This window comes from Micromonospora sediminicola, assembly GCF_900089585.1.
GTDB lineage: Bacteria > Actinomycetota > Actinomycetes > Mycobacteriales > Micromonosporaceae > Micromonospora > Micromonospora sediminicola.
The window spans coordinates 2,150,947-2,265,283 of record NZ_FLRH01000003.1; the positions used below are offsets into that span (position 1 = coordinate 2,150,947).

The 114,337-nt window shown below is 74.5% G+C and carries 103 protein-coding genes (2 of these 103 running past the window's edge); 50 read left to right on the top strand and 53 right to left on the bottom strand.

Annotated features, from left to right (window positions below; all coding sequences use genetic code 11):
• Positions 1–228, bottom strand: the 5' end (the start) of a protein-coding gene (locus GA0070622_RS10760) for a DUF6311 domain-containing protein (protein WP_176710442.1). It extends 1,590 nt beyond the left edge of the window; 228 of the gene's 1,818 nt are visible here — the first part of the coding sequence; the start codon lies at positions 226–228; its stop codon lies off the left edge, out of view.
• Positions 229–374: 146 nt separating this feature from the next.
• Here GA0070622_RS10760 and GA0070622_RS10765 point away from each other — a divergent pair, with 146 nt between their 5' ends.
• Positions 375–1,601 carry an extracellular catalytic domain type 1 short-chain-length polyhydroxyalkanoate depolymerase gene (locus tag GA0070622_RS10765; protein WP_091573173.1) on the top strand — a complete coding sequence of 409 codons (1,227 nt, stop codon included), beginning with the start codon at positions 375–377 and terminating at the stop codon, positions 1,599–1,601.
• A gap of 28 nt (positions 1,602–1,629) precedes the next feature.
• On the opposite strand, the gene GA0070622_RS10770 is transcribed toward GA0070622_RS10765, so the two are convergent.
• The 7 genes from GA0070622_RS10770 to GA0070622_RS10800 all read right to left on the bottom strand — a co-directional run bounded on the left by GA0070622_RS10770 (position 1,630) and on the right by GA0070622_RS10800 (position 8,122).
• Complete coding sequence (locus tag GA0070622_RS10770; RefSeq protein WP_091573174.1) at positions 1,630–2,529, bottom strand: TIGR01777 family oxidoreductase; 900 nt, start codon at positions 2,527–2,529, stop codon at positions 1,630–1,632.
• An 84-nt stretch (positions 2,530–2,613) separates the two neighbouring features.
• Positions 2,614–3,150, bottom strand: coding sequence for a DinB family protein (locus GA0070622_RS10775; protein ID WP_245666176.1), 537 nt, complete (start codon positions 3,148–3,150; stop codon positions 2,614–2,616).
• On the bottom strand, positions 3,147–4,157 hold the full coding sequence (locus GA0070622_RS10780) for an aldo/keto reductase (protein ID WP_091573175.1): 1,011 nt from the start codon (positions 4,155–4,157) through the stop codon (positions 3,147–3,149). Before GA0070622_RS10780 ends, GA0070622_RS10775 begins: the two co-directional genes overlap by 4 nt.
• A 4-nt stretch (positions 4,158–4,161) precedes the next feature.
• Positions 4,162–5,115 (bottom strand): LLM class flavin-dependent oxidoreductase, encoded by a 954-nt coding sequence (locus tag GA0070622_RS10785; RefSeq protein WP_141561936.1) that lies wholly within the window; start codon positions 5,113–5,115, stop codon positions 4,162–4,164.
• A gap of 85 nt (positions 5,116–5,200) precedes the next feature.
• Positions 5,201–6,079, bottom strand: coding sequence for an oxidoreductase (locus GA0070622_RS10790; protein WP_091573176.1), 879 nt, complete (start codon positions 6,077–6,079; stop codon positions 5,201–5,203).
• An 81-nt stretch (positions 6,080–6,160) separates the two neighbouring features.
• Positions 6,161–7,495 (bottom strand): low temperature requirement protein A, encoded by a 1,335-nt coding sequence (locus GA0070622_RS10795; RefSeq protein WP_091573177.1) that lies wholly within the window; start codon positions 7,493–7,495, stop codon positions 6,161–6,163.
• Positions 7,496–7,555: 60 nt separating this feature from the next.
• A complete protein-coding gene (locus GA0070622_RS10800) occupies positions 7,556–8,122 on the bottom strand; it encodes a TetR/AcrR family transcriptional regulator (RefSeq protein WP_091573178.1) in 567 nt (188 codons plus the stop codon).
• A gap of 148 nt (positions 8,123–8,270) precedes the next feature.
• Between GA0070622_RS10800 and GA0070622_RS10805 the strand changes: the two genes are divergently transcribed.
• Positions 8,271–9,215, top strand: coding sequence for an SDR family NAD(P)-dependent oxidoreductase (locus GA0070622_RS10805; RefSeq protein WP_091573179.1), 945 nt, complete (start codon positions 8,271–8,273; stop codon positions 9,213–9,215).
• 58 nt (positions 9,216–9,273) lie between these two features.
• Here the strand turns inward: GA0070622_RS10805 and sucB are convergent, their stop codons facing one another.
• Complete coding sequence (sucB, locus tag GA0070622_RS10810) at positions 9,274–11,133, bottom strand: 2-oxoglutarate dehydrogenase, E2 component, dihydrolipoamide succinyltransferase (RefSeq protein WP_091573180.1); 1,860 nt, start codon at positions 11,131–11,133, stop codon at positions 9,274–9,276.
• Positions 11,134–11,199: 66 nt separating this feature from the next.
• Positions 11,200–12,591 (bottom strand): dihydrolipoyl dehydrogenase, encoded by a 1,392-nt coding sequence (gene lpdA / locus GA0070622_RS10815; RefSeq protein ID WP_091573181.1) that lies wholly within the window; start codon positions 12,589–12,591, stop codon positions 11,200–11,202.
• Positions 12,592–12,768: 177 nt separating this feature from the next.
• On the opposite strand from lpdA, the gene GA0070622_RS10820 reads away from it, so the two are divergent.
• Positions 12,769–13,098, top strand: coding sequence for a hypothetical protein (locus GA0070622_RS10820; protein ID WP_091577145.1), 330 nt, complete (start codon positions 12,769–12,771; stop codon positions 13,096–13,098).
• An 82-nt stretch (positions 13,099–13,180) separates the two neighbouring features.
• Here the strand turns inward: GA0070622_RS10820 and GA0070622_RS10825 are convergent, their stop codons facing one another.
• Entirely contained in the window at positions 13,181–14,749 is a 1,569-nt protein-coding gene (locus GA0070622_RS10825) for a leucyl aminopeptidase (RefSeq protein WP_091573182.1), read from the bottom strand.
• A 165-nt stretch (positions 14,750–14,914) separates the two neighbouring features.
• On the opposite strand from GA0070622_RS10825, the gene gcvT reads away from it, so the two are divergent.
• Positions 14,915–16,039, top strand: coding sequence for a glycine cleavage system aminomethyltransferase GcvT (gcvT, locus tag GA0070622_RS10830; RefSeq protein WP_091577148.1), 1,125 nt, complete (start codon positions 14,915–14,917; stop codon positions 16,037–16,039).
• A gap of 10 nt (positions 16,040–16,049) precedes the next feature.
• On the opposite strand, the gene GA0070622_RS10835 is transcribed toward gcvT, so the two are convergent.
• The 4 genes from GA0070622_RS10835 to GA0070622_RS33440 form a co-directional block, all read right to left on the bottom strand.
• On the bottom strand, positions 16,050–17,342 hold the full coding sequence (locus tag GA0070622_RS10835) for a DUF2314 domain-containing protein (protein WP_091573183.1): 1,293 nt from the start codon (positions 17,340–17,342) through the stop codon (positions 16,050–16,052).
• A 62-nt stretch (positions 17,343–17,404) separates the two neighbouring features.
• A complete protein-coding gene (locus GA0070622_RS10840) occupies positions 17,405–18,178 on the bottom strand; it encodes an adenosylcobinamide-GDP ribazoletransferase (RefSeq protein ID WP_091573184.1) in 774 nt (257 codons plus the stop codon).
• Positions 18,168–20,180 carry a bifunctional adenosylcobinamide kinase/adenosylcobinamide-phosphate guanylyltransferase gene (locus tag GA0070622_RS10845; protein WP_091573185.1) on the bottom strand — a complete coding sequence of 671 codons (2,013 nt, stop codon included), beginning with the start codon at positions 20,178–20,180 and terminating at the stop codon, positions 18,168–18,170. Before GA0070622_RS10845 ends, GA0070622_RS10840 begins: the two co-directional genes overlap by 11 nt.
• Positions 20,181–20,316: 136 nt before the next feature.
• Positions 20,317–22,089, bottom strand: a complete 1,773-nt coding sequence (locus GA0070622_RS33440; protein WP_091577150.1) for a serine/threonine-protein kinase — start codon at positions 22,087–22,089, stop codon at positions 20,317–20,319.
• Between the two features lie 124 nt (positions 22,090–22,213).
• On the opposite strand from GA0070622_RS33440, the gene GA0070622_RS10855 reads away from it, so the two are divergent.
• Both GA0070622_RS10855 and GA0070622_RS10860 read left to right on the top strand, forming a co-directional pair.
• On the top strand, positions 22,214–22,414 hold the full coding sequence (locus GA0070622_RS10855) for a hypothetical protein (protein WP_091573186.1): 201 nt from the start codon (positions 22,214–22,216) through the stop codon (positions 22,412–22,414).
• Positions 22,411–23,208 carry a site-2 protease family protein gene (locus tag GA0070622_RS10860; protein ID WP_091573187.1) on the top strand — a complete coding sequence of 266 codons (798 nt, stop codon included), beginning with the start codon at positions 22,411–22,413 and terminating at the stop codon, positions 23,206–23,208. Before GA0070622_RS10855 ends, GA0070622_RS10860 begins: the two co-directional genes overlap by 4 nt.
• A gap of 45 nt (positions 23,209–23,253) precedes the next feature.
• On the opposite strand, the gene GA0070622_RS10865 is transcribed toward GA0070622_RS10860, so the two are convergent.
• On the bottom strand, positions 23,254–24,252 hold the full coding sequence (locus GA0070622_RS10865; protein ID WP_091573188.1) for an aldo/keto reductase family protein: 999 nt from the start codon (positions 24,250–24,252) through the stop codon (positions 23,254–23,256).
• A gap of 30 nt (positions 24,253–24,282) precedes the next feature.
• Here GA0070622_RS10865 and GA0070622_RS32500 point away from each other — a divergent pair, with 30 nt between their 5' ends.
• Entirely contained in the window at positions 24,283–24,435 is a 153-nt protein-coding gene (locus GA0070622_RS32500) for a hypothetical protein (protein WP_176558913.1), read from the top strand.
• A 7-nt stretch (positions 24,436–24,442) separates the two neighbouring features.
• Here the strand turns inward: GA0070622_RS32500 and GA0070622_RS10870 are convergent, their stop codons facing one another.
• A complete protein-coding gene (locus GA0070622_RS10870) occupies positions 24,443–26,830 on the bottom strand; it encodes a WG repeat-containing protein (RefSeq protein WP_245666584.1) in 2,388 nt (795 codons plus the stop codon).
• Between the two features lie 4,094 nt (positions 26,831–30,924).
• On the opposite strand from GA0070622_RS10870, the gene GA0070622_RS10875 reads away from it, so the two are divergent.
• From GA0070622_RS10875 to GA0070622_RS10885, 3 genes are all read left to right on the top strand, one after another.
• A complete protein-coding gene (locus GA0070622_RS10875) occupies positions 30,925–31,776 on the top strand; it encodes an ABC transporter permease (protein ID WP_091573189.1) in 852 nt (283 codons plus the stop codon).
• A gap of 73 nt (positions 31,777–31,849) precedes the next feature.
• Entirely contained in the window at positions 31,850–32,668 is an 819-nt protein-coding gene (locus GA0070622_RS10880; protein WP_245666178.1) for an ABC transporter permease, read from the top strand.
• Complete coding sequence (locus GA0070622_RS10885; protein ID WP_091573190.1) at positions 32,665–33,651, top strand: ABC transporter ATP-binding protein; 987 nt, start codon at positions 32,665–32,667, stop codon at positions 33,649–33,651. The genes GA0070622_RS10880 and GA0070622_RS10885 overlap by 4 nt, the downstream gene beginning before the upstream one ends.
• A 33-nt stretch (positions 33,652–33,684) precedes the next feature.
• Here the strand turns inward: GA0070622_RS10885 and GA0070622_RS10890 are convergent, their stop codons facing one another.
• The 3 genes from GA0070622_RS10890 to nadA form a co-directional block, all read right to left on the bottom strand.
• Positions 33,685–34,290, bottom strand: coding sequence for a DUF3043 domain-containing protein (locus tag GA0070622_RS10890; RefSeq protein ID WP_091573191.1), 606 nt, complete (start codon positions 34,288–34,290; stop codon positions 33,685–33,687).
• Between the two features lie 70 nt (positions 34,291–34,360).
• On the bottom strand, positions 34,361–35,716 hold the full coding sequence (murA, locus tag GA0070622_RS10895) for a UDP-N-acetylglucosamine 1-carboxyvinyltransferase (protein WP_091573192.1): 1,356 nt from the start codon (positions 35,714–35,716) through the stop codon (positions 34,361–34,363).
• Positions 35,717–35,929: 213 nt separating this feature from the next.
• On the bottom strand, positions 35,930–37,105 hold the full coding sequence (gene nadA, locus GA0070622_RS10900; protein WP_091577160.1) for a quinolinate synthase NadA: 1,176 nt from the start codon (positions 37,103–37,105) through the stop codon (positions 35,930–35,932).
• A 43-nt stretch (positions 37,106–37,148) separates the two neighbouring features.
• On the opposite strand from nadA, the gene GA0070622_RS10905 reads away from it, so the two are divergent.
• The 4 genes from GA0070622_RS10905 to GA0070622_RS10920 all read left to right on the top strand — a co-directional run bounded on the left by GA0070622_RS10905 (position 37,149) and on the right by GA0070622_RS10920 (position 40,540).
• Positions 37,149–38,309 carry a glycerate kinase family protein gene (locus tag GA0070622_RS10905; RefSeq protein ID WP_176710443.1) on the top strand — a complete coding sequence of 387 codons (1,161 nt, stop codon included), beginning with the start codon at positions 37,149–37,151 and terminating at the stop codon, positions 38,307–38,309.
• Between the two features lie 137 nt (positions 38,310–38,446).
• The gene (gene erpA / locus GA0070622_RS10910) at positions 38,447–38,818 is read left to right on the top strand and encodes an iron-sulfur cluster insertion protein ErpA (protein WP_091573194.1); all 372 of its coding nucleotides are present in this window, start codon (positions 38,447–38,449) and stop codon (positions 38,816–38,818) included.
• A gap of 196 nt (positions 38,819–39,014) precedes the next feature.
• Positions 39,015–39,989, top strand: coding sequence for a carbohydrate kinase family protein (locus GA0070622_RS10915; protein ID WP_091573195.1), 975 nt, complete (start codon positions 39,015–39,017; stop codon positions 39,987–39,989).
• The gene (locus GA0070622_RS10920) at positions 39,986–40,540 is read left to right on the top strand and encodes a P-loop nucleotide/nucleoside kinase family protein (RefSeq protein ID WP_091573196.1); all 555 of its coding nucleotides are present in this window, start codon (positions 39,986–39,988) and stop codon (positions 40,538–40,540) included. Before GA0070622_RS10915 ends, GA0070622_RS10920 begins: the two co-directional genes overlap by 4 nt.
• Before the next feature lie 67 nt (positions 40,541–40,607).
• Here the strand turns inward: GA0070622_RS10920 and GA0070622_RS10925 are convergent, their stop codons facing one another.
• Complete coding sequence (locus GA0070622_RS10925) at positions 40,608–40,832, bottom strand: sulfurtransferase TusA family protein (protein ID WP_091573197.1); 225 nt, start codon at positions 40,830–40,832, stop codon at positions 40,608–40,610.
• Complete coding sequence (locus tag GA0070622_RS10930; RefSeq protein WP_091573198.1) at positions 40,829–41,980, bottom strand: cysteine desulfurase family protein; 1,152 nt, start codon at positions 41,978–41,980, stop codon at positions 40,829–40,831. Before GA0070622_RS10930 ends, GA0070622_RS10925 begins: the two co-directional genes overlap by 4 nt.
• Positions 41,981–42,152: 172 nt before the next feature.
• Here GA0070622_RS10930 and ctaC point away from each other — a divergent pair, with 172 nt between their 5' ends.
• On the top strand, positions 42,153–43,124 hold the full coding sequence (gene ctaC / locus GA0070622_RS10935) for an aa3-type cytochrome oxidase subunit II (RefSeq protein ID WP_091573199.1): 972 nt from the start codon (positions 42,153–42,155) through the stop codon (positions 43,122–43,124).
• A gap of 10 nt (positions 43,125–43,134) precedes the next feature.
• A complete protein-coding gene (locus tag GA0070622_RS10940; protein ID WP_091573200.1) occupies positions 43,135–43,563 on the top strand; it encodes a cytochrome c oxidase subunit 4 in 429 nt (142 codons plus the stop codon).
• Between the two features lie 950 nt (positions 43,564–44,513).
• On the opposite strand, the gene GA0070622_RS10945 is transcribed toward GA0070622_RS10940, so the two are convergent.
• From GA0070622_RS10945 to GA0070622_RS10960, 4 genes are all read right to left on the bottom strand, one after another.
• Positions 44,514–44,711, bottom strand: a complete 198-nt coding sequence (locus tag GA0070622_RS10945; RefSeq protein WP_091573201.1) for a hypothetical protein — start codon at positions 44,709–44,711, stop codon at positions 44,514–44,516.
• Between the two features lie 105 nt (positions 44,712–44,816).
• Entirely contained in the window at positions 44,817–45,863 is a 1,047-nt protein-coding gene (gene trpD / locus GA0070622_RS10950) for an anthranilate phosphoribosyltransferase (protein WP_091573202.1), read from the bottom strand.
• Positions 45,864–45,943: 80 nt separating this feature from the next.
• A complete protein-coding gene (locus tag GA0070622_RS10955) occupies positions 45,944–46,342 on the bottom strand; it encodes a hypothetical protein (protein ID WP_091573203.1) in 399 nt (132 codons plus the stop codon).
• 81 nt (positions 46,343–46,423) lie between these two features.
• Positions 46,424–47,377 (bottom strand): cytochrome c oxidase assembly protein, encoded by a 954-nt coding sequence (locus tag GA0070622_RS10960; protein ID WP_091573204.1) that lies wholly within the window; start codon positions 47,375–47,377, stop codon positions 46,424–46,426.
• 108 nt (positions 47,378–47,485) lie between these two features.
• On the opposite strand from GA0070622_RS10960, the gene ctaE reads away from it, so the two are divergent.
• From ctaE to GA0070622_RS10985, 5 genes are all read left to right on the top strand, one after another.
• Complete coding sequence (gene ctaE, locus GA0070622_RS10965) at positions 47,486–48,085, top strand: aa3-type cytochrome oxidase subunit III (protein ID WP_091573205.1); 600 nt, start codon at positions 47,486–47,488, stop codon at positions 48,083–48,085.
• A gap of 72 nt (positions 48,086–48,157) precedes the next feature.
• On the top strand, positions 48,158–48,991 hold the full coding sequence (gene qcrC / locus GA0070622_RS10970; RefSeq protein WP_091573206.1) for a cytochrome bc1 complex diheme cytochrome c subunit: 834 nt from the start codon (positions 48,158–48,160) through the stop codon (positions 48,989–48,991).
• Between the two features lie 67 nt (positions 48,992–49,058).
• Positions 49,059–50,147, top strand: coding sequence for a cytochrome bc1 complex Rieske iron-sulfur subunit (qcrA, locus tag GA0070622_RS10975; protein ID WP_091573207.1), 1,089 nt, complete (start codon positions 49,059–49,061; stop codon positions 50,145–50,147).
• Positions 50,144–51,775, top strand: coding sequence for a cytochrome bc1 complex cytochrome b subunit (gene qcrB / locus GA0070622_RS10980; RefSeq protein WP_091573208.1), 1,632 nt, complete (start codon positions 50,144–50,146; stop codon positions 51,773–51,775). Before qcrA ends, qcrB begins: the two co-directional genes overlap by 4 nt.
• A 210-nt stretch (positions 51,776–51,985) precedes the next feature.
• On the top strand, positions 51,986–52,663 hold the full coding sequence (locus GA0070622_RS10985; RefSeq protein WP_091573209.1) for a DUF4142 domain-containing protein: 678 nt from the start codon (positions 51,986–51,988) through the stop codon (positions 52,661–52,663).
• Between the two features lie 63 nt (positions 52,664–52,726).
• Here GA0070622_RS10985 and GA0070622_RS10990 read toward each other — a convergent pair whose 3' ends face one another.
• From GA0070622_RS10990 to GA0070622_RS11010, 5 genes are all read right to left on the bottom strand, one after another.
• Complete coding sequence (locus GA0070622_RS10990; protein ID WP_013287689.1) at positions 52,727–53,014, bottom strand: Lrp/AsnC family transcriptional regulator; 288 nt, start codon at positions 53,012–53,014, stop codon at positions 52,727–52,729.
• Positions 53,015–53,066: 52 nt separating this feature from the next.
• Complete coding sequence (locus GA0070622_RS10995) at positions 53,067–53,942, bottom strand: nucleotidyltransferase family protein (RefSeq protein WP_091573210.1); 876 nt, start codon at positions 53,940–53,942, stop codon at positions 53,067–53,069.
• Entirely contained in the window at positions 53,939–54,478 is a 540-nt protein-coding gene (locus tag GA0070622_RS11000; RefSeq protein ID WP_091573211.1) for an NUDIX hydrolase, read from the bottom strand. The genes GA0070622_RS10995 and GA0070622_RS11000 overlap by 4 nt, the downstream gene beginning before the upstream one ends.
• Positions 54,479–54,527: 49 nt before the next feature.
• Positions 54,528–56,315, bottom strand: coding sequence for a RelA/SpoT family protein (locus tag GA0070622_RS11005; RefSeq protein ID WP_091577163.1), 1,788 nt, complete (start codon positions 56,313–56,315; stop codon positions 54,528–54,530).
• A gap of 127 nt (positions 56,316–56,442) precedes the next feature.
• Positions 56,443–58,200, bottom strand: coding sequence for a DEDD exonuclease domain-containing protein (locus GA0070622_RS11010; protein ID WP_091573212.1), 1,758 nt, complete (start codon positions 58,198–58,200; stop codon positions 56,443–56,445).
• A gap of 127 nt (positions 58,201–58,327) precedes the next feature.
• On the opposite strand from GA0070622_RS11010, the gene GA0070622_RS11015 reads away from it, so the two are divergent.
• The 4 genes from GA0070622_RS11015 (at position 58,328) to GA0070622_RS11030 (ending at position 63,172) form a co-directional block, all read left to right on the top strand.
• A complete protein-coding gene (locus GA0070622_RS11015; RefSeq protein ID WP_091573213.1) occupies positions 58,328–59,728 on the top strand; it encodes an NYN domain-containing protein in 1,401 nt (466 codons plus the stop codon).
• Positions 59,729–59,907: 179 nt separating this feature from the next.
• The gene (locus GA0070622_RS11020) at positions 59,908–60,123 is read left to right on the top strand and encodes a hypothetical protein (RefSeq protein WP_091573214.1); all 216 of its coding nucleotides are present in this window, start codon (positions 59,908–59,910) and stop codon (positions 60,121–60,123) included.
• Positions 60,124–60,791: 668 nt separating this feature from the next.
• The gene (locus GA0070622_RS11025; protein ID WP_091573215.1) at positions 60,792–62,051 is read left to right on the top strand and encodes a M48 family metallopeptidase; all 1,260 of its coding nucleotides are present in this window, start codon (positions 60,792–60,794) and stop codon (positions 62,049–62,051) included.
• A complete protein-coding gene (locus tag GA0070622_RS11030; RefSeq protein ID WP_091573216.1) occupies positions 62,048–63,172 on the top strand; it encodes a glycosyltransferase family 4 protein in 1,125 nt (374 codons plus the stop codon). The genes GA0070622_RS11025 and GA0070622_RS11030 overlap by 4 nt, the downstream gene beginning before the upstream one ends.
• 401 nt (positions 63,173–63,573) lie before the next feature.
• Here the strand turns inward: GA0070622_RS11030 and GA0070622_RS11035 are convergent, their stop codons facing one another.
• On the bottom strand, positions 63,574–65,688 hold the full coding sequence (locus tag GA0070622_RS11035; RefSeq protein WP_245666180.1) for an MMPL family transporter: 2,115 nt from the start codon (positions 65,686–65,688) through the stop codon (positions 63,574–63,576).
• Positions 65,689–65,851: 163 nt separating this feature from the next.
• Here GA0070622_RS11035 and GA0070622_RS11040 point away from each other — a divergent pair, with 163 nt between their 5' ends.
• Both GA0070622_RS11040 and GA0070622_RS11045 read left to right on the top strand, forming a co-directional pair.
• A complete protein-coding gene (locus GA0070622_RS11040) occupies positions 65,852–67,144 on the top strand; it encodes a sensor histidine kinase (RefSeq protein ID WP_245666181.1) in 1,293 nt (430 codons plus the stop codon).
• Positions 67,096–67,764 (top strand): response regulator, encoded by a 669-nt coding sequence (locus GA0070622_RS11045; protein WP_091573219.1) that lies wholly within the window; start codon positions 67,096–67,098, stop codon positions 67,762–67,764. Before GA0070622_RS11040 ends, GA0070622_RS11045 begins: the two co-directional genes overlap by 49 nt.
• Positions 67,765–67,853: 89 nt before the next feature.
• Here GA0070622_RS11045 and GA0070622_RS11050 read toward each other — a convergent pair whose 3' ends face one another.
• The 5 genes from GA0070622_RS11050 to GA0070622_RS11070 form a co-directional block, all read right to left on the bottom strand.
• Positions 67,854–69,527, bottom strand: a complete 1,674-nt coding sequence (locus GA0070622_RS11050; protein WP_245666590.1) for a putative bifunctional diguanylate cyclase/phosphodiesterase — start codon at positions 69,525–69,527, stop codon at positions 67,854–67,856.
• 88 nt (positions 69,528–69,615) lie between these two features.
• A complete protein-coding gene (locus GA0070622_RS11055; protein WP_091573220.1) occupies positions 69,616–70,428 on the bottom strand; it encodes an SAM-dependent methyltransferase in 813 nt (270 codons plus the stop codon).
• 198 nt (positions 70,429–70,626) lie between these two features.
• Positions 70,627–71,295, bottom strand: coding sequence for a response regulator transcription factor (locus GA0070622_RS11060; RefSeq protein ID WP_007072219.1), 669 nt, complete (start codon positions 71,293–71,295; stop codon positions 70,627–70,629).
• Between the two features lie 7 nt (positions 71,296–71,302).
• Positions 71,303–72,997: a sensor histidine kinase gene (locus GA0070622_RS11065; RefSeq protein WP_091573221.1), complete on the bottom strand. Its 1,695-nt coding sequence runs from the start codon at positions 72,995–72,997 to the stop codon at positions 71,303–71,305.
• A gap of 14 nt (positions 72,998–73,011) precedes the next feature.
• Positions 73,012–74,820 carry an AMP-dependent synthetase/ligase gene (locus GA0070622_RS11070; protein ID WP_091577168.1) on the bottom strand — a complete coding sequence of 603 codons (1,809 nt, stop codon included), beginning with the start codon at positions 74,818–74,820 and terminating at the stop codon, positions 73,012–73,014.
• A gap of 167 nt (positions 74,821–74,987) precedes the next feature.
• Here GA0070622_RS11070 and GA0070622_RS11075 point away from each other — a divergent pair, with 167 nt between their 5' ends.
• From GA0070622_RS11075 to GA0070622_RS11100, 6 genes are all read left to right on the top strand, one after another.
• Positions 74,988–75,443, top strand: coding sequence for an SRPBCC family protein (locus GA0070622_RS11075; protein ID WP_091573222.1), 456 nt, complete (start codon positions 74,988–74,990; stop codon positions 75,441–75,443).
• Between the two features lie 41 nt (positions 75,444–75,484).
• Complete coding sequence (locus GA0070622_RS11080; protein WP_091573223.1) at positions 75,485–76,153, top strand: hypothetical protein; 669 nt, start codon at positions 75,485–75,487, stop codon at positions 76,151–76,153.
• 74 nt (positions 76,154–76,227) lie between these two features.
• Positions 76,228–77,175 (top strand): ROK family glucokinase, encoded by a 948-nt coding sequence (locus GA0070622_RS11085; RefSeq protein ID WP_091573224.1) that lies wholly within the window; start codon positions 76,228–76,230, stop codon positions 77,173–77,175.
• A 1-nt stretch (position 77,176) separates the two neighbouring features.
• Positions 77,177–77,875, top strand: coding sequence for an endonuclease/exonuclease/phosphatase family protein (locus GA0070622_RS11090; protein ID WP_091573225.1), 699 nt, complete (start codon positions 77,177–77,179; stop codon positions 77,873–77,875).
• A gap of 130 nt (positions 77,876–78,005) precedes the next feature.
• Complete coding sequence (locus GA0070622_RS11095) at positions 78,006–79,412, top strand: flavin-containing monooxygenase (protein ID WP_091573226.1); 1,407 nt, start codon at positions 78,006–78,008, stop codon at positions 79,410–79,412.
• Positions 79,409–80,230 (top strand): alpha/beta hydrolase, encoded by an 822-nt coding sequence (locus tag GA0070622_RS11100; protein WP_091573227.1) that lies wholly within the window; start codon positions 79,409–79,411, stop codon positions 80,228–80,230. Before GA0070622_RS11095 ends, GA0070622_RS11100 begins: the two co-directional genes overlap by 4 nt.
• A gap of 4 nt (positions 80,231–80,234) precedes the next feature.
• On the opposite strand, the gene GA0070622_RS11105 is transcribed toward GA0070622_RS11100, so the two are convergent.
• Both GA0070622_RS11105 and GA0070622_RS11110 read right to left on the bottom strand, forming a co-directional pair.
• Positions 80,235–81,653 (bottom strand): alpha,alpha-trehalose-phosphate synthase (UDP-forming), encoded by a 1,419-nt coding sequence (locus GA0070622_RS11105; protein WP_091573228.1) that lies wholly within the window; start codon positions 81,651–81,653, stop codon positions 80,235–80,237.
• A 171-nt stretch (positions 81,654–81,824) separates the two neighbouring features.
• Positions 81,825–82,661 (bottom strand): DUF308 domain-containing protein, encoded by an 837-nt coding sequence (locus tag GA0070622_RS11110; protein ID WP_091573229.1) that lies wholly within the window; start codon positions 82,659–82,661, stop codon positions 81,825–81,827.
• 141 nt (positions 82,662–82,802) lie between these two features.
• Between GA0070622_RS11110 and GA0070622_RS11115 the strand changes: the two genes are divergently transcribed.
• Positions 82,803–83,495 carry a lysophospholipid acyltransferase family protein gene (locus GA0070622_RS11115; RefSeq protein ID WP_091573230.1) on the top strand — a complete coding sequence of 231 codons (693 nt, stop codon included), beginning with the start codon at positions 82,803–82,805 and terminating at the stop codon, positions 83,493–83,495.
• Between the two features lie 16 nt (positions 83,496–83,511).
• Here the strand turns inward: GA0070622_RS11115 and GA0070622_RS11120 are convergent, their stop codons facing one another.
• A complete protein-coding gene (locus GA0070622_RS11120) occupies positions 83,512–87,060 on the bottom strand; it encodes an ATP-binding protein (protein ID WP_141561935.1) in 3,549 nt (1,182 codons plus the stop codon).
• Between the two features lie 178 nt (positions 87,061–87,238).
• Here GA0070622_RS11120 and GA0070622_RS11125 point away from each other — a divergent pair, with 178 nt between their 5' ends.
• Positions 87,239–87,469 (top strand): hypothetical protein, encoded by a 231-nt coding sequence (locus GA0070622_RS11125; protein WP_245666182.1) that lies wholly within the window; start codon positions 87,239–87,241, stop codon positions 87,467–87,469.
• A gap of 55 nt (positions 87,470–87,524) precedes the next feature.
• On the opposite strand, the gene GA0070622_RS11130 is transcribed toward GA0070622_RS11125, so the two are convergent.
• The gene (locus GA0070622_RS11130; protein WP_013287664.1) at positions 87,525–88,217 is read right to left on the bottom strand and encodes a Crp/Fnr family transcriptional regulator; all 693 of its coding nucleotides are present in this window, start codon (positions 88,215–88,217) and stop codon (positions 87,525–87,527) included.
• Between the two features lie 247 nt (positions 88,218–88,464).
• On the opposite strand from GA0070622_RS11130, the gene GA0070622_RS11135 reads away from it, so the two are divergent.
• From GA0070622_RS11135 to GA0070622_RS11165, 7 genes are all read left to right on the top strand, one after another.
• Positions 88,465–88,968 carry a polyadenylate-specific 3'-exoribonuclease AS gene (locus GA0070622_RS11135; protein WP_091573232.1) on the top strand — a complete coding sequence of 168 codons (504 nt, stop codon included), beginning with the start codon at positions 88,465–88,467 and terminating at the stop codon, positions 88,966–88,968.
• A 56-nt stretch (positions 88,969–89,024) separates the two neighbouring features.
• A complete protein-coding gene (locus tag GA0070622_RS11140; protein WP_091573233.1) occupies positions 89,025–89,528 on the top strand; it encodes a pyridoxamine 5'-phosphate oxidase family protein in 504 nt (167 codons plus the stop codon).
• Between the two features lie 178 nt (positions 89,529–89,706).
• Positions 89,707–90,735, top strand: a complete 1,029-nt coding sequence (locus tag GA0070622_RS11145; protein ID WP_091577173.1) for a 6-phosphofructokinase — start codon at positions 89,707–89,709, stop codon at positions 90,733–90,735.
• Positions 90,736–90,820: 85 nt separating this feature from the next.
• On the top strand, positions 90,821–91,633 hold the full coding sequence (gene proC, locus GA0070622_RS11150) for a pyrroline-5-carboxylate reductase (protein ID WP_091573234.1): 813 nt from the start codon (positions 90,821–90,823) through the stop codon (positions 91,631–91,633).
• Between the two features lie 151 nt (positions 91,634–91,784).
• Complete coding sequence (locus GA0070622_RS11155) at positions 91,785–92,267, top strand: hypothetical protein (protein WP_091573235.1); 483 nt, start codon at positions 91,785–91,787, stop codon at positions 92,265–92,267.
• A 465-nt stretch (positions 92,268–92,732) separates the two neighbouring features.
• Positions 92,733–93,083, top strand: a complete 351-nt coding sequence (locus GA0070622_RS11160) for a DUF2203 domain-containing protein (RefSeq protein WP_091573236.1) — start codon at positions 92,733–92,735, stop codon at positions 93,081–93,083.
• Positions 93,084–93,089: 6 nt separating this feature from the next.
• A complete protein-coding gene (locus tag GA0070622_RS11165; RefSeq protein WP_245666183.1) occupies positions 93,090–93,581 on the top strand; it encodes a GNAT family N-acetyltransferase in 492 nt (163 codons plus the stop codon).
• A gap of 43 nt (positions 93,582–93,624) precedes the next feature.
• Here GA0070622_RS11165 and GA0070622_RS11170 read toward each other — a convergent pair whose 3' ends face one another.
• The gene (locus GA0070622_RS11170) at positions 93,625–94,308 is read right to left on the bottom strand and encodes an NADPH-dependent F420 reductase (protein ID WP_091573237.1); all 684 of its coding nucleotides are present in this window, start codon (positions 94,306–94,308) and stop codon (positions 93,625–93,627) included.
• 190 nt (positions 94,309–94,498) lie between these two features.
• Here GA0070622_RS11170 and GA0070622_RS11175 point away from each other — a divergent pair, with 190 nt between their 5' ends.
• Complete coding sequence (locus GA0070622_RS11175) at positions 94,499–95,305, top strand: SGNH/GDSL hydrolase family protein (protein WP_091573238.1); 807 nt, start codon at positions 94,499–94,501, stop codon at positions 95,303–95,305.
• 62 nt (positions 95,306–95,367) lie between these two features.
• Here the strand turns inward: GA0070622_RS11175 and GA0070622_RS11180 are convergent, their stop codons facing one another.
• Positions 95,368–95,856, bottom strand: coding sequence for a glutathione peroxidase (locus tag GA0070622_RS11180; RefSeq protein ID WP_091573239.1), 489 nt, complete (start codon positions 95,854–95,856; stop codon positions 95,368–95,370).
• Positions 95,857–95,999: 143 nt separating this feature from the next.
• Between GA0070622_RS11180 and GA0070622_RS11185 the strand changes: the two genes are divergently transcribed.
• Positions 96,000–97,622: a glycosyl hydrolase family 18 protein gene (locus GA0070622_RS11185; protein ID WP_091573240.1), complete on the top strand. Its 1,623-nt coding sequence runs from the start codon at positions 96,000–96,002 to the stop codon at positions 97,620–97,622.
• A gap of 96 nt (positions 97,623–97,718) precedes the next feature.
• On the opposite strand, the gene GA0070622_RS11190 is transcribed toward GA0070622_RS11185, so the two are convergent.
• Entirely contained in the window at positions 97,719–98,693 is a 975-nt protein-coding gene (locus GA0070622_RS11190; protein WP_091573241.1) for an AraC family transcriptional regulator, read from the bottom strand.
• Between the two features lie 209 nt (positions 98,694–98,902).
• Between GA0070622_RS11190 and GA0070622_RS11195 the strand changes: the two genes are divergently transcribed.
• The 3 genes from GA0070622_RS11195 (at position 98,903) to GA0070622_RS11205 (ending at position 101,966) form a co-directional block, all read left to right on the top strand.
• Positions 98,903–99,388: a hypothetical protein gene (locus GA0070622_RS11195; RefSeq protein ID WP_091573242.1), complete on the top strand. Its 486-nt coding sequence runs from the start codon at positions 98,903–98,905 to the stop codon at positions 99,386–99,388.
• A gap of 91 nt (positions 99,389–99,479) precedes the next feature.
• Positions 99,480–100,886: a class II 3-deoxy-7-phosphoheptulonate synthase gene (locus tag GA0070622_RS11200; protein WP_091573243.1), complete on the top strand. Its 1,407-nt coding sequence runs from the start codon at positions 99,480–99,482 to the stop codon at positions 100,884–100,886.
• Between the two features lie 60 nt (positions 100,887–100,946).
• A complete protein-coding gene (locus GA0070622_RS11205; protein ID WP_091573244.1) occupies positions 100,947–101,966 on the top strand; it encodes a threonine aldolase family protein in 1,020 nt (339 codons plus the stop codon).
• A gap of 50 nt (positions 101,967–102,016) precedes the next feature.
• Here the strand turns inward: GA0070622_RS11205 and GA0070622_RS11210 are convergent, their stop codons facing one another.
• Together GA0070622_RS11210 and pknB are read right to left on the bottom strand one after the other, a co-directional pair.
• Complete coding sequence (locus tag GA0070622_RS11210; RefSeq protein ID WP_176710446.1) at positions 102,017–102,886, bottom strand: deoxyribonuclease IV; 870 nt, start codon at positions 102,884–102,886, stop codon at positions 102,017–102,019.
• 80 nt (positions 102,887–102,966) lie between these two features.
• Positions 102,967–104,949, bottom strand: coding sequence for a Stk1 family PASTA domain-containing Ser/Thr kinase (gene pknB, locus GA0070622_RS11215; protein ID WP_091573245.1), 1,983 nt, complete (start codon positions 104,947–104,949; stop codon positions 102,967–102,969).
• 144 nt (positions 104,950–105,093) lie between these two features.
• Between pknB and GA0070622_RS11220 the strand changes: the two genes are divergently transcribed.
• A complete protein-coding gene (locus tag GA0070622_RS11220) occupies positions 105,094–105,474 on the top strand; it encodes an Rv2175c family DNA-binding protein (RefSeq protein ID WP_091573246.1) in 381 nt (126 codons plus the stop codon).
• A gap of 97 nt (positions 105,475–105,571) precedes the next feature.
• Here the strand turns inward: GA0070622_RS11220 and GA0070622_RS11225 are convergent, their stop codons facing one another.
• Together GA0070622_RS11225 and GA0070622_RS11230 are read right to left on the bottom strand one after the other, a co-directional pair.
• Complete coding sequence (locus GA0070622_RS11225; RefSeq protein WP_091573247.1) at positions 105,572–106,654, bottom strand: polyprenyl synthetase family protein; 1,083 nt, start codon at positions 106,652–106,654, stop codon at positions 105,572–105,574.
• Between the two features lie 9 nt (positions 106,655–106,663).
• Positions 106,664–108,124: an NsdA family TPR-like regulatory protein gene (locus GA0070622_RS11230; protein WP_245666184.1), complete on the bottom strand. Its 1,461-nt coding sequence runs from the start codon at positions 108,122–108,124 to the stop codon at positions 106,664–106,666.
• A gap of 224 nt (positions 108,125–108,348) precedes the next feature.
• Between GA0070622_RS11230 and metF the strand changes: the two genes are divergently transcribed.
• Positions 108,349–109,266 carry a methylenetetrahydrofolate reductase [NAD(P)H] gene (gene metF, locus GA0070622_RS11235; RefSeq protein ID WP_091573248.1) on the top strand — a complete coding sequence of 306 codons (918 nt, stop codon included), beginning with the start codon at positions 108,349–108,351 and terminating at the stop codon, positions 109,264–109,266.
• Between the two features lie 44 nt (positions 109,267–109,310).
• Positions 109,311–110,000: a CDP-alcohol phosphatidyltransferase family protein gene (locus tag GA0070622_RS11240; protein WP_091573249.1), complete on the top strand. Its 690-nt coding sequence runs from the start codon at positions 109,311–109,313 to the stop codon at positions 109,998–110,000.
• 99 nt (positions 110,001–110,099) lie between these two features.
• Here the strand turns inward: GA0070622_RS11240 and GA0070622_RS11245 are convergent, their stop codons facing one another.
• The 5 genes in view from GA0070622_RS11245 to GA0070622_RS11265 are tightly spaced (at most 56 nt apart) and all read right to left on the bottom strand, a layout consistent with a single transcriptional unit that may run on beyond the window.
• The gene (locus GA0070622_RS11245) at positions 110,100–111,587 is read right to left on the bottom strand and encodes a phytoene desaturase family protein (RefSeq protein WP_091573250.1); all 1,488 of its coding nucleotides are present in this window, start codon (positions 111,585–111,587) and stop codon (positions 110,100–110,102) included.
• A gap of 12 nt (positions 111,588–111,599) precedes the next feature.
• Positions 111,600–112,727: a glycosyltransferase family 2 protein gene (locus GA0070622_RS11250; RefSeq protein ID WP_091577181.1), complete on the bottom strand. Its 1,128-nt coding sequence runs from the start codon at positions 112,725–112,727 to the stop codon at positions 111,600–111,602.
• Positions 112,724–113,575 (bottom strand): carotenoid biosynthesis protein, encoded by an 852-nt coding sequence (locus GA0070622_RS11255; RefSeq protein WP_091573251.1) that lies wholly within the window; start codon positions 113,573–113,575, stop codon positions 112,724–112,726. The genes GA0070622_RS11250 and GA0070622_RS11255 overlap by 4 nt, the downstream gene beginning before the upstream one ends.
• 56 nt (positions 113,576–113,631) lie before the next feature.
• The gene (locus GA0070622_RS11260) at positions 113,632–114,186 is read right to left on the bottom strand and encodes a GNAT family N-acetyltransferase (protein WP_091573252.1); all 555 of its coding nucleotides are present in this window, start codon (positions 114,184–114,186) and stop codon (positions 113,632–113,634) included.
• Positions 114,183–114,337, bottom strand: the 3' portion of a protein-coding gene (locus GA0070622_RS11265) for a monooxygenase (protein WP_091573253.1). The gene runs 577 nt beyond the window's last position; 155 of the gene's 732 nt are visible here — the last part of the coding sequence; its start codon lies off the right edge, out of view — the gene reads right to left on this strand; it ends in the stop codon at positions 114,183–114,185. The genes GA0070622_RS11260 and GA0070622_RS11265 overlap by 4 nt, the downstream gene beginning before the upstream one ends.

Genomic DNA, 114,337 nt, shown 5'->3' on the forward strand with positions numbered 1-114,337 from the left:
GTTCTCGCCGTGGGTCAACGCGTGCCCGCCGAACGCCAGCAGCCACTCGAACAGCGCCTGGTCGCTGGAGTTGACGGTGATCGTGCGGCTGTTCGGGTCCCGCCACATGCCGCTGGTGACCCAGAGCGCCAGGGCCACCGCGGCCAGCGTCACCAGCAGGTCGGCGCGCCGGTCGCGAGCGGCGGTGGCCGGCGACGGGCCGGTGACCGGGGACGGGGAGAACGGCACGCAGCGGACGTTACCAATCGGACCTGGGCACACCGCCCGGACGGTGAATGTGTGACCGGCAACCATTCCTGTCGATGAAACACGGACGTAACGTCGCGGCAACTCGGAGAGTGACTCAGTTCACATTCCATGATCGGGAGGTCCCCGTGTCCCGCTCCTCATCCCTCATCACCCGCCTCGCCGGGGCGGCGGCCGGGGTCGTGCTGGCCGCGGCCGCCGTCCTGGTCTCCGCCCTGCCCGCGCAGGCCGCCTCGCTGACCCAGGTCAGCGGGTTCGGCTCCAACCCCGGCAACCTGGCCATGTACGCCTACCGGCCGGACGGCCTGCCGGCCAACGCGCCGGCCGTGGTGCTGCTGCACGGCTGCACCCAGAACGCCTCGACGTACTTCACCAACTCCGGCTGGCAGAAGTACGCCGACCAGTGGAAGTTCGCGCTGATCGTGCCGCAGCAGCCGTCCGGCAACAACGCCAACTCCTGCTTCAACTGGTTCGAGACCGGCGACACCGCCCGAGGCCAGGGTGAGGCGCTGTCGATCAAGCAGATGGTCGACTACGCGAAGACGAACTACGGCACCGACGCCGGCCGGGTCTTCGTCAGCGGCCTGTCCGCCGGCGGCGCGATGAGTTCCGTCATGCTCGCCACCTACCCCGACGTGTTCGCCGCCGGCTCGGTGATCGCCGGCATCCCGTACCGCTGTGCCACCAGCACGACCAGCGCCTTCAGCTGCATGAACCCGGGCGTGGACAAGACCCCGGCGCAGTGGGGCGACCTGGTCCGCAACGCGTACTCCGGCTACTCTGGCAAGCGGCCCCGGGTGGCGGTCTGGCACGGCACCAGCGACTACACGGTCAACGTGGCGAACGCGACCGAGTCGCGGGACCAGTGGACCAACGTGCTGGGCGTGTCGCAGACCCCGACCAGCACCTCGTCGCTGCCGGGCGGCACCAGCCTGGAGGTCTACGGCAACGACCAGGTGCGCGTCTACCGCGTCTCCGGCATGGGCCACGGCACCCCGGTCGACCCGGGCTCGGCCGCCGACCAGTGCGGCACCGCCGGGGCGTACTTCCTGGACACCATCTGCTCGACCTACCGGGACGCGCTCTTCTTCGGCCTGGGCGGCGGCACCACGCCGAGCCCGACCCCGACGGCGACCGCCTCGCCCACCCCGACCTCGTCGCCCTCGCCGACGCCCACCACGTCGCCGGTCTGCGTCACCGCCAGCAACTACGCGCACGTCGTGGCCGGCCGGGCCTACCAGTCCGGCGGGTACGCCTACGCGCTCGGCAGCGGCCAGCGGATGGGCCTCTACAACACCTTCTACACCACCGTGCTGAAGCAGACCGGCCCCAGCTACTGGGTCATCGGCTGCTGACCGCCCGCACCGCGCCGCCCTCGCCGGGTCACTCGGTGAGGGCGGCGTGCAGCGCGCCCGCCAGCTCCGGGTGGGTCCAGGTGAAACCGGCCCTGCCGAGCACCCCCGGCAGCACCCGGGTGCTGGTGAGCGCCTCGTGCGCGAAGCCGCCCAGCGCCACCTTCAGCGCCAGCGCCGGGATCGGCATGATCGCCGGTCGGTGCAGCTGACGGGCCAGCTCCCGGGTGAATTCGGCGTTGGTGACCGGCGCCGGGCCGACCACGTTGACCGGGCCGGCCACGTCGTCGCGGGCCAGCAGGAACACCGCGGCGTCCAGCCAGTCACGCATCGAGATCCATGGCAGCCACTGCCGGCCGTTGCCCAGCTTGCCGCCGACACCCAGCCGGAACGGCAGCAGCTGCGGCTTGAGCAGACCGCCGTCGCGGTGCAGCGGCAGCCCGGTACGCAGCCGCACCACCCGTACCCCGGCGTCCTCGGCCGGTCGGGTCGCGGCCTCCCAGACCCGGCAGACGTCGGCCAGGAACCCCTCGCCGGCCGGCGCGTCCTCCTCGACGGTCCGGTCGCCGGTGTTGCCGTACCAGCCGACGGCGGAGGAGTTCAGCAGCGCCGCCGGCCGGTCCGTCGCGGGCAGCCCGGCGATCGTGATGGCCAGCGTGGTGGTGCTGTCCACCCGGCTGGTCCGGATCAGCTTCTTGTAGTCGTCGTTCCAGCGCTTGTCGCCCACCCCGGCGCCGGCCAGGTTGACCACCGCGTCGGCGTCGGCGACCAGCTGCGGGTCGAGCTGCGCGGCGGACGGATTCCACTGCCGCTCGTCGGGGGTGCGCGGCGCGCGGCGGACCAGGCGGGTGACCTGGTGGCCGTCCGCGGCGAGCCGGTCGACCAGTCGGGTGCCGAGGAAGCCGGAGACGCCGGCCATGAGGATCCGCATGCTCATATCTTCGAGTACGGAGCGCGATCCGGATGCGTTGAGCGAAATCACTCACTCGTCACGCCCCCGTGTTGCGGAGTCGTCTCACTCGCCCGTGCGGCCGTCGACGGCCTCGCGCAGGATGTCGGCCTGACCGAGGTGCCGGGCGTACTCGTCGATCATGTGCAGGAGCACCCAGCGCAGCGATCGTTCGGCCCCGGTCCCCGGCGTGCGCCCGACCGCGTCGAGGGGGAGGGCGGCGGCGATCCGGCGGGAGGTCGCCACCTGTTCCCGCCAGATCGCGAAGCTGCCCGGGCCGGTGGCGTCGGCGACGTCGTGGAACGGCGCGTCGAAGTCGTCGGTCAGGTCGAACAGGTCGCCGGGCCAGGGCGCGTCCGCGACCACGCCCTGGAAGTACCAGCGTTCGACGGTCGCGAGGTGCCGGACCAGGCCGAGCAGGGACAGGCGGGTGGACGGCACCGGACGTGACCGCAACTGCTCGTCGGACAGGTCGGCGCACTTGCGGACCAGGGCGTCGCGCTGGAAGTCGAGGAACGTGTCGAGCAGCGTGCGCTCGTCCGCGCTCGGCGGCAGCGCGAAGCGGCGGTCGGACCCGGCGTCTCCGGGCGTCACGGCGCTCACGCCGCCGCCGTAGCCGTGCGCAGGTCGGCCAGGAGGCGCTCCACCTCGGCGTACGCCGTCTCCGGCAGCGGCCCGCACGCCAGCGCGCCGATGTTCTCCTCGGCCTGGCCCACCGTCCGGCAGCCGGGGATGGGCAGCGTGCGCGCGCTGCGGGCGAGCAGCCAGCCCAGCGCGCCCTGGGCCAGCGTGCGGCCGTCGGCGGTGAGCGCCTCGCGGACCCGGGCCACCCGCTCGGCCCACTCGGCGCGTGGCACCCCCTCGCTGAACCAGTCCAGCCACTCGGGAGCCGACCCGCGCACGTCGTCGCCGCCCCGGGCGGCCGGGGCGCCCTGGTACTTCGCGGTGAGCAGGCCCATCGCCAGCGGGCCCCGGTTGAGGCTGGCCAGGTCGAACTCCTCGCAGACCGCGAGCATCGCGGCGTTGTCCCGCAGCACCGACTGGTCGTGCTGGATCGCCGCGCAGCGCGGCCCGGCCGCCGCGAACGCCCGCGCCGACGCCGGGTCGTCGGTGCTCCAGCCGTACGCCCGGATCTTCCCCTCGTCGACCAGCGCCTCCAGGGTGTCGACCAGGTCCAGCGCGCGTGGCACCGGCAGGCCGTTGAGGTGGAGCTGGTAGAGGTCCACGTGGTCGGTGCCGAGGCGGCGCAGCGACCCCTCCAGGCTGCGTCGCGCGTTCGCGGGGCCGGCGTCCTCGCCGGTGGCCTGCCGGGTCGCCTCGTCGGTGAGGTAGCCGAACTTGGTGGCGATCACCGCCTGGTCCCGGCGACCGGCGAGCGCCCGGCCGAGCACCCGTTCGCTGTGCCCGGCCCCGTAGTTGCAGGAGGTGTCGAAGAGGGTCGCGCCGAGGTCCAGGGCCCGGTGGACGGTGCGGACCGACTCGTCGTCGTCCACCTCGCCCCAGCCCAGCGGCTGGGCGCCGGCCCAGAGCGGGCCGCCGATCGCCCAGCAGCCCATGCCGATGGCGCTGACCTCGATGCCGCTGCGCCCGAGTCGTCGTGTCGTCGTCATGGCCTCAGTGTCCTATCTCGAGCGCGCTCGAAGTCGACCCGTTTCCGGCCAGCCGGTGCAGGAGCGGCGCGAGCGCGGCGACGGCGTCGGCGCGTACCACGAAACGGGTGACGCCCCAGCGGCGCTCGTGCGCGGCGACGGCCGTGGCGATCTCGTCGGCGGTGCCGGCCAGCACGAACGGGGTGGCCAGCACCTCCGCCGGGGTGAGGCCGGTCTCGGCGGCCGTCTGCGCGGCGACCGACTCGGCGTCGTCGGTCACGGCGAACCGCTGGACCAGCGCCTCCAGGACCGGCGGCGCGTCCCGGCCGGCGGCGCCGGCCGCCACGTGGGCGAGCTGCGCCTCGATCTGGTCGGCCCGCCAACGGGCCTCGTGCTGGTGGCCGTCGGCGAGGGTGCGGCCGAAGCCGGTCAGGCCGACCACGTCGGCGTGCGCGCCGGCCCAGCGCAGCAACGTCGAGTTGGCCGTGCCCACGGTGAGCGGGATCCGGTCCTGGACCGGCCGGGGCGCGTCCAGGCGGGCGGCGTGCGCGGTCAGGTCCGGCGTGTCGACGGTGACCTCGTCGCCGGCCAGCAACGCCCGCACCGCCTCGGCCACCGCGACGCAGCGGCGGACCCGACCGGCGACGTCGGGGCGTTCGCGCCCGACCGCCCGCCACTCGGCCGGGGTGTGGCCGGCGCCGAGGCCGAGCCCGGCCCGCCCGCCGGAGACCACGTCCAGGGTGGCCACGTCGGCGGCGAGCAGGACCGGCTCCCGGACACCGGCGTTGGAGACGTACGAGCGCAGGCGCAGCGTGCCGGTCACCGTCGCCGCGGCGGCGAGCGCCACGAACGGGGACGGGCCGGAGCCGGGATGGTCGGCCGCGGAGAGCGCGTCGAACCCGGCGGCCTCGACGGTGCGGGCCAGCTCCACCCAGCTCGCCGCGTCGGTGGGCCGGGCCTGTACGGAGAAGGTCGCCATCGGCCCAGTCTCCGGTCGTGCCGCTCTCCCCGCCCACCCCTTCTGCCGAGGGCCGAAGGGGTGGGTGCCGCCCCGCCTCGACGCCTCAGACCGCGTCGAGGCGGGCCAGGTCGTCGGGGGAGAGGCGCAGGGCGCCGGCGGCGATGTTCTGCTCCAGGTGAGCCGGGTTGCCGGTGCCGGGGATCGCGAGCACGTTCGGGCCGCGACCCAACGTCCAGGCCAGCCGGATCTGGGCCGGGCCGACCCCGTGCTCGCGGGCCACGGCGACGACCTCCGGGTGCTCCTCGCCGGTGGCGCCGGCCTCCCGCCCGCTGGTGACGATGGAGAAGAACGGCACGAACGCGGTGCCGTGCGCGGCGCAGTCCCGGATCAGCTCGTCGTGGCTGCGGCGGTAGCCGAGGCCGTACGAGTTCTGCACGCAGACCACCGGCGCGACGGTCCGCGCCTCGGCGACCTGGTGCGGACGCACCGCCGAGACGCCGAGGTGCCGGATCAGCCCGGCGTCGACCAGTTCGGCGAGCGCGCCGTAGTGCTCGGCCAGCGGCTCCGGGCCGTGCACCCTCAGGTTGACCACGTCGAGGTGGTCCCGGCCGAGCTGGCGGAGGTTCTCCTCGACCTGGCCACGCAACTGGTCCGGCCGGGCCGCCGGCAGCCACCCGCCGGACGGGTCCCGGCCCGGTCCGACCTTGGTCACGATGACCAGGTCGTCCGGGTACGGCCACAGCGCCCGGTTGATCAGCTCGTTGGCGGAGCGCAGCGGGGAGAAGTAGAACGCGGCCGTGTCGATGTGGTTGACGCCCAGCTCGACCGCGCGGCGCAGCACGGCGACGGCCCGGTCCCGGTCGCTCGGGCTGCCGTCGGCGTTCGCGGTCAGCCGCATCGCGCCGAGGCCCATCCGGTTGACGGTCAGGTCGCCGAGCTGCCAGGTGCCGGCCGCGCCGGCGTGGACGGTGTCGGTGGTCATGCGGTCCCCGTTCTCTCCTGGCCCGGTGGTGGGCCGAGTGGTTCCACGGAGGCCACCGCCGATCGGTTCACCGCTTCGCGCTCACTCGCCCTCGTCGCGGTCGTCGGGCTGCTCGTGCCAGCGGGCCCGCCACGCCGCCTCGTGCGCCTCGTGGCTGGCCCGTTCCTCGAAGACCAGCTTCCGCAGCGCCCGCCGGCCCTCGTCGAAGACGACCACCTCGGCGGCCACCATACCGACCGTGATCGCGGTCAGCAGGCCCAGCGCGGCCAGGCCCGGCACCCGCTCGGCCAGTGGGATCGACGCGCCGAGCAGGAGGACGGCCGTGACCCGGGTCCAGCTCAGCGTGCGCAGCGTCCGCGCCTGGAACAGCATGTTGCCGCAGAGGAAGCAGGCCACGCCGCCGAACAGCAGCGGCACGCCCGGGCCGTGCGCCGGTTCGCTCGGCGGCACGTTCGGGTCGGCGATCCCGTGCACGATCATCTCCGCGCCGAGCGCGAACAGGATGATGCCCGCGATCATCGGCAGGAACAGGTACGCGTACGCGTCCCGGGCCATCGCCACCCGGGGGCCGTCCTCGGCGGCGTGCAGGGCGATCCGGGCGGCCGGCCCGACCATGTCGTAGTGCGCCCACCACAGCGCGGCGGTGAAGAAGATGCCGAGCACCGCCGCCGCGACGGCCGGCCAGGTGGGCGGCTGCCCGAGCAGGTTGCTGCCCACGCCGACCGAGATGACCGACTCGCCCAGCGCGATGATCAGGATGAGGTCGTACCGCTCGGTCCAGTGCTCGGCCGAGGCGACGCCCCAGCCCCAGGTGCCGGCGATGAGGCCGGTGCTGTACTGCAGCACCACGACGGTCGCCCACAGCCCGTCCCGCACCGCCGCCGCCGAGGTGAGACCGTCGATCTTCGGCGGCACCAGGGCGGCGACCAGCAGCAGCGCCGTGCTGCCGATCACCTCTGGGGCGAACCGGACCAGTTGCCGACGCTCGTTCGGGCTGTCCCGCACGACGTGCAGGTAGAGCAGCAGGTGCACCATCCGCAGCACGGTGTAGCTCAGCGCCGCGACGATCGGTCCGGCCGCGTTGCCGCGCGGGTCGCGGAACGCGTTCGGCAGCGACAGCGCGAACGTGAACAGCGCGGCCATGCCGACGGTCATGAGCACCGGGACGAAGCCCTCGCCGAGCCGTACCCGGGTGGCCACCACGCTGTGCACCACCCACGACCACCAGAGCACGGCGAGGACCAGCAGCGCGTGCAGCAGCGCGCCGCCGGTCACCTGGAGCGCGGTGGCCCGGGTGATGATGAAGAACGAGAAGACGAAGACCAGGTCGAAGAAGATCTCGAACCGGTCCACCCGGGCCCCCGGGGCCACCGGCACGGCCGGCCCGAGGCGCCACCGCCACCCGTACCCGCTCACCGGCCGAGTCTGTCAGCGCCCCGGCGGCGGCGTGCCGGAACGACGCGGACCGGGTCCCGGTCAGCCCTGCCGGTGACGCAGCCCGTCCATCAGCAGGTCGAGCAGGCGGCCGGCCTGGTCGCGTTGGTCGGGCTCACCGGCCACCAGGGAGACGCCGCTCAGGCTCGCGAGCACGTCGGCGGCGGCCACGTCGGCGCGTACGGTGCCCTCGGCCGCGCCGGCCGCCAGCAGGTCGCCCAGCGCGGCGAGCAGCCGGTCCCGGCTGTGCGCGTACGGGTTGGCGCCGGAGGCGATGGCGAGCCGCAGCGCGTCGGCCATGCCCCGCTTGGTGGCGAGGTAGTCCACGAACCGGTCCATCCACGCGCGCAGCGCCGCCTCGGCGGGCCGGTCCGCCAGCAGCTCCGGCCCGGCGTCGCAGAGCTTGGCCAGCTCACTGCGGTAGGCCGCCTCGATCAACGCCTCCCGGGTCGGGAAGTGGCGGTAGAGGGTGCCGATGCCGACCCCGGCCTCCTTGGCCACCCGATCCAGCGTTACCTCGGCGCCTGCCCGGGAAAACGCCTGGACTGCGGCGTCCAGCAGTCGCTGCCGGTTGCGCAGCGCGTCGGCGCGCAGCGGTCGGTCGGGCACGGCTCCTCCTCGGCTCGACCGGGGCGGACACCCGGCCGGACTGGCAACCGGAGGATCCTCCGGTTAGTCTCGGTGTTAACGGAGGGTCCTCCGCTTCTCATCGTAGCGGGCGGACGTCGATCCGCCCCGCCCTCGACAAGGATGGATCATGACCACCAGCACTCCCGTCACCACCCCGTTCTCCCGCGAGACCACCGCCCTGGAGGTGGTCCGCGACCTCGACCTGACCGGCCGGCGCGCCGTCGTCACCGGCGGCGCCTCCGGAATCGGCGTCGAGACCGCCCGCGCGCTCGCCTCCGCCGGGGCGGACGTCACCCTCGCGGTCCGCAACCCGGACGCCGGGCAGCGCGCCGCCGCCGACATCACCGGCACCACCGGCAACGACCGGATCCTGGTCGCCCCGCTCGATCTCGCCGACCTCGACTCGGTGGCGGCCTTCGTCCGCACCTGGGACGGCCCGCTGCACATGCTGGTCAACAACGCCGGCATCATGGCCTCGCCCGAGATGCGCACCGAGCAGGGCTGGGAGATGCAGTTCGCGACCAACCACCTCGGGCACTTCGCCCTGGCCACCGGGCTGCACCCCGCGCTCGCCGCGGCCGGGGGCGCGCGGGTCGTCTCGGTCAGCTCGGCGGCCCACCTGCGCTCGCCCGTGGTGTTCGACGACATCCACTTCCGGCAGCGGCCGTACGACCCGTGGGCGGCGTACGGGCAGTCCAAGACCGCGAACGTGCTCTTCGCGGTCGAGGCCAGCCGGCGCTGGGTCGACGACGGGATCGTCGTCGACGCGCTGATGCCGGGCGCGATCCGCACCAACCTCCAGCGCTACATCAGCGACGAGGAACTGGACCGGATGCGCGCGCAGAGCGGCGGGGGAGCGGCGTACTGGAAGACGCCCGAGCAGGGGGCGGCCACCTCGGTGCTGGTCGCGGCCTCGCCGCTGGTCGCCGGCGCCGGCGGCCGGTACTTCGAGGACTGCCAGGAGGCCGGCGTGAACCAGCCGGGCACCCGCACCGGCTACGCCCCGTACGCCCGGGACCCGGAGTCCGCCGAGCGGCTCTGGACGGTCTCCGAGGAGCACCTGCGCGGCTGACCCGCGAAACGCCGGAGGGGCGCGCGGCAGTCGCCGCGCGCCCCTCCGCTGTCGAACGTCAGAGACCCAGCTCGGCCTCGAAGTTGCCGGCCTCCAGCCGCTCCTTGACCGAGGTCAGGAAGCGGGCGGCGTCGGCGCCGTCGATCAGGCGGTGGTCGTACGACATGGCCAGGTAGACCATCGACCGCACCGCGATGACCTCGCCCAGCTCCGGGTCGTTGACCACGACCGGACGCTTCACCACGGCACCCGTGCCGAGCATCGCCGACTGCGGCGACGGCACGATCGGGGTGTCGAAGAGGGCGCCCCGGCTGCCGGTGTTGGTCAGCGTGAACGTCGCGCCGGCCATCTCGTCCGGAGTGATCTTGTTGGCCCGGGTGCGCTCGGCCAGGTCGGCGATCCGCTTGGCGATGCCGCCCATGTTGAGGTCACCGGCGTTGTGGATGACCGGCACGAGCAGGCCGCGCTCGGTGTCCACCGCGATGCCCAGGTGCTCGGCGGCCGGGTAGGTGATCGTGCCGCCCTCCAGGTCCATGCTGGCCTGGATGATCGGGTGGGTCTGCAGCGCCTCGATCGCGGCCAGGGCGAAGAACGGCAGGAAGGACAGCTTCACGCCGTGCTTGGCCTGGAACGAGTCCTTGGCCCGGGCCCGCAGCTTGGCGACCTTGGTGACGTCGACCTCGACGACCGTGGTCAGCTGCGCCGTCTCGTGCAGCGACTGCTGCATCCGCTTGGCGATGGTGGCCCGGATCCGCGGCAGCTTCTCCGTGGTGCCCCGCTTGGCGCTCGGCTCCGGCTTGGCGGCCGGCTGGGCCGGCGCCTTCGCGGCGGCGGGCTCGGCGGCGGCCGGCGCGGCCGTGGCGGCCTTCGCCTTCTCGGCCGCCTCCAGCACGTCCTGCTTGCGGATCCGGCCACCCACGCCGGTGCCGTTGACCGAGCCCAGGTCGACGCCGTGCTCGGCGGCGAGCTTGCGGACCAGCGGCGTCACGTAGCCGGCGGCCTCCTCGCCGCCGCCCTGGGCCGGGGCGGTCGGGCGCTGCGGGGTGGCGGTCGGCGCGGCCGGCTGGGCGGCCTGCTCGGCCTTGGCCGGCTGCGCGGCCGTCTCCGCCTCGGCGGACGGCTCGTTGTAGGACAGACCCGGGGTCGGCTCCTCGACCTTCGGCTCCGGCTTCGGCTCGGCCTTGGGCTCCGGCTTCGGCTCGGGCTTCGGCTCCGCCTTGGGCTCGGGCTTCGGCTCCGCCTTCGGCTGGGCCGGCGCGGCGCCGGCCGCCCCGACGATCGCCAGCACGGCGCCGACGTCGGCGGTCTCGTCCTCGGCGACCTTGATCTCCTGCAGCGTGCCGGCGACCGGCGACGGGATCTCGGTGTCGACCTTGTCGGTGGAGACCTCCAGCAGCGGCTCGTCCACCTCGACGGTCTCGCCGACCTGCTTGAGCCAGCGGGTGACCGTACCCTCGGTGACGCTCTCGCCCAGGGCCGGCATGGTCACCGGGGTGCCCTCGCCCGACGACGCGGCGGGCTCGGCCGGCTCCTCGACGGCCGGCTGCTCGGCCTCGGCGCCCGGCTCGGCGGCGGCCTGCTCGGCCTGCTGCTCCGGCTCCGGGCCGGTACCCTCGGCGGCGGCCGTCGGCTCGGTGGCCGGCTCGGCCTTCTCGGTGGGAGCCGCGCCCGCGTCCTCGCCCTCACCGGCGATGACGGCCAGCTCGCTGCCGACCTCGGCGGTCTCGTCCTCGCCGACCACGATCCGGCTCAGCACGCCCGCCGCGGGCGACGGGATCTCGGTGTCGACCTTGTCGGTCGACACCTCCAGCAGGGGCTCGTCGACCTCGACGGTGTCACCCTCCTGCTTGAGCCAGCGCGTGACGGTGCCCTCGGTGACGCTCTCGCCGAGCCGGGGCATGGTGACCGATACCGGCATGTTCTCCAGACTCCTTCATTCCCCTGGTGGGATCATCGCCCGTCGCCGGACGCCGCGGTTGTCGTGTCAGGCGTGCGCGTGCAGCGGCTTGCCGGCCAGGGCCAGGTGCGCCTCGCCCAGGGCCTCGTTCTGGGTCGGGTGGGCGTGCACGAGCTGCGCCACCTCGGCCGGGTAGGCCTCCCAGTTGTAGATGAGCTGGGCCTCGCCGATCAGCTCACCCACCCGGGCGCCGACCATGTGCACGCCGACCACCGGGCCGTCGTCCACCCGGACCAGCTTCACGTGGCCGGCGGTCTTGAGGATCTGGCTCTTGCCGTTGCCGCCCAGGTTGTAGTTGTAGGTCTTGACCTTGTCGGCGCCGTACTGCTCCTTGGCCTTCGCCTCGGTCAGCCCGACCGAGGCCAGCTCCGGGTCGCAGTAGGTGACGCGCGGGATGCCGGCCTCGTCGATCACGGCCGGGGTCTTCCCGGCGATCTCCTCGGCGACGAAGATGCCCTGCTGGAAGCCGCGGTGCGCGAGCTGGAGGCCGGGCACGATGTCGCCGACCGCGTAGACGTTCGGCACGCTGGTGCGCAGCCGCTCGTCGGTCAGCACGTAGCCGCGGTCCATCTTGACGCCCTGCTCCTCGTAGCCGAGGTCGGCGGTGTTCGGACCGCGGCCCACGGCGACCAGCAGCAGCTCGGCCTCGACCGTGTCGCCACCGGAGATCGTCAGCTTGACGCCGTTGTCGGTCTTCTCGACCTTCTCGAACGGCTTGCCGACCTTGAAGTTGATCTTCCGCTTGCGGAACGCCCGCTCCAGCGCCTTCGACGACTCCTCGTCCTCGGCGGCGACCAGGCGGGGCAGCGCCTCGACGATGGTCACGTCCACGCCGAAGGACTTCCATACGCTGGCGAACTCGACGCCGATCACGCCGCCGCCGAGCACGATCGCCGACGCCGGGACGCGGTCCAGGGTCAGCGCGTGGTCGCTGGTGATGATCCGCTCGCCGTCGACCTCCAGGCCGGGCAGGCTCTTCGCGTACGAGCCGGAGGCCAGCACGATGTTGCGGCCGGTGTAGCGCTTGCCGTCGACCTCGACGACGTTCTTGCCGACCAGCTTGCCGTGGCCCTCGACGATGGTGATCGCCTTGTTGCTCTTGAGCATGCCCTGAAGGCCCTTGTACAGCCGGGAGATCACGCCGTCCTTGTACGAGTTGACGGCCGCCATGTCGATGCCCACCAGCTCGGCCTTCACGCCGAACTGCTCGGACTCGCGGGTCTGGTCGGCGATCTCGGCGGCGTGCAGCAGCGCCTTGGTCGGGATGCACCCGTTGTGCAGGCAGGTCCCGCCGAGCTTGCCCTTCTCGATCAGCGCGACCGTCAGGCCGAGCTGGACGGCGCGCAGGGCGGTCGCGTAGCCGCCGCTACCACCTCCGAGGATGACGATGTCGAAGGTCGTGTCGTTCGGCTCGCTCACATCCAACTCCCAGGTCGCGTCACTGCATCGGGGGTTACGGCGGAGTAACAGGCACACCCCACCTCGGTCATCTTGTCACCACCACGGACCGAGCGCGTACCGAGGTGCCCAACGACACGTCGGCGACACGTACCCTTGGCATCGTCTTCGATGACGTCCGGGGGAGGAGTGGGTCCGGTGGCGCTGTTCCGACGACGCAAGCGGGTGGCCGCGGTGAGCCGCGACCGGGCCGCCGATCGCGCCGATCTGGACCACCTTGAGAACTTCGTCCGCACCCGCCGGGGCGTCGAGGCGTTCCTGGAACCGCGGACGACGGTCACCGAGACCACCGTGATGCTGATCGCCGACGACGGCGAGTGGACCCGTCGGCGGGTCGGCAGCCCGGACGAGGCCCGCCGGTGGGCCCACAAGATCGCGATCCCGATCTACGACGTGCGGCTGATGGGCTACCCGCAGCGGATGCGCGACTACAACGAGCGCCGCAAGCGCCGGCCCGAGCTGTTCTGAGCCGTCCGAGCTGTCGAGCGCACGTGTTAAGAAGGGCCCCTTCTACAACGCCAGGCGTTAAGAAGGGGCCCTTCCTTGCGCGTCAGCCGTTGGCGGCGACGTCGTCCACCAGGTGGAGCAGGGTGCGCACCGGCACGCCGGTGCCGCCCTTGGTCCAGTAGCCGGTCGCCTCGCCCGAGTGGTAGCCCGGCCCGGCGATGTCGATGTGCGCCCAGGCCACGTCGTCGGTGACGAACTCACGCAGGAACACGCCGCCCTGCAGCATGTGCCCGGCCCGGTCCATCCCGGCGTTGACCTGCGAGATGTCCGCGACGTCGGACTCCATGCCCTTGCGCACGTCGTCCGGCAGCGGCATCGGCCAGGCCGGCTCGCCGGTCGCGTCACCGGCCACCCGGACCCGCTCGCACAGCTCCGGGGTGCCCATCACGCCGGCGATCCGCTTGCCCAGCGCGATCACCTGGCCGCCGGTCAGCGTCGACGTCTCGAACAGGTAGTCGGCGCCGTCCTCGCAGGCCCGGGCGATCGCGTCGGCCAGCACCATCCGGCCCTCGGCGTCGGTGTTGAGCACCTCCACCTTCTTGCCGTTGTACATGCTGATCACGTCGCCCGGCCGGTAGCTGGTGCCCGACGGCATGTTCTCCGCCATCGGCAGGTAACCGGTGACCGTCACCGACGGCTTGAGCGCGGCGACCGCCAGCATGGCCGCGCCGACCGCCGCCGCGCCGGCCATGTCCGACTTCATCTCCCACATGCCCTGCGCCGGCTTGATCGAGATGCCGCCGGTGTCGAACGTGATGCCCTTGCCGACGAGCGCGACCCGCTTGCCGTTGCCGCCGCCCGCGGGGGTCCAGGTGAGCTTCACCAGCCGCGGCGGGGCCTCCGAGCCCTGGCCGACCGCGAGGATGCCGCCGTAGCCGCCGGCGGCCAGCGCCGCCTCGTCCAGCACCTCGACCTCCAGCCCCGCCTCGCGGGCGGCGGCGGAGACGACGTCGGCGAACGCCGGGGGCCGCAGCTCGTTCGGCGCGGTGTTCACCCAGTCCCGACTGGTCCGCACCGCGCCGGCCACCGCCTGCGCGCGGGTGACCTCGGCCTGGGCGGTCCCGTCGGCCGCGTCCGGCACCGCGACCAGCACCTCGGCCACCGGCTCCCGCCGGGTCGGCTGCGGCTTGGTCTTGTAGCCGGCGAACCGGTAGCCGCCGAGCAGCGCGCCCTCGGCGACCGCGCGCAGCGCGGCCGGCGCGTCGGCGTCGTCGGGCAGCGGCAGGGCGAGGGCGACGCGCGGGGCGCCGGCCAGCGCCCGCACCGCGGCACCGGCGGCGCGGCGCAGCGACTCGGGCCCGGGGGCGGCGCCGGAGGGCTCCGGGCCGAGCCCGACGGCGGCGACCACCGGTGCGGTCACCGTGCCCAGCGTGGCCAGCTTGATCACCTCGCCGGGGCCACCGGTCGCGCCGAGCAGGGCCAGCGTCTCGGTCAGCTTGCCGTCGAACGCGGCGGCGATGCTCTCCGCGCCGCTGGCCAGCAGCAGGGCGTGGGCGGGTGCGCCGCTGCCCGGCTCGGTGGTCTGGCTGTGCACGCCGATCACGATCGCGTCGACGGCGAGTTCGGCGGGGTCGGTGTCGACCAGGCTGAGGGTGGTGCGGGGCGATGTCACGAAAGCTACTCCGGGCGGGCCGGGCCGGCCGCGTCGTCGCGTACCGGCGGTGAAGGTCTCTCCGGCGGCAACCTACCCGTCGGAGGCGTGGCTGTCCCGCCGATGGACGCCGACGGGATCCCGCCGATGCTAACCAGCCCGGTCCGGGCCGGTAAGTTGCCACCCATGACCGAGGTGACCTCCGACGCCGCCGAGACCCGGCTGCGCCGCTCCCCGCTGCACGAGCGACACACCGCGCTCGGCGCGAAGTTCGCCCCCTTCGGGGGCTGGCAGATGCCGCTGGAGTACGCCGGCGGCGGCGTGCTCAAGGAGCACACCGCCGTGCGGACCGCTGTGGGCGTGTTCGACGTCTCGCACCTGGGCAAGGTCCGGGTCACCGGGCCGGGCGCCGCCGACTTCGTCAACGCCTGCCTGACCAACGACCTCGGCCGGATCGCGCCCGGAAAGGCGCAGTACACGCTCTGCTGCGACGACGCCACCGGCGGCGTGGTGGACGACATCATCGCCTACCTGCACGCCGACGACCACGTCTTCCTGGTGCCGAACGCGGCCAACACCGCCGAGGTGGCCCGCCGGTTGCGCGCCGCCGCGCCGGACGGCGTGACCGTCACCGACGAGCACGAGGCGTACGCGGTGCTCGCGGTCCAGGGTCCGCGGTCGGCGGAGCTGCTCGCCGGGCTCGGCCTGCCCACCGGGCACGAGTACATGAGCTTCTCCACCGCCACGCTGGCCGGCGTGGAGCTGACCGTCTGCCGCACCGGCTACACCGGCGAGCTGGGCTACGAGCTGGTCGTGCCCGCCGAGCACGCGGTCGCGGTCTGGGACGCGCTGCTCGCCGCCGCCGACGACGTGCGCGCCTGCGGCCTGGCCGCCCGGGACACGCTGCGCACCGAGATGGGCTACCCGCTGCACGGGCAGGACCTCTCCCTGGAGATCACCCCGGTGCAGGGCCGCTCCGGCTGGGCGGTGGGCTGGGACAAGCCGGCCTTCTGGGGCCGGGACGCGCTGCGCGCCGAGAAGGCCGCCGGTCCGGCCCGTACGCTGCGCGGCCTCACCGCCGTGGACCGGGCCATCCCGCGTCCCGGCATGGCCGTGTACGCCGGCGACACGCAGGTCGGCGTCGTCACCAGCGGCACGTTCAGCCCGACGCTCAAGCACGGCGTCGCGCTGGCGCTGGTCGCCACCGACCCGAAGCTGCCCGACGGCGAGGAGTTGGAGGTCGACATCCGCGGCCGGCGGGCCCGGATGCGCCTGACGAAGCCCCCGTTCGTCCAGCCCTCCGTCCGCTGAACCGCGCGGGTCAGTCCTCGGCGAGGCGCTCGCCGGCGTCGAGGACGGCCTGCGTCCAGCCGCCCTCCAGCACGCCGGTGCCGTCCAGCACGGCCCAGTCGACCACGTCCGACGCCTCCACCACCACCGGCGAGCCGATCCGCACGCCGGGGTCGGTGTTGGCGTCGCTGGCGCTGGCGCCGACGATCCGCTCCGGGACCTCCCAGGAGGTCACCCCGGCCCAGACGTACTCGGGGCCCTCGTCACCGGGCAGGCCGTACTTGACCACGAGCTGGCTCTCGTCGGGCAGCCGGCCGGCCAGGAACCGGGCCCGGATGTCGCCGAGCGAGGCGCGGGCGGTGGCCACCGCCCGGCTCATCGCGTCGCCGGTGCGGGTGTAACGGACGTCCGGCTGGATGCCGTTGAACAGCGTCGCGCAGGCGGCGGCGAAGTAGCGCCCGGGCGGGCCCGGGTGCCCGGGCGGCGGGTTGAGGCTCAGGAACGAGTCGGCGTCCGGGTCGGTGGCCGGGTCCAGCTCCAACCGCAGCAGCACCGGCGCCGTCGCGCCGTGCTGCTCCGGATTGCCGTACGCGACCGCGATGTCGTGCCCGGTCACCGTGGCCAGCACCGGCAGCTGCACGAACGCCGGCACCTCCTCGCCGGCCAGCCCGTCGGTCCAGTCCCGCAGCAGCCGCCGGGCCGCCCCGGTCATCACCGCGCCCCAGGCCCGGGTGAGGTGGTCCGGCACGCCCTGGGCCTGCAACTCCAGCAGCCCGAACCGGCGCAGCCCCTTGGTGGTGAACCAGAGCCCGTCGGCGTCCGAGGAGTAGGGCACCAGCACCCAGTCGACCAGCCGGATCCGGCCGTGCTCGTCGGGCAGCGAGCGCAGCGCGGCCGCCGGGTCGAGGAACTGGAGCCCGAAGACGTCCACCACGTCCCCGCCGACCGTTTCGGCGACCGCCGCGGCCACCGCCCGGGCCGCCCACTCGTGCGCCGGCGGCCAGCCCGGCCGGTACTCGGCCTGCACCACCACCAGGTGGGTGGCGGCGGCCAGCCGGGCCAGCTGCTCGTCGGTGGCGCCGAACGCGCTGAGCAGATCCGGCGGCAGCTCCGGGAACTCGTCGACGGTGCGCGTGTCCACGCTCATCAGGGGGCTGTCCAGCATCTGCTTCGCCAGCCCGTGCACCGGCTCGGCGAGCCGGCCGGCCAGACCCTCCACCGCGGTCTTCGGGCTGACCCGGGGCAGCCCGGCGATCGGCACCAGATAGGTCGCGTCGAGCGACTCGGGCACCGGTACGGGCAGGAAGTCGTCCGTGATGAGCATGTCGTCCCCCTCGACCGCGCCGGTGCACCAACCCGAACGCTACCCGTCCGACCGGGTGGCGATCAGCCGGTCAGGACCAGTCCCAGGTAGGACAGCGTGGTGACGATCTCCACGAGGGCGCCGAGGACGTCGCCGGTGATCCCGCCGAAGCGGCGTACCAGGTGTCGCAGGAGCCCGGCCGCGACGGCGAGCGCGCCGAGCACGGCGAGCGGCCCCTGCCACGGGCGGCCCGGCACGGCGGGCGCGGCCAGCAGCGCGACGGCGAGCGCGCCGACGGTCGGCGCCACCCACCCCACGGTGCCGGCCACCAGCGCGCCCAGGCCCTCCGGTCGGGCCGCCGGCACCCCGCGGCGACAGGCCAGCGTCACCCCCAGCCGCCCGGCCGCGGTGCCCGCGACCACCGCGGCGAGCGCCGCGACCGCGTCCCGCCCGACCAGCTCCGCGAGCACCGCGGTCTGGAGCAGGAGGACGAGCACCAGCGCGACCACCCCGAACGGGCCGACGTCCGGCTGTTTCATGATCTTCAGGGCGGCCTCGCCGCGGCGGTAGGAGCCGAGCGCGTCCACGGTGTCGGCCAGCCCGTCCAGGTGCAGGCCCCGGGTGAGCAGCGCGCCCAGCCCGACGGTGAGCCCGGCGGCGACCAGCGGCGGGGTGACGGCGCCGGCGAGCAGCAGCACCCCGCCGAGCAGCGCGCCGAGCAGCGCGCCGACCGCCGGGGCCAGGGCCATCGCGGTGCCGGCGGTGGCCCGGTCGACCCGGCCGGCGCGCAGCGGCGCGGTGGTGAACGTGGTCAGCGCCAGCCGGACGCCGTCGGCGAGCCGGGCCTCAGTCGGCACGTCGGCCGGGGAAGACCGGCTCGTCCGCGCCGGTCGTGGCCGGTCCCGGCCCGGCCGGCTCCGGTTCGGCGAAGTCCGGCTCGTCCGCGCCGGTCGTGGCCGGTCCCGGCCCGGCCGGCTCGGGCTCCGCGAAGCTCTCGTCCTCCGCGCCGCCGCCGAGCGACGGATGCACGGGCAGGGTGGCGGCCAGCGTCAGCGCCGAGCGCAGCAGCGGCAGGGCGGCCAGCGCGGTCGCCCCCTCGCCCAGGTCGAGCCGCAGGTCCAGCAGCGGCGTCAGGCCGAGGACGTCGGCGGCGAGCCGCACCCCGGGACGGCCACCGTGGTCGGGCAGCAGGCACCAGTGCCGGGCCTGCCCGGCCAGGTCGCGGCTGACCATCCCGGCGGCGGTGCCGACCGGGCCGTCCAGCAGCACCGGGACCCGTCGGGCGGTGGCGCCGAGCAGCACGCCGGTGGCCATCGCGATGTCGCCGCCGCCCAGCTCGGACAGGATGTCGTGGGCCTCGCGGGGCGAGCGCCGGGTGCGGTGCAGCGCGTCCCGGACGGCCGCGCAGCGGACCATCCAGGCCGCGTCGTCGATCTCGCCCTGCTCGTTCACCACCCGGCCGAGCACGGCCGGCGGTTCCGCGCCGGCCGTGGCCGCCAGCACCGCGGCGGCCGTCGCCTCGGCGCCGGCCCCGCACGCCGCCAGCACCAGCAGTTGTACGCCGGCGTCGGCGGCCTGCTCGGCCAGGCGCCAGCCGTAGCGCAGCGCCGCCTCCACCTGGTCGGCGGGGAGCGCCGGACCGTCCTCGAACGGCGCCGAGGTGGGTGCCTCGACGACCTGGAGGCTGGCGCCGTTCTCGGCGGCCAGCCGGGCCAGCGCGCCCCGCCCGGCGCGGGCCTGCCGGGCGCGGCGGGCCGACTCGCCGGGCGCCGCCCCGGCCGACGCGCCGCCGTCGTGGTCGCCGTGCAGCAGCAGCACCCGGACGGCGTCCCACGGGCGCGGGGTGGCGGTGCCCTGGGTGGCGGCGGCGAAGCCGACCACCTGCTCCAGCACGCCGAGCCCGGCGCCGGGGACGTCGAGCGTGGCGAGCCGGTCGACCGCCTGCGGGCCGGTGTAGTCGTCCGGCATCGGCAGTTCCATGCCGGGCTGGATGACCAGCCCGGTGGCGATCATCGGCAACGCCATGGTGGGGGCCGCCCAGTCGCCCGCGCCGGACGTCCCGCCCTGCCCCGGGGTGGGCACCGGCGCGGCGGTCGGGGTGAGCACCTCGGGCAGCGCCACGTCCGGCACGGCCCGACCGCCCGGGTCCGGCGTGGAGGCGGTGGACGGCGCCCAGGGCCGGTCGGCCGGGCGGGACTCGGCCGTTCCCGGGCCGGTCGCCGGTTCCGCCGGCGTGGCTCCGAGGCTTCCCGGGGCCGCCGGCCGCGCCGCCGGGGTGGACCCGGGCGTCGCCGGGGTGGTGGCGGCCGGGGTGGGCGGCTTGAGCCAGGCGGTCTGGCCGGCCACCACGAGCGCGACCGCGTCGCAGGCGTCGGCGACCGCCCGGTTGGTCGCGCCCAGCGCGTCGGTGAACGCCCGGCCCAGCGGCGTGGTGGGCACCAGCGACAGGCCGACCTCCGGGCTGACCAGCACCAGCCGCGCCTGGCTCGCGCGGACCGCGGCGGCCAGCTCGGCGACGGTGGCGGTGTCGTCGGCCGGCTGGTGGGCCGGGTCGAGCAGCACGGTGACCCAGCCGCCGAGGTCGTCCACGAGCACTGTGTCGTGCCGGCCGGCGGCGGTGATCAGCTCGGCCAGCCGGCCCGGATCCGCCGCGGTCTCCTCGGTGGTCCAACTCCCCGGCCGGCGGGCGCGGTGCGCCGCGAGGCGGCCCGCCCACTCGGTGTCCTCCGGGTCCCCGGCGGGGGCGGTGGCCACGTACCGGACCGTGGGCGCGTCGGCGACCAGTGACTCGGCGAACTCGGACTTGCCGGAGCGGATACCGCCGAGCACGAGGAGGGTGTGCCACCCGTCAACGGACATGCCCGTACCTTAGTTCTCCCGCCCGCGCCCCGCCCCTCCCCGCCCCCTCCCCGCGTCGATCTTGCGGTTGCGGCCCTCGGGATGCCGGAAATGGTGGTTCTGTCGGGGCGACAACTGCACGATCGCGGGCGCGGGGTCAGTCGCAGTGTTCGAAGGGGCTCGCGTAGGTGGCTCCGGGGGTGGAGCCGCCCCACTTCACGCAGACGCCGGCGGCGGTGGCCCGGACCGGGCCGGCGTAGTACTGGTAGCCGCCGCTCTGGGTCTGTCGGGCCCTGCCCTGGACCTCCAGGTACGTGGTCACCGTGGTCACCCGGCCGACGTCGGCGTCCTTGAGCGTCACCACGCAGTTGGCGCCGGACGCGGCGCTGTAGAGCAGGTAGACCCGTCCCTGCCGGACGCCGCCGGCGGTCAACGTGGCCGAGTCGATCACCTGGTAGCCGCTGCCGCACACCTGCGTCGCGGTGTACGGGTTCGCCTTCGGCGCCGCCGTCGGGCCGCTCGTCGGGGCGGGGGCGCCGGTGCTCGGCGCCGGTTCGCTCGGTGGCGCGGCGGTGCGGCTCGGCGTGGCCGACGGGGACCGGCCGGGCCGCCCCGCACGGCTCGGGCTCGGCGTCACCGGGCCGGCGTCGGCCGTCGTCGGCGGCACCGGATCGGCGACCGCCGACTCCCCGGCCACCGCGGTCGGGCCGGGCCCCGGGCCCGGCTCGTCGGGGGAGCGCAGCGCCGTCACGGCCACCGCGACCAGCACCGCGACCAGGGCCACACCGGCCGCGCCGGCCAGCGCCACCGTCCGCCGCCCGCGTCGCGCCGGCTCCTCGCGCGTCGCCGGCCCCTGATCCGACCCCGCCCACGAGGGGCCACCCGGGCCGGACCTCGGGTGCGGGTCGCCCGCTCCTTGCGACGGGAACGCGACGCCCGTACCCCGGCTCGGGAGGCCGGCCGGCGCGGACGCCGGGCTCGGGGGGCCGGCCGGCGCGGACGCCGGGCTCGGAGGGCCGGCCGGCGCGGACGCCGGGCCCGGTTCGGCGGGGCCGCTCACCGCCCACGGCGGGCGCGGCGGGACCGGCACGACGGCCAGCGTGGCGTCCCGGGCGTCCCGCGCGCCCTCGGCCAGGGCCAGCCCGGTCGGGAAGCGGTCGCGTGGGCTCTTCGCCAGCGCGCGTCGGACCACCTCGACCACCGCCGGGGGCGTGGTCGGCGGCAGCGGCGGCGGCTCGTCCTGCACGTGCCGCATCGCCACCTGCAGCGGGTTGTCGCCGTCGAAGGGCGGGCGGCCGGCCAGGCAGAAGTACGCCACCGCGCCGAGCGCGTACACGTCGGTGACCGGCGAGACGGGCTGGCCGGCGGCCTGCTCCGGGGACATGTACGAGGCGGTGCCGAGCACCATGTGGGCGGCGGTGATGCCGGCCATGGTGCTGGCCCGGGCGATGCCGAAGTCGACGAGCACCACCGTGCCGTCCCGCTTCACCAGCAGGTTCCCCGGCTTCACGTCTCGGTGCACGATGCCGGCGAGGTGGGCGGCGTGCAGTGCCTGGGCGGCCTGCCCCACCACCGACATGGTGGACGCCGGGTCGAGCCGCCCGGCCTGCCGCACCCAGCTCGACAGCGGCTGGCCGTCGACGTACTCCATCACCAGGTAGCTGACCTGGCTGCCGTCGGCGAGCACGGCCGAGCCGAAGTCGTGCACCTGCACGATGCCGGGGTGGCGCAGCGCGGCCAGCATCCGGGCCTCGGCGTGGAACCGGGTGGTGAACTCCGGGTCCGCGACCAGCGACGGCAGCAGCACCTTCACCGCGACGGCCCGGTCCAGGAGCGTGTCGGTGCACCTCCACACGGCGCCCATGCCACCGGTGGCGACGCGTTCGTCCAGCCGGTACCGCTCGCTGAGCACCACTCCCGAAGTCAGCACCGCGACACCGTACCGGCCGGCGGCCGGCATGATCCATGTGGCGGCGGGCCGTCGCGCGGCGGGCCGACTAGGCTTGCGGGGGTTTGGCGTCCCACGGGGCGACGGCGGCGAGGGGAGACGCGGCATGGCGTGGAGCTGGCGGTACGAGGGCACGAACGGCGAAGCGGTCGACGGACCGGCTGAGTCGTTCCCGAATCAGGCCGACGCCGAGTCCTGGATCGGCCAGACCTGGCGGGAGCTCGCGACGTCCGGCGTCACCACCGTCTCACTGGTCGAGGACGACCGGGTGGAATACCGGATGAGCCTGCAGCCCCCGGCCGAATGACCGGCTACGACCGCCCGGGCGACCCGCTGGTGCTCGGGGTCCCCCGGGCGGCGTTCCGGCCCAGCCCCATCTTCCTGGCGCTGGTCGCGCTCTTCGTGGCCGCCGGGGTGATGACCTGGAACCGGTACGGCAACGTCCGGTTCGACGTGTTCCTCTTCGTGGTGTCGGGCTGGCTGGTGTCGCTCTGCCTGCACGAGTACGCCCACGCCGTGATCGCCTACCGGGCCGGCGACCGGGACATCGCGCACCGCGGCTACCTGACGCTCAACCCGCTGAAGTACACCAGCCCGCTGCTGTCGATCGTGCTGCCGGTGGTCGTGGTGCTGCTCGGCGGCATCGGCCTGCCCGGCGGCGCGGTCTGGGTGGACCGGCACGCCATTCCCGGCCGGCTGCGGCACTCCCTGGTCAGCCTGGCCGGGCCGGCCACCAACGTGCTGTTCACGCTGGTGCTGGTAGCGGCGCTGACCTGGGGGCCCGACCTGGGCGGGCCGCTGGAGTTCTGGGCCGGCGTCGGGCTGCTCGCGTTCCTCCAGCTCACCGCCAGCGTGCTCAACCTGCTGCCGGTGCCGGGCCTGGACGGCGGCAACATGATCCAGCCCTGGCTCAGCCCCGCCTACCGGCGGATGTACGACCTGTTCGCCCCGTACGGATTCATCCTGCTCTTCGCGCTGCTGTGGAGCCCGCAGATCAACCGGGTGTTCTTCGGCGGGGTCTTCGCCGTCGGCGAGGCGCTCGGCCTGCCCCGGGAGCTGTACCAGCTCGGGTTCTACCTGATCCGCTTCTGGCAGGGCTGACGCGCCGTCCCGGGCCGACGGTGACCGCCGGCCCGGGACCGGGCGTCACGGACGCTGGGCCGGGCTCTCGGTCTGCGCCGGGTCCCGCTCGGTGACCGGCTCGACGATCTCGTCGATCGCCTTGAGCAGCTCGGCGTCGAGCTTCACGCCGGCCGCCTTGACGTTGTCGTGCACCTGCTCGGGCCGGGACGCGCCGATGATGGCCGAGGCGACGTTGGGGTTCTGCAACACCCAGGCGATGGCGAGCTGCGGCATGGTCAGCCCGGCCTGCTCGGCCAGGGGCTTGAGCCGCTGCACGCGGGTCAGCACGTCGTCGGTGAGCCACTTGGCGATGAAGTCGGCGCCGGACTTCTCGTCGGTGGCGCGCGAGCCGGCCGGCGGCGGCTGACCCGGCAGGTACTTGCCGGAGAGCACGCCCTGGGCCATCGGCGACCAGACGATCTGGCCGATGCCCAGCTCCTCGCTGGCCGGGACGACCTCGGTCTCGATGACCCGCCACAGCATCGAGTACTGCGGCTGGTTGGAGATCAGCGGGATGCGCAGCTCACGCGCGAGCGCGTGGGCCTCGCGCAGCTGCGACGCCTTCCACTCCGAGACGCCGATGTAGTGCGCCTTGCCGGAGCGTACGACGTCGGCGAAGGCCTCCATCGTCTCCTCCAGCGGGGTGCTGTAGTCGTAGCGGTGGGCCTGGTAGAGGTCGACGTGGTCGGTCTGCAGGCGGCGCAGCGAGCCGTCGATCGACTCCATGATGTGCTTGCGGGACAGGCCCCGGTCGTTGCGGCCCGGGCCGGTCGGCCAGTACACCTTGGTGAAGATCTCCAGCCCCTCGCGACGCTCGCCCTTGAGCGCCCGGCCGAGCACCGACTCGGCGCGGGTGCCGGCGTAGACGTCGGCGGTGTCGAACGTGGTGATGCCGCTGTCGAGGGCGGCCCGCACGCACGCGACGGCGGCCTCCTCCTCGACCTGCGAGCCGTGGGTGATCCAGTTGCCGTACGAGATCTCGCTGACCATCAGGCCGGAGCGGCCCAGGTGTCGGAATTCCATGCTTCCGACCCTAGTCCGGCCCGCCGGCCGGTGCCGCGCGGCGTTCACGCCGGCAGCAGCGCGTCCCGCATCCGGGCGCCGGAACGCCGGCTGCCCGACCCCGGCCCGGTCGACCCGGCCGCGCTCGGGCCCGCGGCCGCCCGCAACGGCATCGAGCTGCTGGGGCCCCCGCCGACGGCGTGAGACCGGGTCAGAGCACCGGGCTGGCGTCGGTGAGCAGCCGGTCGATCTCGGCGGCGACCTCCGCGCGGGCCCGGTGCACCGGATCGATCAGCGGCTCACCGCGCCGGTCCAACGCGCCCCACCGCCCCGACTCCGTGGTGACCAGGAACGCCACCGGGTGCACCACCAGCGTCGGGTACGCGGGCGCCACCACCACCCGGCCGCCCCGGTCCACCACGCCCCGGCGACCGGCCAGTTCGACCACGGCCAGACCGTCGGAGGTGAAGCCGTCCAGGTGCCGGCCGTCGGCCAGCGACGTGCCCAGACCGTGGTAGCGGGTCGGCACCACCACCGCCCCGGTCCGGTCCACCGCACCCCAGCCGCCGTTCTGCCGGACCGCCGCCAGCCCGTTGCGGAACGGCCGGGCCTCCTCGTACCCGGGTGGGATCTTCACGATGTTCATCTGGTCGACGGCCATCCACCGGCCCTTGCCGTCCATGGACACCCAGGACAGTCCCTCGGAGAACGGGCCCACGGCCCGGTAGCCGTTGTTCGCCTCGATCAGCGCCGCGCCGGTGCTGTCGATGAGCGCCCAGCGGGACGCCTCCGGCCGACGCACCCAGGCCAGCCCCTCGTGGAACGGCTGGGCCTCCGCGTACCGGTAGGCGACGACCAGTTCGCCGTCGGCGTCCGCGTACCCCCAGAGCTGCTGCTCATCGTCGAACGTCGGCACCGGGTAGCGCGGCGTGCCCAGGATCTCCTCCCGGGTGCGCGGCACCGGACCGAAGCCGCCGTCCGCGGCCCGCTCGGCCACCGCGTCCAGCGCGACCACGGTACGCGCGTTGAGCGGCCCGTCCTCGCCCTGCCGCAGGTCCAGCGCCCGCTCGAAGTGCAGGCACGCCTCGGTCAGCCGACCCTGGTCGAAGCAGGAACGCCCGGCGTGCTCGTGCAGCAACGCGCGCAGCCGGTCGGGCAGCTCCGGCGAGTTGGCCTCGGCGAAGAGCCGGTCGGCCTCCGCGTGCTCCCCACGCCAGCGCAGCACCTCGGCGAGGCGCGCGCGGGCCAGCGCGGTCCGCCGCAACTCGCCGGTGGACTCCGCGTACGTGAGGGCGAGCCGCGCGTCGGCGACCGCGTCGTCCAGGTCCCCGAGGACCCGGGACGCCACCGACCGGAGGCTGAGCAGCCGGGCCCGACTGCGGTTGTCCAACGCGGTGTCGAGCTTGCCGGTGAGACCGTCCCGGATCCGCCGCAACTCGTCCGGGTCGGGGGCCTCCTCGCGCAGCGTCCCCGGGTGCAGCCGCCAACCCACGGCGGCCAGCGCCTGCTCCGGGTCGACCGGCGGCTCCGGCTCGGGAGCGGACGCCCCGGCCTCCGGTCCCGCCTCCTGGGCACCCGAATCCGCCGGCCCGCCCGCGCCGGCGTCGACGGTCGGTCCCTCGCCCGCCGCCGCGTCGCCCCGCACCGGCTCCGCCGGGACCCCGTCCGGCTCCCCGCCGTGCGCGCGGGTCGCCGCGTCGTCCTCGATACGCGCCGGGACCCCGACGGTGCCGACCTCGGCCGTGGTCGCGCCCCGGTCCGTGCCGGCGTCGGTCCCGTCGGTCGAGTGATTGCCCTGCTCCGCGCCGGCGTCGGTCCCGTCGGTCCCGTGATTGCCCTGGTCCGTGGTGGTGCCGGTCCTGTCGGTCGAGGTGTCGCTCTGCTTCGCGGTGGTGCCGGTCCTGTCGGTCGAGGTGTCGCTCTGCTTCGCGGTGGTGCCGGTCCTGTCGGTCGAGGTGTCGCTCTGCTTCGCGGTGGTGCCGGGCGTTGTTGCCGGGGTGTCCTGGCCTGCGGTGGTGCTGGCCGGTGTCGTCGGGGTGTCGTGGTTCGTGGTGGTGCTGGCCGGTGCTGTGAGGGCGTCGGTGCTGTCGGAACGGGTGGCGCCGGCCGCGGCGAACGAGGCGGGCGTCGGCGCCGGGCCCGCTGGCGACGGCGAGGGCGCCGACGCCGGCGCGGGCGCTGCGGAGGTGGGGCGCGGCCCGGCGCCGAGGACCGGTTCGGTCGCCGTCCCGTCGTACCCGGTGGGGCTCGGCGTGCCGGGCCCGGGTGTCGGCGGCCGTGGCTCCGCGTCGGGCTGGGACGCGTCGGGCCGGGACGCGTCGGTCCGCGGGGCCTCGACCGTGGTCGCGGAGTCCGGTACGGCGGCCGCCACCCCGGCGACGTTCGGTTCCGGAGCTTGCGGGACGCCCGCCTCGCTGACGGGCGAGTCCGTGACACTCGGTTCCGGGCCGGTGTCCTCGGCGATCGCCCGCTCCGCAAGGACCCCGTCCGTCGCGGCCCGTTCCGTCGCGGTCTCCGCCGTCGCGGCGAGCAATTCGGCGGCCTGCTCGGTCGCGGCCTGCCCCGGGTGGTCCGGTGCGATGGTCCGGTGCTGCTCCACCCCGTTCGCGGTACCGCCGGACGTCGCCGATCCGGTGCACCCTGCCGTGTCGACGGACGCCACGAGATCACGGGCGTCGACGTCGGATTCGCCCGCTTCACCGGTGGCCCCCGACTCGACCGGTCCGCGGAGGCCGACCAGCTGCCCCTCCGCCCCCGACTCCTCACCCGCGCGAGATCTTGGAAGGAAAGGGCCCTCATCGGGGCCGGAATCTTCCAAGATCTCCGGCGGTGCCTCCGCGGTGGCGGCTCCGGTACGGGTGGACGGGGGAGCCGGCTCCGCGAGGTCGACCGGCCCCACGGAAGCGACGGGCTGCGCGAGAGCGGGCGGCGGTACGGAGTCGGCGGGCTTCGTCACTTCGGCCGGGAGCACGGAGCCGGCGGGCCCGGCCGGATGACCGAGGTCGGCCGGGTTCGGGGAATCGGCGGGCTTGGCGGGGTTGTCCGGGTGCTCGGGGTCGGCCGGGTTCGGGGAGTCGGCGGGCGTCATGGGGTCCGCCGGGTGCCCGGGGCCGGCCGGGTGCATGGGGCGGCCCGACTGCGCGGGGGTGGCCGGCCTCGTCGCGGCGGTTACCAGCTGGTCGTCCTCCCGGACGACGCCGGCGACAGGTGCCCCGCGGTAGCGGTCGCTGGAGTGCGGGAGGCCCGCCGGCTCCGCGGCATGGTGGGTGTCAGCCTCGACCAGTCGGTCGGCTCCGGGACGGTCGGCGCTGTCCGCGGGCGCGGACTCGGCCGGGGTGGACCCGGCGACCGTCGTGTCCTGGTCCGCAGGTCGCGTACCCGCGTCCTGGTCCCCGGTGGCCGTCGGTCGGTTCGGTCGGAACCAGGCTTCCGCGCCGGCGTCCGCGGCCTGCGGTGCGGGAGCTGTCCCCGCCACGGAGTGCCCGCTGCCGGCCCGTTCCGGCCGCTCTTCGACCGTTCCTCCGTCCTGCGCTCGGCCCGGCCGCTCGTCGACCCGGGCGGCGTTCGCACCCGCTGGAGGTTGACCGTTGTCCGTCGGCGGGGTTGGCCGGGTTTCCGCGCCGGGCCGAAGGTCCGCGGCGGTGCGGGGCTCGGACCCCGTCGTGGAGCCGGGACGGACGGTCGTGCCGACCTGGGGGCCGGTGGCCGGTCCCGGCTCCGGGCCGGATGTCGTGTCGGTCCCGACGCCGCTGACCGTGCTGTGGGTCGTATCGGATCCGGTCTCGGTGACCGGGCCGCGGCTCGTCCCGGCCTCGGCCCCGGTGACCGGGCCTCGGGTCGTCCCGGTCTCGGCGTCGGTGACCGTGCCGCGGGCGGTGTCGGCCCCGGCGTCGGTGACCGTGCTGTGGGTCGTGTCGGTGCGCGCCGCGGTGACCGGGCCCTCCTCGGGCCGCTGATCCGCACCCGGCTGCGCCCCGCCAGGCGCTCGGGGGGCGGGTGGTTTCGCCGTCTCCGGGCGGCGGTCGGCGGGTGGCGTCGGGGCGGTGTGGCGCGGGTGAGCCTCGGTGGGTCCGGTCGGTGCGGGTAGGGGCGCGCCGCTTTCGACGGTCGGGGTCGACGACGGGCCCGGGTAGACGGGCGGTGCCGGGCGAGCCGGCGGGGCCTGGGTCGGGCCCGGCCGGGCGGTCGGGCGCGGGTCCGGGCGATCCGCGTGCCGGGGCGGCGCTGCCGGCGGGACAGGCTCGCCGGACCCCTCCGTCGGCGGGGCGGGCCTGCCTTCGTCCGCCGGCGCGGCCGGCTCGCCGGAGCGGGGGGTCGACGGCGCGGCAGGCTCGCCGGGACGGGGGATCGACGGCGCGGCCGGCTCGCCGGGACGGGGGATCGACGGCAGGGGTCCGGTTCCGGGCGCGTCACGGACGGGCGCGGCCGGCGTCGGGCCGGCGGACACCCGCCGGTCGGGCTCGGCGGCGGCGGGACGACGGGCCTCGTCGTAGCGTCCCGGTCCCACCGACCGGTGCGGGTCCTCCGGACGCGTCGGCGGTACGGGACGTGTCGGCACGTTCTCGGCGCCGGACACGGTGGTCCCCTCGCCGGGGCGGACCGGTGCTGCCGTCGGCCTGATCCCCTCCGGCCGTACCGCGGCGGGCCGGGGTCGGGCGTCGTCGGGGCGGGTGCGAGCGTCGGGCTCGACCGGAGCCGCGCCCCGGGCGTCGGGGACACGGGTCGACGGATGCCCGTCCGGCCGTGCCGGCCACTGCTCGGACCGGGGCCGGTACTCGGCGCTCGCGGCGACGTCGGGCCGTCTGCCGTCCTGCTCCGGCTGCGGTCGGCCGGACCCGGGCCGGCCCGAGGTGGCCGGCGGCCGGGAATCCCGTGCCTCCGGGCGGGTGCCGGGCTGAGCGGCGCGGGCGTCCACGGCCGGGGACCGAGGGTCGCGTGGCTCCGGGCGGGTGCCGGGCTGACCGGGGCGGGCGTCCACGGCGGGGGACCGAGGGTCGCGTGGGTCCGGGCGGGTGCCGGCCGGGCCGGGGCGGCCTTCCACGGCGGGCGGTCGCGCGTCGCGTGGTTCCGGACGCGGGGTGGCCTGACCGGGACGGGCGTCCACGGCGGGCGGCCGGACCTCCCGCGGTTCGGGGCGGCCGGCGCCGGGCTGGTCGGGGCGGCGACCGTCGGGGCGTGCGCCGTCCACGGGCTGGACCGGGTATCCGGGCGGCGTCGGGCGGGCCACCGGCGGGCGGTGCCGCTCGTCGGGCCGGTAGGCGGCGGGCTCGACACGTGGACGCGGCTCGACGACCGGCCACTCGCCCTGATGGGATCGGGCCCGGTCGGCGGGCGGGCGCTGCCCGTCCCACCGCTGGTCGGCGCCGGGGCGCGGAGGGCCGTACCGGTCGGGCTCGGTGCGGGGGCGCCCGCACTCGGGCGCCTGGCGGTGGGTCTCGGGGTACGCGGCGGCATCCCGGCGCGGCGCGCCGTCGTCCCACCGGCTCCCCGCCGGCTCGCGCCACTCGGCCGGGGGACGGGCCCCGGGGTCACGCCAACCGTCGCGGCCGTCCCGCTCCGGCGACGCCATCGGATGGTCCCGCCGGTCGACCGGCCGACCGGGACCGGCCTCACGTCGACCGTCGAGGGACGCCTCCCGGTGGCCGTGGGGGAGGGCGTCCCGACGCGGGTCGGACGCCGGACCGCGGCGACCGTCCGGGGTGGCCTCGTGGCCGTCGGCGGGGACACGTCGGCCGTCCACCGGGCGACGGCGCTCGGACCAGCCCGGGCCGGCGTGCGGTACCTCGTTCGGCTCCGGCACCCAGCCCGGCTCGGATCCGGGCGGGGCCGGTCGGTGCGACGCCGCGGCGGGACGTACCCACCGCTGGTCGGCGCGCTCCGGGCCGGGCCGGTGCCGCTCCTCGGGCCAGGGCCGCCGGTCGTCCGGGCCCGGTCCGTCCGGACGACCGTTCCGGTCGCGCGGCCCCGCGCCGCCGGGGTGCGACCCGCGCGAACCGTCCGCGGCGGCCGGACTCACCGGGTACGACGCACGACGCCCGTCCGGGCCGGCGGAGCTGAGCGGGTAGGCCTCGCGCGGTCCGGCAGGGCTGAGCGGATAGGCCTCGCGCGGTCCGGCAGGGCTGAGCGGATAGGCCTCGCGCGGCCCGGCGGGACTGACCGGGTAGGTGCCGCGCGGCCCGGCGGGGCTGACCGGGTAGGTACCACGCGGTCCGGCGGGGCTGGTCGGACGGGCCTCACGCGGTCCGGCGGGGCTGACCGGGTACGAGCCACGCGGGCTCGCAGGGCTCACCGGGTACGCGTCGTCGGGGCGGGAAGCGGCGGGGCTGACCGGGTGCTCGACACCCGGAGCGGGACTGACCGGGCGTACCTCGGCGCGTCCGACCACGGCGCGACGGCGGGGCGGAGGCGTCAGGTTCTCGAGGCCGATGTCGCCGGGGTAGCGCTGTCCGGGGAACTGCGGCTCCCATTCGTGGGTGGGCTCGGCGGCCCAGGCCGGTTCGGCCGGCTCGCGCCAGCTGCCCCAGCCACTCATCGGCAGCCCCTCCCGCCGCTCGCGCGGCGCGGCCCCGGGGCCGGCTCGCGTCGCTCGCTCACGGCGGTGTCACCTCGTTGGAAATTGTCGCGCTGGGCGCCGGACGTGCCGGTAGAGTCGCCCGGTCCAGCACGTCGTGGCTGCGGAAGGAGGGTAACGGCGTGGGCTCGGTCACCGCCACTGTGGGACCACCCACGGACGCACACGTTACCCCATGGTTTCGGACATTCGGCGCGATAGTGGCGGCCGGCTTCCGCCGGTACGCGACCTATCGCCAGGCCGCGGTGGCGGGCGTCGTCACCAACACCGTGTTCGGCTTCCTGCGCTGCTACATCTTCCTCGCCGCGACCGGCGCGGCCGGCACCGTGGCCGGTTACGACCGGGCGCAGCTCGCCACGTTCGTCTGGGCCGGGCAGGGTCTGCTGGCGGTGATCGCCATCTGGGGGTGGACCGATCTGGCCGACCGGATCCGCACCGGCGAGGTGGCCGCCGACCTGCTGCGGCCGGTGCACCCGGTGACCAGCTACCTCGCGATCGACCTCGGCCGGGCCGGGTTCGCCGCGCTGGCCCGGCTGGTGCCGCCGCTGGTGGTCGGCCCGCTCTTCTTCGCCGTCTACCTGCCCCGGCACTGGGCCACCGTGCCGTTGTTCCTGCTCTCCACGCTGCTCGCCGTGGTGGTCTGCTTCGGCTGCCGCTACCTGGTCAACGCCACCGCCTACTGGCTCCAGGACGTCCGCGGTCCGATGATCCTCTGGACGCTCGGCTCGGGCGTGCTGGCCGGGCTCTACTTCCCGCTGGGCTTCCTCCCCGGCTGGCTGGAGGCGGCCCTGCGGTACGCCACCCCGTTCCCCAGCATCCTGCAGGTTCCGCTGGACGTCCTGGTCGAGCGCGAGCCGATGTCGACCGGTCTCGGCCTGGTCGGGCTGCAACTGGTCTGGGCGGTGCTGCTGCTGGCGCTCTGCCGGCTGGTCCAGCGCCGTGCCGAGCGCCGCCTGGTGGTGCAGGGTGGCTGAGCGCGAGAGCGCGCCCAGGGTGGCTGAGCGCGAGAGCGCGCCCAGGGTGGCTGAGCGCGACAGCGCGCCCAGGGTGGCTGAGGCTGGCGCCGGAGGCGCGCTGCGGGCGTACCGGGCGCTGCTCGGGGCGCAGGCCCGCTCGCAGGCCGCCTACCGCACCTCGTTCGTGGTGGACCTGGTCGGCAACCTGGGTGCGACCGTGTTCGACGTGGTCACCGTCCTGGTGATCTTCGGGGTGACCCGTGAGCTGGGCGGGTTCACGCTGCGCGAGACGCTCGTCGTGGTCGGGCTGTCGTCGTGCGGCTTCGCCGCCGCCGACCTGCTGGTCGGCAACATCGAACGGCTGCCCCGGTACGTCCGCACCGGCCTGTTCGACGCCGTGCTGGTCCGCCCGCTCGCGGCGTTGCCCCAGCTGCTGCTGATGGACCTGCCGCTGCGCAAGGTGTCCCGGGCCGTGTTCGGGCTGGCCGTGCTGCTGTACGCGCTCGCCTCGGCGGGGATCGACTGGACCCCGGGCCGGGTGGCGCTGGCCGTGGTCGCCCCGCCGGCCGCTGTGGTGTTCTTCGCGTCGGTCTTCGTCACCACCGCCACGGTGTCGTTCTACTGGGTCGACTCGGGGGAGATGGCCAACTCGGTGACCTACGGGGGGCGCGACTTCACCTCGTACCCGGTCACCGTCTACGGCGGCTGGTTCCGCGCGCTGTTCGCGTACGGGATGGGGTTCGCCTTCGTAAGTTACCACCCGGCGCTGGCGCTGCTCGGCCGCGCCGACCCGCTCGGCCTGCCGCCCTGGGTGGGGTGGGCCTCGCCGGGCGTCGCGCTGGTCGCGGCGGCGGTCGCCGCCCTGGCCTGGCGGGTCGGGATCCGTCACTACCGGAGTACGGGGTCATGAACGTCATCGAGACGGACGGGCTGCGCAAGGAGTTCACGGTCCGGGTCAGGGCCGGGGCGCTGCGCCGCGAGAGGCGGACGGTGACCGCTGTCGACGGGGTCGACCTGCGGGTGGAGCGCGGCGAGATGCTCGGCTACATCGGGCCCAACGGCGCCGGGAAGTCGACCACGCTGAAGATGCTGACCGGGGTGCTGATGCCGTCGGCGGGCCACGCCCGGGTCTGCGGGCTGCGGCCGGTGGCCGACCGGACCCGGTTGGCGTTGCGTATCGGGGTGGTGTTCGGGCAGCGCTCGCAGCTCTGGTGGGACCTGCCGCTGCGGGACTCGTTCGACCTGCTGCGGCACGTCTACCGGGTACCGGCCGCCGCGCACGCCGCCCGGCTGGCCCGCTGCCGGGACCTGCTCGACCTGGACGCGTTCCTGGACACCCCGGTCCGGCAGCTCTCCCTCGGCCAACGGATGCGCGGCGAGCTGACCGCCGCGCTGCTGCACGGCCCGGAGGTGCTCTTCCTGGACGAGCCCACCATCGGGCTGGACGTGGTGAGCAAGCAGGCGGTCCGCGGCTTCCTGGCCGAGCTGGGCCGGGCCGGCGACATCACACTGGTGCTCACCACGCACGACCTGGCCGACATCGAACGGCTCTGCCGTCGGCTGGTCGTGATCGACCACGGGCGGGTGGTGCACGACGGCTCGATCGCCGAGCTGCACCGCCGGTACGGGTCGCGCCGGATGGTGGTCGCCGAACTGGACGCCGCGCTGCCGGAGCCGCCGGCGCTGCCCGGCGCGCCGGTGCACCGGGTGGAGGCGGACGGCCGGCGGCTGGTCTTCGCGCTGGAGGCGGCGAGCGTGGCGGAGGTGGTGGCGGGGCTCGCCGGCCTGGCCACGTTGCGGGACATCTCGATCGTCGAGCCGGACATCGAGGAGGTCGTCGCCCGGCTCTACCGCAGTGAAAGGAAGGGCCCCCTCTTAACGCCTGGCGTATAGGAAGCGGCCCCGCTTAACACGCGTGCGCGCCGGTCAGACCTTGTCGCCGATGTCGACCCGGGGGGCGGGGGCGCGCATCTTGCGGAACGTGATCGACCGCATGATCGCGTAGAAGTAGAGCGACCCCAGCTTCTCGGTGCTCTTCGGGAAGCGCTCGCGGACCAGCTTCTTGATCTTCCGGGCGATCAGCACGGAGTCGATCAGCACGCCGAGGGCCAGCGCGCCCCAGAGCAGGTTCGACACCAGTCGCACCTGCGGCGGCATGGCCTGGTTGGAGCCGACCAGCACGATCAGCGCGCCGCCGAAGAACCAGGTGCCGACCGTACGCCGGGAGTCGACCACGTTGCGGGCCAGCAGCCGCTCCGGGCCCCGGTCGCGCGGGCCACCCTCGCGACGGAACTCGGCCGCGGCCTCGGCGCGCGCCGCGCGGCGCTGCTCCCGGGCCTCCTCCTTGGTCAGCGCGCGGGCCGGGGCGGCCGGACGGCGACCGGCGGCGGGGCGCTTCGGAGTGGTCTGCCCGAGTTCCTTCTTGCTGGGCGTGTAGCCCCGGGGACGGGCGGAGGACTCCTCGTCGGTCGTCACCGGGGTGACGGACTCCTCGACGAGGTCGGCTGACTTGCGACGAAACAACGACGGCACGCCGGCAAGGGTAGCCAAACGCGTCGGCCCGGTGCACACGCGGTGCACCGGGCCGACGGAGAAAGCGTGATCAGGGGCGCTCGACGTGCGCGCCGAGGTCGGCCAGCTTGGCCTCGAAGTCCTCGTAGCCGCGGTTGATCAGGTCGACGCCGTACACCCTGGAGGTGCCCTCGGCGGCCAGCGCCGCGATGAGGTGGCTGAAGCCGGCCCGCAGGTCCGGGATGACCAGGTCGGCCGCGTGCAGCTTGCTCGGGCCGGCGATCACCGCGGAGTGCTTGAAGTTGCGCCGGCCGAAGCGGCACGGGGTGCCGCCGAGGCAGTCCCGGTAGACCTGGATGTTGGCGCCCATCGTGTTCAGCGCCTCGGTGTAGCCGAGCCGCTGCTCGTAGACCGTCTCGTGGACGATCGACAGGCCCCGGGCCTGGGTGAGCGCGACCACCAGCGGCTGCTGCCAGTCGGTCATGAAGCCGGGGTGCACGTCGGTCTCCAGCGCGACCGCGTTCAGCTCGCCGCCCGGGTGCCAGAACCGGATGCCGCCCTCCTGGCCCGGGTCGCCGAGCTTCGGCGGCCGGGCGTCGGTGACCTCGTACTCGCCGCCGACCGACCGGAAGATGTTCAGGAAGGTCATCATGTCGGCCTGCTGCGCGCCGAGGACCTCGACGTGGCCCCGGGTCGCCAGCGCCGCCGCCGCCCAGCTGGCCGCCTCGATCCGGTCCGGGATCGGCCGGTGGGTGTAGCCGTGCAGCTTCTTGACGCCCTGGATCTCGATCACCCGGTCGGTGTGGACCTTGATGATCGCGCCCATCTTCTGCAGGATGCAGATCAGGTCGATGATCTCGGGCTCGACCGCCGCGTTGCGCAGCTCGGTGACGCCCTCGGCCATCACGGCGGTGAGCAGCACCTGCTCGGTGGCCCCCACGCTCGGGTACGGCAGGGCGAACTTGGTGCCGTGCAGCCCGTTGGGCGCGGACAGGTGCAGTCCCTCGGGGGTCTTCTCGACCGTGGCGCCGAACTCGCGCAGCGCCTGGAGGTGGAAGTCGATCGGGCGGGGGCCGATGTGGCAGCCGCCCAGGTCGGGGATGAACGCGTGGCCGAGGCGGTGCAGCAGCGGGCCGCAGAACAGGATCGGGATCCGGCTGGACCCGGCGTGCACGTTGATCTGGTCGGTGCTGGCGCTCTCGACGTTGGACGGGTCGAAGACCAGCTCGCCGTCCTCGGTGCCGTCGGTCACCTTCACCCCGTGCAGGCCGAGCAGCCCGCGGACCACCTCGACGTCGCGGATCCGCGGCACGTCGAACAGTCGGCTGGGTGTGTCGCCGAGCAGGGCGGCGACCATCGCCTTGGACACGAGGTTCTTCGCGCCGCGCACGCGGATCCGCCCTTCGAGCGGAGTGCCTCCGTGTACGACCAGGACGTCGTCGGTCAACGCAACCTCCAGCGCGTTGGGTGCTGCCGTGTAGGTGAGGGGTCTGCGAAGTACATCGCTACCCGAATCGCGGTCATCGAAAAACGGCCCGCGTGTGTCGTCGCCCCGGCAGCATAGCCCTCCGTGACGAGAATGGAATCGGTCACATCGCCAGCGAGGGCACGAACCGGGGTGTCCGGTGCGTTTCCGTGCCAGCAGGGTGACCTACGGTGATCAGACCCCCGGCAGGGCGAGCATCTGGTCCAGCGCCGTCCGGGCGTGTCGGGCGGTGTCGGGGTCGACGGTGATCTGGTTGACCACGCGGCCCGCGACCAGCTCCTCCAGCGCCCAGACCAGGTGCGGCAGGTCGATCCGGTTCATCGTCGAGCAGTAGCAGACCGCCCGGTCGAGGAACATGATCTGCTTGTCCGGGTGGGCCAGCGCGAGCCGGCGGACCAGGTTCAGCTCCGTGCCCACCGCCCACGCCGAGCCGGCCGGGGCCGCCTCGATCGTGGAGATGATGAACTCGGTCGAGCCCACCAGGTCGGCGGCGGTGACGACCTCGTGCCGGCACTCCGGGTGCACCAGCACGTTGACGCCGGGCACCCGGGCCCGCACGTCGTTCACGCTGTCCAGCGTGAAGCGGCCGTGCACCGAGCAGTGCCCGCGCCACAGGATCATCTTCGCGTCGCGCACCTGCTCCGGGGTCAGCCCGCCGCCCGGCTTGTGCGGGTCGTAGAGCACGCAGTCGTCCAGCGAGAAGCCCATCTCCAGCACCGCCGTGTTGCGGCCCAGGTGCTGGTCGGGCAGGAACAGCACCTTGCGGCCCTGCTCGAACGCCCAGTCCAGGGCGCGCTTGGCGTTGGACGAGGTGCACACCACGCCGCCGTTGCGGCCGACGAAACCCTTGATGTCGGCCGAGGAGTTCATGTAGGTCACCGGGACCGTGTCGGCGGCGACACCCAGGTCGGTCAGCGTGTCCCAGGCGGCCTCGACCTGCGTCAGCACCGCCATGTCCGCCATCGAGCAGCCGGCGGCCAGGTCGGGCAGGATCACCTTCTGCGCGTCCGAGGTGAGGATGTCGGCGCTCTCGGCCATGAAGTGCACACCGCAGAAGACGATGTACTCCGCGTCGGGCCGGGCCGCGGCCTCCCGGGCCAGCTTGAACGAGTCGCCGGTCACGTCGGCGAACTGGATCACCTCGTCGCGCTGGTAGTGGTGGCCCAGCACGAACACCTTCGTGCCGAGCGCGGCCTTCGCCGCCGCCGCGCGGGCCACCAGGTCGGGGTCGCTCGGCGCGGGGAGGTCACCCGGACACTCCACGCCACGCTCGGTGGCGGGGTCGCTGCCGCGGCCGAGGAGCAGCAGCGCAGTGGCGGTGTTGGAGGGCTCAACCCAGGTCGAAGTCACGACCCCATGGTCCCACAGCCCGGCCGCCGCGCAGCCGCCGCCGATGTGGCCTGCCACACTGCTCGGCATGCGCGTGCTGATCTGCCCGGACAAGTTCGCCGGCACGCTGCCGGCCCCGGAGGTCGCCGCCGCGGTGGCCGAGGGCTGGCGGAGCGTCGCCCCCGACGACGAACTGCTGCTGCGACCCCTCGCCGACGGCGGGCCCGGGTGCGTCGCCGTGCTCGCCGAGGCGCTCGGGGGACGCCGGCTGCCAGTGCCCACGGTCGACCCGCTGGGCCGCCCGGCCGCCGGTGAGATCCTGCTCACCGACGACGGCGTGGCCTACCTGGAGAGCGCGCAGGCGTGCGGCCTGCACCTGCTGTCGCCCGCCGAGCGCGACCCCAAGGCCACCACCTCGTACGGGCTGGGCCTGCTCGTCGCCGCCGCGGTCGAGGCGGGCGCCCGGACCGTGGTGGTCGGGCTGGGCGGGTCGGCCACCAACGACGGGGGCGCCGGCATGCTCGTCCCGCTCGGCGTGACAGCGCTCGACGGGGCCGGCCGGGCCCTCCCGTACGGCGGCGCGGCGCTCGCGGCCGTGGCCGGGCTCGACGGCGCTCCCCGACTGCGCGGCGCGGCGCTGGTCGCCGCCACCGACGTGGACAACCCGCTGCTCGGGCTGCACGGCGCGAGCAGCGTCTTCGGGCCGCAGAAGGGCGCCACCCGGGCGGACGTGCTGCTGCTCGACGCCGCGCTGGAGCGCTGGGCCGACGTGCTGGTCGAGCGGCTGCCCGACTGCCCGTCCGGGCTCGGCGCGCTGCCCGGCGGCGGCGCGGCCGGCGGACTCGGCGCGGCGGTGCTGGCACTGGGCGGCCGGTGTGAGTCGGGCATCGGGCTGGTCACCCGGGCGGTCGACCTGGACAGCGCGCTGGACACCGCCGACCTGGTGGTCACCGGCGAGGGCTCGTTCGACCACCAGTCGCTGCGCGGCAAGGTGGTCGCCGGCGTGGCCGGCGCGGCTCGCGACCGCGGCGTGCCCTGCGTGGTGCTGGCGGGACGGGTGAGCACCGGCCGGCGGGAAGCCGCCGCGGCCGGCGTGACCGAGGCGCACAGCCTGGTCGAGCACTTCGGCGGCGAGGAGCGCGGGGGAGTGGCCGCGGCGATGGAGCGCCCGGCCGAGGGGCTGCGGGCGCTCGGGGCCCGCCTGGCCGGCCAGTGGAGCCGCTGAGCGCGTTCCGCTGGTCACGCCGCCGGGTGGTCACGCCGGCAGCGGCGTACGATCGGAGACGGACCACCGGGAATACTGGCGGACGTGCGGCGTTGGCCAGTACGTCCGGACCTCATACCGCGCAGGGAGACTTCCACGTGACCACGCCAGCGCAGACCGAGTCGACCGAGGCCACGCAGGCCCCCAGCACCGTCGTCCTCACCGACGTCGCGGCGCAGAAGGTCAAGGCCCTGATCGAGCAGGAGGGCCGCGACGACCTGCGGCTCCGGGTCGCCGTGCAGCCGGGTGGCTGCTCCGGCCTGCGGTACCAGCTCTTCTTCGACGAGCGGTCGCTCGACGGTGACGTCGTCACCGACTTCGGCGGTGTCGAGGTCGTCGTCGACCGGATGAGCGCCCCCTACCTGGCCGGCGCCACCATCGACTTCGCCGACCGGATCGACGCCCAGGGCTTCACCATCGACAACCCGAACGCCGGCAACTCCTGCGCCTGCGGCGACTCCTTCAGCTGAGTCGGCGGGCCCTACTCGACCGGAAACGGCGGGACCACCCCGGACGGGGCGGTCCCGCCGTTTCGTCGTACCGGTGGGTGTCCCTGCGGTGACGTCCGGATGTGCGGGGAGCGACCGGTCGGCGGCCGACCGCCGTCCGGGCGACCGGACCGACCGGTAGGCTGACCGCGCCGTGCTCCCGACCACGAGGGTTGACATGAAGATCGCCGTGACCGGCTCGATCGCGACCGACCACCTGATGAGCTTCCCCGGCCGCTTCGCCGACCAGCTCATCGCCGACCAGCTCGACAAGGTCTCGCTGTCCTTCCTCGTCGACGAGCTGGTGCTGCGGCGCGGTGGCACCGCCGCCAACATCGCGTTCGGCATGGCCCAGCTCGGGCTGCGACCGGTGCTCCTCGGCGCCGTCGGCGCGGACTTCGCCGACTACCGCTCCTGGCTGGAGCGGCACGGCGTGGACTGCGACTCGGTGCACGTCAGCGAGGTGGCGCACACGGCCCGCTTCGTCTGCACCACCGACACCGACATGTGCCAGATCGCCTCCTTCTACGCCGGCGCGATGAGCGAGGCCCGCAACATCGAGCTGTCCCCGGTCGCGCAGCGGCTCGGCGGGCTGGACCTGGTGCTGGTCAGCGCCAACGACCCGGCCGCGATGATCCGGCACTCCGCCGAGTGCCGCGACCGCGGCTACTCCTTCGTCGCCGACCCGTCGCAGCAGCTCGCCCGGATGGACGGCGCGGACGTGCTCGGCCTGATCGACGGCGCCGACTACCTGATGACCAACGAGTACGAGCGGTCGCTGCTGCAGAGCAAGGCCGGTCTCACCGACGAGCAGCTGCTGGACCGGGTGAAGGTGCGGGTCACCACGCTGGGCAAGCAGGGCGTGGAGATCGCCGGCCGGGAGGTCGGCACCATCCGGGTGCCGATCGCGCGGGAGATCCAGGCGGTCGACCCGACCGGCGTCGGCGACGGCTTCCGGGCCGGCTTCTTCGCCGCGCTCGACTGGGGCGTCGGCCTGGAGCGCGCGGCCCAGGTCGGCTGCCTGCTGGCCACGCTCGTGCTGGAGAACTTCGGCGGCCAGGAGTACGAGGTCCGCCGGGACCTGTTCGTGAAGCGGCTCGCCGAGTCGTACGGCGACGCGGCCGCCGAGGACGTCCGGCCGCACCTGCTGTGACCGGCGTGGCGGGCCCGGCCGGCGGCGGGGTGGACCCGGGGGTCCGCGCCGGTGCCGGCGGCCCGCTGCTGGTCGCGTTCGCCGGGCTGCCCGGCGTGGGCAAGAGCACCCTGGCCGCCCGGGTCGGCGCGGCGTTGCGCGCCCCGGTGCTCCCGGTCGACCCGGTCGAACGGGCGCTGGGCCGCCACGGCCTCACCGGCGACGTGCCCGGCATGGCCGCCTACGGCGCGGTCGCCGGGCTGGCCGAGGTGCAGCTCGGCCTGGGGTTCAGCGTCGTGGTCGACGCGGTGAACCCGGTCGCCAGCGCGCGCGGCCTCTGGCACGACCTGGCCGAGCGGGCCGGGGTGCCGCTGCGGGTGATCGAGGTGCACTGCGGCGACGAGGCGGAGCACCGCCGCCGGGTCGAGGCCCGGCCGCCCGAGGAGCACGTCACCTGGGAACAGACGCTGCGGCGCCGGGCCGAGTACGAGCCGCTGATCGGCCCGCGCCTGGTGGTCGACACCGCCGTGGCGGTCGACCCGCTTCCCGGCATCCTCGCCTACCTGGGCTGAGCTCCGACCGTCGCCGGCGTTAAAGGGGCCCCCTGCTCTACCGGAGGCGTTAAGAAGGGGCCCCTCCTTACACCCGGACGTCGTAGGCGGGCCCGGCGTGCGGGTGGGCGGCGAGGAACTCGTGCCCCCGCATCCGGCACCACGCCGGGATGTCCACCGCGGCGGCCGGGTCGTCGGCGAGCACCCGGACCACCGCGCCGGCCGGCAACCCGGGCACCCGGCGAGCGAGATTGATCACCGGCAGCGGGCAGCGCTGCCCCCGACAGTCGAGCACCTCGTCCGGTTCGCTCACAGGTCGGTCACCCCCGCCTCGGCGCGCAGGGCCGCGACGATCCCGGGCAGCTCGGCGAGGAACCGCTCCACGTCCGCCTCGGTGGTCTCCCGGTGCAGCGACACCCGCACGTTGCCGTGCGACAGCACTCCCATCGCCTCCAGCACATGTGACGGCCGCAACGTCGAGGACGTGCAGGACGAGCCGGAGGAGACCGCGAAGCCACGCCGGTCCAACGCGTGCAGCAGCGCCTCGCCGTCCACGTACAGGCAGGAGAACGTCACCAGGTGCGGTAACCGGTCCACCGGGTCGCCGACCACCTCCACGTCCGGCACCTCCGCCGCCACCCGGGTCCGGATCCGGTCCACCAGCGGCGCCAGCCGGGCCGCCTCGGCCGCCGCGTCGGCCGCCGCCGCGCGCAGGCTCGCCGCCGCGGCCACCACCGCCGGCAGGTTCACCACCCCCGGCGTACGCCCCGACTCCCGCTCGTCGGCCGGGTACGGCGACTCCCACCGGGTGCCCTTGCGCACCACCAGCAGCCCGACGCCGGGCGGGCCGCCCCACTTGTGCGCGCTGGCGGTCAGCACCGACCAGCCCGCCGGCAGCGGCGCCCGGCCGACCAGCTGCGCCGCGTCCACGTAGAGCGGCACCCCGGCCTCGGCGGACAGCTCGGCCGCGGCGGGCACCGGCTGCACGGTGCCCACCTCGTGGCTGGCCCCGATCAGCGCCGCGAGGGCCACGCCGGGCGCGGTCACCGCCGCCGCCCAGGCGTCCAGGTCCAGCCGGCCCAGCCGGTCCACGGGTACGGCGACCGCGTCGCCCCCACCGGCGGCATGCCGCTGCGCGGCGTGCAGCACCGCCGAGTGCTCGATCGCCGAGTGCACGAGCGTCGCCCCGGCCCGCCGCCGCCCGGCCAGGCCACCGAGTACGGCGGCGTGCGCCGCCGCCGTACCGCTGGGGGTGAAGGAGAGCTCGTCGGCGCGGACGCCGAGCGTCTGTGCGGCGGCCTCCCGGGCGGCGTCGAGGAGCTGGCGGGCCCGACGGGCCGGCGCGTAGAGCCGGGCCGGGTCGGCCCAGCCGTCGTCCAGGGCGGCCAGCATCGCCTGCCGCGCCACCGGGTGGAGCGGAGCGGCGCTGGCGGCGTCCAGGTAGACCGGGGAGGCGTCCATGACGTTCCACGCTATCGCTCGGGTACGCCCAAGATCCCCCCGATGGGGGCGGACAGTGACCCCAAGACGGTCAGGCCCGCCATGGTCGAGTAATCTGCGACCGTCGGTGACGCCTTTGCCGTCGGTGTCAAGAACACGGAATCGCCGCGGCGCGCTAGGGAGGCAGGACCAGGTGGTCGCAAGGAGTTCGGAGGTACGGCCGTCGGCCGTACGGCACAGCGCTTCCCCGGGGGCCGGTGGGCGCCGGCGGCGTGGTGCTGGTCGAATCGCCGGGCTCGGTCTCGGCGGAGCGGCGCTGCTGGTTCTGCTCACCGGCTGTGACGTCGGCAAGACGTTCGACGGCTTCGGCTGGCCGCAGGGCGGCATCACCCCCGAGTCGCACCGGATGTACGACCTGTGGATCGCGTCCTGCATCGCGGCGCTCGCGGTCGGCGTCTTCGTGTGGGGCCTGATCTTCTGGTGCGTGATCCGTTACCGCAAGCGCGGCAACGAGCTGCCGGTGCAGACCCGCTACAACCTGCCGATGGAGTTCCTCTACACCATCGCGCCGATCCTCGTGGTCTCCGTGCTCTTCTACTACACGGCGGTCGTGCAGACCGACGTCAACAAGGAGTCGAAGAACCCGGACGTCACCGTCGAGGTCGTCGCCTTCAAGTGGAACTGGCAGTTCAACTACCGCGACGGCCAGGGCCGCGACGCCAACACCGTCGCCTCGGTGCTGGGCACCAGCGAGGTCATCCCGGTGCTGGTGCTGCCGAGCGGCCGGTCGATCCGGTTCGAGGAGCAGAGCCGCGACGTCATCCACTCGTTCTGGGTGCCGGAGCTGCTGTTCAAGCGCGACGTGATGCCGGGCAACGTCCGCAACACGTTCGAGGTCTCCAGCATCGACCAGGAGGGCGCGTTCGTCGGCCGCTGCGCCGAGCTGTGCGGCAGCTACCACGCCTTCATGAACTTCGAGCTGCGGGTCGTCTCGCCGGAGAAGTACGAGCAGTTCCTGGCGGCCAAGAAGGGCGGCCAGTCGACCCAGGACGCGCTCAAGGCGATCGGCGAGCCCGAGTACGCCACCGAGACGAAGCCGTTCGACACCCGCCGCACCAAGGACAACTTCAACCCGTCCGACGCGACGGCCGGCGCGGGAAACTGAGGGGTTCGGCATGAAGACCGAGTGGAAGATCTTCCTGACCATCGCCACGTTCCTCCTCGGCGCGACCGTCCTCTACGGCGCCTGGACGTACGCCGACAGCGACGGTCACGTCGAGTGGGTCGGCACCGTGGCGCTGCTGCTCTCGTTCCTGCTCTGCGCGATGTGCGGCGGCTTCTTCTGGTTCGTCTCCCGCCGGATCGACCTGCGACCGGAGGACCGGGCCGACGGTGAGATCGCCGACGGCGCCGGTGAGATCGGCTTCTTCAGCCCGGGCAGCTACTGGCCGTTCGGCCTGGCCCTGGCCGCCGCGATCGCCGGCCTCGGGCTCGTGTTCTGGCAGTTCTGGCTGCTGGGCCTGGGCATGGTGGCGGTCGTCTTCGCCACCTGCGGGCTGCTCTTCGAGTACTACTCCGGCACCCGCCGCACCGCCGAGCACTGACCCCCGAACCACCAGTCAGGCCCGCCGCCCCTCCGGGGCAGCGGGCCTGACTGTTCCCCCCTCTGGCGCCGTCGACCATGAAGTTGGCGGCGCGATCCGCCCCTTTCATCCCGGCCAACTTCATGATCGACGGCTCTCCGTGGCGGGTGACGGCGGGGTGGCGTTCGTTGTGGACGACAGGTCGCCGAGGTCTCGGCCGGACACGGGTGGTGGCGCCCGGTGCGGGATGGCCGGGCGATCCCGCACCTCTCGCGCTTGCCCCTCTCGCGCCTGCCTCGCGCTCGTCCAGCGCCGACTCTGGGGCCACCTGTCGGTCCGCCCGATGCCTGCCCTGACCCACCTGTCTGAGGTTGATCAAGGAGTTTGTGTCGCCTGGGGCGTCGTCACCTGACGCCAACTCCTTGATCGCCGGGTGCTGGCGTGGAAGGGGAGTGGGTGGGGGATGGGCCGGGGGCGGTGGGGCCTGGCGGGATGGTGCTGGATGGTGGCGCGGTGGGACGGGCGTGGGTGCCTGCCTGGCGGGGGTCGGCTGCCGCCACGGGTCTGCCCGCCCGGCTCGGCCCAGGGGCCCAGCTTGGCCCAGCTTGGCCCAGCTTGGCCCGGCCCGGCCCGGCCCGGCCCGGCCCGGCCCGGCCCGGCTCGGCTCGGCCCGGCTCGGTTCGGCTCGGTTCGGCTCGGCCCGGCTCGGCTGGGCTCGGCTCTGCCCGGCCCGGCCCGGACGGGCCGAGACCGGCCTTGCCTGGCCCTGCCGGCGCCCCGCTCAGTCCTGCCCTACCCGGCGCGGTGGGGCAGTGGCCGAGGGCGGGGCCGCGGTCGGCTGGCGGGTGGGAGGGCTGTGACGTCGGTGCGCTGGTCGCCGCTGGCCGGCGGCGCGGACCTTTCGGTGGTGGCTCGTCCTCGCGAGGTCCGACCGGCGGACGAGAAGAAGATCGGCCTTGCGGCGGAGTGGGTCAGGCGGCGTGCCGGTGGGTGGCGCGTCGGGCCGGGCGGCGGGACGGGCGCAACGCGTGCGTGGCGATCAGGATCGCCGTGCCGCAGCCGGTGCAGATCAGCTCGGGGCAGTCGACGCCGTGCCCGTCGCCGCAGGGCGGCGCCTCGAACAGCACGACGCCCTCACAGGTGTCGCAGGGCAACTCGCGGGCGGACACGGGCGTCTCCTCTCGGTCCGGTGCCGGTCGAAGCGGGGAAGCCATCGCCCGAAAACGGAAAATTACTCCCGTGTAGCTTGGCACGCGGGTATGACAGACACCCGTTCAGGCGGTGCGGGCGACCTCCAGCCAGCGGTCCAACGCGGCAGCGGCGGAGCCCGAGTCCACCGACTCGGCGGCCCGGACCAGGTTGGCCCGCAGCGCCTCGTGCAGGTCGCCGTCGAGCGGGCCCTGGGTGGACAGCGCGACCGCGGCGTTCACCAGCACCGCGTCCCGCACCGGGCCGGTCTCGCCGGCCAGCAGCCGCCGGACCACGTCGGCGTTGTAGACGGCGTCTCCGCCCCGCAGGTCGGCCAGGGTGGCCCGGGGCACCCCGAGTTCCGCGGCGTCCAGCAGGGCCTCCCTGACGGCGCCCTGCTGGGCCACCCAGACCCGGGTCGGCGCGCCGGTGCTGAACTCGTCCAGCCCGTCCTCACCGCGGACCACGATCGCCGAGTCGCCCCGGGCGGCGAAGACGGCCGCCATCACCGGCGCCATCCGCCGGTCGAAGCAGCCGACCGCGCCCGCGCGCGGGCGCGCCGGGTTGGTCAGCGGGCCGAGGAAGTTGAACGCGGTGGGTACGCCGATCTCCCGCCGGACCGGACCGGTGTGGCGCATGCCGGGGTGGAACCGGGCGGCGAAGCAGAAGCCGATGCCGGCCTCGGTGACGCAGCGCGCCACCTGCTCCGGTTCCAGGTCCAGCGGCACGCCGAGCTGCTCCAGCACGTCGGCCGTGCCGCACGAGGAGGAGGCGGCCCGGTTGCCGTGCTTGACCACCCGGACCCCGGCGCCGGCGACCACGAGGGCGGCCATGGTGGAGATGTTGACCGTGTGGGCCAGGTCCCCGCCGGTGCCCACCACGTCCAGCGCGGTGGCGCGCACCTCTTCGGGCAGGCGTACCGGCACGGCCCGGGTGAGCATCGTCTCGACCAGGCCACCCAGCTCGGCCGGGGTCTCACCCTTGGTGCGCAGCGCCACGGCGAACCCGGCGATCTGCGCCGGGGTGGCCGAGCCGGCCATGATCTCGCCCATCGCCCAGGCGGTGTCGGCGGTGGAGAGCTCCTCGCCGCGCAGCAGCGCGTTGAGCAGAAGCGGCCAGGTCCGTTCGCCCATGGCGGGCCTCCCGAGCGGCGTGAGTGAAGCGGTTGGGGGGCGCGCGCCACGGCCGCGTCGCCGTGGCGCCGCGGGGTGGATCAGGCCGCGGCGTGGGTGCGGCGCAGCAGCTCGACCACGGTGCTGCCGGCGGTGACCGGGTCGAGCGGGTGGGTCAGCGTGGCGTCGACCTCGGCGTACGCGGCCAGCCAGCGGTCGGCGGCGCGGGCCAGCACCACGCAGGTCGGCGGCGCGTCGTCGCGGTCGTCCTTGATCTGGCGGGCGATGCCGATGCCGCCGCCCGGGCTCGCCTCGCCGTCGAGCAGCAGCAGGTCGATCTCGTAGTCGTCGACCAGCCGGACGCAGCCGGCGTAGTCGTCGGCCTCGACGAACTCGATCTCGATGCCGGGCGCCGGCCGGGTGCCGACGGCGAGCCGCATCCGGTCCCGGACCTTCGGGTCGTCGCTGTAGAGCAGGACAGTGCAAAGACGATCGCTCATCGTGACGTGGCTCCCACCTCGTAGCTGCCCGCTGATCGTAGCGGGCGTCACATTCGACCCGACGCCCCGCCCGGGCGTGACTCAGGCGCTGGCCTCCGCGGCCTTCTGGCGGGCCTCCTGGCGGTCCAGTTCCCGGTCCAGCCGGCGGGCCTCGCGCTCGGACTGCTTGATCCACTGGACCACCAGCACGGCCAGCATGGTGACGCTGACGAACTCACCGCCGGCCCAGAGCACGCCGCCGGCGACCACCTGGTCCTCCCAGGGGTCGGACCAGGACAGGTTCAGCGACGGGTACCAGTCGCCGCCGAACAGCGTGGTGCTCTGCATGATGGTGAGCCCGAGCACGGTGTGGAACGGCACGGAGAGCACCATGAGCAGCGCCCGGGCCGGGTAGGGCCAGCGGCCGGGCAGCGGGTCCAGGCCGAGCAACGGCCAGAAGAAGACGCAGCCGGTGGCGATGAAGTGCGCGTGCACCAGCTCGTGCGCCCACTCGTGCCGCAGCGTGAACTCGTAGAGGTCGGTGAAGTAGAGCGCGAACGGGTTCACCACGAAGATGGTGAACGCCACCAGCGGGAAGCTGTAGATCCGGGCGATCCGGCTGTGCACGATCGCCAGCAGCCGCTTGCGGGGCCGCACCGGCAGCGTGCGCAGCGCCAGCGTCACCGGGGCGCCGAGGGCCAGGAAGATCGGCGCGATCATCGACAGCACCATGTGCTGCACCATGTGCACCGAGAGCAGGGCGGTGTCGTACGCGCCGAGGCCGGTGAGCGTGACGAGCGCGATGCCGCCGAGGCCGGGGCCGAGGAACGACACCGTGCGGATGACCGGCCAGCGGTCGCCGCGCAGCCGCAACCGGTGCACCCCGTAGAGGTAGAGGCCGGCGGCGAGCACGAGGCCCAGGGTGAGCCAGCTGTCCAGCCGGGTCTCGGTGAGCACCCGGGCGACGGTGAACGGCGGCGGGGCGGCCTCGCCTCCCGCCGCGAGCGTCGCCGGAGCCGCCGAGGTGACGGCGAGGATCTGATCGACGTGCAGCACGCTTTTCAGGGTAGGTCAGGCGAAGCGGACGACCACGATCGGGCCACTGCGGGCACCGGTTTGCCACCCCGCTGATCGTCGGTCCCGGTCAAGGGCAATAATGACCGCGTGACTGCGGCCCCAGCCATTGACAAGAGCCGGATCCACTCCCTGACGCGTCCCAACATGGTCAGCGTCGGGACGATCGTGTGGCTCTCCAGCGAACTCATGTTCTTCGCGGCGCTGTTCGCGATGTACTTCTCGATCCGCGCGGCGGCGCCGGAGCTGTGGGAGAAGCACACCGAGGCCCTCGACGTGCCCTACGCGACCACCTTCACGGTGATCCTGGTGCTCTCCTCGGTGACCTGCCAGCTCGGTGTCTTCGCGGCCGAGAAGGGCGACGTCCACGCCCTGCGTCGGTGGTTCACGATCACCTTCGTGATGGGCCTGATCTTCGTGCTCGGTCAGCTCAACGAGTACCGCCACCTGGTGCACGAGGGCGTCAAGATCAACGAAGACGGTTACGGGTCGATGTTCTACCTCACCACCGGCTTCCACGGTCTGCACGTGACCGGCGGTCTGGTCGCCTTCATCATCTTCATGATCCGCACCACCATGGGTCGGTTCACCCCGGCCCAGGCGACCTCGGCGATCGTCGTGTCCTACTACTGGCACTTCGTCGACGTCGTGTGGATCGGGCTCTACGCCATGATCTACTGGCTTCAGTGATCTTGGCGCGTCACGAACCGCGCCGCTGCTCCGTCCCCTGAGACAAGGTCCAACCGGTTAAGGACACAGGTCATGACTTCTGACAACGACCGCCGACGCGGTCTGCTCGCGCGGCTGCGCGGGCGGCCCGTAGCGCGCAGCAGGGGCCGCCGCCGGCTGGGCGCCGCGGTCCGGCTGGCCGCCGCGCTGATGCTGGCCGGCGGCGCCTACACCGTCTTCGCCCCGGGCGTGCAGGCGCAGGACAACCCGCCGCTGAGCGCCGCCGGCAACGAGGGCAAGGCGCTGTTCGACGTGAGCTGTGTGACCTGTCACGGTCGCAACGCCCAGGGCGTCGAGGGGCGGGGTCCGAGCCTGATCGGCGTCGGATCGGCCTCGGTCGAGTTCCAGGTCAGCAGCGGCCGCATGCCGATGGCCCGGCAGGAGGCCCAGGCGATGCGCAAGCCGCCGGTCTTCACCGACGAGCAGGTGCGCCAGCTGGGCCAGTACATCCAGGAGCTGGGCGGTGGCCCGCAGGTGCCGTCGGGCAACCTGCGTGAGGGCGCCAACATGTCCACCGGTGGCGAGCTGTTCCGGATCAACTGCTCGCAGTGCCACGCCTTCGGCGGTGGCGGCGGCGCGCTCTCCTCCGGCAAGTACGCCCCGAGCCTGAAGCCGGCCAGCGACCGGCAGATCTACGCCGCCATGCTGAGCGGCCCGCAGAACATGCCGGTGTTCGGCGACAACCAGATCACTCCGCAGGAGAAGGCGGACATCATCGCCTACATCCAGGAGACCCTCAAGCACGACCAGGACCAGGGCGGTTTCAACCTGGGCCGGTACGGCCCGTCGACCGAGGGTCTGGCGATCTTCCTGGTCGGCATCGTCGCGCTGGTCTTCGCGAGCCTGTGGATTGCGGGCAAGTCGTGACCCGGCCGAACATCTGTATCATTGCCCTGGTGCCGGCCACCGGCGCCACGCGTAGCGAGGTGACGGCATGAGCACCCACACCGAGCACCAGGCCCAGTCGGGCCCGGAGCCGCTCGACGTGAACGACCCCCGGCTCTCCCGGTTCGACATCGTGCAGGAAGGCGCCCGGCGCGACGACATCGAGATCGTCCACTACGAGGCGCAGGTGGTCCCGGGCAGCAAGGCCGAGCGCCGGCTGACCCGCACGGTCGCCATGATGTTCCTGCTGACCGGCGCCTTCGCCACCGCCTTCCTGGCGATCTACATCTGGTGGCCGTGGCAGTGGGAGGCCGGTCGGGGCGGCGACAAGCTCTACACCCCGCTGCTCGGGCTGACCCTGGGCCTGGCGCTCCTCGGCGTCGGCTTCGGCATCCTGACCTGGGGCAAGAAGCTGCTGCCCAAGGAGGTCTCGATCCAGGACCGGCACGACCAGGTGAACAACCCGGAGGATCGCAAGATCACCGGTGAGACCATGCTCTACCTGGCCGACGAGCTCGGGGTGAAGCGCCGTCCGCTGCTCGGCATCTCGCTGCTCGCCGGTCTCGCGCCGGTCGGCGCGGTGATCGCGGCTCCGCTGGTCGGTGGTCTGATCCAGCAGCCGCACAAGAACAACCAGATGTTCACCACCGGCTTCCAGCCGGCCGAGGGCGGCGAGAAGATCCGGCTGATCCGCGAGGACGGCCGCCCGATCCGCCCCGCGGACGTCAGCGTCGGCGGTCAGCTCACCGTGTTCCCCGGCATCGAGGGTGGCGTCAGCAACAAGCACGCCGACTCGCCGACCCTGCTCATCCACCTGCGCGAGGACGACGCGCAGAAGTCGCGCGAGGCGAACGAGCGCAAGGGTCGCGGCGACTACATGTGGGGCAACTACGTCGCGTTCTCCAAGATCTGCACGCACGCCGGCTGCCCGGCCAGCCTCTACGAGCAGCAGACCAACCGGCTGCTCTGCCCCTGCCACCAGTCGCAGTTCCTCATCACCGACAACGCCAAGCCGATCTTCGGCCCGGCGAACCGGCCGCTGCCGCAGCTGCCGATCGAGGTGGACGAGGAGGGCTTCTTCGTGGCGAGGTCCGACTACACCGAGACCATCGGTCCCGACTTCTGGGAGCGGCCATGAAGCGCCGAAAGTTCGATCGGGCCGCGCTGCCGGCCAAGACCGCCGGGGCGGTTGACGACCGCTTCCAGGTCGCCACGCCGCTGCGCAAGCTGCTGAACAAGGTCTTCCCCGACCACTGGTCGTTCCTGCTCGGCGAGATCGCGCTCTTCTCGTTCGTGGTCCTGCTGCTGACCGGTGTGTTCCTGACCTTCTTCTACGAGCCGGCGATGACCGAGGTGGTCTACGACGGCAGCTACGCCCCGCTGCGTGGCACCCCGATGTCGGCCGCGTACGCCTCCAGCCTGGACCTCTCGTTCGACGTCCGCGGTGGCCTGATCATGCGGCAGATGCACCACTGGGCGGCCCTGCTGTTCATGGCCGCGATCGTGGTGCACATGCTCCGGGTCTTCTTCACCGGCGCGTTCCGCAAGCCGCGTGAGACCAACTGGATCATCGGCTCGCTGCTGTTCTGGGTCGGCTTCCTGGCCGGCTTCACCGGCTACTCGCTGCCGGACGACGGCCTGTCCGGCACCGGTCTGCGGATCGCCTCCGGCATCATCCTGTCGATCCCGGTGATCGGTTCCTGGGTCAGCTCGTCGATCTTCGGCGGGGAGTTCCCCGGCACCATCATCATCAGCCGCTTCTTCATCGCCCACGTGCTGCTCATCCCGGGCCTGCTGGTGGCGCTGATCAGCGTGCACCTGGGCCTGGTGTTCAAGCAGAAGCACACCCAGTGGCCCGGCCCCGGCCGGACCAACGAGAACGTGGTCGGCGAGCGGATGTTCCCGCGCTACGCGCTCAAGCAGGGCGGCTTCTTCATGGTCGTCTTCGGCGTGATCGCGCTGATGGGTGGCCTCTTCCAGATCAACCCGATCTGGTACTTCGGCCCGTACGAGGCGTGGGTCGTCTCGGCGGCCAGCCAGCCCGACTGGTACGTCATGTTCCTCGACGGCTCGACCCGACTCATGCCGGGCTGGGAGATCAGCATCCCGATCGGCGACGGATACGTCATCCCGCCGCTGTTCTGGCCGACGGTCGTGCTCCCGGGCATCCTGGTGGGCCTGTCGACGATGTACCCGTTCCTGGAGGCGCGCCGCCTCAAGGACTACAAGCACCACAACCTGCTCCAGCGGCCCCGGGACGTTCCGGCCCGGACCGCGGTGGGCGCCATGGCCGTCGCCTTCTACATCGTGCTGACGCTCTCCGGCGGCAACGACGTGATCGCCGACAAGTTCCACATCAGCTTGAACGCGATGACCTGGGCCGGCCGGATCGGTCTGCTGGTCGTCCCGCCGCTGGCCTACTACATCACCTACCGGATCTGCCTGGGTCTCCAGCAGCACGACCGGGAGGTGCTGGCCCACGGCGTGGAGACCGGCATCATCCGACGCCTGCCGGACGGCCGGTTCGTCGAGGTCCACCAGCCGCTGACCTCGGCGGACGGCCACGACGGTCACGCGCCGGCGCTGGACTACGTCGGCTGGGTGGTGCCGAAGAAGATGAACCGGCTGGGCGCCCTCGGACCCGCCATCCGGGGCTTCTTCTACCCGATCGAGAAGCCGGCCGAGGCGCCGGTCTCCCCGGGCCACCCGCCGGTCGAGCCCCGACCGGAGCGGGAGGAGATCAGCAGCGGCGAGAGCCGTCGCTGACCCCGCCGCGTACGACTGACCGTGGCGCCCGCCGGACCATCCGGCGGGCGCCACGGCCGTTTCCGGCACTGTCGTCCGGTTGTGCCCGCCGGACGCCCGGCGGCCCCGCTCCGGTGCCCCGCCGCCCCGCGACACGGACGGGTGGAATCGCAGGAATAACCCCGGTCAGCCGGGTATCCGTGCGGTCCGACGTCTCATGGGGGAGGAAGCATGTTGGGAATCAAACGCCTGGGCCTGCTGGCCGCGCTGGTGGTCGTGGGGCTGGCGCCCGCCGCCGCGGCGCAGGCCGCGGCGCAGCCGTCGACGCAGGACACCCAGTATCTGCAGGCGGTGCACCAGGTCAACCTGTTCGAGATCACCGCCGGTAACCTGGCCCAGCAGAAGGGCCAGAACCAGCAGGTCAAGGACCTGGGCAAGATGTTCGTCACGGACCACACCCAGCTGGACCAGACGGTGCAGTCGACCGCCCAGCAGCTGAACGTGCAGCTGCCGGCCGACCCCACCGCCGACCAGCAGAAGGTCCTCGACAAGCTGAACAACCTCAGCGGGGCCGAGTTCGACAAGGCGTGGGTGACCGCCCAGCTGGCCGGCCACGTCCAGGCCATCCAGGCCACCCAGACGGAGATCTCGCAGGGCTCCGAGCAGTCGGTGGTGCAGATCGCCCAGGACGCGCTGCCGGTCCTCCAGGCGCACTACGACGCGTTGGTGGCCCTGGCCCAGACCCTGGGCATCCCGGTTCCGCAGACCAGCGCCAGCGGCACGCCCAGCCCGGGCGGCACCACGTCGCCGGCGCCGGGTGGTGGCGGCACCGAGTCGCCGGCTCCGGGCGGCACCGAGACCGAGGAGCCCGCTCCGGGCACCGAGTCCCCGGCGCCCGCGCAGAGCTGACGCACCGCACGACCCAGGTCGGCCGGCCCGTCCCCACCAGGGGCGGGCCGGCCGCCGCCGGTCTCAGTCGGCGTTGGCCAGCCCGATCGCGAACGCCTCCTCCAGGTCGTGCTGCGAGTAGGCGCGGAACGCGATGTGCGACTCGGTGTTCAGCACGCCGGGCACCTTGGAGATGCTGCCGGCGATGACCTGGGCGATCTGCTCGAACTCCCGGACCCGGACCATGGCGATCAGGTCGACGTGCCCGGCCACCGAGTAGACCTCGCTGACGCCGGGCAGGTTGGCCAGGGTCTCGGCCACCTCGGGGATGGAGTCGGTGGCGCAGTCGATCAGCACGATCGCGGTGATCACGGGACGTTTCTCCGTTCGTCGGCGACGAGGCCCATGCTAGAGCCCGGCGCGGTCACCGCGCGGCCGGGACGGTCAGGTCGGCGCCGGCCCGGACCACGCGATCGAGGCGTTCCCCGGCGGCGACGGTCGCGCCCGGCCAGATCACCGACCGGTCGACCGTGCCGTGGACCCGGGCGCCGGCGCCCACCACCGAGCGGATGACCCGGCCGTCCACGGTGGCGGACGGGTCGACCAGCCCGTCCGGGCCGGCGGCGTGCAGGTTAGCGGCCAGATAGTCGGCCGGCGTGCCGGTGTCGTAGAAGGTGCCCCGGTAGGGGACCACGGTCAGCGCGCCGGCCGCCTCCGCCGGCCGCCACACCGCCCGGACCAGGTCGCCGAACGTGGCCGGCAGGTCCCGGACCATCCGCCAGGGCAGGAGCGAGAAACCGACGAAGCGGTGCCCGTCGAAGGTGCCGGGGGCGGCCGGGTCGTCCGCCGGCTGTCCGAGCAGGCGTACGCTCCGCCCGTCCCAGCCGTCCAGCAGCGCGGCCACGTCCGGGCCCGGTGGGGTTTCCGGGTCGGCCAGGTAGGCGTCGGCGTTGCCGACGAGCACGCCCCGCCCGGCGATCCAGTCCCGCAGCCGTCCCAGCCCGCCGGCGGTGCCCAGCGGGTCGCCGGGCTCGACCGACAGGTGCGCCCGGTCACCCACCCGGGCCACCACCTGGTCGCCCAGGTAGCAGGCGTTCACCGCGACCCGGTCCGGGCCGGTCAGGCCGAGGCCGGCCAACCGTGCCAGGGCCCGGTCGAGCAGCGGCACGTTGCCGACCGGGCAGAGCGCCTTGGGCACCCGCTCGGTGAGCGGGCGCAGCCGGGTGCCCTCACCCGCTGCCAGCACGACCGCGCACACCTCGACCCCGGCCGTCGTCGCTCCGGCCGCCGGTGGGCTCACGCGGCCGGTGGCGTCACCGGCGGGACCTCGCCGGCGCGCGGCCCGATGCCGTAGTAGCCGAGCAGGTTGGCGGTGGCGCGGCTGAGCCGGGGCAGGTCGTCCAGCGGATGCCAGGCGGCCTCGAAGACCTCGGCCCCGTCGACCGCCAGCTCGGTGCGCGACGCCGGCACCTCCGCCTCGAACACCACATCGACCCAGCCCTTGGCGTGCACGACCGCGTTCGGCACGGCCGGCCGGAGCGCGTCGGGGGAGAGGCGGACGCCGGACTCCTCGTACAGTTCCCGGGCGGCGCCGACCACGGGCGCCTCACCGCGTTGCAGCAGACCGGCCGGCAGGGTCCAGCTGTGGCCGGGCGGCTGGCGCAGCAGCAGGATCCGCCCGGCGCCGGTGGCCTCCGTGTCCCGGACCAGGGTGACCGCCCCCACGATGTACTTCGGCACGGCCATCCGCACCAGTCGCCGCCGCAGCGGGACCGGAAGCCGGTAGAAGAGCTGGTAGCCGAGGGCCCGTCCGGTGGCACGCGCGCGGGGGATCATGCGTCCAGGCTAGTGGCCGCCGGGCGGACGCGGGCGAACGACCTTCGCCCTACTGTCGGTGGTCGACCAAATCGATGAGTTGCTGGACCACCGTGTCCGGCTCGACCGTGCGGTCGAAGACCGCCACCAGCAGCGTCTCCAGGTCGGGGTAGCCCAACTCCTCGGAGAGCCGCAGCAGCGGCAGGTCGCTGGCCAGGCCCCGGTTGTGCTTGCGCAGCGCCAGCCCGATGGAGGCGCGGCCGAGGCGGACCTTGTCGGCGATCGAGATGCCCGGCTCGGTGTGCTCGGCGAACCAGCGGTTGATCTGCATCTGGGCGTGCGGGGACTTGACGAAGCCCAGCCACTCCCGGCGCGGGCCGCGCGGGGCCACGTCCACCTCGAAGCCGCTCTCCGCGTCGCTCTCGGTGAAGATCTCCACCACGTCGCCCTCCTCCAGCTCGGAGGAGAGCGGGGCCAACCGGCCGTTGATCCGTGCGGCCAGGCAGTGGTCGCCGCGCTCGGTGCCCAGCTCGTACGCGAGGTCGACCGGGGTGGCCCCGGCCGGCAGCACCACCTGGCGACCGTCGGCGACCACCTGGATCTGCGCCTCGGCCAGGTCGCACCGCAGCGACGCCATGAACTGGGTCGGGTCGACCGTGTCCTGCTCCCAGTCGAGCACCCGGCGCAGCCAGGCCAACTCGTCGGCCCGGTCGGCGGCCCGGCCCGCGGCCCGGGGGAAGCGGTAGTGGGCGGCCACGCCGTACTCCGCGGAGCGGTGCATCTCGCTGGTGCGGATCAGCACCTCCACGGTGCGGTCCTGCGGGCCGCACACACTGGTGTGCAGCGAGCGGTAGAGGTTGTTCTTCGGGGAGGCGATGAAGTCCTTGAACCGGCCCGGCACCGGCCGCCAGAGGCCGTGCACGGCGCCGAGCGCGGCATAGCAGTCGGTCGGCGGGCCGTCCACCACGATCGCGATGCGCGGCAGGTCGTAGGGGGCGGCGTGGTCGCCGGCGACCGTGTCCTTCCAGATCGAGTAGAGGTGTCGCGGCCGGGGGGACACCTCGGCGTCCACCCGGTTGCGGCGCAACGCGGCCCGGGTCCGGGCCACCACGTCGCCCAGGTAGGCGTCCCAGCCCGGCCGGTCGTGCACGAACCGTTCGATCCGCGCGTGCTCGTCGGGTTGGAGGTGCAGCAGCACCACGTCGTCCAGCTCCCGTTTGAGGGTCTGGATGCCCAGCCGGTCGCAGAGCGGGACCAGCACCTCCTGCGTCTTGCGGGCGATCCGCTCCCGCGAGGCGGCCGAGCGGACGCCGAGGGTGCGCATGTTGTGCAGTCGGTCGGCCAGCTTGATGACCAGGACCCGGACGTCCTTGCCGGCCGCCACGATCATCTTGCGGACGGTCTCCGCCTCGGCGGCCTTGCCGTAGAACGCCTTGTCGAACTTGGTCACGCCGTCGACCAGGTGGGCCACCTCGCGGCCGAAGTCCTCCTGGAGCGCCTGGAGCGTGTAGCGGGTGTCCTCGACGGTGTCGTGCAGCAGCGCGGCGACCAGGGTGGTGGTGTCCATGCCGAGGTCGGCGCAGATCTGCGCCACCGCGAGGGGGTGGGTGATGTAGGGCTCGCCGCTCTTGCGGAACTGGCCGCGGTGCATGTTCTCGGCGATCGTGTAGGCCCGGCGCAGCACCGGGGCGTCGGCGCTGGGGTGGATCCCGCGGTGGGTGCGGACCAGGGCGGTGACCGGGTCGCCGTCGGTGGTGGGCCAGGTGAGCAGGGAGCGCAGGCGGCGGGTGAGCGGCAGCTCGCCCTGGGTCGGAAGGGCGCCGCCCAGGGCGGCGCCGTGTCCGGCGTCGACGTCCACCTGGGACACCTCCTCACCCCGACCCTCGACCGCCGGGACCGGCGACCGGGAGCAGGCCCGCGAATCGGGCAGGTCTGCACTTCTTTAACAGACTAAGGGAGTCGACGTAGTCCGATCGGACACTTGGTCATGAGCGTTCGGTCGAGAGTTGGTGGGACCCGCCGTTCTCCGCCTTCGCCAGCAGGTCACGGAACCGCCCCGCGCCGCCCACCGGGGAGGCCCATCCGTCGGTCGCCTCGACGAGCCGGGTCTCCGGTCGCTCCAACCAGGACAGGATCCGTTCGGTCTCCTCGGCGGTGGCCGCCGGCACCGGCCCGTGCCCGGGCAGCACCGTCTCGGCGGTGGCCCGGATCGCGGCGATCGTCGGTCGCGGGTGGACACCCGGCGGGGACACCCCGGCCCCGGCCAGCCGGCCGTGCCGGACCAGCGCCAGCTCCCAGCCGCCCCGGACGGCCGGTCGGGCGGCGGCCAGCTCGGCGATGCCGGTCAGCGCGGCCAGCCGCTGCATCCGGACCGCCGCGCGCAGCACCGCGACCAGCCGGCCCCGCGCCACCGCGGCCTCCTCGTAGCGCTGGGCCGCGGACAGCACCTCGATCCGGGCGAGCAGGGCCTCGACCACCACCCCGGGGTCGTCGCGCGTGGCGGTGCGGAACGGGGTGGCCGCGCGGTGCTCGTACTCCTCCGGGGTGATCCTGTGCTCGCAGGGCGCCGGGCAGCGACCCAGCTCGGCCAGCGCGCAGGCCGGCATGGTGGTGCGCCGGGAGAGCCGGTGGGTGCACTGGCGCAGCGGCACCGCGTCGTGGAAGCCGGCGGCGGCCAGCTCGGCCGCCTGCCGGGACCGGAACGGGCCGAGGTAGGCCGAGTCGGTGGGCGCGAGGTCGCGCACGATCGACAACCGGGGGTACGCCTCGTCGGTGAGCTTCAGCCACACCTGGCGCTCGGGATACTTCGACCGGCGATTGTACGGCGGCGCGTGCGCCGCGATCAGCCGTAGCTCGCGGACCTCCGCCTCCAGCGAGTGGGCGCACTCGACCGCCTCCACCCGCTCGGCGGCGGCCAGCATCTCGGAGATCCGGGCCCGCTTCTCCGCGGCGGTGAAGTAGCTGCGGACCCGGGTGGCGATGTCGCCGGAGGTGCCCACGTAGAGCGGCCGGTCGTCGGCGGCCCGGAAGATGTAGACCCCGGGGACCTTCGGCAGCCCCTCGGCCAGGTGCCGTTTGCGCCGCTGGGTGGGGGTGACCGCGCGGGCGAACTCGATCGCCTCGCCGACGGTGTCCACCCGGTGCCCGCCGAGGCGGCCGATCAGCCCGTGCAGCACGTCGACGGTGGCCTTGGCGTCGTCCAGGGCCCGGTGGGTGGGTTGGGTGGCGGTGCGGAAGTAGGCCGCGAGGGTGCCCAGCTTGCGGTTGGGCACCTCGTCGCGGGTGAGCACCCGCCGGGCCAGCGCGGCGGTGTCCAGCACCCGGGGGTTGGGCCACGCGTAGCCGTGCTTGGCGCAGGCGGCCTTGAGGAAGCCGACGTCGTAGGGGGCGTTGTGGGCGACCAGCACGGCGTCGGTGACGAACTCCAGGAAGCTCGGCAGCACCTGCTCGATCGGCGGGGCGGGCAGCAGCATCGCCTGGGTGATGCCGGTCAGCACGGTGATGAACGGCGGGATCGGCACCCCGGGGTTGACCAACGTGGCGAGCACGCCCAGCTCCTCGCCGCCACGGACCTTCACCGCGCCGATCTCGGTGATCCCCCCGCCGTCCGGCGCGCCGCCGGTGGTCTCCAGGTCGACCACCACGAAGGTGGTCGCGTAGAGCGGCAACGCGGGGTCGACCCCGCTGCCCGCCGCCCGGTCCAGACCGGCCAACGCCTCCTGGACGTACTCCGCTCGCGTCACCCGCCGGACGGTAACGGCACGGTCCGACACTCCGGTCACTCCGGCCCCTTCCGTTACCACGGGGGTACGATGAGAGATCGGCTCACTCACCGGGCGGTGGGCCCGTTCGGGGTGGGAGACTTGCCACATGCCCCTCACCGAGCCGCACGACGACCGCACCTCCCCGGAGGAGCCGGTGGTCGGTGCGCCCGGAGCCGGTGAGGAACCGTCGACCACGGTCGAGCCCGAGCCCACTCTCCCCGAGCCGGTCCGCCAGCGGATCGTCACGCTGACCGCCGCCGTGCTGCCCGGCCTGCCCGCCGACGAGGTGCCGGTGCCGCTGCGCCGGGTCGCCAAGTTCGCCCCGAACCGCCGGGCCCGGCTCGGCGCCCCGGCGATCGCCGCCCAGCTCACCGCCGACCCGCTGTTCCGGCAGCGGGTCACCGCCCGGGTGCTGGCCGACGCCGGCGACCTCGGCGCGGCCGTGGTGGAGGGCACCGCGCCGGCCGCGGCCGACCCGGTCGAGGTGGCCGCCCTGGCCTACCTGGCCCGACCAAGGGGTTGGCGGGAACTCATCGACGCCAGCGGCGAGGCGGTACGCGCCGAGGCGGACAGCGCGGTCGTGGCCGAGCTGGTGCGGGAGGCCGAACAGCGGGCCACCCGGGCCGAGCACGACCGGGCGGTGGCCCGGGTCGAGGCCGAGAAGCTCCGCGACGAGCTGGCCCGGGTCCGGGAGGAGCTGGGCCAGCTCCGCGAGGAGGCGCGCCAGTTGGCCCGTACCCTGCGGGAGACCCAGGCCCGGGAGCGCAAGGCCACCGAACTGCTGGCCACCGAGCGCGGCCGGGCGGCCCGCGCGGCGGCCGACGCGGACGCCGAGCTGCGCCGCGCCCGGGCCCGGCTGGCCGAGGCGGAGGCCGCCGCCGGCGTGGCCCGGGCCAGCGCCAAGGAGGCCCGCTCCGTCGACGACGCCCGGTTGTGGCTGCTGCTGGAGACGATCGGTCAGGCCGCGGTCGGGCTGCGCCGGGAGCTGGCGCTCGACCCGGTCGACACGCTGCCGGCCGACTTCGTCGCCGACGCGTTCGCCGACCAGCCGGGAGCCGCGCCGGCCGGCGCCGCGACCCGGGCCCGCGACACGGACGACCCGGCCCGCCTCGACCAGCTCCTCGCCCTGCCCCGGGCACACCTGGTGGTGGACGGCTACAACGTCACCAAACGCGGCTTCGGCGAGATGTCGCTGGAGCAGCAGCGCAAGCGGCTGATCACCGGCCTGGGCGGGATCGCCGCGCAGACCGGGGACGAGGTCACCGTCGTCTTCGACGGGGCCGAGCGGATCCACGGCCTGCCCCCGGCGCCGCGCGGCGTACGCGTGCTCTTCTCCCGCAAGGGGGAGACCGCCGACGAGCTGATCCGGCGGCTGGTCCGCGCCGAGCCGGCCGGCCGCCCGGTGGTGGTGGTCTCCTCGGACCGGGAGGTCGCCGACGGGGTCCGCCGCCACGGCGCGTACCCGCTCGGGGCCGACTCCCTGCTGCGCCGCCTCGCCCGCTCCTGACCCCACTCGGCGGCGGCGTTCCGATCGCGCCACTTCGGCGTACTGGTGGCCGGATGATCGTTTTCGAGGTGGGTGCTGCCTCGTTGTCCGGTTCTGTCATACCCGAGGCATAGCCTTTCGGTGACCGACGGTGGTGGTCCCTTCCCCGACCGCCACCGGCGACCCGTCAGGAGGCGTTGATGCTCATCGACTGCGACACCTGCGGCATCCGTGGCGCCGGCTGCTCCGGCTGTCTGGTGACCGCGCTGCTCGACCCCGACTCGCCGGCGGCCGACCTGGGCCCCGCCGAGCACCGGGCGATCGAGGTGTTCGCCCGGGCCGGCTTCGACGTGCAGGTGCTGCCGTCCGCGCCGGCCCCGGCGCCCCGCCGCTCCGCCCGCCGCCGCGTCGCCTGACCACCGCCTGCCTCCGGGTGGCCCGACCCCCGCGCCCGGACTCTCCCCGTCCATCGGTCCGGCTCGCTGAGTCCGTCGCGTTCCAGGCCGGCCGGGCGGGCACTCCGGGTTGAGCCCGTGACGGCCGGCCCTCAGGCCGACTCCGTCGGCCTCCCGGGTCTGTCGACTGGCTGTCCCCTCCGGCATGATTCCGAGCCCGATTCCCGTGGGCGTGTCGCGCCCGCCAGACGGATGCATCAGGAGCGATATGACTCCTGGTCATAAATATGACTCAGAGGCATATCGCTCTCGGGCCCTGCCTTCCGCCGCCCGCGCATGCGACCCGCCCACGCCTGCCCCCCACGACGCGGCGTGGAGCGCCCGTCGCCCGAGCGTCTGTCGTCCGGAAACTGCTGCCGCGCCGGTGGCTCGGGCGCCTGTCGCCCGCTGCCGTGCCACCGCCGTCAGCCGCTGCCCGCTGCCACGCCAGGGCCAGGGCCGACGCGGGGAGCGGGGCGACGTGCGCCCGCGCCGGCGCGGGCCCGGGGCGGGTGTGACCGGGCGGGGCGGGCGGCGGCGGTGTGCGGTCGGGCACCGGAGCGGATCCGCTCGGATCGGGCAATAGGATGGGCGGTCACGGTGGAGGGGAGCGGCATGACGCGGACGGGTCGCGACGGCGGGGTGGGCTGGTGACCCCGCGCGGTTGGGCGGTGCTGAGCCTGGCCGGGCTGGCGGTCGCGCTGGTCGTGGCCGTCGTGCTGCTGGTGCCGTGGGGCCGGCCGCCGGCTCCCCGGGCGGACCAGCTCGCCGCGTTGCGGTCGCTCCCGGTCGACCAGGTCGCCCGGGGTCGGGCGTTCCACGACGCGTTGCGTCCGGCCGGCTGGTCGGCGCTCGCGGTCGGGCTGGTGGTGGCGCTGCTGCTCGGACTCACCCCGCTGGGTGGGCGCCTGGTCGAGCTGGCCGGCCGGCCCTTCGGCGGCCACTGGGTCGCGCAGGCCGTGCTCGGCGGGCTGGCCGTCATGTTCCTCGCCGACCTGCTCACGCTGCCCTTCTCGGCCTGGCGTCGCACCGTGCTGGTCCGCTACGGGCTGAGCACCCAGGGCTGGGGCGGCTGGGCGGTCGACCTGCTCAAGTCGTACGCGGTCAGCGCGGTCATCGGGGCGCTGGTGCTGCTCGGCTTCTACACGGTGGTGCGGCTCGCCCCCCGCTGGTGGTGGGCGTTCGGCGCGGCCGGCGCCGCCGCCCTGGTGGTCGTGCTGTCGTTCGTGCTGCCGGTGCTGGTCGAGCCGGTCTTCAACCGGTTCACCCCGATGGAGCCGGGCCCGCTGCGTACGGAGTTGACCAGCATGGCGGCCCGGGACGGGGTCCCGGTGCGCGACGTGCTGGTCGCCGACGCCTCCCGACGGACCCGGGCGGTCAACGCCTACGTCTCCGGGCTCGGACCGACCCGGCGGGTCGTGGTCTACGACACCCTGCTGCGCGAGGCCGAGCCGGCGGAGGTGACCAGCGTGGTCGCGCACGAGCTGGGGCACGCGAAGGACCGGGACGTCTGGACCGGCACCGTGCTCGGCGCGCTCGGCGCCGCCGCCGCGGTGGTGGCCCTCTACCTGGTCGGCTCGTGGACGCCGCTGTTGCGGCTGGCGGGCGTCGACTCCATCGCCCAGCCCCGCGCGTTCCCGCTGCTGATCGCGTTGGTCACGGTGGCCGGTCTGCTCGCCACCCCGGTGCAGGCGCTGGTCTCCCGTCGGGTGGAGGCCCGCGCCGACGCGCACGCGCTGGCGCTCACCGGCGACCCGACGACGTTCGAGGCGATGCAGCGTCGCCTGGCCGGGGTCAACCTGTCCGACCCCGACCCGCCGCGCTGGGAGTACCTGTGGTCGGCGTCCCACCCGTCCACCGTGGAGCGGATGGCCGCCGCCCGCGCCTACGCCAGGGAGACCGGCCGATGAGCCGCACCTTGCTGATCACCAACGACTTTCCGCCCCGCCCCGGCGGCATCCAGTCCTTCGTGCACAACCTGGCCGTACGCCAGCCCGCCGGGTCGGTGGTGGTCTACGCGTCGAGCTGGCGCGGCGCGGAGAAGTTCGACGCCGACCAGCCGTTCGAGGTGGTCCGTGAACGCACCAAGGTGCTGCTGCCCACCCCGCTGGTGGCGCGGCGGGCGGCCCGGCTGGCCCGGGCGTACGACTGCGACACGGTGTGGTTCGGCGCGGCGGCCCCGCTGGGGCTGCTGGCGTCCGGGCTGCGTCGGCGGGCCGGGATCCGCCGGGCGGTGGCGCTGACCCACGGGCACGAGGTCGGCTGGGCCGCGCTGCCCGGCGCCCGCGCCGCGCTGCGCCGCATCGGCCGGGGCATGGACGTGACCACCTACCTCGGCGAGTACACCCGGGTCCGGCTGGCCCGGGCGCTGGACGGGCTCACCGAGCTGCGCCGGCTCGCGCCCGGCGTGGATGTGGACACCTACCACCCGGGCGTGGACGGCGGGCAGGTCCGGCTGCGGCTGGGGCTCGCCGACCGGCCGGTGGTGGTGTGCGTGTCGCGGCTGGTGCCGCGCAAGGGGCAGGACATGCTGATCCGGGCGTTGCCCGAGATCCGCCGGCGGGTGCCGGACGCCGCGCTGCTGGTCGTCGGCGGCGGGCCCTACCGGGCGACGTTGGAGAAGCTGGCCCGACAGGTCGGGGTGGAGCGGGACGTGGTCTTCACCGGCTCGGTGCCCACCGCCGAGCTGCCCGCGCACTACGCGGCCGGTGACGTCTACGCGATGCCCTGCCGCACCCGCAACCGGGGACTGGACGTGGAGGGCCTCGGCATCGTCTACCTGGAGGCGAGCGCGACCGGGCTGCCGGTGGTGGCCGGTGACTCCGGCGGCGCGCCGGACGCCGTCCGCGACGGGGAGACCGGGTACGTGGTCCGGGGCCGGGACGTGGCCCAACTCGCCGACCGGGTGTCCGCCCTGCTCGCCGACCGCGACCTGGCGCAACAGTTCGGCGCTGCCGGACGCGCCTGGGTGGAGCGGGAGTGGCGCTGGGAGACCCAGGCCGAGCGGATGGCCGCCCTGCTCGCCGGCTGACCCCTCACGCGCCCGCCCCGCCCGCCCCGCCCGAGCGCCCGCCCCCGAGCGCGCCGCCCGCCCCGCCCGAGCGCCCGCCCCCGAGCGCGCCGCCCGCCCCGCCCGAGCGCCCGCCCCCGAGCGCGCCGCCCGCCCCGCCCGAGCGCCCGCCCCCGAGCGCGCCGCCCGCCCCGCCCGAGCGCCCGCCCCCGAGCGCGCCGCCCGCCCGCCCCGAGCGCGCCGCCCGCCCCGCCCGAGCGCCCGCCCCCGAGCGCGCCGCCCGCCCCGCCCGAGCGCCCGCCCCCGAGCGCGCCGCCCGCCCGCCCCCGAGCGCGCCGCCCGCCCGCCCCCGAGCGCGCCGCCCGCGGGGCGGGCCGGGCGGGCGGTGCTCCGGGCGGGCGGCGCGGGTCCGGTGGTGACGCTCAGACCCGCAGCGCGGCCCGCTCGGCCGCGGGCGACGGCGCCGTGGCCACCGGCCGACGGGACAGCCGCCCCGGCCACCAGGTACGCGCGCCCAGGTCCAGGGTCAGCGCCGGGATCAGCAGGCTGCGCACCAGGAGCGTGTCGAGCAGGATGCCGACCGCCACGATCACCCCCATCTGCACCGACGGCACCAGCGGCAGCACCAGCAGGGCGCCGAAGGTGGCCGCCAGCACCACCCCGGCGCTGGTGATCACACCGCCGGTGACGGTGAGCGCCCGCAGCGTCCCGGGCCGGTGCCCGATCGACGCGGTTTCCTCCCGCGCGCGGGTCATCAGGAAGATCGTGTAGTCGACGCCGAGGGCGACCAGGAACAGGAACGCCTGCAGCGGCACCCCGACGAACAGCCGTGGGTGGCCCATCAGGTCCAGCAGCAGCCCGGCCGCGCCCATCGCCGCCGCGTACGACAGCACCACGCTCGCCATCAGCAGCAGCGGCGCGACCAGCGCGCGCAGCAGGAGCACCAGGATCACCAGGACGACGGCGAGCACCAGCGGGATGACCACCCGGTTGTCCCGGTCCACCGTGCGCCGCTCGTCGAGCAGCGTGGCGGTGCGCCCCCCGACCAGCGCCTGCGCGTCGGGCACCGCGTGCACCTCGGTCCGCAGCCGGCTCACGGTGTCCCGGGCCGGGGCGCTGTCCGGAGCGGCGGCGAGCACCGCGGTGACGCGTACCCATCGGCCGTCGGCGGACCGCTGCGGGCCGCCCACCTCCGCGACGCCCGGCACCGCGCGGACCGCGTCCACCACCCGGTCGGCCGCGCCGGCGGCGGCCAGCACCTCGACCGGCGCGGTCGACCCGCCCGGGTAGTGGGCGGCGACCAGCCGCTGGCCGGTGACCGAGCCGACCTCGGTGGTGAAGGACTCGTCGTCGGGCAGGCCGAGGGCGAGGTTGCCGATCCCGAGGGTCAGCGCGACCAGGGCCGCGGCGGTGCCCACCCAGACCAGGCGCGGCCGGCGACCGACCAGGCCGGCGACCCGCCGCCACACCCCGTGGTCGGCGGTGCGGTCCCGCTCGTCCGCGCCGGGGGTGTGGCGCGGCACGAACGGCCAGAACAGCCACCGGCCGCACAGGACGAGCACCGCCGGCAGCAACGTGGTCATCGCCAGCAGCGCGGCCACGATGCCGACCGCGCCGACCGGGCCCAGGCCGCGGGTGGCGGGCAGGTCCGCCGCGACGAGGCAGAGCAGGCCGAGCGCGACGGTCGCCGCGGAGGCGCAGACCGCACCGTACGACCGACGCAGCGCGACCGCCATCGCGGCGTGCCGGTCGGCGTGCCGGCGCAGCTCCTCCCGGTAGCGGGCGATGAGCAGCAGGGCGTAGTCCACGCCGACGCCGAAGACCAGCACGGTGAGGATGGTCTGGCTCTGGAAGTCCACGGCCAGACCGGCGTGCCGGGCCAACAGGTAGACGGTGGCGCCGGCGAGCTGGTTGGCGACGCCCACCGCGAGCAGCGGCACCAGCCACAGCACCGGGCTGCGGTAGGTGACCAGCAGGAGCAGGGCGACGGTGACGGCGGTGGCCAGCAGCAACGCGCCGTCCATCCCGTCGAACGCGTCCCAGATGTCGCTCTCGGCGGCCGCGTCGCCGGTCAGCGCGGTCCGCAGCCCCGGCACGCCCTCGGCGAGGCGGTCCTTCATGGCGCTCACCGCGTCGGCGCGCCGCCGCTCGTCGGCGGTGACCGGCAGCGAGAACAGCAGCGCCCGGCCGTCCGCGCTCGGCACCGGAGGGGAGACCACGCCGCCGTCGGCGTACCCGGCGAAGGCCGTCCGGTCGGCGTCGACCCGGGCCCGGTCGGCGGCGGTGAGGCCGGTGTCGCGGACGTAGACGGCGACGGCCAGCTGCCGGCGGGACTCGGGGAAGGCGGCCTCGGCCCGCTGCGCGGCGCGGCTGCTCTCGACGCGGGGCGGCAACGCGCCGAGCGTCGAGTTGTCCTGCGTCTCGCCCAGCTTCAGCGCGAGCGGCCCGGCGACCGCGAGCAGCACCAGCCAGAGCACGAGGACGGCGTACTTGCCGCGGCGGCCGGCGGGCAGCCCGGCCATTCGGTGCGGGGACATCGGGTTTCCTCTCACTCGTGCCCGACGCGGATTGCGGGCCCTGTCTGCGATCCTTCGGCTCGGCGGCCCGCCGGTCAGGGGTGCCGCCCCGACTCCACGGGTGGTGCCAGCACCACCGGATCCGCGGCGGTGGTGCCGGAGAATGAGGTCCGTGGACGCATCGGTGCGCGTACTGCTTCGGACCTGGCTGCGGCCCGGCGCGGTGACCGCCGCCCAGGGGCTGCTGATCGCGCTGCTGTCGCTGACCACGCACGTGGCCCTGTTCGTGCTGTCGCTGGCCGCGCTGGTGCTGATCCCGGCGTTCGGCGTCGGCTTCGCCCTCTTCCCGGTGGTCACCGCCGGGGTACGGGTCTGCGCCGGGCTGCACCGCCGGCTGGCCGGGTGGGGCGGCGTCGGGATGGCCACGCCGTACCTGCCGGCGCCGGCCGGCGCGCAGTTCGGCACGTGGCGGCGGTTCCGCTGGGTGGTGGCCGACCCGGCGACCTGGCGGGACCTGGCCTGGCTGCTGCCCGGCGCGGTCACCGGCGCGGTGTGCCTGGCCGCGTTCGCCCTCCCGCTGTACGGCCTGGAGGGGATGGTCGGCGTCCCGCTGGTGCTGCACACCTTCGACGTCTGGTACGGCTACGGCCCGTTCTGGCCGGTCGACAACCTGGTGGAGGCGCTGCTCTGCTTCCCGCTCGGCGCGTTGCTGCTGGCCGTCGGCGTGGCGGCCGGTCGCTGGCTGGTCTGGCTGCACGTGACGTTCGCCGGGTTCTTCCTGCCGCCGACGCGCAGCGCCGAGCTGGCCCTGCGGGTGCGGCAGTTGACCGCCACCCGGGCCGAGACGGTGGACGCGCAGGCCGCCGAGCTGCGTCGGATCGAACGGGACCTGCACGACGGCGCGCAGGCCCGGCTGGTCGCGCTGAGCATGAGCATCGGCCTGGCCGAGCAACTGGTGCGGGACGACCCGGAGGCGGTCCGTCGGCTGCTCGCCGAGGCCCGGGAGACCAGCGGGCAGGCGCTGGCCGAGCTGCGCGGGCTGGTGCGCGGCATCCACCCGCCGGTGCTCGCCGAGCGGGGCCTGCCCGGCGCGGTACGGGCGCTGGCGCTGGCCGTGCCGCTGCCGGTGGACGTCACCGTCGAGCTGCCCGGCCGGCCGGCGGCCCCGGTCGAGTCGGCCGCGTACTTCGCGGTGGCCGAGGCGCTGGCGAACGTGGGCAAGCACAGCGGGGCGACCCGCGCCTGGGTGGAGCTGCGGCACGCCGGCGGACGGCTGTCGGTGGTGGTCGGTGACGACGGCCGGGGCGGCGCGGAGGCGGCGGCGGGCGGCGGGTTGGCCGGGACGGGGCGTCGGCTGGCCGCGTTCGATGGGACGATGACGGTGACCAGTCCGGTGGGTGGGCCCACCGTCATCAGCATGGAGCTGCCGTGCGAGTTGTCATCGCCGAGGACCTCGCCCTCCTCCGGGACGGGCTGACCCGGATCCTGGAGGCGTTCGGCTGCCAGGTGGTGGCGGCCGTCGACAACGGACCGTCGGTGCTGCCGGCGCTGACCGCGCACCGGCCGGACGTCGCGGTCATCGACGTCCGGTTGCCGCCGACGTTCACCGACGAGGGGTTGCAGGCGGCGGTGCGGGCCCGCGCCGAGCTGCCCGGGCTGCCGGTGCTGGTGCTGTCCCAGCACGTCGAGCAGCTCTACGCCCGGGAGCTGCTCGCCGACCGGCGCGGCGGGGTCGGCTACCTGCTCAAGGACCGGGTGTCGCACGTGGACCAGTTCGTCGACGCGGTGCGCCGGGTCGCCGCCGGCGGCACCGTGATGGACCCGGAGGTGGTCGCGCAGCTGCTGGCCCGCCGAGCCGGCGCGGAGCCGCTCGACGAGCTGACCCCGCGGGAGCGGGAGGTGCTCGGCCTGATGGCCGAGGGCCGGTCGAACGCGGCCGTCGCCGCCCGGCTGTTCGTCACCGAGAAGGCCGTCGACAAGCACATCAACAGCATCTTCAGCAAGCTGCGGATGCCGCCGTCCGGCGACGACAACCGGCGGGTGCTGGCCGTCCTGGCCTACCTGGACGGGGCGGACACCCGACGCCTCCCGAGCTGACCGCGCCGCGGCGTGGCGTGGGGCCCCGCACCCTCACGTGTTAAGCGGGGGCCCCTCCTATACCGCAGGCGTCAAGAGGGGGCCCTTCCTTACGCGGCGGGCGCGTGGGTGAGGTGCTGCACGGCCGGTCCCGGGCGGCCGAAGTGCCAGCCCTGCCCGGCGTCGCAGCCGATCGCGCGCAGGCGGTCCGCCTGGTGCGCCGTCTCCACCCCCTCGGCGGTGACGGTGAGGCCGAGCGCGTGCGCCAGCGAGACCAGCGAGCCGAGGATCCGCTCGTCGGTACGGCCACCCGGGTCACCGGCCGGGGCCCGCAGGCCGGTCACGAACTCACCGGCCACCTTCAGCTCGTCGACCGGCAGGTCCCGCAGGTACGCGAGGTTGCAGTAGCCGGTGCCGAAGTCGTCGATCGCCACCCGGACACCGAGGTCGCCCAGCACCCGCAGCGCCCGCACCGGCTCGACCACCGTGCTCATCATGGTGCTCTCGGTGATCTCCAGTTGCAGCCGTTCCGGCGCCAGGCCGGTGCGGCCGAGCACGCCCCGCACCTCCGGCACCAGATCGGCCCGGTGCAGTTGGCGGACGGCCAGGTTGACGCTGACGAACGGGGCGGCGCCGTCGATCGCCGGCCAGGTGCCCGCCTCGCGGCACGCCTCGGCCAGCACCCAGCTGCCGAGCCGGACGATCAGGCCGGTCTCCTCGGCCAGCGGGATGAAGCTGTCCGGCCGGAGCACACCCAGCTCCGGGTGGCGCCAGCGCACCAGCGCCTCCATGCCGAGCACCCGGCCGTCGCGCAGCGACGTGAGCGGCTGGTAGTCGAGGTAGAACTCGCCCCGGTCCAGCGCGGCGGGGATCGCCGCGGAGAGCGCGTACCGGGCCAGCTCGCGGCGGTTGCGGTCGGCGTCGAACAGCGACCAGCGCGCCCCGCCGGCGGCCTTGGCCCAGTGCAGCGTGCTGTCCGCCGCGCGCATCAGCTCCATCGGGGAGGTGCCGGCCACGGGCCGCTCCACGATGCCGATGCTGGCCGACACGGTCAGCTCGTGCCCGTCGACCAGCGCCGGCTCCCGCACCGCGGCCAGCGCCGCCTCGGCCACCTTGACCGCGTCGTCGGTGCCGGCGGTGCGTTCCACCAGGACGACGAACTCGTCGCCGCCCAGGCGGGCCACCAGGTGCTCGCCGAGTGCCCGGCGCAGCCGCTGGGCCACCGCCACCAGCAACGAGTCGCCGACCTGGTGGCCGAGCGAGTCGTTGACCACCTTGAAGCGGTCCAGGTCGAGGAAGCAGACGCCGACCCGGTCGGCGCCCCGGCCCGGGGTGTCGATCGCGGCGGTCAGCCGCTCGGTGAACAGCGTCCGGTTGGGCAGGTCGGTCAGCGGGTCGTGGGTGGCCTGGTGCCGGAACCGGGCCTCGCTGTCGCGCAGCGCCCGTTCGGCGTGGGCCCGGGCCATCATCGCGGCCCGGCGGATCGACTCCTGCTCGTCGAGCGTACGGTCGCGCAGCGCGCGGGCGTACCCGGTGGCGACGGTGGCGAGCAGCCGGGCCATCCGGTCCTCGACGTCGTCGACGACCAGGTCGAGGTCGCGGACCAGGCGCAGCTGGATCACCTCGACGGTGCGGCCCAACCCCTCGGCGGAGGCGATGTGCGACTGCACCAGCTCCGCGCCCACCTGCTGCCCGATCCGCAGGTCGAACGGGTCGGCCCGCAGCGCCTGGGCGAGCCGCTCGGTGAGCCGCTGGAGCACCTCCTCCAGCTGCGCCTGGGTCATCGGCAGGTAGCTGGTGCCGGAGACCGCCTTGGCCCAGGCCCGGGCGAAGACGCTGGGACGGTGGCGGGCGGCGGTCACGGCCAGGTCGTCAGCCACCGAGCCGCCCGACCCCGCCCATGAAGACCGCCCGCTCGGCGTTCTCCGCCTGGTCGGGGGCGTCCGGACGCCACTGCGGCACCCACACCACGCCCGGGTCGACCAGCTCGAAGCCGTCGAAGAGCGCGGTCAGCTCGGCCCGGCCGCGGATGAACAGCTGGCTGTCGGTGCGCCGGTAGACCCGCTCGGCCTCGGCCCGCTCGCCGGTGCCGTCCCGGCCGTCGTCGCTGGCCTGGGAGAGCACCAGGTGGCTGCCGGGGGCCAGCGCCGCGCGCAGCGTCCGCAGGATCTCCTCCGGGCGGTCGGCGTCGGGGACGAAGTGCAGCACCGCCACGATCATCACCGCGACCGGCTGGGAGAAGTCGAGCAGCCGGTTGACGTCCGGGTGGCCCAGGATCGCCTCCGGGTCGCGCAGGTCCTCGCGTACCACCGCGGCCCGCTCGTTGCCGGCCAGGATCTCCTGGCTGTGCGCCACCGCGACCGGGTCCACGTCGACGTAGACCACCCGCGACTCCGGGTCGATCCGCTGGGCGATCTCGTGCACGTTGCCCACGGTCGGGATGCCGGAGCCGATGTCCAGGAACTGGCGCACGCCGGCGTCGGCGAGGTAGTGCACCGCCCGGCGCAGGAACGCCCGGTTGGCCTGGGCCATCAGCGGGGCCTCCGGCACCGCCTCCACCATCGCCCGGGCGGCGGCCCGGTCGGCCGCGAAGTTGTGCGAGCCGCCGAGGTAGTAGTCGTACATGCGGGCCACGCTGGGGCGCTCGATGTCGATGGTCTCGGGTGCCCAGTCCGGCCGCTGCATGTCCCTGCCCCTTGGGTGTCGGCGACGCGCGGCCGTCACCGCCGCGCGGATCACCCGGGTATTCTGCCTGCCCGCCGTCGTGCTGCAAAGACCGCCGTCGCTACGCGTCCGGCCCTTCACCGTACGCGGTCAGGCGCGCCCGGAATGCCGGAGAGGCCCGCGTCCGGCGTGCGGACTCAGGCCTCTCCGGCGACGGCGTCAGAACTTCGGCGCGTCCGGGGCCTCCAGCAGCCCCAGCCGCAGCGCGGTCATCAGCGCCTGGGCGCGGTTGGCCGCGCCCAGCTTCTCGTAGAGCTTGGAGATGTGGGTCTTGGCGGTCGACTCGCTGACGAAGAGCTGCTTGGCGATGCCGGCCACGCTCATGCCGTCGGCGAGCAGGCGCAGCACCTGGCCCTCGCGCGGGGACAGCTGCGGGCCGGACGGGGCGAGCCGGCGCTTCATCGCCTCGGCCAGGTCGGCCGCGGTGAACGCGCTGGGGGAGGAGGCGGCGTGCCGGGCGGCGGCCACCACCTCGTCGGCCGGCGCGGTCTTCGGCACGAACGCGCTGGCACCCGCCTCCAGGGCACCGAAGAGCTGGTCGTCGCCGGCGTACATGGTGAGCACGACGATGCCCATCGACGCGCTGGACTTGCGCAGCGCGCGGGTCGCCTCCAGGCCGCTGCCGTCGGGCAGCCGCAGGTCCATGATCACCACGTCCGGCTGGAGCGCGCCGGCCTGGCGCACACCCTCCGCGGCCGTGGCGGCCTCGCCCACGACCTCGAACTGCCGGTCCCTCTCGAAGGCGTGCCGCAGACCCTTGCGGATCAGGTCGTGATCGTCGACAAGGAGAACCTTGGTACGGGTGGCCGGTGTCGGGCTAGTGGTCATCCTCGGGTTACTCCCCTTCTGCTGCTGCGGCGCTGCCGCGCACCTTATCGCGCCGGGGCGACGAGCCGAGTACCACCGCCACGGTCGTGCCGCTGGGTTGCCGCGGCCTGATCTCCAACCGGCCTCGGATACGTTCCGCCCTCTCCGCCATGATCGCAAGACCATAGTGCCCCTCGGGGCGCTGGTCACCGATGCCGTGACCGTCATCCGACACTTCGATTCGGGCGTACGGGGGATCCACCTCACACGTGACCCAGAGGTTCGACGCGCCGGCGTGCTTGCGGGCGTTGGTCACCGCCTCCTGCGCGATGCGCAGCAACTCGGCCTCGGTGGCGGCCGGCAGCCGGGCGGTGGACTCGTCCAGCGACAGGTTCACCCGCAGGCCGCCGGCCGCGCCGACGGTGCGCGCGTACTCGGCGATGGCCGCGGCCAGGCCGCCGTGCCGGTCCACCTCGCTGCGCAGCTCGAACAGGCTGAGCCGCAGCTCGGTGATCACCCGGGTGACCTCGTGGCGCAGCGTGCGCAGCGACTCGGCGGTCTCCTCGGCGTCGTCGTGCACGGTGGCCAGGGCGTTGTCGATGCCGTAGCCGACCATGACCAGCTCCTGGGCGACCCCGTCGTGGATCTCCCGGGCCAGTCGCTGCCGCTCCTCGTTGGTGGCCAGCGAGCGCACCTCGTCGAAGAGCAGGGCGGCCTCCAGCCGCAGCGCGGCCGGGCCGGTCAGCGCGGTCACCCGGGACACCACCGGCGGCGGGTACGCGGCGGCGGTGTCCGCCTCGACCACCACCAGGCCGACCGTGCGCACGCCGGCGACCAGCGGCACGATCAGCGCGGAGACCTCGCCGGAGCGCCGGGACCGGGCCTGCGAGCGGGCCGAGACGGTCGGCTGCTGGCTGGCCCAGGCGTCGGCGATGGCCGAGTCGGCGTCGAGCGTCGTCTCCCAGTCGACCCGGTCCGCGCCGATCTGGGCGAGCACGACCAGCCGGCCGCCGCCGCTGGCGGAGAGCACCGCGCCGCGGTCGGTCTTCGCCACCACCCGCAGCTCCTCCAGCAGGTGCTCGGAGATGCCGCCCGGGTCCAGGGTGGCGCCGGGCAGCTGACGGGCGACCGTCCGCAGCTGGGTGAGCAGGCGGGTGGCCTCCGCGTACGGCTGGGGCTTGCCGGCGTTGCGGACCCGGATCACACGTTGCAGGGTGCCGGCGGTGTAGAGGCCGAGGCCGGCCAGGATCAGCCACTGGGCGCAGACCGCGAGGTAGCCGAGCTGGCCGAGCTGCGGCTCGCCGCCCACCTCGGTGAACGCGGCGCTGGCCAGCAGCGTGGCCGCCGCCACGGCGAGCAGCGCGGCGCCCTCGCGGAACCGGCGGCGCAGCGCGGTGACGGTGACCGGCACGGCGAGGTAGGGCAGCACGGCCGAGGCGCCCAGCCCGCCGGTGACGCCGGTGAGCTGGGTGTCGGCGGCGACCTGGCTGGCGGCCAGGCCGAGCACCACGACCTCGGCGAAGCGGCTGATCGGGGCGAGCAGCCGGTGCTGCGGCGCCAGCACGGCGGGCAGGCCGGCGACGCCGAGCAGGGCTATCCACCAGAGCTGGCTGGCGTCGCGGGTGGCGAACAGGGTCAGGGCGGCGACCAGCGCGAGGAGGACCGCGCGGGCCGCGACCGCGAGGGGCTGCGTCTGCGGCTGGCCGGATGTGGAGGCGGGCACCTGACGGATGGTAGTCAGCGCTGGTAGATCTCCGCGATCTCCGTGGCGTACGTCTTGTGCACAACCTGTCGCTTGACCTTCAGCGAGGGGGTCAGCTCGCCGGTCGTCTCGGTGAAGTCCTGGGGCAGGATCCGGAACACCTTGATCGCCTCGGCCTTGGAGACGGACAGGTTGGCCTGGTCGACCGCGCTCTGCACCTCGGCCCGCAACGCCTCGTCCTCGCGCAGCTCGGCCGCGGTGGTGGTCTCCGGGCGCCCGTGCGCGGCCAGCCACTTCGGCAGCGCCTCCTCGTCGATGGTGACCAGCGCCGAGATGAACGGCTGCCGGTCGCCGACGACCACGCACTGGCTGACCAGCGGATGCGCCCGGACCTGGTCCTCCAGCACCGCCGGGGCGACGTTCTTGCCGCCCGCGGTCACGATGATCTCCTTCTTGCGGCCGGTGATGCTCAGGTAGCCGTCCTCGTCGAGCTGGCCCAGGTCGCCGGTGCGGAACCAGCCGTCGGTGGTCAGCGCCTCGGCGGTGGCCGCCTCGTTGTGCCAGTAACCCTGGAAGACGATGTCGCCGGAGATCAGGATCTCGCCGTCGTCGTCGATCCGGATGGTCACGCCGGGCAGCGGTCGGCCGACCGTGCCGATCCGGGTGCCGGTGGGCAGGTTGGCGGCGGCGGCCGGCGAGGTCTCGGTGAGGCCGTACCCCTCGCAGATGGTCACCCCGACGCCGCGGAAGAAGTGCCCGAGCCGGGCGCCGAGCGGCGCACCACCGGAGATGGCGTCGCGGCAGCGGCCACCCATGGCGGCGCGCAGCTTGCCGTAGACCAGCTTGTCGAACAGGGTGTGCTGGGCCCGTAGCGCCAGGCCCGGGCCGCCCGGGGTCTCCAGCGCCTCGCTCCAGGCGATGGCGACCTTCTCCGCCCGGTCGAAGATCTTGCCCTTGCCGTCGGCCTCGGCCTTCTGCCGCGCGCCGTTGTAGACCTTCTCGAAGACCCGGGGTACGGAGAGCACGAACGTCGGCTTGAACTCCTGCAGCTCGCCGACCAGGTCCTTGGTGTCGGCGCAGTGCGCCATGGTGGCCCGGGCCTGCACCACGCCGACCTGGATCAGCCGGGCGAACGCGTGCGCGAGCGGCAGGAAGAGCAGGGTGGAGGCGCCCTGGCGGAACAGGTTGGGCAGCACCGGCACCGCGTTGGCGATGTCGGCGTAGATGTTGCGGTGGGTCAGCACGCAGCCCTTCGGCCGGCCGGTGGTGCCGCTGGTGTAGATGATCGTGGCGACGTCGTCGGCCTTGAGCATCGACCGGCGGACCTCGATCTCGGCCGGGTCCACCGAGGCGCCGGCCGCGACCAGGTCGTCGACCGCGCCCAGCTCGATCTGCCAGACCTCGCGCAGCTCGGGCAGCCGGTCCCGGACGCCGGCGACCAGGGTGGCGTGCGCGGTGCTCTCCACCACCACGGCCACGGCGCCGGAGTCGCCGAGGATCCAGGCGGCCTGCTCGGCGCTGGAGGTCTCGTAGATCGGCACGGTGACCGCGCCGGCGGCCCAGATGGCGTAGTCGAACAGCGTCCACTCGTAGCGGGTGCGGCTCATCAGGGCGACCCGGTCGCCGGGGGAGACGCCGGCCGCGACCAGGCCCCGGGCCACCGCGACCACCTCGTCGCGGAACTGCCGGCAGGTCACCTCGGACCGGGACGCGGTCCCCGCGTCACCGATCTGGCGGACGAACTGCACGGTGTCCGGGGCGACCTCGGCGTTTTCCCAGACCGGGTCGGTCAGGTTGGCCGCGTCGCCGACGGTGACGATCGGCGGAACGGAGAACTCGCGCACCTGCACTCCCTCGTGCTCGCACCGGCGGGGGCCGGCCTGGTCGGCTAGTCGAAACCTACCCGCCCGCCCCGGTGGGTCGGCCAGGGAGGTTGCCCGCCCGGCTGGTGGGACACCCGGCGGGCGGGTGGAGCGGCGCGGTCGGGCCGGTGGCCGGGTAGCCTCCCCCCATGGCGGACACCTCCACCCAGTCGATCATCATCGGCGCCGCACCGGACCGGGTGGCGGCGGTCATCTGCGACTTCCCCCGCTACCCGGAGTGGGCCGAGGCGGTGCGGCAGGCCGAGGTGGTCGAGGAGTACGAGGACGGCTACGCCAGCCAGGTCCGGTTCACGCTGGACGCGGGCGTGCTGGCCGACGAGTACGTGCTGGCCTACGAGTACGCCGAGGACATCTCCCGGATCGAGTGGCACCTGGTCGCGCCGTCGAAGATGCAGCGGTCCCAGCGCGGCTCGTACGACCTGGTCGGCAATCCGGACGGGACGACCACGGTGACCTACACGCTCGAGGTGGAGCTGTCCGTGGCGATGCTCGGCATGTTCCGCCGCAAGGCCGAGAAAATGATCATGGATGCCGCGTTGAAGCAGCTCAAGCGCCGGGTAGAAGCACCCGGTGCAGCGCACTGACCCGACCGTCGTCCCGGTTGCCACGCTGGAGGAGCCGAACCATGGGCACCACTGATCCGGGTTCGGCCCGGGAAGAGGCCGAGCGCCTCGTCGCCACGCTGCTGGCCTCCGCCAGGCTGGCCGCCGCCGCCCCCGGTTCGGGCCCGTGGGGTCCGCTCGGTGGGATCCTCTCCGGTGTCCTCGGTCACACCCCGGGCGGCGCCGGCCCGGGGCGCGCCTCGTCGCACGCCTCGGCCCCGGCGGCCGGTGGCGCCGGTTTCGCCACCGGTTCCCCGGAATGCTGCGTCTGCCCGGTCTGTCGCGGGATCGCGGCGTTGCGTGACCCGAGTCCCGAATTCGCCGAGCGGCTGGCCACCGGCGCCGGCGACCTGGCCGCCGGGGTGGCCAGCCTGCTGCGGGCGTTCGCCCCGGCCGAACCGGCCGAACCGGCCACCCCGTGCGGTGCCGCTCCCGGCGAACCCGGGGACCACGTGTGGCGCGAGGCGACCCGTACCGGGCATGATTCTCAGCCGGCACCCGAGCAGGACGTCTGGTCCGCCGCCACCCGGGGGGCGGACGCTTCCGACCCGGGTGCCTCGTCGCAACCGCCCGCCGACGCCGCCGGGCCGGACGAGCCGGCGTCGAGCCGGCCGCCGGCCGGCCAACCCGTGGTGCCCGCCTCGCGGGCGTCCGGCGAGGTGGGCGCGGACGCATCAGGCGACGGGGCCTGACCACCGGACATCCCGGGACCGCAACGGCCGGTTCGGCCGGTGCCGGGGCAGCACAGCAGAGGGGAGTGGCAGCGGTGACGCTGACCATCGGAGTCGACGTCGGTGGCACGAAGGTGGCCGGCGGTGTCGTGGACGACACCGGCGCGGTACTCGTGCAGACGCGACGGGACACCCCCGCCGACGACGTGGCCAAGACCCGCGACGTCATCATCGAGGTGGTCACCGAGCTGGCCACCGGCCGCACGGTCGAGGCCGTCGGCATCGGCGCGGCCGGCTGGATCGACGCCTCCCGCTCCACCGTGCTCTTCGCCCCCAACCTGGCCTGGCGGGACGAGCCGCTGCGCGAGTACGTCGGCAACGCCACCGGCCTGCCGGTGATCGTGGAGAACGACGGGAACGTGGCCGCCTGGGCGGAGTTCCGCTACGGCGCCGCCCGCGAGGCCGACGACTCGATGGTCATGTTCACCATCGGCACCGGCGTCGGCGGGGGCATCGTGCTCGGCGGCGAGCTGGTCCGGGGCGCCCACGGCATCGCCGCCGAGCTGGGCCACATGCTCACCGTGCCGGACGGCCACCAGTGCGGCTGCGGCCGGCTGGGCTGCATCGAGCAGTACGCGAGCGGCAGCGCCCTGGTCCGCTTCGCCCGGGCCGCCGCCCGGCAGGAGCCGCACCGGGCCACCGCGCTGCTGGAGCTGGCCGACGGCGAGGCCGAGGCGATCACCGGCCCGATGGTGACCGCCGCGGCCAAGGGCGGCGACCCGGTCTCCACCGAGGCGTTCGCCCAGGTCGGCCGCTGGCTCGGCACCAGCCTCGCCGACATGGCGCAGATCCTCGACCCGCAGGTGCTGGTGGTCGGCGGCGGCGTGATCGACGCCGGCGACCTGCTGCTCGGCCCGACCCGGCGGTCGTTCACCGACGCCCTGGCGCAGCGCAGCCGCCTGCCCGTCGCCGAGGTGCGCCCGGCCGAGCTGGGCAACACCGCAGGCGTGATCGGCGCCGCCGACCTGGCCCGGCGGATCTGACGTGGCGGCTCCGGGTGTGCCGCTGCGGGTGCTGTCGTACAACGTCCACAGCCAGCGCGACGACACCGCCGCGCTGGCCGAGGTGGTCCGGGAGGCCGCCCCGGACGTGGTGATCGTCCAGGAGGGACCGCGCCGGTTCCGGTGGCGGCAGAAGTCCGCCACGCTGGCCGAGTCGTTCGGCATGGTGGTGGCGGCCGGCGGCCTGCCGTCGCTGGGCAATCTGTTGCTGACCACCCTGCGGGTGCGGGTCACCGAGACCCGCTGCCAGCGCTACCCGCTGACCCCGGGCCGGCACCTGCGCGGCGCGGCGTACGCGCGGTGCCGGGTGGGCGGGGTCGACTTCCTGCTGGCCGGCTCGCACCTGTCCACCGACCCGGCGGAGCGGCCGGCCCAGGCGGCGGCGTTCAAGCGGGAGCTGGCCGCGTCGCCGCTGCCCGTGGTGGCCGGCGCGGACCTCAACGAGGGGCCGGACGGGCCGGCCTGGCGGACCGTCGCCGAGGGGCTGACCGACACCGCGGTCGCCGCCGACCGCGCCGACCGGCACACGTTCTCCTGCGCCGACCCGCGCCGCCGCATCGACGCGCTCTTCGTCGACCCGCGGATCACCGTGGCCGACTACGACGTGGTCGACACCCCGCGCACCCGCCGGGCCAGCGACCACTTCCCGGTCCTGGTCGACCTGCTGCTGCCCACCGACTGACCGCCCCGGCGCGCGCCGCGGCCGCGCGTCCGGGTGGGCCGTGGCGGACTGGACGGCTGGACAACGGCGGGCATTGTCGGCAGGATTTCGCACCGACCGGCACGCGTGCCGCACAAAAGGAGATGTCCCGGTGTCCTCCTCCACCGACCTCGGTCGCCCCGACCCGGACCCGACCGTCGTCCCGAGCCGGGACGACCGACCGGTCTCCGACCGGGGCGACACGGTCTGCGTCATCGGCGCCGGCGCCAGCGGCCTGACCGCCGTCAAGAACCTCCGCGAGGCCGGCTTCGGCGTGGACTGCTACGAGCGGGAGACCGGCGTGGGCGGCGCGTGGAACTGGCGGCACGACCGCAGCCCGGTGTACGCCAGCACACACCTCATCTCGTCCCGGCCGTTCACCCAGTTCCCGGACTTCCCGATGCCGGACGACTGGCCGGACTACCCGCACCACAGCCAGCTGCTGTCCTACTTCGAGCGGTACGCCGACCACTTCGACCTGCGCCAGCACGTCTGGTTCGGCACCGAGGTGGTCCGGGTCGAGCCGGTCGAGGGGGACCGGTGGGACGTGACCACCCGCAGCACCGGCGGCTACGGCCCGGAGCGCACCTCCCGTTACGCCGCCGTGGTGCTGGCCAACGGGCACAACTGGTCGCCGAAGCTGCCCCGCTACGAAGGGCTGGAGGAGTTCCGCGGCGAGGTCATGCACGCCTCCTCCTACAAGGACCCGGCGCAGCTGCGCGGCAAGCGGGTACTGGTGGTCGGCGCCGGCAACACCGGCTGCGACATCGCGGTCGAGGCGGCCCAACAGGCGTCGCACTGCTGGCACTCCACCCGGCGCGGCTACTGGTACGCCCCGAAGTACGTTCTCGGCCGCCCCGCCGACCAGGTGAACGACACGCTGCTGGCGTTGCGGGTGCCGCTGCGGGTGCGGCAGTGGCTCTACCACTGGACGCTGCGGCTGACCGTCGGCGACCTGACCCGGTTCGGCCTGCCGAAGCCCGACCACCGGGTCTACGAGACGCACCCGATCGCCAACAGCCAGCTCGTCTACTACGTCGGCCACGGCGAGATCACCCCGGTGCCGGACGTGGCCCGGTTCCACGACCGCACGGTGGAGCTGACCGACGGGCGGCGGATCGACCCGGAGCTGGTCGTCTTCGCCACCGGCTACCTGCCGCGCTTCGAGTTCCTCAAGGGCCGGGTGCTCGGCGACGAGGACGGCTCCGGCCGCCCCCGGCTCTGGCTGAACGCCTTCACCGCCGGCCATCCCACGCTGGCCGTGGTCGGTCTGGTGCAGCCGGATTCCGGCATCTTCACCATCTCGCACTGGCAGAGCGTGCTCTTCGCCCGGTTGCTCACGCTGCGCGCGACCCGGCCGGAGCGGGCCGAGGCGTTCGACCGCCGGGTCCGCGCCGGGCTCGGCGAGCGGTACTCGGCGAAGGTCAAGGACAGCACTCGGCACTGGTTCGAGGTCGGGCACGCCGACTACCTGCGCGCCCTGCAGCGCGCGCTGCACGAGCTGGAGGGAAGCAAATGACCCGGGTGCGGGTGGTGCGGGGCTGGGAGTGGGCCCGGCCGGAGCGGCCGGTGCGGCGCGAGGTGCTGGCCGCGGTGCCCGAGCGGGAGGAGGCCAAGCCGCCGCTGCTGTTCGTCCCCGGGTTCGGGCACGGCGCCTGGGCGTTCGCCGAGCACTGGCTCGGCCACGCCGCCGAGCGCGGTTTCCCGGCGTACGCGCTGAGCCTGCGCGGGCACGGTGGCAGCGAGCCGGCGCCGGAGGCGACGCTGCGCTCGTACACCCATGACGTGGTCCAGGTGGCGGCGAGCCTGCCGCGGCAGGCGGTGCTGGTGGGGCACGGCGCCGGCGCCCGGGTGGTGGCGCACGCGATGTCCCGATACCCGGCGCGGGCCGCGGTGCTGGTGGCGCCGGTGCTCGGCGGGTGGGCGACGGTCGGCACGGCCCTGCGCCGCAACCCGGCCGGCACGCTGCCGGCGGTCTTCGGCGCGGGGCTGCGGCTCAACCGGCGGCAGCTGTTCAGCCGGGAGCTGCCCGACGCCGACGCCCGCCGGCACGTGGCGCGGCTGGGTCGGGCCGGGCGCCGGGCGCAGTGGCAGCTGCTCACCGGCCGGCAGCCCGAGCCGGCGGTGGGCCGGCCGCCGGTGCTGGTGCTGGGCAGCCCGGACGACCGGGTGCTGCCGCCGGCCGCGCTGACCCGGGCGGCCCGCCGCTACGCCTCCGCGCCGCTGCTGTTCCCCGGCATGGGCCACGACCTGATGCTCGACGCCCGCTGGCGGGAGCCGCTCGACGCGCTCCTGGACTGGCTGGACAAGGACCCGGTGCCCGCACCGCGCGGCTGAGCGCTCAGCGGGGAGCGGACCGCCGGGCGACCAGTGACCCGCTCTCCTCCAGCGCGCTCAGGTAGGACGCCGCCCACGCGTGGATGTCGTTGTGGGCCACGTGCTCCCGCATGGCGCGCATCCGGGCCGCGACGTCCTCCGGGCCGGCCCGCAGCGCGGCGAGCAGCCCCTGCTTCAGGCCGTCCAGGTCGTGCGGGTTGACCAGGTACGCCTGCTCCAGCTCGGCGGCCGCGCCGGCGAACTCGCTGAGCAGCAGCGCGCCGGTGCCGTCGACCCGGGCCGCCACGTATTCCTTGGCGACGAGGTTCATCCCGTCGCGCAGCGGGGTCACCGCCATCACGTCGGCGACCCGGTAGAGCGCGACCAGCTCGGCCCGGTCGAACGGCTGGGTGAGGTAGTGGATCGCCGGCTCGCCGACCCGGCCGAACTCACCGTTGATCCGGCCGACCTGGTGCTCCACCCGGTCGCGCAGGATCTGGTACTGCCCGACCCGGTCCCGGCTGGGCACCGCCACCTGCACCAGCACGGTGTCGCGCACCTTGACGTCGCCGCTGGCCAGCAGCTCGCGGTAGGCCTTCAACCGCTGCTCGATGCCCTTGGTGTAGTCCATCCGGTCGACGCTGAGGATGACCTTCTCCGGCTGGCCCAGGTCCTGCCGCAGCCGGCGGGCCCGGTCGGCGACCTCGGGCCGGGCGGCGAGCGCGGACATCTCGGCGGTGTCGATGGCGACCGGGAACGCGCCGATGCGCACCACCCGGTCGTCGACGGCGATCCGCCGGTCGGTCGCGGACAGGCTGAGCACCTTCGCGGCGAGCTGGGCGAAGTTGTGCGCGGCCTGCGCCCGCTGGAAGCCGATCAGGTCGGCGCCGAGCATGCCGCGCAGCAGCTCGGCCCGGCGGGGCAGCTGCATGAACAGCTCCGGCGGCGGGAACGGCACGTGCAGGAAGAAGCCGATCCGCAGGTCGGGGCGGAGGCCGCGGAGCAGGCCGGGCACCAGTTGGAGGTGGTAGTCCTGCACCCAGACCAGCCCGCCCGGCTCGGCCACCTCGGCGGCGGCCTCGGCGAACCGCTGGTTGACCCGCTGGTACGCCTCCCACCAGCGGCGGTGGTACTCCGGCTGCTCCACCGCGTCGTGGTAGAGCGGCCAGAGGGTGGCGTTGGCGAAGCCCTCGTAGTGGTCGCGGAAGTCCTCACCGGTGAGCGGGACGGTGTGCATCCGGACCCCGTCCACGTCGGGCAGGGCGGGCGCCGGGCCGGTGCCGCCGGCCCAGCCCACCCAGGTGGCGGGGGTGTGCCGGAGCAGGGGGTGCAGGGCGCTCACCAGGCCGCCGGGGCTGCGGCGCCACTCGAAGGCGCCGTCGGGCGCCACACTGTCGTCGATGGGGAGGCGGTTGGCCACCACCACGAGGGGGCTCTGTCGCATCTCGGGCAATCCGCTCAGCAGGGGACCGGTGCCCGGAGGGGACGCAAGCCGGACAGCCGGTGCGGGAAGTGACGTTCAGCGGTATTCCTACTGACCGTAAGTTACACCCCTGTTACACGGCGAGCCGGGGCGCGCGGCGTCCCGCGATCCGGGCGGCCGCTGTCCGCGGCCTCAGACCACCGCGCCGTTGTCCGGGTCGTCCTCGTCCCGGTCGCCCGGGCGCAGCCGCCACACGAGCATCACGAAGCCGGCCAGGATGCCGGTGAAGCCGAGCAGGGTCACCACCGACGGGTCGACCAGCGACACCACGGTGGGGGAGAGGAAGAGCAGGAAGCCGAGCACGACACAGAGCACGCCCAGCACCGCGTACTTCGAGAAGCGCGGCAGCGGTGGCGGCGGGGGCGGGGTGTAGTGCTCCTCCTCGGCGTCGCCCGGCAGGTCGGCGCCGAACGTGTCCAGCCCGTCCAGCAGGGAGGGCTCGTCGGACCGGTCACGGCCGAGCGAGACGCCGGAGACGTCCGCCGCGTAGGGCAGCCGTCGCACGTCGGTGGCGGTCGGGCTGGTCGGCTCCTCGGCGCGGCCGGCGGTGGCGCCGGCCGGCGGGACCGGGTCGTCCACGTCCTCGGCGGCCGGCCAGGGGTGGCTGCCCGCGGTCGGCGTGGTGTGGAAACCGGCCACGATCTTGGCCCACTCGGCCTCGATGTCCGGCTCGTCCGGGCGCGGCGGGTCGTCGGACCCCTCGTCGGCGAGCTGGGTGAGGTAGTCCCGCGCGGTGGTCAGGTGGGACCGGTCGACGTAGAGCCGGTCGACCGGTCGGGCCGGCACGGTGGTGGTGCGGGTCACCGGGTTCAGGTCGGCCGAGGGCTGGAGGTACGCGGCGATGCCGCCGGCGGCGAGCACGTCGAGCAGGTGCTCACCCACGCGCGGATCGACGTCGCCCGCGACCGCGTACTCGGCCGCGTCGAGCCCGTTGTCCCGCCGTCCCCGACGGGGCCCGCCCCCTGACACCGGACACCCCCTTCGCCGTTGTGCTCTGAATCCTGACACGCCGGCACCCGGTTCCGGGAGTGCGTTGTGGCGTGCCGCTCGTGCTTCGTACCCTCTTCCCGCACGGTCCCGCGCGTCGCCACCCCACCCGGAAGGACCCCGGTGCTGTACTGGCTGCTGAAGTACATCATCCTCGGCCCAGTGTTGCGGCTGGTCTTCCGCCCGCAGGTCGAGGGTCTGGAGCACGTGCCGGCGACCGGCCCGGTGATCCTGGCCAGCAACCACCTCTCGTTCTCCGACTCCATCTTCACACCGCTGATCGTCAAGCGAAAAGTCACCTTCATCGCAAAAGCGGAATACTTCACCGGCCGGGGCCTCAAGGGCTGGCTGACCAAGATGTTCTTCGTCGGATCCGGCACCATCCCGGTCGACCGCACCGGCGGCCGGGCTGCCCGGGCGGCGCTCGACACCCAGCTCCAGGTGCTGCGCGCCGGGGGCATCGCCGGCATCTACCCCGAGGGCACCCGCTCCCCGGACGGCCGGCTCTACCGGGGCAAGACCGGCGTCGCCCGGCTCGCCCTGGAGAGCGGCGCGCCGGTGGTCCCGATGGCCATGCTCAACTCCGACGCCATCCAGCCCACCGGGCAGATCGTGCCCAACCTCGGTCGGGTCCGGATCCGCTTCGGGCCCCCGCTGGACTTCTCCCGCTACGCCGGCATGGCCGGTGACCGGTTCGTCGAGCGGGCCGTCACCGACGAGATCATGTACGAGCTGATGGAGCTCTCCGGCCGCGAGTACGTCGACACGTACGCCCAGAAGGCGAAGGCCGCGCCCCGGGAGCCGGTGCCGGCCTGAGGCGCCGCGGGCCGGGTCAGCAGGCCATCGCCGGACCGGCGTCCGGCACCGGACGCCGGGCCAGCGCCAACAGCCCGGGAGCCTCGTTGCGCTGGGCGAACGCGTGCACCTCGGCCAGCGGCCCGGCCGCCCCGGGGTCGCCGGCCAGCGTCAGCTCCCCCACGGCCAGCGCCAGGGCCAGCATCCGGTCGGTGACGTCCGGGATGCCGGCGTAGATCTCCGCGCCGGCCAGGTGCAGCTCGGCGGCCCGGCGATGGTCGCCGTCCGCCGCCGCCACGGCGCCGGTGACCGTCCGCAGCGCCGCCTCCGACCAGGGCGTCCGGTGTCCGAGCCGGTCCAGCATCGCGCGGACCCGCACCGCCGCGTCCCGCCCGGACAGGGCCGCCGCGTACGCCGCCGCGGCGATCCACTCGCCGCTGGCCAGGGCCGGCACGCTCGACCAGGAGCCGGCCAGCTCGTCGACCAGCTCCGCCGCCTCCTCGGCCCGGCCCTGCAGCGCCCGGCAGAGCGCCGCCATGCCGAGCATGGTCCAGTGCGGTCGGTGGAAGCCGCTGAGCCGGGCGGTGTCCAGCGCCGCGGACACGTCGTCGCGGTACGCCGACCCGGTCGCCTCGGCGGCGCGGGGCGCGGGCGGCACCGGCTGGCCGCGCAGCACCCGCAGGCAGGACCGCAGGCCGCGCACCTGCATGTCCCACCCGCCGGTGGGGGTGTCCACGAACGCGTCGGCGGCGGTGAGCAGCCGGGCGAAGTCCCCGTCGAAGTAGGCCCGCATCGCCTCGCCGGAATAGCTCGTGGTCAGCGTCTGCCCGCTGGCCGTCCGGGTCGGGCCGGCGGTCAGCAGCGCGTCGGAGCGCAGCCAGTCACCCTCCTCGCGGACCGCGTACGCGAGGTTCTGCACCGCCCGGTGCAGCGCCAGCAACTGCTGCCCCCGGCTGAACTCGACGATGGCGCGCAGGTCGTCCAGCCCGGACCGGTCACCGGCCTGGTAGCGGGCGGTGGCGGCGGTGACCCGGGCGTTGGTGCGGGTCTCGGTCAGGCCCAGCCGCTCGGCGATCTCCGCCGCGGTCTCGGCGGCGGACACCGCCGCGTCCCGCTCGTAGTTGAGCATGTGCAGCCGGCCCAGCTCGGCGTACGCGTCGGCCTTCTGCGAGCTGTCCGGCAGCGGCTCGAACAGCCCCACCGCCCGGTCCAGGCAGGCCACCGCCGCCGTCCGGTCGGCGCGCAGCCAGGCGGCCTGGCCGAGCAGCGTCCACGCCCGGGCCGCGCAGGCGTCGTCGCCGTGTGCGAGCAGCCGGTCGGCCAGCGCCTGCAACTGCTCCGGCCCGCCGCCGGAGAGGAACGCGTTGCCGTCGCGGTAGAACGAGATCTCGGTGGCCAGCAGCTCCAGTTGCAGCCGGCCCACCGGGTCGCTGTCGTCGGCCAGGCCGAGCGCGCGGCCGGCGTGCGCGGCGGCGGCGTCCAGCCCGTGCAGGGCGTACGCCCGCCGGGCCGCCCGGTGCAGCGCGGCGCGGGCCGGGCCGGCGTAGCGGTGCGTCGGCAGGCCGAGCGTGCGGGCGATCTCGTGGGCCGCCCAGCGGTGGTGGGCGAGGACCTCGGCCAGGTCGGTGTCCCGGGTCTGCGACAGCGCGTCCAGCCAGTCCGCGGTCCGCTCGTGCCGGGCCACCCGCTCGGTGCGGGGCAGCCGCTGGTAGCAGACGTCGCGGACCAGCACGTGCCGGAACCGGAACTCGGCCTGCCCGGCCATCGTGGACGCCGACTGCTCGTGCACGAAGTCGCGCTGCTCCAGCCGGCGCAGCGCGCGTTCCACCGACTCCACCGGCTGCCCCAGCGCGGCGGCGACCGCGCCGGGCCAGAACTGCACGCCGACCACCGAGGCGGCCAGCAGCACCGCCCGGTCCTTGGCGTCGAGCAGGTCGACCCGGTTGGCGATGACCGAGTGCACGCTCTCCGGCATCGGCAGGTCGAGGTGCTTCTCCAGCGACCAGCCGCGCCCGGACTGGCGCAGCGCGCCCTGCTCGATCAGCATCCGGACGTACTCGTGGGCGTAGAGCGGGTTGCCGCCGGCCACCTCGACCAGCGGGGTGAGCATCTCGGCCGGGAACGCGGCCTGGCCGAACATGTGCGCGTAGAGCGACGCGATGCCGGTGTCCCGCAGCGGCGGCAGCGTGACGGTGACCGAGCCGGTGATCGTCCCGGCCCAGCTCGGATCCCGGTCGACCAGCTCCGGGCGGGCGGTGCAGAGCAGCAGCAGGGGAACCTCCCGGGCGGCGGCGCCGAGCAGCTCGACGAAGCGCAGCATGGCGTCGTCGGCCCAGTGCAGGTCCTCGAAGACCAGCACGGTCGGGCGGCGGGCCGCGAGCGCCAGCAGGAACCGGCGCCACGCCGACTCCGCCTCCTCGGCGGGCAGCGTCGTGCCGGTCAGCCCGACCAGCGGGCGCAGCGCGTCCACCAGGCGGTTCCGCTCGCCGGGGCCGACCAGCTCGGCGACCGCGGCGGCGAGGCGCTGGGCCGCGGTGGAGGCGGGGTCGGTGTCGAGGATGCCGGCCTCGGTCTTGACGATGTCGGCCAGCGCGGCGAACGTGACGTTCTCGCCGAACGGCGGGCACCGCCCGGTGCGCCAGGTCAGCGGCTCGTCGACCAGCCGGCCGGCGTGCCGGTGCAGCTCCCGGACCAGCCGGCTCTTGCCCAGCCCGGCCCGGCCGAACACGGTCACCACCTGCGGCAGCCGGTCGCGCAGCGAACGGTGCAGCGCGTTGACCAGCAGGCCCAGCTCGTGCTCGCGGTCGATCAGCGGGGTGGTGTCCGGCTCCCGGTCGGTGGGTTGCCGGCGGACCGGGGCGAGCGCCAGCCAGACCTCGGTGGGGGAGGAGCGGCCCCGCAGCGTGACCGGCGGCTGCTCGTCGTAGCGGATGGCGTCCTTGGTGAGCGCGTGGGTCACGCCGCAGACCAGCACCCCGCCGGGCGGGGAGACCGACTGCATCCGGGAGGCCGTGTTCACCACGTCGCCGGCGACGATCGCCTGCCCGCCGTCGCGGGCCGCGGCCACGTCCACCAGCGCCTCCCCGGTGGCCACCCCGACCCGGAAGCGCAGCTCGTCGTGGCCGGTGGGGGTGAACCGGGTCAGCACCCGTTGCAGCTCCAGCCCGGCCCGGACGCACCGCAGCGCGTCGGTCTCGGTGGCCACCGGCGCGCCGAAGAGCGCCATGACCGCGTCGCCGATGTACTTCTCCACCACGCCGCCGTACTGCCCGACCACCCGGCGGGCGGCGGAGAAGAAGCCGGTCTGCATGCCGCGCACCTGTTCCGGGTCGGCGCGCTCGACGTACGGCGTGAAGTCGATGAGGTCGACGAAGAGCACGCTGACCCGGCGCCGGTCCTCCTGCGGCGTGGGCACCGACTGCCGGGCGCCCGGGCGCGGCGAGCCGCAGGTGGTGCAGAAGGCCACGTCGGTCGCGAGCGGGCGCAGGCAGTGCGGGCAGACCGCGCCCAGCTCGGCGCCGCAGCCACCGCAGAACCGGTCGCCGTCGGCCGCGGTACGTCCACAACGGTCACACTGCGCGGAGATGACAGGCCTCCACTGGGTCGGTCGGCCGGTGTCGGCCGGGCGCCGCCCCCCGCGGCGTCACCGTGAGTATCCCGGGCGCCGCCAATGTCAGGTACCGGGCTGTTGGTTTGTGGACACTCGTCCGGGCGGTCGAGGGCGCGTGCGGCGACTACATTCATCCCCGCCGGACGAGGACGACGTGACCAAGGGGGATCTCATGGTGTTCGTGAAGCTGGAGAGCGACTGGACCGACGGCGACGGCGTCGCCCACTCGGCGGGCGAGTCCGTCGACGTGGACGCGGCCACCCTGGCCAGCCTGCAGGCCGAGGGCATCGTCAGCGAGGGCTCCGCCGGGGGCAAGGACAAGAACGAGTGGGCCGGCCCGGGCAGCACCACCGCCTGGGCGGGACCGGGCAGCGCCGGCGTCTGACCGACGCGTACGACGAGGGCCGGGGCGTGTCGCCCCGGCCCTCGTCGCGTATCCGTCAGCGGTCGTTCATGCCGGCGCGGCGGCGCAGCGCGGCCACGTCGGTGACCACGATCCGACGCCCCTCGGTGCGCAGCCAGCCGCGGCTGGCGAACGAGCCGATGGCCTGGTTGACGCTCTGCCGCGAGCCGCCGGCCATCTCGGCGAGCTGACTCTGGTTCAGCTCGATCGTGATCATCGGGGCCTGGCTCTCGCCGGCCAGCCGGACCAGCGTCTTGGCCACCCGGCCGGGGAGGTCGAGGAAGACGTGGTCGGCGTTCTGCTCGGTGAGCCGACGGATCAGCTGGCCGAGCGAGCGCATCACCGCGTCGAGGATGCGCGGGTTGGAGTGGACCAGCTCCATGAAGGCGGGCCGGGACAGCGCCAGCGCGGCGCAGTCCTCGATGGCCTCGGCCGAGGCGGACCGGGTCGAGGCGTCCAGCAGGGAGACCTCGCCCAGCACGTCCGGGGGTCGGATCACCGACAGCACGGCCCGCTCGCCGGTGGGCGCGGTGCGGAACACCGCCACGGCGCCGCGGCGCAGCACGATCAGCGACTCGCCGGGGTCGTTCTCGACGAAGAGAAGTTGCCCCTTGCGGTAGGTGCGCGGGACGGCCGCGGCGATGACCCGCTGGCGCACCTCCGGCTCCAGCCCGGCGAACATCTCCACACCCGTGAGCGCGTCACCCGGCTCCGGCAGGCGAGACTCCACGGCCCAACCCCTCCCCGGTCAGAAGTCACCACTCGCACACCGGGTGAAGCTGTCAGTCCCGGTACGAGGCAGCTCAACCGGTTCGGCGCCCGACGGCGGTACACATCAGATCATGACGCCCCCGTCGCGTGCTGTACACCCCTGGAAACACTTCCGTGACCATGCCCGGTCTGCCGGCGGCACCGCGCCGACCTCGGCGGACGCCCCGGCGACGACCCCGCGACGGTGATGGGCGAGGATGGGGGCGATGGTCTACCGCTATTTCTACGACTGCGAATTCATCGAGGACGGCCGCACCGTCGACCTGGTGTCGATCGGCGTCGTCGACGAGTACGGCCGCGAGTTCTACGCGGTCTCCACGGAGTTCGACGACTCCCGGGCGGTGCCCTGGGTGCGGCGCAACGTGCTGGACAAGCTGCCGTCGCCGGCCGACCGGGCCTGGCGCTCGCGCGAGCGGATCCGGGACGACCTGCACGAGTTCCTGCTGGCGCCGGTGCGGGACCGCCCGGGCGAGCAGCTGGAGCTGTGGGCCTGGTACGCGGCGTACGACCACGTGGTGCTGGCCCAGCTCTGGGGCGCCATGCCGGCGCTGCCCCGGGAGATCCCCCGGTTCACCAAGGAGCTGCGCCAGCTCTGGGACGACCGGGGGCGGCCCCGGCTGCCCGGCGCCGAGGCGGACCGGCACGACGCGCTCGTCGACGCCCGGCACAATCTGGCCCGCTGGCGGGCGATGACGGCTCGGGAGGTTTGACCCGTTCCGCCCGGGGCACGGGAGCGGCATCACGCCGATCCGAGACAGGAGTGCCCATGAGCAACGAGCCGACCAGCGCCGCCGAGGCCCGCGGCCGGGTCACCGAACTGATCCGGGACGCCCGGATCTGCCTGCTCACGACCAGTGCGGTGGACGGGCGCCTGGTCAGCCGCCCGATGGGGCTGCAGGAGGCGGAGTTCGACGGGGACCTCTGGTTCTTCGCCTACGCCGACTCGGCCAAGGTCCGCCAGATCCGGGTGAACCCGCAGGTCAACGTCGGCTTCTCGGACCAGCGGCACAACGCCTGGGTGTCGGTGGCCGGCACCGCCACCGAGGAGTGGGACCGGGCGCGCGCCGAGAAGCTGTGGAACCCGCTGCTCAAGGCGTGGTTCCCGGACGGCCTGGACACGCCCGGCATCACGCTGATCAAGGTGCACGCCGGTTCGGCGGAGTACTGGGACTCGCCGGGCAGCACGGTGGTCAACCTGCTCGGCTTCGCCAAGGCGGCGGTCACCGGGAAGCCGCCGAAGGCGGGGGAGAACCACGAGGTCAGCTACTGACCGGTAGCCGGTCCGGGGGTCGGGACGGTCCGGGGCGCGGTGTCGGCGCGCACCAGCGACGACTACAGTTCGCACTGACGGCCCGCCCCGGGCCGGCAACGGCGCCGATGGTCTGATCTGACACATATCCTGGGGCTTATCCGGGCTTCACCTGATGCTCCAGGAGGATGAGCAGATCATGCGTATCGGCGTGCTCACCGGCGGCGGCGACTGCCCAGGTCTCAACGCGGTCATTCGGGCGGTGGTCCGCAAGGGCGTCGCCACCTACGGTCACGAGTTCGTGGGCTTCCGGGACGGCTGGAAGGGCCCGCTGGAGGGCCTGACCAAGCCGCTGGGCATCGCGGAGGTGCGCGGCATCCTGCCGCGCGGCGGCACCATCCTCGGCTCCTCCCGGACCAACCCGTTCAAGATCGAGAACGGCGTGGAGCGGATCAAGGAGAACCTCGCCGCGCAGGGCGTGGACGCCCTGATCGCGATCGGCGGCGAGGACACCCTCGGCGTCGCCACCAAGCTGCACGAGCTGGGCGTCAACGTGGTCGGCGTGCCGAAGACGATCGACAACGACCTCGGCGCCACCGACTACACGTTCGGCTTCGACACCGCGGTCAACATCGCGATGGAGGCGATCGACCGCCTGCACACCACCGCGGAGAGCCACCACCGCACCCTGGTCGTCGAGGTGATGGGCCGGCACGCCGGCTGGATCGCCCTGCACGCCGGCCTCGCCGGCGGCGCCAACGTGATCCTGCTGCCGGAGCGGCAGTTCGACGTCGAGCAGGTCGCCGGCTACGTCGAGAAGCGCTTCCAGCACCAGTACGCCCCGATCGTCGTGGTCGCCGAGGGCGCCCAGCCGCTGGACGGCCAGATGGTGCTGCACAACCAGGAGCTCGACTCCTTCGGCCACGTCCGTCTCGGCGGCATCGGCCAGTGGCTGGCCGAGCAGCTGGAGGCCAAGACCGGCAAGGAGGCCCGCACCGTGGTGCTCGGGCACATCCAGCGCGGCGGCACCCCGACCGCGTTCGACCGGGTGCTCGCCACCCGGCTCGGCCTGCAGGCCATCGACGCCGTGCACGAGGGCGACTGGGGCAAGATGGTCGCGATGCAGAGCACGGACATCGTCCGGGTCCCGCTGGCCGAGGCCACCCGGGAGCTGAAGACCGTGCCGCTGGAGCGGTACGCCGAGGCCGAGGTCTTCTTCGGCAGCTGAGGTGTAAGGAGGGGCCCCCTGTTAACGCCTCGTGCATAGCAGGGGCCCCCTCTTAACAGTTGTCGGAGTGGGACGAGGAGGCACGGTGGGCGGGCACACGGTCGCGGTGATCGGCGCGGGCAAGATCGGCGAGCTGATGCTCTCCGGGCTGCTCCGCTCCGGCTGGCCGGTCGAGCGGCTGCTCGCCACCGCCCGGCGCCCCGCCCGCGCGCAGGAGCTGACCGACCGCTACGGCGTGCGGGTGGTGGACAACCCGACCGCGGTCGAGGAGGCCGACGTGCTGGCCGTCTCGGTCAAGCCGCAGGACGCCGCCGCGCTGCTCGACGAGATCGGCCCGAAGGTCCCCGCCGGCAAGCTGGTGATCTCGCTCTGCGCCGGCCTGCCGACCGCGTTCTTCAACCGGCGGCTGCCCGAGGGCACTCCGGTGGTCCGGGTGATGACCAACACCCCGGCGCTGGTCGACGAGGCGATGAGCGCCATCTCGGCCGGCGCGCACGCCACCGGGGAGCACCTGGCGCTGGCCGAGGAGATGTTCTCCCCGCTCGGCGCCACCGTCCGGGTGCCCGAGTCCCAGCAGGACGCGGTGACCGCGCTCTCCGGCTCCGGCCCGGCCTACTTCTACCTGCTGGTCGAGGCGATGATCGACGCCGGCATCCTGCTCGGCCTGCCCCGCCAGGTGGCGCACGAGCTGATCGTGCAGACCGCCATCGGCTCGGCGGTGATGCTGCGCGACTCCGGCGAGCACCCGGTCAAGCTGCGCGAGGCGGTCACCTCACCGGCCGGCACCACCATCTCCGCGATCCGCGAGCTGGAGAACCACGGCGTACGCGCGGCCATGCTGGCGGCGCTGGAGGCGGCCCGCGACCGCGCCCGCGAACTGGCCGCCCAGGCCGACTGAGGGGCAAGGCGGGAGCAACGCTCGAAACCTGTGGATGAGCGCCGTGGAGGGCAGAGCCCGCAGGCCCGCACGAGCCGCACAGTTCGGTCTGTGCCGAACCATCCCGGCCCTAGGGTCGAGGACTCGGACAGCTGAGAGGGGAACAGACGGAATGAGCGACGACACTCCCGTCACCGATGACCGCGACCCGGCCCGAGTCATCGAGGACGCCGTCGCACATGCCCTACGGCTGGCGGAGACCTGGCCGGCGTGGGACGGGCAGCCCCGCACCGCCGGGGACCGGGTCTACACCCCGCACAAGGCGATTCGTCGTCTCGCCGACCACCTTCTGGACCACCTCGCCGAACTCGAGGCGCGCCTGGCAGGGCAACCGCCCCTGCCCGACCACTGGCACGCCTCCGCCATCACCACCCCGGCCGACCTCGCCCCCTTCACCCTCGAGGATCTGGACGAAGCCCGCAGCCGACTGACCAGGTTGGCGCAGATCTGGTCACTGCGTCTCCGCGCGCTCGACGACGAGCGCCTCGACCGGGTCGAAGGAGACGCCTGGACGCTGCGCCAGGTCGCCTTCCACCTCGACAACACCTTCTACGCCGACGCCGTCGGCGACCTCACCACACAACGCGAAGGGTGAACGACACCCATCGCGGCAGCGACTCAATCAGGATCTTTCATCGACCACTCCCGACAACTGCTCGAAGGCGGTCCGCCGTTCGACCTCTTCGGTAGAGGTCGGGCCTCGCCGTCGGCGTCCCGGCCACGCGGGTCCACCCGCGTGACGACGTGGCCGCGTGATGGCGGTCTACCGCAGCCGCAACGTGTTGGCCGGCCCGCTCACCGCGGATCGGCTCAGCGCCGTCGAGCTGCCTCGCACGCCACGGGGCCGGCGCGGCTGCCGGCCAGACGACGTCGACCTGTTGCCGCACCGGCTCGTCCCCGAGTTGCCGGAGCGGGCCCGCCTGTCGGACGACGCCCCGGACAAGAACGACCGGATCGAGCCGCCTGGCAGGCTGACGTGTGGGCGGCCGGGCGCGACACCACCGCGCGGGGCGCGGATGACGGGCCGCCTTCGGGTCATGTCGTGCCCCATACTGGCCCGGTGTTCACTCTCGCCCAGGCGCGACACCTGGTCGCCACGCTGCGGCCGCGCGTCGACGAGCTGATCCGGCACCGGGCCGACCTCGCCGAGCTGCGGGTCGACCTGGCCGACCACGGCGCCAGCGCGCTCGGCGGGCTCGCGGAGGTGAAGGCGCTGGAGGCCCGGCTGCACACCGTCGTGGAGGAGTTCCACCAGCACGGCATCGAGGTCAAGGGGATCGCCCCGGTGCTGCTCGACTTCCCCGGCGAGCGGGACGGGCGGGCGGTGCTCTGGTGCTGGCTGGAGGGAGACACCGACGTCCGCTGGTACCACCGGGTCGAGTGCGGCTTCGCCGGCCGCCGCCCGGTCTGAGCCGGCGTGGCGACGGGTGCCGTGCGTCGGGCGGTGCCGGCGGACGCCGACGAGCTGGTCCGGTTGCGCGGGCTCATGCTCGCCGCGATGAGTGGCAGCCCGACCGCGCCGGGCCGGTGGCAGGAGGTGGCGCGGGACAACCTGCGCGCCTGGCTGGCGGAGTCCGATCCGTGGCTGGCCGCCTTCGTGGTCGACGCGCCGGAGGGCACCTCGTTGGCCGCGTGCGCGGTGGGCACGGTCGAGCGGCGGCTGGGTGGCCCGGACGATCCGAGTGGCCTGGTCGGGTCCGTCTTCAACGTCAGTACCGACCCGGCACACCGCCGGCGGGGCCACGGTCGCGCCTGCGTCGCCGCGCTGCTGGCCTGGTTCCGTGGTCGGGGCGTACGCCGGATCGATCTGCGGGCGACGGCCGCCGGCCGGCCGCTCTACCGCGCGCTGGGCTTCCGGGAGACCGCTGACCCGGCGATGCGGTTGACCCTTCCCGCCGAGGTGGACTGAGCGCCGGGCCGGCGGGCGGTCCCGCCGGCCCGGCCTCCGTCCGTCAGCTGTCCGCGTAGCGGCGGGCGGCGGCGAGGGCGGCGCGCAGCCGCTGCGCGTCGACCGGTCCCGGCCGCTCCCAGTCGCCGTCCGTGGCGTAGATGCTCGCGTACGCGCTGGTGTCGCGCTGGAACCGCCAGCCCTCGGCGAGCGGCCCGACGTCGACCGCGTCGTAGCCCAGTGAGTCGAGGAACGCCGTGACGGTGGCCTTGGCCCCGTCGTCGTCACCGGCGATCGGCAGGGCGGTCCGCTCCGCCGCGCCGGCCGGGCGGCCCAGCACCCGCAGGTGTGCGAAGTAGATGTTGTTGAAGGCCTTGACCACACGCGATCGCGGCAGGTGCCGCTGGAGCAGTTCGCTGGTGGTGGTCGACTCGTCGTCCAGCTCCGGGAAGCTCCCGTCGCGCTCCGGGTAGTAGTTGTTCGTGTCGATCACGATCTTTCCGGCGAGCGGTGCCGTCGGCACCTCGCGGTAGGCCCGCAGCGGGATCGTGACGACCACCAGGTCGCCGGCGGTCGCCGCCTCGTCCGGGGTGGCCGCACGGGCCCGGGGGCCCAGCTCGGCCACCAGGTCCCGCAGCGTCTCCGGGCCCCGCGAGTTGCTGAGCACCACGTCGTGGCCGGCGTCCACCGCGAGCCGGGCCACCGTGCCGCCGATGTTGCCGCTGCCGATCAGTCCCACGGTCGTCATGTCCGATGCCGACCCCGGCGGGACGCGGCCGCATTCCCTGGCGGAATCCTTCAACTGCCCACGCGTGGCCGGCAACGATTTGTATGGACAAGTCTCTATCTACTGAGACTGCAAATCGGTGATCTTCCATGCATGGTGATCTCATTGATATCTATCTCTCACCACCACTTCCCACCCCCAGGAGTGCGACGTGCGGAGATCCCGTCTTGCCACCCTCGCCCTGTCCCTCGCCACGTCGATCGGGGTCGCGCTGACCCTGGCCGCCGCGCCCGCCCAGGCCGCCCCGTCCGACCGGTACGTCGCGCTCGGCGACTCGTACGCCTCCGGCGTCGGCGCCGACAGCTACACCTCCGAGAGTGGCAACTGCCTGCGCAGCACGAACGCCTACCCGGCGCTCTACAACGCCAACATCCGGCCCGCCTCGTACCGCTCGGTCGCCTGCTCCGGCGCGACCACCGCGGACGTCATCAACGGCCAGCTCTCCGCGCTCTCCTCCACCACCACGCTGGTCAGCGTCACGATCGGCGGCAACGACGTCGGCTTCGCCTCGATCATGAGCACCTGTGTGCTCCAGGGTGAGACCCAGTGCGTGGCAGCCGTGGAGTCGGCCATGAACATCGCCCGCACGCAGATGCCCGGGCGACTCGCCAACGTCTACAACGGCATCCGGAACCGGGCGCCCTCGGCCCGGGTGGTGGTGGTCGGCTACCCGGTCTTCTACCAGCTCGGCACGGCCTGCGTCGGGCTCAGCGCCACCTCCCGCGCGAAGATCAACGAGGGCATCAACCTGCTGGACGACATCACCCGGACGGCCGCCACCTCGGCCGGCTTCACGTTCGCCGACGTCCGGTCCATCTTCGTCGGGCACCAGCTGTGCAGCTACGGCACGAAGTGGCTGCACGCGTTGAACGTGCTGAACCTGACCGTCTCGTACCACCCGACGGCCGCGGGCCAGTCCGGCGGCTACTACCCGGTGTTCCGGTCCGCCGCCGGCTGACCGGCGCGTCGAACCGCGAGCGGCATGCCTCCGCTGGGAGGCATGCCGCTCCGCCGTGCTCCTCAGGCCGGCAGGACCTTCTCGATCGCCGCGCGCAGCTCGGGGTCCTCGGGCGTGACCTGCGGGCCGAACCGGGCGGCCACCGAGCCGTCCGGCGCGACGAGGAACTTCTCGAAGTTCCAGCGCACGTCGCCGCTGTGCCCCTCGGCGTCCGGGGTGGACACCAGCGCGGCGTAGAGCGGGTGCCGATCCGGCCCGTTGACGTCGACCTTCTCCGTCAGCGGGAACGTCACGCCGTAGTTCACCTGGCAGAACTCCTCGATCTCCGCGGCGCTGCCCGGCTCCTGGCCGGCGAACTGGTTGCAGGGCACCCCGAGCACGGTCAGCCCCCGGTCGGCGTACCCGTCGGCGAGCGCCTGGAGGCCCGCGTACTGCGGGGTGAGGCCGCAGCGGGAGGCCACGTTGACCACCAGCAGGGCGCGACCGCGGTAGCGGTCGAGGTCGGCCGAGCCGCCGCTGAGGGCGTCGATCTGCACGTCGAAAACGGTCATGCGACGAGGCTACGGGCCGGCGCGCCGATCGTCCCGCGCCACCCGTGAAATAGACGCATCTACATCTTGACGAAGTGATGACGGCGTGAGTAGCGTCTCAGCAATCAATTTGGAAAGTTTCCTAACTATTGGGGAGACGCCGTATGAAGAGATCGCTCCGCCGGGCCCTGTGGGCCGGCGCCGTGGTCGCGCTCGCGGTCGCCGCGGTGCCCATGACCACCGCGTCGGCCGCCGGCAGCGTCACCGCAACGTTCACCAAGGTGCAGGACTGGGGGACCGGTCACGAGACGCGGGTGACCGTCACCAACGGCACCGGCGCCAGCGTGAACGGCTGGCGCATCGAGTTCGACCTGCCCTCCGGGACCGCGATCAGCAGCTCCTGGGACGCCGACGTGACCCGCAGCGGCAACCACTACGTCGCGGTCAACAAGAGCTGGGCCGGGACGCTGGCCCCGGGCGCCAGCTTCAGCTGGGGCTACAACGGCAGCGGCGCCTACCAGGGGCCGCTGAACTGCACCGTCAACGGTGGATCCTGCGCCGGTGGCGGCACCCCGCCGACCACGACCCCGCCGACGACGACGCCGCCCACCACCACGCCGCCGACGACCACGCCGCCGACCACCACGCCGCCCACCACCACGCCGCCCACCGGCGGCAAGAAGGTGGTCGGCTACTTCGCCGAGTGGGGCGTCTACGGCCGCAACTACCACGTCAAGAACATCCACACCAGCGGCTCGGCCGCGAAGCTGACCCACATCCTGTACGCCTTCGGCAACACCACCGGCGGGCGGTGCAGCATCGGTGACAGCTACGCCGACTACGACAAGGCGTACACCGCGGCGGACAGCGTCGACGGCGTCGCCGACACCTGGGACCAGCCGCTGCGCGGCAGCTTCAACCAGCTGCGCAAGCTGAAGAAGATGTACCCGCACCTCAAGGTCATCTACTCGATCGGCGGCTGGACCTGGTCGGGCGGCTTCACCCAGGCCGCGCAGAACCCGGCCGCGTTCGCCGAGAGCTGCTACAACATGGTCGAGGACCCGCGCTGGGCGGACGTCTTCGACGGCATCGACATCGACTGGGAGTACCCGAACGCCTGCGGTCTCAGCTGTGACAGCAGCGGCCCGAACGCGTTCAAGAACGTGATCGCCGCGCTGCGGAGCAAGTTCGGCTCCTCGGCCCTGGTCACCGCGGCGATCACCGCCGACGGCAGCAACGGGGGCAAGATCGACGCCACCGACTACGCCGGCGCCGCGGCGAACCTCAACTGGCTGATGCCGATGACGTACGACTACTTCGGCGCGTTCAACGCCCAGGGGCCGACCGCCCCGCACTCCCCGCTCTACTCGTACAGCGGGATCCCGCAGCAGGGCTTCTGGTCGGACGCGGCGATCCAGAAGCTCAAGTCCAAGGGCGTGCCGGCCAACAAGCTGCTGCTCGGCGTCGGCTTCTACGGCCGGGGCTGGACCGGCGTGACCCAGACCGCACCCGGCGGCAGCGCCACCGGCGCGGCGCCCGGCACCTACGAGGCCGGCATCGAGGACTACAAGGTCCTCAAGAACACCTGCCCGGCCACGGCCACGGTCGGTGGCACGGCGTACGCCAAGTGCGGCAGCAACTGGTGGAGCTACGACACCCCGGCGACCATCGGCGGGAAGATGAGCTACGCCAACACCCAGGGCCTCGGTGGCGCGTTCTTCTGGGAACTCTCCGGAGACACGAGCAACGGTGAGTTGATCAGCGCCATCAAGGGCGGTCTCGGCTGAGCCGAGGCCGACGCACCAACCCTCGGCTGAGTCGAGGGCCGACGCACCACCCACCCGGCGGGGAGGGGCCGCACCGGCCCCTCCCCGCCCGCGTGGTCAGCCCCGCACGGCCCGTTCCCGGTGCTCCCGGGGCGACGACCCGTAGGCGGCCCGGAACGCGCGGCTGAAGTGCGCCGGGTGCGCGAACCCGCACCGGGCGCCGATCTGCGCGACGCTCAGCCCCCGCAGCCTCGGGTCGGCCAGGTCCCGCGCCGCCCGCTCCAGCCGGCCGGTCCGGATCAGCTCGCCGACCGTCGTACCGGTGCCCTCGAAGAGCCGGTGCAGCGACCGCACCGACAGGTGGTGCGCCGCCGCGACGGCGGCCGGGGAGAGGTCCGGGTCGGTCAGGTGCCGCCGGACGAATGCCGTCACCCGGGCCCGGAGCCCGGTGGCCCGGACGTCGACCGGCAGTTCCCGCTCGACGTCCAGCAGCCCCGCCAGGGTGCCGGCGATCAGGTCCAGGGCGACCCGGTCGAGGTGCGGGGCGTCGGCCGGCGCGTACTGCTCCGGGTGCGCCGCGATCCGCCGCAGGAACGCGGCGAGCAGCGCGCCCATCCCGGTGCGGGCCGGGATGCCGGTGGCGAACAGCGCCGCCAGTCGGTGCGGGGCCAACGGCAACGCCCGGTGCGGCACCAGGGCCGTCAACGTCTCCACCGCTCCCGGCGTCGCGCCGTCCGGTCGCAGTCGGGAGCCGTGCGGCCGGACGGTGTCGACCAGGGCGAACGCGGACGGGTCCAGCGGCGTCTCGTGGCGCTGCTGGGTCATCACCCCACGCCCGGACAGCGGCAGGGCGAGCTGGTACAGCTCCGGGTCGCCGCTGTCGATCAGGTGGGCCGGGCGGGTGAACTCCAACGACGGGTAACGCCAGACGCCGAGGCGGATCGTGCCGAGATCGACCACCCGGGCCGAGGCGGTGAAGTCGTCCGCGTGCGCGCTGCGGATGGTGGCCGTCGACGACTGCCGGGCGACGAGATCCTGCCAGAAGTCGAAGCGCTCGGCCGGGGGCAGCCGCGCGGTGTCGACGGATGTCACGGCGAGGATGGTCCGTCACCTCCGGGGGATGGCGCGGTCCGGTACCGTCCCGCGACCCGAGACTATCGACCCCCGGCGGCTGCCGCGGATCGAGGTACGTGCCGGGCCGGGCGATCGGGACGAGGGCGCGGGACGGCGTCGGCCGGGGCGCCGGTCGGTGTGTCAGACTCGGTGGCCGGGCAGCCACGATGCCCCGATGGGAGGAACCGATGGGTCAGCAGCACCGGAGGGCGGCGACCGCCACCGTCCTGCTCGCGCTCCTGCCGGTCGCCCTGACCGCCTGCGGCGACGACGGGGCCCCCGGGGGAGCCACTCCCGCGGCGCAGCAGGCGCCGGCGCAGGAGGCGGCCGCCAAGAGCCGGGAGCGGGTACAGGCATACCTGGACGCGCTGGCCGCCCGCGACGCCGCCGCCGGCCGCAGCCAGCTCTGCGCGCCGATGCAGGCCGCGTTCGACGCCGGGGCCACCGGCCCGAACGGCGACTTCGCCGACCATTTCACGGTGCCGCAGGCCACCATCACCGACGTCCGGTCCGGGCCGCACGGCCAGGAGGTCAGCGCCACGGTCACGGTGGCCGCCGGGTCCCGCACCGCGACCCGCGCGCTGCTGTTCACGGTCACCCGCACCGGCGCCGACTGGTGCATCTCCGGCGAGACGCCGGGCGGCCGGACCGCCCAGCCGACCGTCTCGCCCTGACCCGGGCGCCGGTGTGGCGCTGATCTCCCAACCACCGGAACCGTCCCCCTCGGCGGTGGGCGGCCTCGACGGTCGCCGTACGCTTTCCTTCATGCGCCATGAGTGGCATCAGCTGAGTCACCCCGCCGTGGGCAGCCCCGGTCTGCAGACCAGCCGCCCGACCGCCGACTCCGCCGAGGACGCTGCCCTCGGCCTGGACCGATGGCGGGAGCTGCCACGCGCGCAGACCCCGCCCTGGGCCGACCAGGACCAGGTCGCCGAGGTCTGCACGGTGCTGGACACGGTGCCGTCGGTGGTCGCGCCCTACGAGGTCGACCAGCTGCGGCAGCGGCTGGCCCTGGTCTGCGAGGGCAAGGCGTTCCTGCTCCAGGGCGGCGACTGCGCGGAGACCTTCGCCGACAACACCGAGAGCCACCTGCTGGCCAACGCCCGCACCCTGCTGCAGATGGCGATCGTGCTCACCTACGGCGCGTCGCTGCCGGTGGTCAAGGTGGCCCGGGTCGCCGGGCAGTACACCAAGCCCCGGTCGCTGCCCACCGACGCGCGCGGGCTGCCGGCCTACCGCGGCGACATGATCAACTCGCTGGAGGCCACGCCGGAGGCGCGGGTCGCCGACCCGCAGCGCATGATCCGGGCGTACGCGAACTCGGCCGCCGCGATGAACATGCTCCGGGCGTACCTGGCCGGCGGGCTCGCCGACCTGCACGCGGTGCACGACTGGAACAAGGACTTCGTGCGGCAGTCGCCGGCCGGGGAGCGCTACGAGGCCATCGCCCGGGAGATCGACCGGGCGCTCGCCTTCATCCGCGCCTGTGGGATGACCGACGACGAGGCGCTGCGCACGGTCACGCTCTACTGCTCGCACGAGGCCCTGGCCCTGGAGTACGACCGGGCGCTGACCCGGATCTCCAACCGCAAGGCGTACGGCCTGTCCGGGCACTTCCTCTGGATCGGCGAGCGGACCCGCCAGATCGACGGCGCGCACATCGACTTCATCTCCCGGATCGCCAACCCGATCGGGGTCAAGCTCGGCCCGACCACGACGCCGGACGAGGCGATCGAGCTCTGCGAGAAGCTCAACCCGGACAACATCCCCGGCCGGCTCACGCTGATCAGCCGGATGGGCAACCACCGGGTGCGCGACGCGCTGCCCCCGATCGTCGCCAAGGTGACCGCCGCCGGGGCCAAGGTCGTCTGGCAGTGCGACCCGATGCACGGCAACACCCACGAGTCCTCCAACGGCTACAAGACCCGGCACTTCGACCGGATCGTCGACGAGGTGCTCGGCTACTTCGAGGTGCACCGCGGCCTGGACACCCACCCGGGCGGCCTGCACGTCGAGCTGACCGGCGAGGACGTCACCGAGTGCCTCGGCGGCGCCCAGGGCATCGAGGACCTCGACCTGCCCGACCGGTACGAGACCGCCTGCGACCCGCGACTGAACACCCAGCAGTCGCTGGAGCTGGCCTTCCTGGTTGCGGAGATGCTCCGTGGCTGACGCGAGGAGTGAGCTTGCGAGCCCCGCAGTCGGCAGCCGAAAGGAGGCACCGTGGATAATGTGATCGATCTTCGGTCGGACACCGTGACCCGGCCGACGCCGGGGATGCGGGAGGCGATGGCCACCGCCGAGGTGGGTGACGACGTCTACGGGGAGGACCCCACCGTCGCCGCCCTCGAGGCCGAGGTGGCCGCCCGGTTCGGGCACGAGGCCGCGCTGTTCGCCCCGTCCGGCTCGATGGCCAACCAGATCGCCCTCCAGCTCCACGTCCCGCCCGGCGACGAGCTGCTCTGCGACGCCGACGCGCACGTGGTCACGTACGAGATCGGGGCCGCGGCCGCGTACGCCGGAATCTCGTCGCGGACCTGGCCGGCGGTCGGCGCGGAGATCGACCCGGACGTGGTCGCCGGGATGGTCCGGCCGGACGGCTACTTCGCGGTGCCCACCCGGGCGATCGCGGTGGAGCAGACGCACAACCGGGGTGGCGGCGGGGTGATCCCGCTGCCGACGCTGCGCCGGCTGCGGGAGGTCGCCGACGGGCACGGGCTCGCCCTGCACTGCGACGGCGCCCGGATCTGGCACGCGCACGTCGCCGACGGGGTGCCGCTGGCGGAGTACGGCGCGCTGTTCGACACCCTCTCGGTCTGCCTGTCCAAGGGCCTCGGCGCGCCGATCGGCTCGCTGGTCGTGGGCAGCGCGGAGAAGATCACCCGGGCCCGGTTCCTGCGCAAGCGGATGGGCGGCGGCATGCGGCAGGTCGGCATCCTCGCCGCCGCGGGCCGCTACGCGTTGGCGCACCACGTCGAGCGGCTCGCCGACGACCACGCCAAGGCCGCCCGGCTGGCCGAGGCGGTCGCGCCGCACGGCGTGCTCGCGACCGCGGTGCGCACCAACATCGTGCCGCTCGACCTGACCAAGCATCCGCTCGACGCGCCCGCCCTGGCGGCGGCCGCGCGGGCGGAGGGCCTGCTGATCTCGGTGCTCGGCCCGCGTACGGCCCGGCTGGTCACCCACCTGGACGTCACCGACGCGCAGGTGGACCGCGCCGCCGAGACCCTCGCCACCATCCTCCGCGCCTGACCCCGGCGCGGCCTTCCTGATCACGAAGCTGGGCGGTCCCGCCCGGCCGGTCAGGGGTGGAGGCGCCTGAGGGTGGCGATGTCGGCGGCGTGTCCGACGTGCTTCTCCGTCGGCGTCTCCACCAGCACCGGTACGCCCGCGGTCGCCGGGTGGCCCATCAGCTCGGCGAACGCCGGCTCGCCGATGCTGCCCTTGCCGATGTTCTCGTGCCGGTCCCGGGTGGAGCCGCACAGGTCCTTCGAGTCGTTGGCGTGCACCAGCCGCAGCCGGTCCGCGCCGACGGTAGCGACCAGCGTGTCCAGCGTTGCGGTCATGCCGCCCTCGGCGGCCAGGTCGTGCCCGGCCGCCCACGCGTGACAGGTGTCGAAGCAGACGCCCAGCATCGGGTGCCGGTCCACCGCGTCGAGGTAGGGGCCCAGGTGCTCGACCCGCGAGGCCAGTGACCGGCCGCCCCCGGCGCTCGGCTCGACCAGCAGCATCGGCCCGCCGACCGCCGCCGTCTCGTCCAGCAGCGGGAGCAGCGACTCCCGGACCTGCCGCAGGGCCGCCTCCGCGTGCCCGGCGTCGACCGCGCTACCGGCGTGGAACACCACCCCCTCGGCGCCGATCGCGCGACCCCGCCGCAGCGCGTGGGCCAGCGTCTCCGCCGACCGGGTGACCGTGGCCGGGGTGGGGGAGCCGAGGTTGACCAGCAGCGAGGCGTGGACGAACACGGGCAGCCCGCGTTCGCCGCAGCCGTCCCGGAACAGCGCGTCCTGCGCCGGGTCGCCCGCCGGCAGCGCCCAGCCGCGCGAGTTGGAGACGTAGACCTGCACCACCTCCGAGGCGGCCGCCTCGGCGTACGGCAGCGCCGCCCGGGCCAGGCCGCCGGAGGTGGGCGTGTGCGACCCCACCCGCCGGCGTCCGCCCGTCGCGTTCACCGTGCGCTCACTCCTCGCGCTCACAGGGCCGGTCTTCGTTCGCGACTGCGGGGCTCGCAGGACCGGCTCGCTCCTCGCGCTCACAGGCAGGTCACCGTGACCGTCGTGCCCGGCGGCACCGGCGTGTTCTCGGCCGGGTTCTGCAACCGGGCCACGCCGTTCGGGTTGAGCTGGATGTTGACCGGGAAGCCCTGGCTCTCCAGCGTCTGCTTGGCCTGCTGGCAGGGCATGTCGATCACCCGCGGGACGGCGACCTGCGCCGGGCCCTTGCTGATCTCCAGCTTGACCTTGGCGCCCTTCTCCACGCCGGTGCCGTCGGCCGGGCTCTGACCGAGGATCTCGTCCTTCGGCTTGTCGGAGTCCTTGTAGTTCTCCTCCGGGGTCAGCCCGAGCTGCCCGAGGATCGTCCGCGCCTCGTTGACGTTCTTGCCGACCAGGTTCGGCACGCTCACCGGGGCGCGGCCCTTGCTGAGGATCAGCGTCACCTTCGACCCGGGCTTGACCACCGTGCCGACCTTCGGGTCGGTGGCCAGCACCACGCCGGCCGGCAGCACGTCGTCGTAGCGGGAGGAGCCCTTGGCCGGCACCAGCTTGAGGCCGGTCAGCTCGGCCTGGGCCAGCTCGAAGTCCTTGCCCACCACGTCCGGCACCGGCAGCCGCTCCGGGCCGAGCGACAGGGTCAGCGTGATCGTGCCGCCCTTGACGATCCGGGTGGCCGACGCCGGCGCCTGCCCGAGCACGGTGTCCTTCGGCACCTTCTCGTCGTGGCGGGGGTCGGCGTAGCGCAGCGTGAAACCACCGCGCTGGGCCTGCGCCTCCGCCTCGGCCTTGGTCAGGCTCACCATCTGCGGCGCGACCGTGTAACGGCCGACCCCGAACCACCAGCCGCCGATCGCCGCCACCAGGCCGAGCACCACGACCGCCGCGGCGACGGCGAGGCGGCCGCGCGGCGAGCCCATGACCCGGGTACGCAGGGCGGACAGCCGTGCGCCCAGCCCCTCCGGCTCGTCGGCCCGACGCCGGTGCGGTCGCTGCCCGCCGCTCTCGGGCAGCCGGGCCCACGGGGGACGCTCGGCGGGCCGGACCGCGGCCACCACCTGGGTCGGCTGGCTCAGCACCGCCGTGTCGTCGCTCACCCGGCGCAGCACCGCGGTGTGCGCGTGCGGGTTGCCCAGTTCGTCGCGAGCCGCCTGCACCTCGGTCAGCAGCGCGCCGGCGTCGGCCGGGCGGGCGGCCGGGTCGCGGCGGGTGGCCCGGGCGACCAGCGCGTCCAGGACCGGCGGCAGCGCCGGGACCAGGGTCGACGGGGCCGGCACGTCGCGGTCGACGTGCTGCCAGGCGACCTCGACCGGCCGGTCGCCGTCGTAGGGAACCCGGCCGGTGAGCATCTCGAACAGCACGATGCCGGCGGAGTAGACGTCGGTGCGCGGGTCCGCGTGCCCCTGGGTGACCAGCTCCGGCGCCACGTAGGCGACGGTCGCCATGAGCTGGTTGCCGTTCTCCTCCTCGGCGCTCGCCTCGACAGCCCGGGCCAGCCCGAAGTCGGCCACCTTGACCACGCCGTCGACCAGGTTGCCGCTGCCGCCGGTGGGCGCCTCGGCGACCAGCACGTTCTCCGGCTTGACGTCGCGGTGCACGAGGCCGGCGCGGTGCGCGGCGGCGATCGCGGCGAGCATCTGCTCGGCGATCGCGAGCGCCTCGTCGGGGGCGAGCCGGCGCCGCTCGGCGAGCACGTCGCGCAGGGTCCGGCCGCGGACGTACTCCATCACCAGGTAGGGCAGGCCGGCGTGGATCCCCTGGTCGTAGACCGCGACGACGTTGGGGTGGGTGAGCCGGGCGATGGTCTTGGCCTCGTCGGTGAAGCGCTCGACGAAGCCGGCCATCCGGGCCCGCGCCTGCGGCGCCTGGGTCGGGTGAATGATCTTGACCGCCACGGTGCGCTCCAGGCGCTCGTCGGTGGCGGTGTACACGGTCGCCATGCCGCCACGAGCCACGCGACCGCGAATGCGGTAGCGCCCGTCGATCAGCGAGCCCAGCAACGTGTCGGCGACCTGTGTGTCCATCGGCAGGCAGTCTATGTGTCGGGACGGTGAAGGTTGAACAGGATGCTACCGCCGGGTTCGGACGAGGGGGGACCGCCGCGCTGCCGCCCCCCGGGTCCGGGGTGCCGTGCAGCCGGTGGGGCGGGCACGTGGCAGGGTGGTCGGGTGACCGATTCCGTACCCACCGAGACGGGCGCCGACCTGCCCGGACCCACCGACCCCGCCGGCTGGCTGACGCTGCCGGACGTGGCCGAGCGCCTCGACCTGTCGATCAGCAAGGTGCACCAGATGATCCGGGACCGCGAGCTGCTCGCGATCCGCCGTGACGGTGTCCGCCGGATCCCCGCCGACCTGGTGGCCAACCGCACCGTGCTCAAGCACCTGCCCGGCGTGCTCAACCTGCTCGCCGACGCCGGCTACGACGACGAGGAGGCGTTGCGCTGGCTCTACCGGGAGGACCCGTCCCTGCCCGGCACGCCGGCCGTCGCGCTCGGCGGCGACCTGGCCCGCGAGGTCAAGCGCCGCGCCCAGGCCGTCGCCTTCTGACCCGACCCCCGGTTCCCGCCCGTCGATCATGAGGTTGGCGGCACGATCGGAGATCAACTCCGCCGTCAACTTCATGATCGACGGGGTGGGGGTGGGGTCAGTCGGTGCGGCGGGTGGCGGCCATGGCCAGGTCGACCAGGGCCTGGCGGGCCTCGGTGTCGAGGTCGACGGTGGTGAGCGCGGCCAGGGCACCCTCGGTGAGGCCGGCGATCCGGCGCTCGGTGCGCGCCAGCGCGCCGCTCGACGTGATCAGCTCGCGCAGCCGGGCCACCCCGGCGGCGTCCAGATCCGGCGCGCCCAGACCGCTCAGGAGCAGCTCCCGGCCGGTCGGGTCGAGCGTCTCCAGCGCCGCCGCCACCAGATAGGTCCGCTTGCCCTCACGCAGGTCGTCGCCGGCCGGCTTGCCGGTGCGCTCCGGGTCGCCGAAGACACCCAGCACGTCGTCGCGGAGCTGGAACGCCTCGCCCAGCGGCAGCCCGTACGCCGAATAGGCAGCGTGCACCTCGGCCGGCGCGCCGGCCAGCGCGGCGCCCAGCAGCAACGGGCGCTCGACCGTGTACTTCGCCGACTTGTACCGGGCCACCTTGCCGGCCCGTTCCAGCGACGTGTCGCCGGTGGCCTGGGTCAGCACGTCCAGGTACTGCCCGACGGTCACCTCGGTGCGCATCTCGTCGAAGACCGGCCGGGCCCGCGCCACCGTCGTCGGCGCCAGGCCGGCCGAGTGCAGCAGCTCGTCGGACCAGACCAGGCAGAGGTCGCCCAGCAGGATCGCCGCGGCGTCGCCGAACGAGTCGGCGTCGCCGCCCCAGCCGGCCGCCCGGTGGCGCGCGGCGAACCGCCGGTGCACCGCCGGCTCACCCCGGCGGGTGTCGGAACGGTCCATCAGATCATCGTGGATCAGGGCGCTGGCCTGCACGAACTCCAGCGCGGCCAGGGCGGCCACGATCTGGTCGGAGTCGACCCCGCCGGCGCCCCGATAGCCCCAGTAGCCGAAGGCCGGGCGCAGTCGCTTCCCGCCGCCCAGCACGAACGCCTCGATCGCCTCGGCGACCGGCAGCAGGCCGTCGTCGACGGCGGTCAGCCAGCCACGCTGGCCGGAGAGGAACTCGGTGAGCGCCTTGTCGATCCGCTGGCGCAGGCCGGCGCGGTCGACCGGGGAGACGGGAGCAGCGTGGGTCACGCCCCGACGCTAGTCGCTCCCGACCCGTCGTGGCGCGCCCCCACCCCGGCGTGCCGCGCGACGCGTCGGGTGCGCCCGTCGCGCCCGCGCCTCCCCGGACCAGCCAGGGACCGGCCCGGGGAGGTAGGGACGGGCGGACGCGGTCAGCCCCGCGTAGCGCCGGGCGGCCGGTTCGGACGGGCGGGCGGCCAGGGCGCGGCGGAACTCGGTGAGCTGGCCGACGGCCCGGTGCGAGCCGGAGCGGACGGCGTCGAGCAGCGCCGCCGAGGCCACCTCGCACGCCTCGGGCACCTCACCGAGTCGCAGGTGCGCCCGGGCCAGCCAGCCGCCGTAGACGGCGGCCCGGCGCGGCCGGCCCGGGACCGTCGCCGCCCGGGCCAGCAACGGGACGGCGCGCGCCGGACGGCCCGCCGCGACCAGGGTCCGCCCGGTCATCGCCGCCAACTCGGCCTCGTCGAGCCAGTAGAGCCAGGGCGGTTCCCGCCCCGGCTCCGGCGTACCGGCCCCGGCCGCGCCGGCGAGCGCCCGGTCGGCGGCGCGGTGCCGGCCGGCGAGCGCCGCCGCGAGCGCGACCCGGTGCAGCAGCAGTGCCCGCAGGCCCGCTGAGGCGGTGGCGCGGCTGGCGGCGTACCCGATCCGGGCCAACGTGAGCGCGCCGGCCGGATCGCCGGCGTCGGCCAGCAGGTGGCTGGCGGACCCGAGCACGTACGCGGCGAGCGGCCGGTCCCCGGCGGCCAGGGCGGCGCGCAGCGCCAGCCGGTAGGCCACCAGACCCGCGGCCGGGTCACCGGCGTCGGCGGCCAGCCATCCGGCCAGCTGGGCCGACTCGGCCAGGACCGGCAGCAGCCGGCGGCGGCCGGCGGGCCCGGCGAGCCGGTAGCCCCGTGCGGCGCGGCGCAGCCGGCGGGCGCCGAGCACGGCGAGGTCACCCCCGCCGAGCAGGTCGTCCCAGCGCCGCAGCGCGGCCAGCCCGACCCCGTCCGGTGGGGCGTCCGGAGCGGCGCGGGGACGGGCGCCGCCCGGCGGCGCGTCCGGACCCTCGGGCGCGGTCGGGGAGACGCCGGCCACCGGGTCGGCGCGGAGCAGCGCGTCGCCGAGCGACCCGGCCGACGTGCCGCCGGTCGGGTCGGCGGCCCAGCGGTGCGCCAGGGTGAGCAACGCGAACCGGGCACGCGACCCGGCCGGGTCGACCGCCGCCGGCGCCACGCCGAGGCGGCGGCTGCGCGCGGCGGCCTCGGCGATCAGCTCGCCGGGCACCCCGAGGACGGTGGCCAGCCACGCGGACCAGAAGTCACCGGGAAGGCGGACCTGGCGTTCCCACCGGGACACCTCGTGGCGGGTCAGGGTGGGCACGCCGGAGGCGGCGCAGAGCTCGGCGGCGACCCGCTGCTGACTCCAGCCGCGGGCGGAGCGCAGCTCGACCAGGAGCGGCCCGAGCAGGCGGGGGCCGGACGGCGAAGACGGGATCATCGGGTCCTCCGGGGCGACGGCGCGGGACGGCGACACCGACACCGGTCGTGCCGGACCGGCGCGTCACCGTCGTGGCGACCCCCGACGCGGGCCCCCGGGCCGGCCACCGGCCGCCCCACCGCGCTGCCGTCGTTTCTACCCCCGGGGTACGACGCTCCGGCGGTGCCTGCTCGCGGGCTGGGAACATCCTCGGCGCGCCCGCCCGGTCCGGCTAGAGTCGGTCCGTGGCGCTCGGTCTTCCCTCGGTCCTCCCCAACTCCCAGCCGGCGATCGGGGAACTGATCCGTGACGGCCGGCCGACCTTCTCCTTCGAGTTCTTCCCGCCGAAGACGCCGGCCGGCGAGAAGCTGCTCTGGCAGGCCATCCGCGAGTTGGAGTCGTTGCGCCCGTCGTTCGTCTCGATCACCTACGGCGCGGGCGGCTCGACCCGGGACACCACGGTCGCGGTGACCGAGCGGATCGCCACCGAGACCACGCTGCTGCCGATGGCGCACCTCACCGCGGTCAACCACTCGGTCGCCGAGTTGCGACACGTCATCGGGCGGCTGGCCTCGGTCGGGGTGCGCAACGTGCTGGCCGTCCGGGGCGACCCGCCCGGCGACCCGGGTGGCGAGTGGGTCCCGCACCCCGAGGGCGTCCACTACGCCGAGGATCTGGTCCGGCTGGTCCGCGACAGCGGCGACTTCAGCGTCGGGGTGGCCGCCTTCCCGTACAAGCACCCGCGCTCGCCGGACGTGGCCAGCGACACCGCGCACTTCGTCCGCAAGTGCCGGGCCGGCGCCGAGTTCGCCGTCACCCAGATGTTCTTCGACGCCGACGACTACCTGCGGCTGCGCGACCGGGTCGCCGCCGCCGGCTGCGACACCCCGATCCTCGCCGGCGTGATGCCGGTGACCCAGATCGGCACCATCGAGCGGTCCGTGCAGCTCTCCGGGGCGCCGTTCCCCCGGGCGCTGGCCGAACGGTTCGAGCGGGTGGCCGACGACCCCGCGGCGGTCCACCGGCTCGGCGTCGAGCAGGCCGGCGAGATGTGCGCCCGGCTGCTGGACGAGGGCGTGCCGGGGATCCACTTCATCACCCTCAACCGGTCGACCGCCACCCGCGAGGTCTGGCAGCGGCTGCGTGCCGACGCCCGGGTGTGACCACCCGCCGGACGACACCCGAGCCGCCCTTCTACGGTTGATCCGTGGTGGGCACACAGCTGAACTGGGACCAGTACGCGACCGCGTGGGCGCGGCTGCACGGCGGGTTCGATCCCCGGACCGCGGCGCCGGTGGTGCGCGCCTGGCTGCGCTTCGCCTACCACGTGGGCTACGTGCTGGGCCGGCTGCGGGTCGGCCCGACCGCGGTGACCGTGTTCGGCGTGCTGCTCTGCTTCTGCGTACCCCTGCTGGTGGGCCGGGTCGGCGACGGACCGTTCCTGGGTTCGCTGTTCGTGCTGCTCGCCGCGGTGGCGGACAGCGTCGACGGCGCGGTGGCGGTGGCCACCAACCGGACCACCCGGCTGGGCTACGTCTACGACTCGGTCGCCGACCGCCTCGGCGAGGTGGCCTGGCTGATCGCGTTCTGGCTGCTCGGCGCGCCCGGCGCGCTGGTCGCGGCGGCCGGCGGACTGTCCTGGCTGCACGAGTACGTGCGGGCCCGGGCCGTGTCCGCCGGGATGCGGGAGATCGGCGCGGTGACCGTGGGGGAGCGGCCCACGCGGGTCTGTGTGGCCCTGGTCGGCCTGCTGGTCGCCGGGCTCACCGGGCTGATCGACGCCGACCTGACCGCCGGCACCATCACCATGGCGACCACGGTGTGGGTGCTGCTCGCCGGATTCGGCCTCGGCCAGTTGCTCGCCGCCGTGCGTCGCGCCCTGGCCGACGCCGGCTGACCGGCCGCGCGGGCCCAGTGGGCGCGTCGCCTGGGGTGGGCGTTAACAGGGGGCCCCTCCTCTACCCGAGGCGTTAAGAAGGGGCCCTTCCTTACACCCTCACCAGGCCGGCCCGACCGCGTCGGCGACGATCTCCGCGGACAACGTCACCATGGGCAGCCCGCCCCCCGGGTGGCTGGAGCCGCCGACCAGCCACAGCCCGGCCGCCGGACCCCGGTTGGCCGGGCGCAGCAGGCCGCCCGCGGTGCCGTAGATCGCCCCGCCCGGCGCGCCGGTGGCCGCGTCCAGGTCGGCCGGGGTGCGGATCTCCCGGAACACCAGCCGGTCCCGCACGTCCACGCCGCGTTCGGCGAGCACGTCGAGGATCCGGTCCGCGTACGCCTCGGCCAGCCCGGGCCGCCGCCAGTCCACCGCCCCGGCGGCGGTGCCGTGCCGGGGCGCGTTGACCAGCACGAACCACGCCTCGTGGCCGTCCGGCCGGACCGTCGGGTCGTCGGCGGCGGTGACGAAGACGGTCGGGTCGGGCGCCGGGCGGGCCCGCACCCCGCGACCGGGGTCGCCGAAGACGGCGTCGAACTCGGCGTCGTAGTCGCCGGGGAAGAAGACGGTGTGGTGGGCCAGCCCGGAGTCGCCGCGGACGCCGAGCAGCAGCACGAAGCCGGCCAGGCTGCGGTCGGTGAGTGCGGCCAGCCGGCGCGGGTCGGGCAGCAGGTCCCGGTAGACGGTGAGCGCGTCCACGTTCGCCACCACCACGTCGGCCGGAACGGGGGCGGCCGACCCGGCGACGCGTACCCCGTGCACCCGGCCGCCGGCGGCGTCGATCCGGGTGACCGCCGTGTCGGTGCGCACCACCACGCCCAGGTCCAGGCAGCGCGACAGCAGCGCGTCGGCGAGCGTGCCCAGCCCGCCGCGCAGGTACCAGCCGCCGTAGGCCAGCTCCGCGTAGGGGACGGCGACCAGCGCGGCGGGTGCGCGGCGCGGGTCGGCGCCGGTGTAGGTGGCGTAGCGGTCGAGCAGCATCCGCAGTCGCGGGTCGGACAGGTACCGGCGGCCCAGGCCGCGCAGCGTGCGGCCGGGGCCGATGGCGGCGAGGTCGCCCAGCCGCCAGGCCAGCGCGGCCAGGTCGCGCGGGGAGTCGACGGTGCGGCGCAGGATGTCCCGGTGCGAGGCCGCCCACACCCGGTCGGCCCGGCGCCACAGCCGCTGCCAGTCGGCGGCGGACCGGTCGCCGAACGCGGCGCCGACGCGGGCGGCGAACTCGTCCGGGTCGGCGCAGGAGTCCAGCGTGGGACCGCCGCCCGGGAAGACGTGCCGCACGATCGGGTCCAGCGGGACCAGATCGAGGTATTCGTCGAGCTTCGCGCCGGTCGCCTCGAACAGGTCGGAGAAGACCTGCGGCAGGGTGACCAGGCTCGGCCCGGTGTCGAAGCGCCACGCCCCCTCCGGGGTGTGGTGGGTGTGGCGGCCGAGTTTGCCGCCGACCGTGCCGGCCCGTTCGAGGACGGTGACCTCGTGCCCGGTGACCGCGAGCCGGGCGGCGGCGGCGAGGCCGCCCACGCCGGCGCCGATGACCACGATGCGCGCCATGACGTGCCCCTCCTAGGTGACCGGGCGACCCCGCCAGGTGAGCCGGCGTCGCTTCCGCAGATGGTACGACCGGACGGTCAGCCAACCGAGGACCACGACCGACACGGGGTGCGCCAGCGCGTCGGGCCAGGCCCGGCCGCCGGTGGCGCGGGCGCTGACCACGCGCCCCGCGACGCCGCCCAGGTAGGCCAGGAACGCCACCGCGGCCACCGCCGGCGCGCCGGCCACCAGCGTCGACACGGCCAGCAGCGGCGGCGCCGTGTAGAGCAGGAGCAGCAGGATCAGCACGGCGGCCGCGCCGGCCGGGTGGCCGAACGACGCCCAGAGCGACTTGGTGTAGCCGTCGCGCAGCTGCGGCCAGTCGTCGTACATCCGGCAGGAGGCCAGCCGGGAGCCGTCGGCCAGCGCGATCCGGCCGCCGGCCCGCTTCACCGCCCGGGCCAGCTCGATGTCCTCCAACACCTTGTCGGCCACCGCCGCGTGCCCGCCGGCCCGCAGGTAGCCGGCCCGGTCCACGACCAGGAACTGTCCGCCCGCGGCGGCCAGCGAGGGCCGCCGCGAGCGTTCCATCGCGCGCAGCGGCAGGAACGTCAGCCACAACCACTGCAACAGCGGCTGCACCAGCCGGTCGGCCGCGGTCCGCACCACGATCCGGGGGTACGGCGACAGCAGCGTCGCGCCCGCCGCGCGCAGCTCGGCCACCGCCGCCGCGACCGCGTACGGGGTGAGCACCACGTCGGCGTCGACGAACGCCAGCACCGTCGGCTCCGGGTCGGCCCGGGTGGCGAGCTGCCAGCAGGCATGCGGCTTGCCCAGCCAACCGGGCGGTGGGGCGACGCCGCTGAGCAGCGTCACCCGGGGATCGGCGCCGGCCACCGCGCGGACCACGTCGGCGGTGCCGTCGGTCGAGCCGTCGTCGAGCACCACGATCCGCAGCCCCGGCACCCCGCGCTGGGCGAGCAGCGCGCGCAGGCACGGGGTGACCCGGTCGGCCTCGTCGCGCAGCGGCAGCAGCACCGCCACCGCCTCGGCGACCTCCACCGGGGCGGCGCCCGGGCGACGCAGCCAGGCGAGCGCGTTGACGAGCGTGTGCCCGGTGAGCGCGGCGACCGCCACCACCAACGCGAGGGCGGCGGTCATGCCGGCGCGTCGACGCGCGGCGTGGGATCCGGCGCGGTCGCCCGGTCCCGGCGGCCCCGCCACAGCGCCACCGCCAGCGGCACCGCGGCCACCGCCATGCCGGCCGCGCCCCAGAGCGCGGACGCGGGCAGCCGGAGGAAGACCGCGTGCGCCAGCACGCTGGAGGCGTACGTCCAGAGGTAGAGCGCGAACATCGGGGCGTCCCGGCCGTCGACCCGGTCGGCGGACGGCCCGGCGAGCGGGCGCAGCGCGGCGGCCAACAGGACCGCGAAGCCCAGCCAGCCGAGGTAGTTGCTGACCGGGATGCCGGGCAGTCCGGGCAGCGCCGGGGTGGCGTCGAGCCAGGTCCAGTAGCCCTCGGCCACCATCTGCGGGTCGAGGAACAGATCCCACGCGGCCAGCCCCACCGCCGCGAGCGCGACCCGTGCAAGGAGGGGCCCCTTCTTAACGCCTCCGGTAGAGGAAGGGCCCCCTTTTAACGCCTGGGTGAGCCGGACCGCGGTGAGCCACGCCGGCCAGGCCATCCAGGTCCAGGCCAGCGGGATGATCAGCGGCACGCCGGCCAGCTTCGGGCCCAGCTCGCCGGAGTAGTCGTAGCTGCCGAACGGGAACCCGGTGGCCACGCCGAGCGCCTCGACGGCGAACCCGCCGCCGGTGGCGACGGCGACCAGCGCGGCCGCGGCCCGGACGCCCCGGGTGAGCAGCGCGTGGCCGACGGAGAGCAGCCAGCCGAGCACCACGGTGGCCACGGTCAGCCCGGCCCGGGTCGCGCCGCCGGTGAGCGGGTAGCAGATCTGGGCGAGGACCAGGACGGCCAGCAGCGCCCAGGGCAGCCGCACGCCTCTCACCGTGCCGCCTTTCGTTCGCGACTGCGGGGCTCGCAGGCCCGGCTCACTCCTCGCGCTCATGGCCGGTCCGGCGGGGGGAGTGGCAGGTCCCGGCCGAGCACGCCGAACGGCCGTTCGTCACCGGGGAAGTGGAAGTGCCGCAGGACGTCGGTGAAGCCGAACCGGCGGTAGAGCCGCCAGGCCCGGGACGTCTGCTCGTCGGCCTCGGGGGTGGAGAGGAGCGTGGTGTCGCCCTCGGCCATGGCGAGCAGCGCGCGCAGCTGGCGGGCGCCCAGGCCGTGCCCCTGCGCGGGTGGACGGACGTGCAGCTCAACCACCTCGAACGGATGGGTCAGCCAGCGCTGCCGGGCCGGCGGGGTCAACGCCCGCAGCACCTGGTCGTGCCACCACTGGCCGCTGGCGCCGAGGTAGCCGTACCCGAAGCCGGCCAGGTGTCCCTCGGTGGTCAGGCTGGCGACGGCGCGGAAGCCGGGCCGGCGGACGTGGGTGGCGATGTAGCCGCGCCGGGCCTCCAGCAGGTCGGGACGGTAGCCCATCGCCTCGCCGTAGACGGCCACCACGTCGTCCAGACGCCGGACCAGGTCGTCCGGCGTCCACCGCACCAGCCTCATGCGTTCCCTCTCGCCGAGTCGGGGTCGCCCTCGGCGGCGACCCAGCCGAGCACCCCACGGTCGCCGACCACGTCGCCCACCGCGAACCGCGCGAACAGTTCCTCCGCGTACCAGCCCTCGGTGGGGGTGCGGGTGATCGCGGCGCGGTGCT

Bases quoted from the DNA above. Each gene is read 5' to 3' on its own strand.
- GA0070622_RS11060 (WP_007072219.1), bottom strand. From the start codon at position 71,295: ATGACCACTAGCCCGACACCGGCCACCCGTACCAAGGTTCTCCTTGTC.
- GA0070622_RS10785 (WP_141561936.1), bottom strand. From the start codon at position 5,115: ATGGCGACCTTCTCCGTACAGGCCCGGCCCACCGACGCGGCGAGCTGG.
- GA0070622_RS11000 (WP_091573211.1), bottom strand. From the start codon at position 54,478: ATGATCCCCCGCGCGCGTGCCACCGGACGGGCCCTCGGCTACCAGCTC.
- GA0070622_RS10835 (WP_091573183.1), bottom strand. From the start codon at position 17,342: ATGCTCATCACGGACGACTTCCTGCCCGTACCGGTGCCCGAGTCGCTC.
- GA0070622_RS10905 (WP_176710443.1), top strand. From the start codon at position 37,149: ATGTGGCCTGCCACACTGCTCGGCATGCGCGTGCTGATCTGCCCGGAC.
- GA0070622_RS11230 (WP_245666184.1), bottom strand. From the start codon at position 108,124: ATGATCCCGTCTTCGCCGTCCGGCCCCCGCCTGCTCGGGCCGCTCCTG.
- GA0070622_RS11080 (WP_091573223.1), top strand. From the start codon at position 75,485: ATGGGCACCACTGATCCGGGTTCGGCCCGGGAAGAGGCCGAGCGCCTC.
- qcrC (WP_091573206.1), top strand. From the start codon at position 48,158: ATGACTTCTGACAACGACCGCCGACGCGGTCTGCTCGCGCGGCTGCGC.
- GA0070622_RS11050 (WP_245666590.1), bottom strand. From the start codon at position 69,527: ATGACCCAGGCGCAGCTGGAGGAGGTGCTCCAGCGGCTCACCGAGCGG.
- GA0070622_RS10805 (WP_091573179.1), top strand. From the start codon at position 8,271: ATGACCACCAGCACTCCCGTCACCACCCCGTTCTCCCGCGAGACCACC.
- GA0070622_RS10860 (WP_091573187.1), top strand. From the start codon at position 22,411: ATGACCGGCTACGACCGCCCGGGCGACCCGCTGGTGCTCGGGGTCCCC.
- GA0070622_RS11155 (WP_091573235.1), top strand. From the start codon at position 91,785: ATGAGCGACGACACTCCCGTCACCGATGACCGCGACCCGGCCCGAGTC.
- GA0070622_RS11245 (WP_091573250.1), bottom strand. From the start codon at position 111,587: ATGGCGCGCATCGTGGTCATCGGCGCCGGCGTGGGCGGCCTCGCCGCC.
- GA0070622_RS11100 (WP_091573227.1), top strand. From the start codon at position 79,409: ATGACCCGGGTGCGGGTGGTGCGGGGCTGGGAGTGGGCCCGGCCGGAG.
- GA0070622_RS10955 (WP_091573203.1), bottom strand. From the start codon at position 46,342: ATGAGCGATCGTCTTTGCACTGTCCTGCTCTACAGCGACGACCCGAAG.
- GA0070622_RS11105 (WP_091573228.1), bottom strand. From the start codon at position 81,653: ATGCGACAGAGCCCCCTCGTGGTGGTGGCCAACCGCCTCCCCATCGAC.
- GA0070622_RS10930 (WP_091573198.1), bottom strand. From the start codon at position 41,980: ATGGACGCCTCCCCGGTCTACCTGGACGCCGCCAGCGCCGCTCCGCTC.
- qcrB (WP_091573208.1), top strand. From the start codon at position 50,144: ATGAAGCGCCGAAAGTTCGATCGGGCCGCGCTGCCGGCCAAGACCGCC.
- GA0070622_RS10915 (WP_091573195.1), top strand. From the start codon at position 39,015: ATGAAGATCGCCGTGACCGGCTCGATCGCGACCGACCACCTGATGAGC.
- GA0070622_RS10865 (WP_091573188.1), bottom strand. From the start codon at position 24,252: ATGGAATTCCGACACCTGGGCCGCTCCGGCCTGATGGTCAGCGAGATC.
- GA0070622_RS10845 (WP_091573185.1), bottom strand. From the start codon at position 20,180: ATGTCCGTTGACGGGTGGCACACCCTCCTCGTGCTCGGCGGTATCCGC.
- qcrA (WP_091573207.1), top strand. From the start codon at position 49,059: ATGAGCACCCACACCGAGCACCAGGCCCAGTCGGGCCCGGAGCCGCTC.
- GA0070622_RS10770 (WP_091573174.1), bottom strand. From the start codon at position 2,529: ATGCGGATCCTCATGGCCGGCGTCTCCGGCTTCCTCGGCACCCGACTG.
- trpD (WP_091573202.1), bottom strand. From the start codon at position 45,863: ATGGGCGAACGGACCTGGCCGCTTCTGCTCAACGCGCTGCTGCGCGGC.
- GA0070622_RS11180 (WP_091573239.1), bottom strand. From the start codon at position 95,856: ATGACCGTTTTCGACGTGCAGATCGACGCCCTCAGCGGCGGCTCGGCC.
- GA0070622_RS11035 (WP_245666180.1), bottom strand. From the start codon at position 65,688: ATGTCCCCGCACCGAATGGCCGGGCTGCCCGCCGGCCGCCGCGGCAAG.
- GA0070622_RS10780 (WP_091573175.1), bottom strand. From the start codon at position 4,157: ATGACGACGACACGACGACTCGGGCGCAGCGGCATCGAGGTCAGCGCC.
- GA0070622_RS11260 (WP_091573252.1), bottom strand. From the start codon at position 114,186: ATGAGGCTGGTGCGGTGGACGCCGGACGACCTGGTCCGGCGTCTGGAC.
- GA0070622_RS11030 (WP_091573216.1), top strand. From the start codon at position 62,048: ATGAGCCGCACCTTGCTGATCACCAACGACTTTCCGCCCCGCCCCGGC.
- GA0070622_RS10855 (WP_091573186.1), top strand. From the start codon at position 22,214: ATGGCGTGGAGCTGGCGGTACGAGGGCACGAACGGCGAAGCGGTCGAC.
- GA0070622_RS11140 (WP_091573233.1), top strand. From the start codon at position 89,025: ATGAGCAACGAGCCGACCAGCGCCGCCGAGGCCCGCGGCCGGGTCACC.
- GA0070622_RS11145 (WP_091577173.1), top strand. From the start codon at position 89,707: ATGCGTATCGGCGTGCTCACCGGCGGCGGCGACTGCCCAGGTCTCAAC.
- GA0070622_RS11185 (WP_091573240.1), top strand. From the start codon at position 96,000: ATGAAGAGATCGCTCCGCCGGGCCCTGTGGGCCGGCGCCGTGGTCGCG.
- GA0070622_RS10790 (WP_091573176.1), bottom strand. From the start codon at position 6,079: ATGACCACCGACACCGTCCACGCCGGCGCGGCCGGCACCTGGCAGCTC.
- GA0070622_RS11055 (WP_091573220.1), bottom strand. From the start codon at position 70,428: ATGCAGCGGCCGGACTGGGCACCCGAGACCATCGACATCGAGCGCCCC.
- pknB (WP_091573245.1), bottom strand. From the start codon at position 104,949: ATGGACACACAGGTCGCCGACACGTTGCTGGGCTCGCTGATCGACGGG.
- GA0070622_RS11015 (WP_091573213.1), top strand. From the start codon at position 58,328: ATGCCCCTCACCGAGCCGCACGACGACCGCACCTCCCCGGAGGAGCCG.
- gcvT (WP_091577148.1), top strand. From the start codon at position 14,915: ATGACCGAGGTGACCTCCGACGCCGCCGAGACCCGGCTGCGCCGCTCC.
- GA0070622_RS11250 (WP_091577181.1), bottom strand. From the start codon at position 112,727: ATGACCGCCGCCCTCGCGTTGGTGGTGGCGGTCGCCGCGCTCACCGGG.
- GA0070622_RS11075 (WP_091573222.1), top strand. From the start codon at position 74,988: ATGGCGGACACCTCCACCCAGTCGATCATCATCGGCGCCGCACCGGAC.
- GA0070622_RS11020 (WP_091573214.1), top strand. From the start codon at position 59,908: ATGCTCATCGACTGCGACACCTGCGGCATCCGTGGCGCCGGCTGCTCC.
- GA0070622_RS10940 (WP_091573200.1), top strand. From the start codon at position 43,135: ATGAAGACCGAGTGGAAGATCTTCCTGACCATCGCCACGTTCCTCCTC.
- GA0070622_RS11200 (WP_091573243.1), top strand. From the start codon at position 99,480: ATGCGCCATGAGTGGCATCAGCTGAGTCACCCCGCCGTGGGCAGCCCC.
- GA0070622_RS10985 (WP_091573209.1), top strand. From the start codon at position 51,986: ATGTTGGGAATCAAACGCCTGGGCCTGCTGGCCGCGCTGGTGGTCGTG.
- sucB (WP_091573180.1), bottom strand. From the start codon at position 11,133: ATGCCGGTATCGGTCACCATGCCCCGGCTCGGCGAGAGCGTCACCGAG.
- GA0070622_RS11170 (WP_091573237.1), bottom strand. From the start codon at position 94,308: ATGACGACCGTGGGACTGATCGGCAGCGGCAACATCGGCGGCACGGTG.
- GA0070622_RS10885 (WP_091573190.1), top strand. From the start codon at position 32,665: ATGAACGTCATCGAGACGGACGGGCTGCGCAAGGAGTTCACGGTCCGG.
- GA0070622_RS11195 (WP_091573242.1), top strand. From the start codon at position 98,903: ATGGGTCAGCAGCACCGGAGGGCGGCGACCGCCACCGTCCTGCTCGCG.
- GA0070622_RS11135 (WP_091573232.1), top strand. From the start codon at position 88,465: ATGGTCTACCGCTATTTCTACGACTGCGAATTCATCGAGGACGGCCGC.